Raw genomic sequence first — 109,103 nt, 5'->3', positions numbered from 1 at the left:
GTGGTCGGGCACGAACATGTCGCGCCGGGCCGGAAGATCGACCCGGGCGAGAAATTCGACTGGGACCGGCTCGCCCGGCTTGGCCTCGCCCACCCGGCGCCGCGCGGAAATGGTTGACGGCGCCGGCGCCGGCGCATAGGTGAGCGGCGCGGATGGCTGGATGGCCGCGCTCCGAAAGGGGTGAGGAACGTCCGGGCAGCATGGAGAGACGGCGCCGGGCAACACCCGGCCGGGGCGACCCGAGGGAAAGCGCCACAGAAAGCAAACCGCCTCTTTTCGGAGAGGCAAGGGTGAAAGGGTGGGGCAAGAGCCCACCGCGCCCCCGGCGACGGGGGCGGCATGGCAAGCCCCGCCGGCTGCAAGATCGAATAGGGCTGGCCGCGCCGCCGAAAGGCGGAGCAGGGGGTCTCCGCCCCGCCGGCCGGGTTGATCGCATGAGGCGCGCGGCGACGCGCGTCCCAGATGAATGGCCATCCATCGCGCGAAAGCGTGAGGACAGAACCCGGCGTAAAGGCCATCCGCGCCTATCTCCACTCCGGATCGCCGCTGGCGGCGAGTCGCCGCCCTCATTTTCGAATCCCCGCCCTTTTCGCCTTCGTCCCGCTCTGCGACCGGGCCGATCGGGGAACGCGCATCGGAATCTGCGGAATATCAGGGATTCACATGGGACACTGAATATGTTGGCTCTCGCATACTCAAAATAGAACAAAAATAGAATATCAAACGAATATCATGAGAACATTCAAAATCTTTCCGCATGGGTGCGTCGAATTTTACGCATATGATTACTCGAGACCGGTCTGCGCGGCATAAATTTCCTTTGCAGACCATGTAATCCCATGGTATCCCCTTTCCTCAGCAGCGGCCCCTGGCTCAAACGATAAAAGAGCAGGTTCATACAGGCGCCGGGGCGCGTTGCGGCGAGGCGATTACGACCGCGAAAAGCGGCGGACGCAGTCAGAAGGCGTCGAGGGACAGGCTGCGGGCCGCGCATCGCATTGGATGCGCGGCCCGTTTCGCGTCTCGGGGCGTGACGGACCGATTGATGTCGAATCCGGCGGGGAGGCCCGGGCGCTTGCTGAAATTCTTCTCATCCAGCGCGACCAACAAGGTCGACGGCAAGGGCCGGGTCTCGATCCCCGCGCCTTTCCGCAAGGTGCTGCAAGGAGAAGGCAGTCAGATTCTCTTCCTCATGCCCGAGCTGCGCGGCGCGCCCACCATCGTCGGATTCGGCGAGCGCCATTTTGAAAACCTCGCCAATTCTCTGATCCGGATGAACCCGTTCGGCGAGGAATATGACGCGCTCGCGGATGCGGTGGCGGGGCAGGCGCGCCAGTTGCCGCTCGACGAGACCGGGCGCATCGTTCTGCCGAAGGATCTTCGGGAACTCGCCGGTATCGGCGATGAGGCGTTCTTCGTCGGCAAGGTCAACATGTTCCAGATCTGGAACCCTGAAACATACGCCGCGGCCCGCCCGGCGCTGATGGAGAAGGCGCGGGCGAATTTCGACAAGCTGGACTGGGCGGGCGCCGGCGATCGGGGGCGCTCGTGAGCGCGCCGACAGCTCTCGCCGCGGCGCGCGCGCTGCACCGGCCGGTGATGCTGGACGAGGTGCTGGCCGCGCTCGCCCCGGTCATGGACGGCGTGATCGTCGATGGAACCTTCGGGGCGGGCGGTTACACGTCGGCCCTGCTCGACGCCGGCGCGGCGCGGGTCGTCGCGCTCGACCGCGACCCGGAGGCGGTGGCGCGCGGGCGCGAATGGGCGCCTGTCTACGGCGACCGGCTGGACATCGTCGAAGGCAGGTTCGGCGATCTGGCGACGCTGTTGGATGGGCCGGCGGCCGGAGTGGTGTTCGATATCGGCGTCTCGTCCATGCAGATCGACGAGGCGCGGCGCGGGTTCTCGTTTCAGAAGGACGGCCCGCTCGACATGCGCATGGGCGGCGACGGGCCGAGCGCGGCGGATCTGGTCAACGAAGCGGAGGAATCGACGCTCGCCGATATCTTCTTTTTTTATGGGGAGGAGAGGGGCGCGCGCAGGCTGGCGCGGGCCATCGTCCGCGCGCGGGCCGAGGCGCCGATCACCGGCACTCTCGCGCTGGCGACGCTGGTGGAGCGAAACGCGCCGAGGCCGAAACCCGGCCGGCCGCACGCGGCGACCCGCGTGTTTCAGGCGCTCCGGATCGCCGTGAACGATGAGCTTGGCGAACTGGCGCGCGGGCTCGGGGCCGCCGAGGCGAAGCTTGAGGAGGGAGGAGTTCTGGTCGTGGTCACGTTCCACAGCCTCGAGGACCGCATCGTGAAGCGGTTCTTGCGCATTCGGGGGGGCGCCGCGCCGGGCGGCTCGCGCCATGCGCCCGAAGCTCCGGCGCCGACGCCCGGTTTTGAAATCCTCACCCGCAAGGCGCTGGAGCCGTCGGCGGCGGAGATCGCGCGCAACCCGCGCGCCCGCTCCGCCCGGATGCGCGTCGCGCGGCGCACCGGCGCGCCGGCGGCGGCGGTGGCGGCGGCGGCGCTCGGCATGCCGGACGCCATGCGCAAAGCGGGGCGAAGCTGATGCGCTGGGTGCTCTATGTCGTCGGGGCGGCGCTGATTGTCGTGGCGTCGTTCTGGTCTTACAGCACGACCTACGCGACGCAGGGGCGTCTTGAGTCGATCGCGAAGCTCAATAGCGCCATCGCGGCCGAGCGAGAGGAGATTCAGGTGCTGCAGGCTGAGTGGGCGTGGTTGAATTCGCCGGATCGGCTGAATCGGTTGGTGGCGGCCAATCAGGACGCGCTCGGGCTCGAGCCGATGAAGCCCTCGCGGTTCGCCGAATTGTCCGAGGCGCCGATGAGGCAGCCTGACGACGGGCTCGCGCCGGTCGCGCTGATCGATCTCGACGCGCTGTCGCCGGAGGAGCCGGCGCGCCGGAGCGGCGGCGGCCAGGCGGCGCGGCCTTCCCCGCCGAAGGCGCCGAAGCCTGTGGTCATCGCCGAAGCGCGCGAGCCTGCGCCGCATCGCGCGGCCGCGCCTGAGCCCGCGATCCCGGTGCTGATTCCGGCGGCGCCTGCGAGGAGCGCGCCTGCGGCGCCGACGGCTACGCCTGCGCGGCCGTCGCATCGCGCCTGGGAAAGCGACCCGATGAGGATCAATAGATGAGCGCCGGCGCCGATCTGGCGCGGGTGCTTGGAGATGGCGCCGAAGCCGCGCTCGCCCGTCGCGCGGCGCGCCGTGAGCGCTCGCGCGAAGCGACGCGCCGCGCGCGCGCCGATCGCGCCGAGTGGAGGCTCCTCGTCGTATCCGTGTTTTTTCTGGCCGGGTTCGCGGCGCTGGCCGGGCGCATGACGTATCTGGCGGCGGCGGAGCCCGTGGAGCCGCGGCTCGACCCCGCATCGACGACGGCGGCCGCGGCCGACCGGGCCCCGATCGTGGACCGGAACGGGCGGCTTCTGGCGGTCAATCTGCCGACATGGGCGATCTATGCGCATCCGGCGGAGACCGCGCGCGCTGGCGTCGACGCGGATGAGGCGGCGCGGCTCATCTCATCCGCCCTGCCGGAATTGAGTGAAGAGATCGTGCGCGCAAGGTTCGCGCCGGGCCGGAAATTCGTCTGGATCAAGCGCCCGGCGAGCCCGGCGGAACGTCAGGCGGTGCATGACCTCGGCATTCCCGGCGTCTATTTCGGGCGCCGGGAGACCAGGCTCTATCCGGCGGGGCGAATCGCGGCGCATGTGCTCGGCGGCGTCACCACGGGCGAGGAGAGCGTCGATCACGCGGAGCTTGTCGGGCTGGCGGGCGTGGAGCGGAGCCTCGACGCAGAACTCCGCGACCCCGCCCGCGCCGGCGCGCCGTTGGCCTTGTCGCTCGATCTGGTCGCGCAGGCGGCGCTGACCGAGGTGATGGGCGAGGCGATGGCGGAGTTCGGCGCGATCGCCGCGTCGGCGGTGTTGATGGATGCGCGGAACGGTGAGATCCTCGCGATGGTCAGCCTGCCGGATTTCGATCCGAACGCGCGTCCGGACACGCACGACCCGAAGATCGCGAAAACGCGGCCGATGATGAACCGGGTCGCCGAAGGGGTGTATGAGCTTGGCTCCACCTTCAAGCTGTTCACCGCGGCGCAGGCGATCGACAGCGGCGTTTACGCGCCCGAGTCCATGATCGACACCACCGGGCCGATCCGGGTCGGCAAATACAGGATCAGCGATTTCCACCGGATGCCGCCGCAACTGAGCCTTCGCGACGTGATCGTCGAAAGCTCGAACGTGGGCACGTCGCGCGTCGCGCTGGCGATCGGCGCGACGGCGCAGAAGACGTTCCTCGAAAAACTCGGGTTCATGAAGCCGACAAGCGTCGAGATCGCGGAAGCGAGCCTCGGCCAGCCGCTCTTCCCGGACAGGTGGAGCGATCTTTCGACGATGACGATCTCCTTCGGGCACGGGCTCGCGGCGACGCAACTGCATCTCGCCGCCGCCTACGCGTCGCTTCTGAACGGCGGTCTGCGGGTTGAGCCCACGCTGCGCCTCGACGCGCCGCCGCCGACCGAGGCGGCGCGGGTGATCTCCGCGAAGACATCGCGTTCGCTCCGCGAGATGCTGCGCGCCGTGGTGGCCGAGGAGAAGGGCACCGCCAATTTCGCCGAGGTGCCGGGCTATGAGGTCGGCGGCAAGACCGGCACCGCCGACAAGGCGGCGCGGGGCGGGTATGACAGATCGAAGACGATCTCGACCTTCGCCGGCGCGTTTCCGATGTCGGCTCCGAAATACGTGCTGGTGGTGACGCTGGATGAGGCGTCGACCTTTCGCTACGGCCGCACCTGGCGCACCGCCGGCTGGACCGCCGCCCCCACCGCCGGGCTGGCGGTGAAGCGGATCGCGCCGCTGCTCGGCATGCGTCCCGCGCCTCAGCCGGTTGAACCGGCGGGCGCGGCCCTCGTCGACGGGGTGAGTTTCTGATGCCCGCGACGCTCGCCTCGCTGGGCCTCGCGGACCTCGACTGCCGGGGGCCGGCGCCCGACCCGGCCACGCCGATCCTCGGGCTTTGCGCCGACAGCCGGGAGACGCGGCCGGGGTATCTTTTCGCGGCGCTGAAAGGCGCGCTCGACGGCGCGGAATTTGCGCAATACGCCGTCCGCATGGGCGCGGCGGCGGTGTTGACCAGCGCCGAGGGCGCGGCGCGGGCGCGGGCCGATATCGGATCATGGCCGGCGCCGTTCCTGATCGACGAGAACCCGCGCCGCCGTCTCGCGCTCGTCGCCGCCGCGTTCTATCGGGCGCAGCCCGAGGTTCTGCTCGCGGTCACCGGGACCAACGGCAAGACCTCGGTCGCCAGCTTCGCGCGGCAGATCTTCTGCGCGCTCGGCCGATCGGCCGCCAGCTTCGGCACCGTCGGCGTCGAGGGCGCGGTGGCCCGGCCGCTCTCGATGACGACGCCGGATCCGATCACGCTGCACCGGCTGCTGGCGGAGCTGGCGGAGGCGGGCGTCACCCATGCGGCGATGGAGGCGTCGAGCCACGGGCTCGCGCAATATCGGGTCGACGGCGCGCGGCTGACCGGCGGCGCCTTCACCAATCTCAGCCGCGACCATCTCGACTATCACAAGGATTTCGACGCCTATCTCGGGGCGAAGCTGCGGCTTTTCTCCGAGTTGCTGCCGGCGGGGGCGCCGGCGGTTCTGAACTCGGACGATGCGGTCTATCCCGCCGCGGCGCGGGCGGCGAAATTGCTGGAGATCATCCCCTTCGGGCGCGACCGGGAGGCGGCGCGCGGGCTCCGCCTGATCGACGCGCGCTTCGACGCCGGCGGCCAGGCGCTCGATCTTGAATGGCGCGGGGCGGCGCATCGGGTCCGGCTGAACCTCATCGGCGGGTTTCAGGGCATGAACGCGATGGCCGCGGCGGCTCTGACGATCGGCGCGGGGGAGGAGCCGACCGCCGTTTTCTCCGCGATGGAGAAGCTGACCGGAGTGCGCGGCCGGATGGAGCATGTCGCGACCCGCGCCAACGGCGCGGCGATCTATGTCGACTACGCGCATACGCCGGGCGGGCTCGCGACGGCGCTCGCGGCGCTCCGTCTGCATACGCCGGGCCGGCTTCTGGTGGTGTTCGGCGCCGGCGGCGACCGCGACCGGGGGAAGCGCCCGGAGATGGGGCGCGCGGCCTGCGTCGGGGCGGATATGGCGTTCGTCACCGACGACAATCCGCGGAGCGAAGACCCGGCCGCGATCCGCGCCGCGATCTGCGCCGCCTGTCCGAACGCGACCGAGATCGGAGATCGGGCTGAGGCGATTCTCACCGCTGTCGACGCATTGTCGCCCGAAGATCGGCTTCTGATCGCCGGAAAGGGGCACGAGACAGGGCAGGTCGTCGGCGGCGTCACGCACCCGTTCGACGATGCGGAGCAGGCGCGGGCCGCCGTTGCGGCGCTTGACGGGGGAGAGACCGCATGAGGGACGCGCTCTGGACGGCCGAGACGGCGGCGGCGGCGACCTCGGGTCGGGCGACGACGGATTTCAGCGCTTCGGGCGTCTCGATCGACAGCCGCGCGCTCTCGGGGGGCGATCTATTCGTCGCGCTGGCGGATGCGCGCGACGGCCATGACTTCGTCGGCGCGGCGCTCGACGCCGGGGCCGGCGCGGCGATGGTTTCGCGCATCCCCGACGGGCTGCCGCCGGGCGCGCCGCTGCTGATCGTGGAGGACACGCTCGCCGGGCTTCGCGGGCTGGCGGCCGCGGCGCGCGCGCGAACCCGCGCGAAGGTCGTCGCGGTCACCGGCTCGGTCGGCAAGACCGGGGTGAAGGAGATGCTGCGCTGCGCTCTCGGCGCGAGCGGCCCGACCCACGCGGCGGAAAAGAGCTTCAACAACCACTGGGGCGCGCCGCTGACGCTGGCGCGGATGCCGGCCGGCGTCATGTTCGCGGCGGTCGAGTTGGGCATGAACCATCCGGGGGAGATCGCGCCGCTCTCCCGGCTGGCGCGGCCCGATGTCGCGATCATCACCACGGTCGAGGCGGTGCATCTTGAGGCGTTCGACGGCGTCGAAGCCATCGCCGACGCCAAGGCGGAGATCTTCGAGGGAATGGCGCCGGGCGGCGTCGCGGTGCTGAACGCGGACAACGCGCATTTCGCCAGGCTGGCCGCGGCGGCGCGGGAACGGGGGCTTCAGGTCGTCCCCTTCGGCGCCGGAGAAGAGGCCGAGGGCGGCGCCCGCCTCGAAAGCCTGCGCCTCGCCACGCGCGCGACGGTGGTGAAAGCCACGCTCCGCGGCCGCCCGCTGATGTTCAAGGTCGGCGCGCCGGGCCGGCATCTCGCGCTGAACGCGCTGGCCGCGCTGGCGGCGGCGGATGCGGCGGGCGCGGATATCGCCCGCGCCGCGCTGGCGCTCGGCCGATGGACGCCGCCGGAGGGGCGCGGCTCCCGCTGGCGGATCGAGATCGGCGACAGCGGCGTCGACGGCGCGGTCACGCTGATCGACGAAAGCTACAACGCCAACCCGGTCTCGATGCGCGCGGCGCTGGCGGTCTTGTCGGCGGCGAAGCCCGAAGACCATGTCGGCCGGATCGATCGGGGGCGGCGGGTCGCCTTTCTCGGCGACATGCTGGAGCTCGGGCCGAAGGGAGAGGCGATGCACGCGGCCCTAGCGGAGGCGCGGGAGATGGAGGAGGTGGACGTGGTCCACACATGCGGAGCGCTGATGCGGGCGCTCCATGAGGCGCTCCCGGTGGAGCGGCGCGGCAAATGGTTCGCCACCAGCGAAGAGCTGGCGGCGGTCGCGGGGCGCAAGCTGGACGCGGGGGACGTGGCGATGGTCAAGGGATCGCTCGGCGCGAACATGGCGCCGGTGGTCGCGGCGATACGCCGGATCGGCCATGCGCGGCCCGATCACGGGGAGGGCTGAGATGCTTTATGAACTCCTGACCCCGCTTTCGAAGGGGGGGGATCTTTTCAACCTCTTCCGCTACATCACGTTCCGGGCCGGCGGCGCGTTTTTCACCGCGCTGCTGTTCGGCTTCCTGTTCGGGCGGCCGATCATCAACCGGCTGCGCCGGATGCAGGGCGCGGGCCAGCCGATCCGCGAGGACGGGCCGGCGAGCCATATTCTGGAAAAGGCGGGAACGCCGACCATGGGCGGAATGATGATCCTCGCCGCGATCATCGTCTCCATGCTGCTTTGGGGGCGGATGGACAACGGTTTCGTGCTGTTGGTCATGTTCGTCACGCTCGGGTTCGGGGCGATCGGGTTCATCGACGATTATCAGAAGGTGACGAAACACAGCCATCGGGGGTTCTCCGGCAAGATCCGGCTGCTGATCGGGTTCGTCATCGCCGCAATCGCCGCGGTGTGGGCGACCTGGCTTCAACCGGAGGCGCTGCAGACCCAGCTCGCCATGCCGGTGCTGAAGGAGATGCTGATTCCGCTCGGGTTCGTCTTCTTCCCGTTTGCGATGCTGGTGATCGTCGGTTCGGCCAACGCCGTGAACCTGACCGACGGGCTCGACGGATTGGCGATCATGCCGGTGATGATCGCGGCGGGCTCGCTCGGCGTCATCGCCTATGTCGTGGGGCGGACCGACTTCACCGAGTATCTCCAGCTTCATTATGTGCCGGGAACGGGGGAGATCACCGTCTTCGCCGCGGCGCTGATCGGGGCCGGGCTCGGCTTTCTCTGGTATAACGCGCCGCCGGCGATGGTGTTCATGGGCGACACCGGCAGCCTCGCGCTCGGCGGCGCGCTCGGCGCGATCGCGGTCGCGGTGAAGCATGAAATCGTCTGGGCGGTGATCGGCGGGCTTTTCGTGCTGGAGGCCGTCAGCGTCATCGTGCAGGTGGCGAGCTTCAAGCTGACCGGCAAGCGGGTCTTCCGGATGGCGCCGATCCACCATCATTTCGAGCAGAAGGGCTGGCGCGAGCCGACGGTGGTGATCCGGTTCTGGATCATCGCGGTGATCCTCGCGCTGATCGGGCTCGCTTCGCTGAAACTGAGATAGGAGCGCGGGCGATGACGGCATCCGAAAGCGCCGCGGCGCCGCTCGACCGGCGAAGGAGCGGGGCTCTCGCCCCGGCGATGGAGAGGGCGCGCGCATGATCGCGGTACGCGGATATGAAGGGCGGCGCGTCGGCGTGCTCGGGCTCGGAAGGTCCGGCCTCGCGGCCGCGCGGGCGTTGAGCGCGGGCGGCGCGCAGCCGATCTGCTGGGATGACGGCGCCCCGGCCCGGGACGCGGCCGCCTCGGCCGGCTTCACCATCGAGGATCTGACCCGCGCCGACGCCTGGCGCGAGACGTCGCTGCTCGTCGTCTCGCCGGGCGCGCCGCATCTCTATCCGGCGCCGCATCCGGCGGTCGCGGCGGCTTCGGCGGCCGGCGCGCTGGTGGACAACGATATCTCGCTCTTCTTTCGCGCGGTCCGGATGTCGGGGGCGGAGGTGAAGGTGGTCGCGGTCACCGGCTCCAACGGCAAATCGACGACGACGGCGCTGATCGACCATATTCTCGGCGCCGCCGGCCGGCCAAGGCAGATGGGCGGCAATATCGGCCGCGCGGTTCTCGATCTCGATCCGCCGGCGGATGGCGAGGCGGTGGTGCTCGAACTCTCCTCCTATCAGCTCGATCTCGCGCGGGTTCTGGCGCCGGATGTCGCCGTTTTTCTCAATCTTTCGCCCGATCATCTGGATCGTCATGGCGGGCTCGGCGGGTATTTCGCGGCGAAGCGGCGGCTCTTCGAGCTCGGCGCGCCGGATGTCTCGGTGATCGGCGTCGACGATCCGCACGGCCGCTTTCTGGCGGCGGCGACGCGCGATCCGGCGGCGGACGGCGCGCGGGTGGTTCGCATCTCGGCGGCGGCGCGGCTTCGGGGGGAGGTGGGCTCCGTCTTCATGAACAAGAGCCACCTGACCGAATGGGGCAAGGAAAAACAGGCCGCCGCGTTCGACATGCGCGCAGCGCCGGCGCTTCAGGGGCGCCACAATCATCAGAACGCCTGCGCCGCATGGGCGGCCTGCCGGGCGCTCGGGCTCGGGCCGAAGACGATCGCGGCGGCGCTGCCGACCTTCGCCGGCCTGCCGCATCGGATGGAGGCCGTGGGCGCGGCGAACGGCGTGACCTTCGTGAACGATTCGAAGGCGACCAACGCCGATGCGGCGGAAAAGGCGCTTTCGACCTATGAGCGGATCCGCTGGATCGCCGGCGGCGTCGCCAAGGCTGGCGGGATCGAGCCGCTTGCGCCGCTGTTTCCGCGTATCGTGAAGACCTACCTGATCGGGGCGGCGGCGGCGGAGTTCGCGGCGACGCTCGGCGACGCGCCGCATGAGACGTGCGGCGACCTTCAGACGGCGCTCACCCGCGCCGCGGCGGAGGCGGAGTCGGGGGATGTCGTTCTGCTCTCTCCCGCGTGCGCCAGTTTCGATCAGTTCAGCAGTTTCGAAGCGCGCGGCGACGCCTTCCGCGAGGCGGCGCGGCGCATCATCGGAGGGCGGGGATGACCGATTTTGCGTTCCGCGCGGCGCCGGAGAGTTTCGTCGATCCTTCCATTCTCGGCCGCTGGTGGCGGACGATCGACAAGCTTTCGCTCCTCGCGCTGATCCTGCTGGTCCTTGTCGGGTTGCTGATCAGTTTCGCCGCGTCGGTGCCGTTGGCGGAGAAGAATGGTCTGCCGCAGTTTTACTTCGTCACCCGGCACGCGGTGTTCGCGGCGATGGCCGTGGGGCTGATGCTGGCGCTGTCGGTGCTGTCGCCGGATCAGGTCCGGCGGAACGGCGTGCGGCTTTTCCTGCTCGCCTTCGCGGCGGTGGCGCTTCTGCCGCTCTTCGGCACCGACTTCGGCAAGGGCGCGGTCCGCTGGTACTCGTTCGGCCTTTCCGTGCAGCCGTCCGAGTTTCTGAAGCCGGGTCTGGCGGTTCTGACCGGCTGGATGATGGCGGCGTCGCTTCGGCCGATGGGGCCGCCGGGGGTCTCGCTCTCCTTCCTCATCACCGTGGCGGTGATCGGCGCGCTGGCCATTCAGCCGGATTTCGGCCAGGCGCTGCTGGTGGTCGCCTCGTGGGGCGCGATGTTCTTCGTCTGGGGCGCGCCGATCTGGCTGATGGTGGGGCTGGTCGGCTGCGGCGTCGGCCTGATCTGGTTCGCCTATACGAATTTTGAATATGTCGCGAGCCGGATCAATGATTTCTGGGCCGCCGACATCGATCCGACCAGCCAGATCGGCTACGCGACCAACGCGATCCTGAAGGGCGGCCTGTTCGGGGTCGGCGCGGGCGAGGGGTCGGTGAAATGGTCGCTGCCGGACGCCCATACCGATTTCGTGATGGCCGTGGCGGCGGAGGAATACGGGCTCGCCTTCTGCCTCGTCATCATCGGGCTCTTTCTCTTCGTCACGCTCCGCGCGCTCCGGCGGATGATGCGGGAAAAGGATGCGTTCGCGCGGGTCGCGGCCTCCGGGCTGGCGGTGATGTTCGGTCTGCAGGCGTTCATAAACATCGGCGTCACCTTCACGCTGTTGCCGGCGAAGGGGATGACGCTGCCCTTCATCTCCTATGGCGGCTCCTCGATGTTGGCGTCGGGTCTGGCGATGGGCTTGATGCTGGCCCTGACGCGGGACCGGCCGCAAGATCATGTCACCGACAGGATCGGCGCCGGCCGATGACCGAGCCGGCGAGGGATGCGCCGCCGCTTCTCGTCATCGCGGCGGGCGGCACTGGCGGGCATATGTTTCCGGCGCAGGCGCTGGCGGAGGAGATGCTGTCGCGCGGCTGGCGCGTCGCGCTCTCGACCGATGCGCGCGGCCTCCGGTATGCGGGCGGCTTTCCGAAGGAGGTGACGCGGCGCGCGCTTGCGGCCGCGACCTTCTCGCGGGGCGGCGCTCTGGCCAGGGTCGCCGCGCCGTTCCGAATCGCGAAAGGCGTCCTGGAGGCCCTGCGCTGGTTCGCGGCGGACCCACCGGCCGTCATCGCCGGGTTTGGCGGTTATCCCGCCGTGCCGGCGCTCGTCGCCGGTCTCTGGCGGCGGACGCCCGTGCTGATCCATGAGCAAAACGGCGTTCTGGGCCGGGTGAACCGGCTTTTCGCACGTCGGGTCGATGCGGTCGCCTGCGGCGTCTCTCTCCCGTCGAACGCGCCGAAAGGCGCGCGGCTTCTCGAGATCGGGAACCCGGTGCGGGCCGCGGCGCGCGCGGCGATGGCCGTCCCTTACGCTCCGCCGGGGCCGGAAGGCGAAGTGAACCTGCTGATTTTCGGCGGCAGCCAGGGGGCGTCGGTTTTCGCGCGGCTGGCGCCGGAGGCGGCGGCGGCGTTGCCGGTCCTGCTTCGCGCGCGGCTGCGGGTCACGCAGCAGGCCCGCCCGGCGGAGGCGGCGGGCCTCGTCGCCGCCTACCGCGATCTCGGGATCGAAGCGGAGATCGCGGAGTTTTTCACCGACATGCCGGCCCGGATCGCGGCGGCGCATCTCGTGATCAGCCGCGCCGGCGCGTCGACCGTGGCCGAGCTCGCGGCGATCGGCCGGCCTTCTATCCTCGTTCCTTACCCCTCCGCGATGGACGATCATCAGAGCGCGAACGCGCGGCCGCTGGCGGCGGCCGGCGCGGCGATCTTCGCGCCCGAGGCGGGGTTGACGGGGGCGGCGCTGGCGGGGCACATCCGCGCGGTTCTCGGCGCGCCGGACCGGGCGGCGGAGATGGCCGCCGCGGCGCGCGGCGCCGGACGCGCCGACGGGGCCGCGCGGCTCGCCGATCTGGTCGAACGCCTTGGAAAAGGAAAATCTGTAAAATGATGACCACCGCTCTGCCGCTCGATATCGGGCTGATCCATTTCGTCGGCATCGGCGGCATCGGCATGTCCGGGATCGCCGAAGTGCTGCTCAACCTCGGCTACCATGTTCAGGGCTCCGATCTGAGGACGAGCCCGATCACCGACCGGCTGGCGGCGATGGGCGCGCGGATCTTCATCGGCCAGAGCGCGGAGAACATCGCGGGCGCGGAGGTCGTCGTCATCTCCTCGGCGATCAAGCCCGGCAATCCGGAGCTGGACGCGGCGCGCGCCGCATCCCTGCCGGTCGTCCGCCGGGCGGAGATGCTGGCCGAGTTGATGCGGCTTCGCTCCAATGTCGCGGTCGCCGGCACGCACGGAAAGACGACGACGACCTCCATGGTCGCCGCCCTGCTGGATGGCGGCGGGTTCGACCCGACCGTGATCAACGGCGGAATCATCCAGAGCTACGGCTCCAACGCCCGGCCCGGCGCCGGCGACTGGATGGTGGTCGAGGCGGATGAGAGCGACGGCACCTTCGTGAAGCTGCCGGCGACCATCGCCGTCGTCACCAATATCGACCCTGAGCATATGGACCACTACGGCGATTTCGACGCGCTGCGCGCCGCGTTTCTCGCCTTTGTCTCCAACGTGCCGTTCTACGGGCTGGCGGTCTGCTGCATCGACCATCCGGAAGTGCAGCGCCTCGTCGGCCTGACCGACGACCGGCGGGTGGTGACCTACGGCTTCTCCCGGCAGGCCGATATTCGCGGCGAGGCGATCCGCTACGAGGGAGGCCGAACGAAGTTCGACGTCGTCTTCCGAAGCGGCGAGCGTTACGACGGGCTGACCCTGCCGATGCCCGGCGAACATAACGTCTCCAACGCGCTGGCGGCGATCGCGGTCGCCCGGGAGCTTGGCGTCTCCGAAGCCGAGATCCGCGCGGCGCTGGAGGCGTTTGGCGGCGTCAGCCGGCGCTTCACCCGCGCCGGTGAATGGAACGGCGCGGCGATCATCGACGATTACGGCCATCATCCGGTGGAGATCGAGGCGGTGCTGAAGGCGGCGCGGGCGGCGACGACCGGGCGCCTGATCGCGATCCATCAGCCGCATCGGTATTCGAGGCTGGCGGATCTGTTCGAGGAGTTCTGCGGCGCGTTCAACGACGCGGATATCGTCGGAATCATGAATGTCTACGCGGCCGGCGAGGCGCCGATCGAAGGCGCCGACCGCGAGGCGCTGGTCGAGGGGCTCCGCGCGCACGGCCATCGGTCGGCGCATGCGGTCGACGATGAGCCGGGGATGGAGGCGTTCGTCCGCGCGCACGCCCAGCCGGGGGATATGGTGGTGTGCCTCGGCGCGGGCACGATCTCGGGCTGGACCAACGCGCTGCCCGGCCGACTGGCGCAGTGACGCGGCGATGACGGCTCTCGACCCGGCGCTGGCGGAGAGGTTTTCGGGCCGGATCCATGCGCGCCGGCCGCTCGCGCCCTTCACCTGGCTTCGGGTCGGCGGCCCGGCGGAGACGCTGTTCACACCGAAGGACACGGGCGAGCTGCGCGCATTTTTGGGCGCGCTCGACGCTGCGGTTCCGGTGACGATCCTTGGCGTCGGCTCCAATCTGATCGTCCGGGACGGCGGGGTCCGGGGGGCGGTGATCCGGATCGTCGGGCCGGGCTTCGGCGCCGTCGAGCAGCTTGAGGGCGCGCGCCTGCGTGTGGGCGCGGGCATGCTCGACGCGCAGGCGGCGAAGACCGCCGCCCGGCTTGGCGTCGGCGGGCTGGAGTTTCTGCGCACCATCCCCGGGACCATCGGCGGCGCGGCGGCGATGAACGCGGGGTGCTATGGCGCCTATATGGCCGATGTCTTCGAATCCGCGGAGGCGGTGACGCGCGACGGCCGGATCATCACGCTGACCCCGGCGGAGATGAATTTCGGGTATCGCGCCTCGGCGCCGCCTGCGGGCGCGGTGATCGTCTCCGTGATCCTGAAGGGGCGGCCCGAAGCGCCCGACGCGATCGAGGCGCGGATGGCGGACGCGCTGAAGCGCCGGGCGGAGAGCCAGCCCACGGCGGACCGCACGGCGGGCTCCACCTTCCGGAATCCGGCCGGATTCTCCTCCACCGGGCGGGGAGATCACGGACAGGAACGGATGGCCTGGCGGCTGATCGACGAGGCGGGGTGCCGCGGATTGCGCCTCGGCGGGGCGGTGATGAACGTGAAGCATCCGAACTTTCTGACCAACGCCGGCGGCGCGACGGCGGCCGATCTCGAAAATCTTGGGGAGATGGTGCGGGAAAGGGTTCTCAAATCGTCCGGGATCGCGCTAGAGTGGGAAATCAGGCGGATCGGGGAACATCCGGGCACCTGACGACGCCGGCGAAGGCCGGTTAGTGAGAAAACCCCGTGAAATACGGGGAAAGCCCGGGAAACGGGTGGAAAGAGGCGCGGATGTCGAGCAGGACACCCCGCGTAGCGGTGCTGAAAGGCGGCTGGTCGGCCGAACGCGAGGTTTCTCTCGCGTCGGGCCGGGAGTGCGCGGCGGCGTTGCGAAGCGCGGGCTACGACGTGGTCGAGATTGACGCAGGACGCGGGCTCGCGGCGGACATCGCCGCGGCTGAACCCGATGTGGTGTTCAACGCGCTCCATGGCCGGGGCGGCGAGGATGGCTGCGTTCAGGGCCTCCTGGAGGTGCTCGGCGTTCCCTATACGCATTCCGGCGTGCTCGCCTCCGCGCTGGCGATGGACAAGATCCGCGCGAAGGACGTCTTCGCCGCGGCCGGAGTTCCGGTCGCGGAGGGCCGGCTCGCCAGCCGTGAGGAGATCGCGGCCGGGCATCCGATCGCGCCGCCCTATGTGGTGAAACCCTATAACGAAGGCTCTTCGGTCGGCGTTTACATCGTCCGCGAGAGGGCCAACGGCCCGGCGCGGCTGGAGGCGGGGGCGCCGCCGGAGCTTCTGGTCGAGGCTTACGCGCCGGGGCGCGAGTTGACCGTCGTGGTGCTCGGCGACCGGCCGCTCACCGTGACGGACATCCTCTCCACGACCGGCTGGTACGATTACGCGGCGAAATACCAGGACGGCGGCTCGCGGCACGTGGTCCCGGCCGATATTCCGGCGGATGTGTTCGACGCCTGCATGAAACACGCTCTTCGCTGCCATCAGGCGCTCGGCTGCCGCGGCGTGACGCGAACCGATCTTCGCTGGGACGAGGCGAAAGGGGTCGAGGGGCTGATCGTGCTGGAGACGAACACTCAGCCCGGCATGACGCCGACATCGCTGGCGCCGGAGCAGGCGGCGCATTGCGGGATGAGCTTTCCGGACCTCTGCCGCTGGATCGTCGAGGATGCGTCATGCGCGCGCTGAGACGAAAATTCCTCCAGCGCGATCCGGCGCCGTCCCGCATCGCGTTCAGGCTGAAACGGCGCTGGAGAAGCCCGGCGTTTCGCCGCGTGATCATGGTGCAGGTCCCCGTCGCCGCCGCGCTCATCGCGCTCGGCGGCGCTCTGGCGCAGCCGGATATCAGACAGGCGGCGATGGACCGGTTCGAGACGGTGCGCGGCGAGATCGTCGCGCGGCCGGAATTCGCGATACGCCGGATCGAGGTGAGGGGCGCGAGCCCCGCCGTCGCGGCGACGGTGCGCGCGTCGCTGCAACCCTGGATCGGCGCGTCGTCGCTGGCGGCGGACGCGGCTTCGATCCGCGCGGCGGTTGGCGCGCTCGGCTGGGTCGAGAGCGCGGGCGCGCGTCTGGTCGCGCCGGAGACGTTGATCGTGACGGTGAAGGAGCGGACGCCGGCGCTCGTCTGGCGGATGGGCCCGGACCTCACGCTTCTTGACCGGAATGGCGGGCGCATCGCATCCCTCGCGGCGCGCGCGGAGCGGCCGGATCTGCCGCTGATCGCCGGCGCGGGCGCCGACCGCGCCGCCGCGGACGCGCAGGCGGTGCTCGACGCCGCAGGCGGATTGGCCGCGCGCATTCGCGGCCTCGTGCGCGTCGGCGAACGGCGCTGGGATGTGGTGATCGAGGACGGGCCGCGGATCATGCTGCCCGCCGCCGGCGCCGCCGACGCGATGAGCTATGTCGCGGCGCTGGAGGCGGGCGAGCGCGTGCTCTCCCGCGAAGTGAGCCATGTCGATCTTCGCCTCGAGCGCCGCCCGACTCTCCGTCTGACCGCGGGCGGCGTCGAGGCCCTCGAAGCCGCCCGCAACTCCCGTGAGCCGAGAAAAGCTGGAAAAGACGCATGAACCCCTATCTCGCCGACATGCGCGCCATGCGCGAACGCCTCCGCGCGGCCCTCCGCCGCGGCCTGATCGCGGTGATCGACGTGGGCTCGTCCAAGACCGTGTGCCTGATCCTCAAGGTCGATGCGGCGGCGCTGGAGCGGGCGCAGGCCTCGGGCTCGGCCCATGAAGCGCATAACGCGCTTCGCGTCATCGGCGCCGGGGTCACGCAGTCGCGCGGCGTGCGCCTCGGCGAGATCGTCGAGATGGAGGAGGCCGAGCGCGCCATCCGCACCGCGCTGGAGCGGGCGGAGAAGGCCGCCGGCGCCCGCGTCGATCAGGTGATCGCGACCGTCTCCGGCGCCCGGCCGCGCAGCGCCTCCAGCTTCGGCGAAGTGGAGATGGAGGCGGACGAGGCGACGGGCCGCGACATCTCGCGCGCGCTGGCCGCCGCCGACTGGCCCGACCGGCGCGAGGGCCGCGAGATGATTCACGCGATGCCGGTCAACTTCACGCTGGACGGGCGCACCGCGACCGCGGATCCGCGCGGCATGACCGCGCGGATGCTCGCGGTGGACATTCACGCCGTCTCCGTCGACCGGATGCCGCTCCGCAATCTCGCGGCGTCGGTGCGGCGGTGCGATCTGGAGCTCGCCGGCGTCGTCGTCGGCTCCTATGCGGCCGGGCTCGCGAGCCTGGTCGAGGATGAGCAGAAGCTGGGCGCGGCCTGCATCGATATCGGCGCGGGGTCGACGGATATCGCGGTCTTCCTGCGCGGCCACCTCATCCACGCCGACAGCGCCCGCATCGGCGGCGATCATCTCACGCAGGACATCTCCGTCGGCCTGTCGATCCCGGCTGAGGAAGCGGAGAAGATCAAGGTCCGGCACGGCGGCGCAATCGCCACCGGGCTGGACGACCGGGAGCTGATCGAGGCGCCGTATCTCGGAGAGCATCATCCCGCGGAGCGGCGGCGGATCCCGCGTTCGGCGCTGATCGGGGTGATCCGGCCGCGGCTGGAGGAGATTCTGGAGACCGCGCGCCGCCGATTGGACGAGGCCGGGTTCCAGCACCTTCCGGGGCGGAGAATCGTTCTGACCGGCGGCGGCGCGCAGCTCACCGGCGTGGAGGAGACCGCGCAGCGGATCCTCGGCCGGCAGGTCAGGATCGGCCGGCCGATGCGGATCGCGGGCCTGCCGCAAGCGGCCAGCGGGCCCGATTGCGCGGCCGTCGTCGGCCTTGCGCTGCATGCGGCGCTGCCGCGGGACGAGGTCTGGGATTTCGAGCCGGCGGCGACATTTCCCAATCGGCGCCGCCTCGCCGGCGCGGTCCGCTGGTTCCGCGACAATTGGTAGGGTTTTAAGGGATTTTACATCGACATGATTCTCTTCATGGGATAGGGTTTGAGGATAACGCCTCAAAACGAAACAAACGAAGGCGTGGCAGCAGTGACAAGATACAGGCGGAACCCATGGCACTTAACCTGAAGTCGCCGGAAGCGGACGAGCTCCGGCCTCGCATCACCGTGTTTGGCGTAGGCGGCGCCGGCGGCAACGCCGTCAACAACATGATCGAGAAGAATCTCGAGGGTGCGGAGTTCGTCGTCGCGAACACCGACGCGCAGGCGCTCCAGCAGACGAGATCGAGCCGCCGGCTGCAGCTCGGCGTCGGCGTGACGCAAGGCCTCGGGGCCGGCGCGCGCCCCGAGATCGGCGCCTCCGCGGCGGAGGAAAGCCTCGACGAGATCGCGCAGCATCTTCAGGGCAGCCACATGTGTTTCATCACCGCCGGCATGGGCGGCGGAACCGGCACCGGCGCGGCGCCGGTCATCGCCCGCGCGGCGCGCGAGATGGGCATCCTGACCGTCGGCGTGGTGACCAAGCCCTTCCAGTTCGAGGGCGCGAAGCGGATGAAGCAGGCTGAAGGCGGCATCGACGCCCTTCAGCAGGTGGTCGATACGCTGATCATCATCCCGAACCAGAATCTCTTCCGCATCGCGAACGAGCGCACGACCTTCGGCGAAGCCTTCATGATGGCGGACGACGTTCTCTATCAGGGCGTCAAGGGCGTGACCGACCTGATGGTGCGTCCGGGGCTCATCAACCTCGACTTCGCCGATGTGCGGTCGGTGATGGACGAGATGGGCAAGGCGATGATGGGCACCGGCGAGGCCGAAGGCGAGACCCGGGCCATCGACGCCGCCGAAAAGGCGATCGCCAACCCGCTTCTCGATGAAGTCAGCCTGAAGGGCGCCAAGGGCGTCCTGATCAACATCACCGGCGGGTACGATCTGACCCTGTTCGAACTCGATGAGGCGGCGAACCGGATCCGGACCGAAGTCGATCCGGAGGCGAACATCATCGTCGGCTCCACGCTCGATCCGGAGATGGAGGGGCGGATGCGCGTCTCCGTCGTCGCCACCGGCATCGACGTGGAAGCGATGGGCGAGACCCAGCCGCAGACGTCCGAGCGCCGGCCCGCGACCACCAGCCGGATCGTGCCGACGACGGCCGAGGCCCCGGCGCCCCGCCGCGCGTCGGCGGCGCCGGCGATGGCCGCGCGGCGTCCCGAACCGCAGCCGCAACCGCAGCCGGCCATGCGCGCGGCGGCGGCGCCCGACACGCGCTCGCGCGAGCCGGAGCCGAATCTCTTCGCCGAGGAAGAGCAGGGCGGAAGCGGCAACTTCATCGCGCCTGCGCCGGTCGAGCCGGGCGATCCGCGCGCCGACGTCGAGGACGAGCCCGCGCCGCGCCGGGAGCCGCAACGCCGCGCCGCGCACGCGGGCGACCCCACGCCCTTCACCGTCGCGGGGATGCGGGAGGCCGCGGAAGGAGCGGAAGCCGACAAGAGCCGCTTCGGCCTCAACAGCCTGATTCACCGGATGACCGGCGGCGGCGGCGCGAAAGGCCGCGGCGATGCCGGAACCGCGGGGCGGATCGCCCCGCTCCCGGCGCAAGCTCCCGCCGCCGCTGCGCGGCGCGAGCCGGCCCCGAGGGGCTATACGCGCCCGGTGATCGATGAGCGGCATGAAGAGCCGGCGGAGGATGACGAGGATCTTCGCATGGAGATCCCGGCCTTCCTGCGCCGCCAGGCGAACTGATCCGCGACCTCTCCCTGTCGCGACCAGCGGGCGCTTCCGGTCCATTCCGGAGCGCCCGTTTTTATCGGAATGGATGCGGCGGGTTGTCTCCGTCGGCGCGCGGCGGTATCGGCGGGGCGCGACAGCCGGCGCATGACGCGCGTCTGCGATCCATGCTATCAAGCCGTCTGTCGCCTGAACTGGCGGAGCGGACAAGCAGGCGAGGGATGCCGGAATGAATCGCGACACTGAGATCGGCGCAGAGCGCGCCGCACGCCCGTCTTTCGTGCTTGCGGCGGCGGTTGTCGCCGCGCTGGCGCTTGGCGGGTGCTCGAGCGAGAAGAGCCTGGTGGATGACGCGCGCCCGGCCGCGGACATCTTCGCGGAGGCGGACGCGAATGCGGTCGATGGGGATTTTGTCGCCGCCGCCGAGGGGTATGACGAGGTCGAGCGGCTTTACCCCTATTCGAATCTCGCCAAGACGGCGATGATTCGCTCGGCCGAGTCCTATTACCGGGGGCGGAAATACGACGAGGCGCGGCTGGCCGCGCAGCGCTATCTGGACTTCTTCCCGTCGGACGCCGACGCGGCCTATGCGCAATACATCGTCGCGCTCAGCTATTATGACCAGATTTCGGATGTCGAGCGCGACCAGGGCGACACGATCCGCGCCAATCAGGCGCTGCGCGAAGTGATCGAACGCTATCCCGACAGCAGATATGCGCGCGACGCCGCCCTGAAACGGGATCTGACGCTGGACAACCTCGCCGGCAAGGAGATGCAGATCGGCCGATATTATCTGGGCCGGGGGCACTACATCGCCGCGATAAACCGGTTTCGCCGGGTGGTCGAGCAATACAACACCACGTCGCAGACGCCGGAGGCGCTGCACCGGCTGGTCGAGAGCTATCTGGCGCTCGGCGTCGTGAACGAGGCGCAGAACGCCGCCGCGGTGCTGGGCTACAACTACCCCGGCTCGGAATGGTATGTGGACAGCTACGCGCTGCTGACGGGCCAGCGGCTCGGCCCGGAGATCGACGAGGAAAGCTGGCTCAGCCGAAATTTCCGCAAGGTCTTCTACGGCGATCAATTCTGATCGAAAGGATCCGACGAAAGGCTGGCGAAACGACGATGCTGGAGAGTTTGGAGATCCGGAACATCGTTCTGATCGAACGGCTCGATCTGGATTTTTCGTCTGGTCTGAACGTCTTGACCGGGGAGACGGGCGCCGGGAAATCCATCCTTCTCGACGCGCTCGGCTTCGCGCTCGGCCGGAGGGACGCCCGTGGGCTGGTCCGGGCCGGCGCGCGCGAGGGCTCGGTGACCGCGACCCTGGCGCCGGAGGCGGTCGGCGGCGTCCGGGCGCTGCTGGATGAAGCCGGTTTCGACATGGACGCCGAACATCTGATCCTTCGCCGCGTCGCCGCGGCGGACGGGCCGTCGCGCGCATATCTGAACGACCGGCGGATCAGCGCCGAGACGTTGCGCGGGATCGGGGAGGCGCTGGTCGAGGTGCATGGCCAGCATGACGATCGCGGCCTTCTGAACGCGCGTGGGCATCGCGGGCTTCTCGACGCGTTCGCCGGCGCGGACGCGGAGCTGGCCGCGTGCAGGGCGGCGTTCAGGCGCAAGAGAGAAGCGCGCGAAGCGCTGGCTTCCGCGATCGCCCGTGTCGAGGCGGCGGCGCGGGACCGCGAGTATCTGGAGCACAGCGTCGCCGAATTGATCCAGTTCGCGCCCGAGGCCGGGGAGGACGACGCGCTCGATACGCGGAGGCGCGCGATGCAGGCGGCGTCGCGCATCGGCGAGGAGGTGGCGCGCGCCGCCGCGCTTCTCGGCCCGGAGGGCGCGGAGGGCGCGGCCCTCGACGCCCTCCGTCGGCTCTCGGACGCCGCCGGAGCGGCGGAAGGGCGGCTCGACCCGTCGATCGAGGCGCTGGACAGGGCGCTGGAGGCGCTGGCGACGGCGGCGGCCGGCGTCGAGGCGGCGGTCGAGGAGATGGAGTTCGATCCGCATGAGCTGGAGCGGGTGGAGGAGCGGCTTTTCGCGCTCCGGGCGCTGGCGCGGAAACATGAGCGCCCGCCGGACGACCTCGCCGCCCTCGCGGAGGAGATGACGAAGAAACTGTCGGAGATCGCGGAAGGGGAGGGCGAGCTGACGGCGCTTCGCCGGGCGGCGCAGGCGGCGGAGGCCGCGCATCTCGAGGCGGCGGCGGCGCTCGGCGCGAAGCGGCGGGAGGCGGCGGCGGCCCTGGACCGGGCGGTGGCGGCGGAGCTGCCGGCGCTGAAGATGGAGCGCGCGGTCTTCACCACCACGATAACCGAGACGCCGCCCGGGCCCGATGGCGGCGATCAGGTCGCCTTCTCCATCGCCGCCAATCCCGGCGCGCCGCCCGGCCCGCTCGGCGAGGTGGCTTCGGGCGGCGAGCTTTCACGCCTGCTTCTGGCCCTCAAGGTCGCGCTTTCGGCGCGCGGCGCCTCGGGCGTGATGATTTTCGACGAGATCGACCGCGGGGTCGGCGGCGCCACGGCCGACGCGGTGGGGCGGCGGCTGGCGCGGCTGGCGAAGGGCGCGCAGGTTCTGGTCGTCACGCATTCGCCCCAGGTGGCGGCCTTTGGCGACGCGCAATTCCGGATTGAGAAGGCGGTCGCCGGCGGCGTCACCCGGACGACGCTCAGGAGACTCTCAGCTGAGGAGCGGCGCGACGAGATCGCCCGGATGCTCTCCGGCGACGAGGTGACCGACGCGGCGCGGGGCGCGGCGGCGGCGCTGCTGGAGGCCGCCGCCGGCTGAGGCGGGTTCAGCGATCATTTCCGCTTTCGCCGCCCCCGTCGTCTCCCGGCCCGTCGCCACCGCCACCGGCATCTCCGAGCGGAAAGGTCGCCGGGACTGGCGGCGTCCCACCCGCAACGCAGGAGACGGCTGAGCATGTAACATGGCTTGGCGCCGCGAATTCGAACCGCTCGCCCGATTGCGTGGCCGTGGCGGTGACGGCTCCCTCGGTCACCCAGAGTTGGGTTTCTTCGTCGCTGATCGCGTTGACCCAGAAAGTGGTTCCGCGGACACCGATGGTCGCGACCGACGTCTTGATGGAGACGCCGTCTTCCGGCATCCGACCGCTGATCATGCGGATCGCTCCGCGCGCCAGCGAGAGCGCAATCACGCCGGGCTTCGCGTCGCCCGCGAAAACATACTCGTCGATGACGAGTGAGGCGTTCGGCGCCACGGTCAGGTTCGTGCCATCCTCCAACCTGATTTCTATCGAGCCGTATTGTTTGGTGTAGACGCGGGCTTGCTGAAAAATATCGGCTCCCTTCTCGACCGTGAAGCCGACCTGGCCGGAAGCCTGGAACGCCTGTTGTTGCACGGTGGAGACCTGGCCGGCGCGCTCCAGCGCACCGACTGGCGCGGCGGTCATAACCGCGCCGAGCATGATGAGGGCCAGTGAGCGGGATGACATGATAAGATCCTTTAAAAACGAAGGACCAATCTAGCACATGAACGCCCGCCGCCGCGCGCCGAAAATCGGCCTTAACGCCGTATCATGCGCATCGCCCGTCAGTTGATGTCGACCACCTTGCCGGGGTTGAGGATGTTCTTCGGATCGAGCGTGCGCTTGATCTCCGCCATCAGGGCGTAGCCCGCCCCGTGCTCCTCCTCCATGTAGCGCTTCTTGCCGAAGCCGACGCCGTGCTCGCCGGTGACGGTGCCGCCGAGGCGAAGCGCGCGGCGGTTCATCGAATGCGTGAGGCGCTTCGCCTCCTCCAGCTCCTCCGGCTTTTCCGGGTCGACGAGGAAGCCGACGTGGAAATTCCCGTCGCCGACATGGCCGACGATCGGCGCGATGAGCCCGGCTTCCTCTATTTCCGCCGCCGTCTCGAGCAGGGCCTCCGCGAGGCGCGAGATCGGGACGCAGACATCGGTGGCGACCCCGCGGGACCCCGGCTTCAGCTTCAGCGACGCATAGTAGAAATTGTGCCGCGCATGCCAGAGGCGATTCCGCTCCTCCTGATTGGCGGACCACTCGAATCCGGCGCAGCCATGCTCGGCGGCGATCTCGCCGAAGGTCTCCGCCTGCTCCTTGGCGCCGGCTTCGGTTCCGTGGAACTCGACGAAGAGATGCGGCTTCTCCGGCAGCGAGATTTCGCCCGAGAGGTTCACCGCGCGGATCGCGACCGGGTCGACGAGCTCGATCCGCGCCATCGGCACGCCCATCTGGATCGTCTGGATGACGGTGTTCACCGCCGCGTCCATATCTGGAAAGGCGCAAACGGCGGCGGTGATGCTTTCCGGCTGTCCCTGGAGGCGGACGGTCAGCTCCGTGATGATTCCAAGCGTGCCTTCGGAGCCGATCATCAGTTTCGTGAGGTCGTAGCCGGATGAGGACTTCCGGGCGCGGGTGCCGGTCCGGATGATCCGCCCGTCGGCCAGCACCACTTCGAGCGCGAGAACATTCTCGCGCATCGTGCCGTAACGGACCGCCGTGGTGCCGGACGCGCGGGTCGCCGCCATGCCGCCGAGCGAGGCGTTGGCGCCGGGATCGACGGGAAAGAAAAGCCCGGTCGCGCGCAATTCCTCGTTGAGCCGTTCACGGGTGACGCCGGGTTGCACGACCGCGTCCATGTCCTCCGCATTGATCGCGATGATGCTGTTCATCTCCATCATGTCGAGGGTGATCCCGCCATTGAAGGGAAGCGCGTGCCCTTCCAGCGAGGTGCCTGTGCCCCACGCGATGATCGGACAGTCCTCCTGCGAGCAGATCTTGACGATCGCGGAGACCTCCTCGGTGTTCCGGGGAAAGGCCACGGCGTCCGGCGGCGTCACCGGATAGTAGCATTCGTTCTGACCATGCAGATCGCGCACCGATGACGAGGTTGAAAGCCGTTCGCCGATCAGATCGCGGATCTTCCGTATCGCGTTGTCTATGCTCATCGCCAGCGTCTCCTCGATTGATGCGACAGGCGTATCCCGAAATATCGGGCCGGGGAAGCCGCCGGCGCGCATTTTGAGGCGCGCGTGAAGGCGGCGTTTGCCGTTGCGGCCGGTTTCCGGTTATCTCGCCGCGTTCACGGCAGAGAAAGGAAGCCCGATGCGCGATTTGTCCCCCTCCTGTCCCGACCGGACCTTCCCCAAGGGGCCGCTGATCATGGAGACGCAAGTGGTCGAGCCGGGGTGGATCGATTACAACGGGCACATGAACGTCGCCTACTACACGCTCGCCTTCGATCGGGCGTTCGATGACTTTCTCGACAACTGGATCGGCGTGGGCGAGCGTTTCGTGAAGCGCAGCAGGCTGGGTCCGATGGCGCTTCAGACGCAGATCCTCTATCTCGGTGAGCTTCTCGAAGGCGAGCGGTTCCATGTCGAGACCCTGCTGCTCGACCATGACGAAAAGCGCATGCATTTCTTCGGAACCATGATCTCCGAGCGCACAGGCCAGCCCGCCGCCACCTACGAGAGTCTCGGCATCAATGTGGATCTCGATAGCCGCCGTCCTGCTCCTTATCCGGAGTGGACGCTGGCGCGGCTGGAGGCGTTGCGGGCGGCGCAGGCGCATCTGCCTCGGCCGAAGCAGGCGGGTCAGCCGCTTGGGATTCGTCGCCGCGGCTGACCTCTGACGGCGGCGCGCTGACAGGGTGGTGGTGATGGTGATGGTGGTGCGCGTCGGGGCGCCACCCGCGCCGCTGGCGCCACCAGCGCACCAGGCCAAGGGACAGGCGGACCTTCTCGGCCCCGACCTGCAAGTCCGGCTGAATCCGCATCCAAGAGGATTTCGAATAGGCCATGCGCTGCCCGAGATAGATGCTGCGGTGGCCGATGACCACATAGGCCGCGATCGCGGCGCCGGCCAGATAGACGATCCTGACGCCGCCCCCGATCAGCTCCATGCCCATCAGGATCGCCGCGATCGGCGTGTTGGAGGCCGCGGCGATGACGGAGACCAACCCCACCGCCGCCCCGAGGCCCGGATCGAGGCCGAGCAGCGGCGCGAACGCGTTGCCGGCCATCGCGCCGATCACGAATTGAGGCGTCGCGATGCCGCCATAGAACCCCGACCCGAGGGTGATCGCGACCACCAGCGTCTTCCAGAAGAAGCCGAGATAGGGCATCGGCTCCCCGCCGATGGCGCGCTCGACCAGCGGCAGGCTGAGGCCGAGATAATCGGTCGGGATGACCAGGGCCAGCAACGTGATGATCACCCCGCCGATGACCGGCATCAGCGGCGGCCACAGCTTGAAGCGAAGCCGGACCGCCGTGAAGAACCGGGTCATGCCGTGAACAAGCTCGACGAAGATCAGCGCGACGATCCCGGCGATCACGCCGATCCCGATGATCTTGATGAACAGCAGTTCGGAGAAATCCGGCAGGTGCGAGAGGTGATAGTAGAGATACGGGAGATCCCACCATTTGCTGACCAGGAAGGAGGTGATCCCGGCGACGACGGCCGGAAACAGGAAGTCGTGGCGGATGCGCCCGATCGACAGCACCTCGACGCCATAGATGGCCCCGGCGACCGGCGTGCCGAAGACGCTGGCGAAGCCGGCGCTCACCCCGCACGCCACGAGACGTTGGCGGAGCTCGGAGTTCAGATGCAGCAGCTCGCCGATCGCCGCGCCCAGCGACGCGCCGAGATGGGAGCATGGCCCCTCCTTCCCGGCCGAGCCGCCGCATGCGAGGGTGATGATGGCGGCCACCGGTTTGATCAGGATCGTCCGGAACGGCATATGCCCCTTCTGGACGTGAACGGCGTCGAACAGCGAGTCGTTCAGGCCGCCGACATTGATCCGGTAGCCGTAATGCAGCAGCAGGCCGTTCAACAATCCGCCCGTCGGAAGCATGATCGCCAGCAGCCAGAACGGCGCCGACGCGGTGAGGTCGATGGCGAAGAATAGCGCGTGCAGGAAAAAGCTGGTCCCGGTGCCGACGATCGCGCCGACGAGGGTGGCGAGCACAAGCCACTGGACCAGCGTCACCAGCATGATGGCGAGTTCGATATAATTGAAATGGGGCACGATGTGGTGCCCAGTCAGAAATCGGAGCAAGCGTCTCATAGGGGGCGGCAACCCGGACTGGTCACGGTGATGTGCAATCCATAAGCAAATTCATGTAGTTAGGCAAGGTGATATACAGGAGTCAATAAATCGTATATTATTCTGTCGAAGCATGGTTTGTTTACTATTTACTTTCCGTTTATCCATATAATCATGAATTGTGCTCAAACTGTTCGTCATGGTGGAGATTGCAGCGGCGCCGTCGCGGCCTCCAGCCATGCGCCGTCGCGCTCGTCGAGAAGGGGTTTCAACGTCGAGCGGACCCGCGCGTGATACGCGTCGAGCCAGGCGCGCTCCTCGGCGGAGAGCAGCGCCGGGTCGATCAGCCGCCGGTCGATCGGCGCGAGGGTCAGGGTCTCGAAGCCCATCATCGCCCGGTCGCCGCCGGCGGGGATCGATGGCGCTTCGACAAGGAGCAGATTCTCGATGCGGATTCCGAACGCGCCGGTGCGGTAATATCCAGGCTCGTTCGAGACCATCATCCCGGGGCGAAGCGGAACCGCGCCCCGCCGGGAGAGCGATTGCGGCCCCTCGTGAACGCAAAGATAGGCGCCGATTCCGTGCCCGGTGCCGTGATCGTAGTCGAACCCGGCCCGCCAGAGCGCGGCGCGCGCCATGGTGTCGATATCGCGGCCGTTCACGCCGGGCGGAAAGCGGGCGGTGGAGACGGCGATCATGCCTTTCAGCACCAGCGTGTTCGCGCGGATGGCGCCTTCGGGCGGCGTCCCGACCGCGATGGTGCGGGTGATGTCGGTGGTGCCGTCGATATACTGGCCGCCCGAATCGACCAGCATCAACTCGCCGGGCGAGAGCGTGCGGTCGCTCGCCTCCGTCACGCGGTAATGCACGATGGCGCCGTGCGGGCCGGCGCCGGCGATGGTGTCGAAAGAGATGTCCATCAGCGCGTTCGTCGCGCGCCGCTCAGCCTCCAGCCGCTTCGCGATGGCGATTTCCGTCAGTCGGCCGGAGGGCGCCTCCCGGTCCAGCCAGGCGAGAAAGCGCGCCACCGCGGCGGCGTCGCGAAGATGCGCGGCGCGCGCGCCGTCGATCTCGGCCGAGGTCTTGATCGCCTTCGGCAGGACGCAGGGATCGTCGCCCCAGACGATGGCCGCGCCCGCCGCCGTGAGCGCATGCGCGACGGCGAGGGGGCTTGAGCGCCGGTCGAGAAGAACGTTCTCGCCGCCGAGGCCCTGCAGCGCGGCGGGGAAGTCGGCCCGCGCCGCGATCCGAACGTCGGGCCCGAGATGGGCGGCGAGCGCCGGATCCGCGTCCTGGCCGGCCCGGATGAAAAGCGTCGTCTCGCCCGACGCGCGAAGAATGGCGAAGACGAGCGGCACCGGATTGCGGGGGATGTCGCCGCCGCGGATGTTCAGCAGCCAGGCGATGCTGTCCGGCAAGGTGAGCACCGCCGCGTCGGCGCCGGCCTCGCGGACGGCGGCGCCGATCCGGGCGCGTTTCGAAGTGGATTCCTCCCCCGCGAGCGCGGCGGCGTGCGGGCGGATCGGCGCGGCGGGGGGCGCGGGCTGATGGCGCCATATGGCGTCGACCGGGTTGGTCTCGACCGGAACGGCGACGGCGTCGATCGCGCTGAGCGCGGTCTCGATCGCGTCGATCTCGGTCTTGCCGTGAAGCCAGGGGTCGAAGCCGATTCTCGCGCCGTTCGGCGCCGTCTCCGCGATCCATTTTCCGACCGGGACCTCGTGCAGGGACAGGCGCCTCCACGCTGTTCCGTCCACCTGCGCCTCGGCCTGAAGCGTATAGCGCCCGTCAACGAAGATCGCGGCGTCCTCGGCGAGCGCGACGGCGACGCCGGCGGAGCCGGTGAACCCGGTCATGAACGCGAGGCGCGCGTCCGCGGGCGGCACATATTCGCCCTGATGCGCGTCGGCGCGCGGAATGATGAACCCGTCCAGCCCCCTCGCGTTCATCTCGGCCCGGAGATCCGGGAGCGGCCCGGCGCCGGCGGCTGACGGAGAATCGGTGAAATCCTGAAACATGAGGGCCTCTGGACGGTTGAACGTATCCGGATTTCGCCTGTCGAAGGGTGCGAGCGCAAGGCTTCGTTCATCAATCGGGGAAAACATCGCGCGCTTCGACGCCGATCAGAATGGTCATGGTCTCGTTCGCGGGGCCGGTGAGCGCCAGGCGCTCCGTCAGCCGTCCGCGCCGATACCCGAAAGGGCGCCGAACGCCGGAATAGCGGGCGCCGTCGCCGAGAACCATCTCGGCCGCGTCGTCCCTGAGCGCGAGCCGCGCGACTTCGCCCCTCGCGTCGCGGAGGGAGACCAGCTCCGCGCCGGCGATGGGCGGAAGCGTCTCCGCGACCAGCCTTCGCGCGCCGTCCGGGCCGATCATGAGCGCGGAGACGCCCGGCGCGAAGACGAAATCCTCCTGCGCCGCGAGAAGCGCGTCATCGAGGGCGACCACCCGGCATCCGCAGGTTTCCGGCGCATGGCGCCGTTCGAGCTGCGCGAGGCAAAGGTTGAGCGCCGCCGCCGCCGCGCCGGAGCGCGTGGTCGCGGGCGGCGCGGCCATGACCGACGCGGCGGCGGCCGGGCAGGATTCGGGCGGCGCGCCGCGCGCCGCCGCCCTGGGGAACGCGGAGCCGATGAACGCGGCGCCCTCCGGCGAGGCGCGCAGCCAGGGGATCGCGGAGATCTCGACCATCCGGGCGCCGGGCGCGGCGGCGATATGGATCGCGACGGCGTCGGCGACGTCTGCGGCGGCGGCGACTTCGGATTCGTCGGCGACCAAAACCGCCGGCGGCGCCGCCGCCGTCGCCAGGCGCGCATGGTCGCCGATTTCCTCGTTCGGCGCGGAGCCGGTCCCCGCCGCGCAAGAAAACAACGCCAGAGCGCAGAAAGCGGCCCACGCGACCGCGCCAAATTCCCGAATCAATTTCGTCACCGATGGGCCCCGTCGACTGAAGTCTTGACGCCACATTAAGGTGAGCGGATAAATTTGCCAGATCTTGGCCCGCGATGGTACTATCGCGCTCCGGTGTTTAAGCGTTCGACGACCAGTGGGGTGGCTGTCTTGGGTATCGCAGACGCAAACGATGTGGAGACTGTCGAAGGCCGGGTCAAATGGTATGACACCGGCAAGGGTTACGGGTTTGTCGCGGCGGATGACGGGGGCGGCGATGTTCTGCTCCATGCGAACTGCTTGCGCCGCTCCGGCCTGTCGCAGGCTCAGGAGGGCGCCCGGGTGACGCTGGAGGCCGTTCGCGGCGACCGGGGCCGGCAGGCGCTCACGGTTCTCATGATCGACCCTCCCGCGCCGGTCGCGCCGCTGGGGCCGGTGGCGAAGCCGACCGAGGTGATGGAGACGCTCATCGCGACCGGGGACTGGCTCGCGGCGAAGGTGAAGTGGTTCGATCGCGCGAAAGGCTTCGGCTTCGTCAACGTGTTCGGAGATACGGCGGATGTGTTCCTTCATATGGAGGTGCTGCGCGCCGCCGGTCTGCCCGATCTCGCGCCGGGGGAGGCGATTGCGGTCAGGGTGGCGGACGGGCCGCGCGGCCGGATGGCGGCGGCGGTTCGATCCTGGGATCTGGTGGATGCGGGGACCGGCGCGGCGCCGGCGCGGCCGTCGACGGAGCAGGTCTGATTTTCCGGCCGGTTATTCTGGCGCTCGCGGCGCTTCTGGCGGTTCCGGCGGCGGCCGATGTCTGCGAGCCGGGACGGATCGAGTTTCAGACCGCGTCCGGCGCGGCGTCGTTTTCCGTCGAGATCGCCGATACTGAAAGCGCCCGCGCCAGGGGATTGATGCATCGGGAGGAGATGGCCGCGGATGCGGGCATGCTTTTCGTCTATCCGGCGGCGGCTCAGGTGACGTTCTGGATGAAGGACACGCCGCTCTCTCTCGACATGATCTTCATCAACCGGCGCGGCGTCGTCTGCTCCATCGTCTCGGGAACGACCCCTTTCTCGACCGAGCACATCCCTTCCGGGTGCACCGCGCAAACCGTGCTGGAGGTCAATGCGGGCGAGGCGGCGGCGCGCGGAATCAAGCGCGGCGCGCCGGCGCGTCATCCGGCGATCGAGGCGCCTGTCTGGCCTTGCGACTGATCCGGGCGCGCCGTGGCGGCCGCATGCGCGCCGGCGCGCTTTTCGTGGATCGGCTGAAAGCGCTCTCATCTCCTCTTTCATCGCGGCGCGCCCGAGGCTATCTAGGGAGCGTCGGAGCGTAGCGCAGCCTGGTAGCGCATCTGGTTTGGGACGAGGCGCGCTAACGTAACTATCCGTTTGATATTGCTGGATTACTTACCCCTGCCCACTATGCCGTTCGGGACTATTTCGGGACTCGGCGTCAGTTTTGCGCCGGGCGCGAGGCCATTCGGGCGGGCGGAATCCGGCGAGCATCCAGCGCATCGCCCGGCAGGCGACCGGGTTCGGCCCGCGCGCGGTGCTCCGGCCCGTCGGCGCCTCCCATTTCCTGATTGTCGGCGGCGCAGTGTCGAGGATCTCGGCGAGCTGCGCCTGAGTGAGGCCAAGCTCATTCCGCGCCGCCTTGAATTCGGCGGAGGTCATGCGGCGGTCCAGTATTCGACCTGAGCGACATATCCGCCGTAGACTGCGATCGGCGTCACATAGCCTGCGGCGATCTCATCGGCCCACCAGTCCGAGAGCTGCTCCCGCGAGCCCTTCGGCCCCACTTCGGTGCTGGTGATGTAGGGCTCCGGAGCCTCGGTCGGTTCTTCGTTCGCAACGGTGAGCATCGCAGACATGATCGCGCGGGCCTCCTCGGCGGTCTCGGCCATGCCATCGTGCGTCAGGCCGTCGCGCATGTCGTATTGGGCGTTGATCGGGTATCTGGTCATCTTCTCTCTCCTTGTGTGTGGGGCCGAAGCCCTGGGTCCAGCGATGCTTGGCGCTCGGGATCGGGCGGCGCGCACCGCCCTCACCGGAACGTCAGACGTCAACTTCTCGCTTGTCGATCCCCTCCGGGCTGACTGTGCAGACGTGCGGGTTGCCGCTCTTGGTGTTGATGCCTGCGATCTCAAAAGACGCATCCCCGCCTCCATCGAGGCTTTCTTCTAGGTCGTAGGCGTAGGCGCGGGCGAAGGCGTCCACGAGGGCGGGAGGGTACTTTCCAAAGCGTTCGAGGTCGGCGCGGATCTCCTGGAGCCCGATTCTGTTGACGCCGTGGATCGTGATGATGGCCATTGTCTATCTCCTCGTGTGGGGCCGAAGCCCCGATTTCAGCGATGCTTGGCGGCGTTGCGGCGAGCGGTGGCCCAGTTTTTGCGGATCACCCGGAGAAGATCGTCTCCGTCTGACGCCTCCAGCGTGTGGCCGAGGCGCTCAAGGCCGACGCAAACCTGCGCGCCATTCGCGTCGCGGACGTATCCTCCCGAAGCCGGGATCGAGAACACGCGGCAAATGTCCTCGCCGGTGTACGGGTCGTCGGCTTTGAGGGTGACTTCGGCGTCTCCGGTTTTGCTAATCGTGGTGGTGGTCATCTCGATTTCTCCTTGTGTGGGGACGGGGCCGAAGCCCCGTTGGTCATGCGGTGCGGTCTTGCAGTTCGGCGGCGACTTCGGCGCGGAGGCGGGCGAGGGCGTCGCGGTGCGCGGCATGGGCGGCGTCGTGGGCGGCGACCAACTCAGCGGGCGCGGGGGCGGGTTCGGGCGTCTCTCCGAAAAGCATGTCATCGACGGAGCGCGTCGCGTTGCAAGCGTCGATCGGCGCGTTCCGGATGGCGGTGATCGCCTGGGAGAGCGCGGTCATTTCGGCGTACGCGGCGTTAACCTGGGCGGCGAGCGTGTGCAGCGTCTCACTGGCGTTGACGTGCAGGCGGGTCTCCCGCTGCGGGTCGCCGATTTCCTGCTCGACTTTGCGGATGGTCTCGGCCTCGGTCATCTCGGTGTCTCCCGGTTTGGCGTGGGCCTATCCCCTCCGCCTATGGATCATAGATAGCGCCAATGGCGCTACTGCGCAAGGGCAGGCCGAAAATAAATCGGGGGGGCGGCGCGGGTTATTTCGCGCGCCGGATCTTCGGCACCCCCTCCATCGCCGCCATCCCGGCGCGGAGATCCTCGTCGAGGACGTGGGCGTAGCGGGTGCTGGTGGAGATGTCGGAGTGGTCGAGCGCCTTTTGCACGAGGCCGAGATTGCCGCTGGCGCGGAGCAGGCGGGTGGCGAAGGTGTGGCGGAGATCATGGAAGCGGAGGCTCTCGATCTCCGCTTCGGCCAGCGCGGCCGCCCACGCCCGGCGCCATCCGGTTTTGGTGAGCGGGTAGCGCTCGCCCTTGCGCCGCCCGGCGCGGCTTTTCTGACAGACATAGGTGAAGACGGTCGCTCCGGTGCGGGGCTGGGCGCTGAGCAGGGCGGCGATGCGCCGGGTGATTGGCTTGATCAGGGTCTTGCCGCCTTTGCCGCGCGTCGAGAGCGTCAGCGCGGCCATGTCGATATCGGACCAGCGGAGCGAGAGGCAGCCGTCGAGCCGGAGCCCGGTCGCGAGCGCGAAGGCGATCAGCGGGCGGAGGTCCGGGCGGAGCGCCTTCATCAGCCGCGTCTCCTCCGCGTCGGACAGCTCGCGCTTCGTCGGCTCCGGCTCGCGGAAGAAGAGCTTGCCCCAGTTCGGCGCGCGGCCGGTGTCGCGGTCGAGCACGTCGCGCGCGAAATACCAGATCGCGCGGAGCACCTCGATCTCGCGGTTGACGGATGTGTCGGCGACGGCGCGCCGGCGGCGCATGGTGTAGCGAGCCACCGCCTCCTGCCCGATCTCGCTGAGGAGCGCGCCGCCGCCGAGGCCGTGGATGAGGTTCGCGATCTGGTAATCTGTGGTCGGGGCGATGGAGCGCCCCTCGATCTGGCGCGAGAAATACGCGCCGGCGGCGTCGTCGAGCGTGATCGGCTGGCGGGCCGCGGGCTCGGCCGCGCGCTGGCGCTCGAGCGTCTCTACTCGCCGCGCCGCTGTTTTAGACGCCTGGCCCGTTGTTCCATGAATCCGACGACCTCGGATCTGGAAGTCGTAGTGCCAGTACGGCGAGTTTTTCGGTTTGTAGACTGACATGCCGCCACCTTCACCCGCGCTTCGATGAACTCCTCGAGATCGGATTCGCGGTATTTGTAGCACCTGCTGCTGATCTCGACGTAGCGGATTTTCCCCGCGCGGCGGAGGTCGCCGAGCGTCTTGCCGCAGACTCCGAGGATCTCCGCCGCCTCCGCCGCGCTCAGCAGAGGGATGATGCGTGGGCTAAGCACCGGTCGCTCAGTTCGGGCCGGTGGGGCTCGGCGCTTGAGGCGGGACGTATCCGGCGAGGGAGCCCTGCCGCCAGCGGGCGTAATCGGAATCGACCGCGCCCGGGAGCTTTCGCGCCGGAGCGCGGTGACCGCAGATGACATCGAGCGCGGCTTCGGTGTCGCCGCAGCGGACGAAGGCCTCGACGGTGTCGAGGACCACCTGCATCCGCTCGTTCCGCCGCTCCGCGTCGGCGGCGGCGTCGCAGTCTCCATCGCAGGGCTCGTCGGGGATCCAGACTTGCACATACGGCATCACGCGGCTCCCTTGATTCGCCCGCTGAGGCATTGCTGCAGCTCATCAGGGGACGTGCAGATTTCGTTTGCGAGCAGCGCCATCAGCTCGGGCTCCTCGCCGTCCTGCGTGAGGATCAGGCAGCGCTTCCCGCGCCCGGCGAACCATCCCGCTTCGAGATGGGCGGAGCGACCGCAGGGGAGCAGCAGGACGCAGGTATCCGCCCATTCCATGGCGCGGAGATCCGAGACATAGCCACGCGCCGCGATGGGGCTGGTGGTCAAATGGCGGCGGTATTCCTCCGCTGTCCAGCTCTCCCAGTCCGGATCGATCTCGGACCACGCGAAGCCGGGGACGCCGTTCGGCGGGTTGCGAAAGTCGTAGACGTAATGCCCCCAGTTCCGGAGATACCTGACCATCTCCGGCTGATGCGGGTTTCTCCAGCTCGAGGCGAGGTAGATGCGGGCCATCACGCGGCTCCTTTCGTGATCCGGTAGAGATCGCCGGCGGCGTCGAGCGCGGCGTGGAGGTCGCGCTTTTCGTGGCTGAGCTGCGCGATGATCTTGCGCGCGGCGTGGAGCTCGGCGCGGAGCCGGTCGACATGGCGCGCGGCGGCGCCGGCGCCGTTCCAGCGGTCGCAGACCTGCTGCGCCAGCGCGCGGGTGTTGGGGGTTCCGGCGGCCACGGTCAGCACGGTGGCGCCGGTCTCGTCCTCGATCTCGCCGTAGCGGGGCGAGGGGCGGAGGGTGGTGGCGGTCATGTCGGCATCCTTTCGGGTTGCGGCAGGCGGCGGCGCGCGGGAGAGTGGCCCGGCGCAGGGGGCGCGGTTTCAGGGGAAGGCGAATGACTATGCTCATCTGTTTCGCGGCGGGCGCGCTCGCCGCGCTGCTGGCGGCGCTCACCGTGATGTGGACCAGCAAGGCGCGGCGCGGGCGCGACGGGATCGCCATCGCGCTGGTGATTTTCGTGATCGGGCTCGGCCTCACGCTGTTCCTCGCGCCGATCGCGGGGGCGGTGGCGCTCTCTGGCGCGGCGGTCGATCCGAATATTCGGCTCGTCCAGGACGCGGCCGGCGAGGGGGTCATCGCCCTGGTCACGGCGACGATCCTGTTCGTCCCGCTCTACGCCGGGCTGGCGCTTTTTGGCCTGCTGTTCGTTTTCGCGAGCGAGGACCGCAGGCCGGGCGCGGCCGGGCGCCGGGGCTGAGCGCGCCCGCCCGATCCGGTTGACGGCGGCGGTCACAGCGCGCCGCCGTCGATGGCGGCGTTGAACCAGTCGGGGGCGCCGTCATCGGGCCGGCCGAGAGCCCGCTCCGCCGCGCGGATCGCGATGCGGTAGCGGTAGGCGAGCGCCAGCTCCTCGCGCTCGCAGGATTGCGGGACGCGGCGGAGCGCGCCGTCCCGCCGCTCGAAGCGGCTGTTGCTCTCGAGGATGATCTGGAACTCGCCGCGGAGCAGCGGCAGGGCGATGGCGAGCGCGGCCTCGGCCCCGCTCGGCGGCGCGGGCGGCGGCGGCCCGCCGGTCCCGGTCACCATCCGGTTCACGATCGACTGCGGGCGCGTCCCGCGCGCCTCGCTCTCCGCCGGCTCGTCGCTCTTCGCGATGGTCGAATTGCGCAGCGGGACGGTGTCGTCCTGCAACGGGTCGCGGCGCATCACATCCCTCATCGCGAGTCGCTCGACGACGCCTTCCGCTTCGCCGTTCGGCGCGGCCGCGGCGTTGGCGGCGCGGAGATCGTCGGCGCAGGCGTCGTAGGCGTCGGCCTCGGCCCGCCAGGGCGCGCCTTCGGTCCAGCCGAGCGCGTTGGCGGCGGCGCGGCGGCGGTCTGCGGCGGCGCGCCACTTGTCGATCAGCGCGGCGCGCGGCAGGGCCGGCGCGGCGGCGCGCGGGGCGGCGGCGACTCTCGATCCGCCGCGAGGCGGCCTCGGGTTCTTCAGGCCCGGCGGGCCGTCTTCGGGGCCGAATGCGGTGAAATGGCGGCGCTGCGTGGTCGGCTCGGTCGGCATCGGATCTCTCCCTTCCGGTTCCCCCGCGCCGGCCGGCCATCCCGGGATGGGAGGTTGTCGAGCCGGTCCGGCGCGGAGTGTCGGCGGCAGGATTGCGGCCGACAGGGAGAGATATGCACACCACGAATATTCACGTCAAGCATTAAAATGCGTCTCGTGAATTAGACGGCTACGCCATGCCGAATCAGTCTAAAGGAGTCAGAGATAACGCGGGGCTTCGAGTGGAGCGCGGCCCGCCCGGACTGGCTCGCTGATGGCAAGCTTGACCGTTCGGGAACGCTTGAGTCACCATGAACGGATGGGGAACGATACTGGGGGGGATTCGGATATGGATGAGGACTTGGAGCGTGAGTTCGTCAAGGAACTCAGCCGTCTGACGGGCGGTCAGCTCAGGGCGCTGATCAACCGGATTGCTGATCTTCCTCCGCCGCGAGGCGAGCCATATCTATCCAACCGCGTTTCCGGGCCGACGGAAGCTGACGAAACAAGCTGATCAGCAGCCGCTCAGATTCTGTTCGGTCGTCGTCAACCAAATCCGCGACGCTACACTCAAGCGCCTCCGCCGCCGCCTGGAGCGTTCGAAGCGTCGTGCCGCCCGTTCCGCGCTCCATGCGAGAAATGGTCGGCTGATCCACGCCTATAATGTCCGCAAGCTGCGCCTGCGTGAGGTTCTTGGCGTTTCGGATCTCTGCTGCCTTCATGGCGCGGACGATATCCGCCCCTTCAAGGTTTCCAAATTCACCACATGAATTTTTATACTTGATATACATATTCACCTAGTGCATATCTTCGCGCATGAGCACCCTTCGCGAATATCTCCTGACCACAGGCACGACGCAGGCCGCGTTCGCGGATGTCGTCGGGCTCAAGCAGTCGACGGTTTCACGTTTGGCGCGGGGTGCGACCCTGCCCAGCCTTACGGTGGCCATCGCCATTGATCGAGCTACGAAAGGCGCTGTCGCGGCTTCGTCATGGCCAGTGCCGACCGCGCTGGAGCGGTCGGCGAAATGACCGCTCTAGACCTCACCCGCCTCGAGCGCGGCGAGGAAGTCGAATTCCTCTGGCCGCAGGACGCCATCGGCGTTGGCGACGGCATGGGCGGCGTGCATGAAGCGCGCACGCGCGGCGGGCCCGAGCGCATCCAGCCCGACGAACAGTTTTTCGACGGCGAGGCGGATCGCGTCTCGCGTCGGGCGCATCCGGCGAACGCGCGCGGCGAGAGCGGCGATCTCCGCATCCGGAGTGATGACGCCGTCGCGCTCCATTTCGTCGATGGCGTAGGTCACGATGACGTCCACCTCCTCGGGCCGCATCTTGCCGTCGCAGCGCGACAGCGCCGCGAGCAGGTTGAGATGGGTCTTGAGCGTCGGGCGCCGCGGCGCGCGCGGGACGCGTTCGCCGGACGCCTCGACCGCTGCGCGCGGAGTGGGGCGGAGATCTGTGACGAGCTGCTCAAGATCGACCCCGAGCTCCCGCCAGAACTGCGGTGGATCGGTGATCTCGCCATCGGCATCGAAGAAGCAATCGATCCGGTCGCACCGGAACAGCCGCGCGCTCTTGCGCTCGTGACAGTAGGCGCGGAGCGAGAGGTCGCCCGCGGCGGAGCACTCGAAGCGGATCATGCGAATTCTCCGCTGGCTGAGATCGCCGGAGGCGGAGTGATAGCGGATGCCGATGAAGATCGGTTCGACATATCCGGCGTCGGGGTCGTCGCTCGCCCTTCTCATCGGTTCCGTATCGTCGGCGGGCTCGGCGTCGGTGTCATCAGTCCCGATATACGGCTCGACGCCGGGGATGTTGGGCGTCTCGGCGTCCTCTTCCGGCCTTCCTCTGAACCAGCGCGAGACCGCGTCGAACATGGTCATCTGACTATCCCCCATTCCGTTTCGCCTGGAAAGCTACGCGCCGCTGGCGATTCGCCTCAAGCAATTCGTTGGCGCTCCGCGCCTGGTGGGTCATCGCCCCGCATATCCCGGTCCTCCCTCTCATCGACAAGACCCCTACCGCCCCTCCCACGCGCCGCGCGAGGGAACAAGGTTTCGGGGGGCCGATCGTGACCGCGCCGATCGGCCCCTCCGCCCGCCGGATTTTCGCCGGGCTGGTCGAGACCGCCGGCGGGGTCGAGGCCTCGGCGGCGATCCTGTCGGCGCGCAAGGGCGCGGCGGTTCACAAGTCCACCGTGAGCCGGATGGTTCATGACCAGATCCCGGTCACGGTCGAGGCCGCGTCGGCGATGGAGGACGCGCTCGGCGTCTGGCCGCTGAGCCAGCTGCTCTTCGCGCGGATCGGGCGGCGCGCCGGCGGCGGCGACCTTCGGGCGCTGGCGGCGGAGGCGAGCGTCGAGTGCGGCGAGGCGGTGGCGGCGATCATCAGCGCGTTTGGCGCGCAGTCGCTCGACCCCTCCCGGATGACCGACGATGAGCGGGCGCGCGCCCGGGCCGAGGTTGCGGAGGCGCTGGAGGTTCTCACACGGATCTCGGCGTTGCTCGATGACGAGGGGGGCGCGCGATGACCCCCCCGGCGCTGTTGACCGGCGATCACATATTCCCACCCCGCGCGGCGTCCCCCAGCCGCGCGGACCGGGGCGCGGCGTTGCGTCAGCGCGCCCCCTTCGGCCTGGCGGCGCCCCTCGTGAGTTCGGGCGCCGCGGCCGAGCCATTCCGGGCGGCGACGCCCGGTTCCGAGGCCCGTGAGGGCGCACTCCTCCCTGTCAGACTCCCCGCCGGCCCCCGCGCTTTCGGTGGAAGCGCCAGGCTGGCGGGGTTTTTTCACCGGCGGAGGGCGGCGCGGTGAGCATGCCGGAAAAGTGGCGCGCGATGATCGACGCGCATATCGCGGAGAAGGGCGTGACCCGGGTTCCGCTGGGCGTGGTGGCGATTGATTTGTCGATGTCGCTCCCGTCCCCGAAGTCGGATGAGAAGCGCGACAGCCATAACCGGATGTATTACCGCCAGCGCCGGTTCGAAAAGCTGGCGCTGCGCGAGGAGCGCGAGCGCGACGAGGAGGAGGCCGCGCGGCTGGCGCGGCTCGGCGCCGAGGCGGCGGCGGGGTTTCGGGCGCCGAAGGCGGCGCCGCGCAAGACCGTGAGCATTCCGGCCCTATCGGCCGGGAAGGCGCGCGAGGATCTTGAGCGTTCGGGCGTTGCGGTGGACGAGATATCGGGCGCGTCCATTTCGGCCGAGCATGCCGAGATGCGCGCGCGCATCACCTGCTCGCCGGAGCCGGCGGACGCGGTTCGGCCCGCCATGCAGGCGCCGGTTGAGCGCGCGCCGGCATCCGTGCGCGCCGGCATCGCCAGCCGGCGGGGCGACGCGGGGCTGGCGGAGGTTCTGAAGATATGCGCGGCGGCGAAGCTGACCCCAGCCCGCGCCGATGTGCTGCGCGCGGTCGAGGTGCTGCTGTTCGAGCCGGAGTTCGAGCGCGTGTTTCGCCGCGGCGCGATCGCTCATGCGCTGCGCGATCTGCCGGCGGCGCGGCGCGCGGCGCACGGTTTGCGGCGGGCGAGCGGCGAGCCGCTCTACCGCGCGCTCGCGGTCTCGCTTTATCGGAGGGCGGCGTCATGACCGACGCGCGGCTCTCACTCGCGATGCAGGCCGAGGCGATGGCGCTGCGCGCTTCGGATGGGCAGGTCGGCGCCGGGCAGCTGCTCGAGCTGGTGAAGCGGTGGCTGATCGTGGACGGCGCGACCCGCGCGCGGTTGGAGCCGCATCTCGCCACCGTGCTCCGGCTCCAGTTCATTGCGCCGCGTGATGCGGCGGCGGAGCTGCGCCGGATGGTGGACATTCTGGTTCCGCCGCGCGGGGCGGCGTTCGCGCCCGGCGACTGGCGCTTGAGGGCCGATCTCAATGGGTGAGGCGCGGGGCAACCTCTCGAGCGCGGTGCGCCAGCAGCGGCGCGAGCCGCATGGTTCGCTCAATGATTTCCCGACACCGCCCTGGGCGACGCGGGCGCTGCTCACGCATCCGGCCGTCACGGATGATTTCAGCGCGATGACGGTGCGTGAGCCGGCGGCGAACCGGGGCCACATGGTTCGCCCGCTGGCGGAGCGGTTCGGCCGGGTTCTCGCCAGCGACATCTTCGATTACGGCGCGGGGTATCGGGAGGTCGACTATCTGTTCGACGCTCCGGCGCCGGTCGACTGGACGATCACCAACCCGCCGTTCAGCCTCGCGGAGCGGTTCATCCACAAGGCGCTGGACGAAAGCCGGATTGGCGTGGCGATGTTCGCCCGCTCCGCCTTTCTCGAGGGGGTCGGGCGCCATGGCCGGCTGTTCGATCTGACGCCGCCGGCGCTCATACTCCAGTTCACGGAGAGGGTGGTGATCCACAAGGGCCGGCTCGCGCCGGAGGGCTCCAGCGCCACGGCCTATTGCTGGATCGTCTGGCGGCTGGACTGGCTCTGCCAGACGGAGGATCTCGACCCGCGCTTCGGCTGGATAGCGCCCTGCCGGAAGCGTCTCGAACGGCCCGGGGATTATCCCGAGGACGCGGCATGATCCGCGCGGCGCTCCTCCTCGCGCTCCTCGCCTCATCGGCCGGCGCGGCGACGGCTCCGGAGCGGAGCGGCGTCTGGTCGCGGCCAGGGGCCTCGCCCTGCGCGCAGGCGGATGGGCGCAACCCGTGCTGGACCGCGCAAAACACGCCGGCGGCGGTTCTGGAGGCGCGGGCGGCGGGGCTGTTCACGCCGGATGAGATCTGCGACGGCGATGTGATCGCCAATACCTACGGCCACGCCGGGCGGGCGCATCACATCCCGCGCCAGCTGGTCGATTTCGACCGGGCATGGCTGGCGGAGGCCGGGCTGGACTGGCGGCGCGACGCGGCCGGGCGCTCCTGCATCCCGAGCGAGAGTTATCAGGGCTTCCACTATGTTTTCGCCTGCGGCAACCGCGTCCAGCTTCTGGAGCGCGGCGGGCCGGGCGCAGCCACGCCGCCGGTTGGCGGATCGGACGTCACGCGCGTGGGCCGTCATGGGCCCTTCCTTGCCGCGACAGGGGAGGGGCGCGGTCGCGCGGTGACGCCCCTCCCAGCCTTCATCCGGACGGCGGCGCCGACGCCGCCCGCCCCGGTCCCCGCCGTCCCCTCGCCTTCACCGCTCTGGCTGCTGCTGTCGGCGCTCGGCGCGCTGCTGATCGTGAGGATGCGCGGATGAGCGGCTCGGCTTCGATCACCAGCATTTCGCCCGTGATCGCGTGGGCGTGGGACCTGCGGGATCTCGGGCCTCAGGGCTACGACACCGGCGCGCGCTGCATCTACTGCGCGCGGGATGTGGCGGCCCCGGCGCGGCGCCGGGCGGTCTGCCTTTACTGCGCGCTGGATCGAGGTCTGACCCCGGCGGAGGACGCGCCGATAGGCGAGAGGTGGCCGGCATGAGGGTCCCGCTCGCGCACGTTTCCGGGCCTCGCCGCGGCGGCGGCCGATCAATGGGGCGCCGCCGCGATGGCCGCCGAAAACAGGGAGAGAGCATCATGACCGAGACCCCCGATTGGACTGTCGTGGTTGACGCGCTGCGCGAGGGGCGCGCGCGCGACCTCATGGGGTTTCACGACGTGGCGGAGGCCGGGGTCGCGTTTCCCTATCTGGCGACGCCGTTCAGCCAGCATTATCGCGACGGCATGGGCCGGTGGGCGGGGCGCAGCGCGGCGGGGGTCGCGGCTCATTTCGCCGCGCGCGGCGTCTCGGTCTTCGCGCCGATCGTGCTCTCCTCGGCGATCATCGAATACGACGGCTGCCGGCTCGACCCGCTCGACGACGCGTTCTGGACCGGCTGGTGCGCGCCCGCGCTCAAGGCTTGCGACGCGGTGGTGGTGGCGGACATGTACGGCTGGGAGCTGAGCCAGGGCTGCGCGCATGAGGCGCGCGAGGCGCTCCGCACGGGCAAGCCGCTGTTCCTGATGGGCGACGGTGCGCTGATCGGGCTGGAGCGGGCATGACCGCCGCCGAGATCGAGCGCGGCGCGGAGCTGCTGGCGGCGCATGGGCCGGCGTTCAAGGCCCCGCCGGACGCCGAGGGGGTTGCGCGGATCGGCTGCGCCGCGCCGGGCTGCGGCTGTGAATTCAGCGTCCGCTTCGCGGTTTACGCGGCGCTGCCGGCGGCCGAGATCGGCTGCCCGAAATGTTCCGTTCGCGCGCTGGCGGCGCGGCGGGCGCGGGGCGGGAGGCGCTAATGCAGGCCGACCCCCGCATCGATGAGGCGCGCGCGCGGCCGATCCTCTCGGTCTGGGAGGCGCTCGGCGCGCCGACGGCGCTGCGCCCGGCGGGGATCGAGCGGGCGGGGCCCTGCCCGGTCTGCGGCGGGCGCGACCGGTTCGCGATCAATCCGGCGCGCAATCTCTGGACCTGCCGGCGATGCGGGCGGGGCGGCGATCAGATCGAGCTGGTGCGTCATGTCCTCGCCGCCGAGTTCATGCCGGCGCTCGACTGGCTCTGCGGGGCGCGCGAGGCCCGGATCCCGGCGGCGGAGCTCCGGCGGCGCGCGGCGGCGGCGGCCGAGGCCAAGCGCCGGCAGGAGGAGGATTCGGCGCGGTTCCGGCGCGAGGCGATCCGCGCGGCGCGGGCGATCTGGGCGCGGGCGGTTCCGGCGGCTGGCACCCCGGTCGAGGGCTATTTCGAAGCGCGCGGCGCGCCGCTGCCGATGATGCCGGAGTGCCTGCGGTTCATCCCCGATCACGTCTACGCGAAGGGGCGCGGCGCCGGGCGGCTGGTCTATCACACCGGCCCGGCGATGATCGCGGCCGTCACCTCGCCTGGCGAGGGGATCACCGCGGTGCATCAGACCTGGTTCGATCTCTCCCGCCCGCGCGGTAAGGCGGAGATCCTGCACCCGGAGACCGGCGAGAAACAGGGCGTGAAGCTCGTCCGGGGCTCGAAGCGCTCCGGCGCGATCCGGCTCCACTCCTCAGCGCGGATGCTGGCCGGGGACGGCGGGGCGCTGGTGGTCGGCGAGGGGATCGAGACCACCGCGACGGGCTGGGCGCGGGGCGCGCTCAAGGGCGCCAGCTGGTGGGCCGGGATCGACCTCGGCCACATGGCCGGGCGCATGCGCCGGGTCGCGGGCGAGAAATGGTCGGGCCTGCCGGATATGGAGGACGCGGACTGCTTTCGCGCCCCGCGCGGCCTCACCCGGCTGTATTTCATCATGGACGGCGACAGCCATCCGCTGATGACCCGCCGCAAGCTCGAATCCGGCCTCCGCCGCGCGCGCGCGCGCCAGCCCGGGCTCGAGACGCTGATCGTCTCGCCCGGCGCGGGCGTCGATCTGAATGATTTAACCCAAGCGCTTTCGAGGAAAGCGCCAGGCGCGAGCGGTTCCGCAGGAACCGCAGGCGCGGCTGACCCAGGCGCGAGCAGGCCGAAAGAGCCGGCGGGCGCGGACAGGAGGAGCGATCCATGACCGACAAGGGCATCATCTTCGGCGCGCCGATGATCCAGGCTTTGCTCGCCGGGCGGAAGACACAGACGCGGCGGGTGTTGAAGATCCGTGGGCATCGCATATTCACCGAATTCGGGCGATCGGGCACGGATGGCTACGACTGGCATTTTCGAGATAAGGCGCTGCGTTGGCACGATTACCGGGATGCCGATATTCGCAAGCGCCTGACTCACGCCCCCGGCGACCGGCTCTGGGTGCGGGAAGGCCACGCCATCGTGGGGGCCTCTGACCCCGGGTGGGTGCTCTACCGGGAAGCGGGCTATGAAGCTGAGTGCGCCCGGCATGGCTTCGACGCTCCATATCCTGCCGAGAAGTCCATTCGCTGGCGCTCCCCGATCCACATGCCCCGCTGGGCGAGCCGCCTGACGCTCACCGTCACGGATGTGAGGGTGCAGCGGGTCCAGGATATCAGCGAAGAAGATGCGCTTGCCGAGGGCGTCGAGCGCCTCAGATACCCGGAGCGAGGAGATTGGGGTTGGCCGCAGGAGAGGTTTCGCGACCTATGGGACGGCCTCAACGCCAAGCGCGGGTTCGGCTGGGACGTGAATCCTTGGGTCGCCGCCCTCACCTTCACCGTCGAGCGCCGGAACATCGACGGGGCGGCCCCATGACCGACACCCCCGACGACGACCCGATCCGCGCGGCCTTCGCCGCCGCCGAGCCGGTGGATGCGGGCCCGGACCCGTTCCCCGATGGCGGCCCCGATTATGCGCCGGATTATGCATCGCCGCCCGATGACGGGCGCGGCGCCCCGCCGCCTCCCGCCGACCCGGCGCTCGAGGAGGCGCTGAAGGAGTGCGCGGGGTACGCGCTCAACGATCATGGCAACGGCCAGCGCTTCGCGCGCCATTTCGGCGATGATGTGATCTTCGTGCCGCGCCTCGGCTGGTTCACCTGGGACGGGCGCCGCTGGGAGAAAGATGAAGATCGGCTCCGGGTCAGGGCGTTCGCGCAGCGGCTGGGGCCGCTGATCGAGGATGAGAGCAGGTATGTCGAGACCACCGCCCGCGAAGCGGCGCTGCTGAGGGAGACGCGCGAGATCCGGGCCACGTTGCGGCGCGAGGCCGATGAGGATGAGCGCACGCGGCTGTCCACCCGGCTTGTTGCGATTGACAAGCTGCTCGAGCCCCGCGCGAAGCGGATCGGTGGGATCCTCAAACACGCGAAGAGCGCCGGCAACAGCGGATCGATCGACCACATGATGCAGGAATCCACCACGTCGCTGTCGCGCCCGCATGACGCGCTCGATGTCGAGCAGCTCGCGGTCTGCACGCCGGAGGGGGTCTGGCGGTTCGCGCGCGAGGATATGAGCGAGGAGGGCGGCGGCGCGGTCGCCCGCGTCGAGCGGTCGGACCCGGACAGGGGCGACCTGATCACCAAGCTGACCGGCGCGAACTATCTGGACCCGGACTCGGTCGAGGCCGCGGCGCCGCGCTTTCACGCCTTCCTCGAAGAGATCCAGCCGGATATCGAGATGCGGCGCTTCCTCCAGCGCTGGTTCGGGCTCTGCATGTCGGCGTTGCCGCATCAGGGGCTCGCGTTCTTCTACGGCGACGGGGCCAACGGCAAATCGGTCCTGGTCGATCTCGTCCGCCGGGTGCTCGGCGATTACGCCACTTCGATCCGGATCGAGTCCCTCACCGGCTCCAACCGCCGCCAGGGCGCGGAGGCGACCCCGGACCTGATCCCGCTGGTCGGCGCGCGGGCGGTGATGACGTCGGAGCCCGATGAGGGGCAGCGCCTGCAAGAGGGCATGATCAAGGTCCTGACCGGCGGTGAGCCGGTCCCCGTGCGGCCGAATTACGGCGAGTTCATCAACGTGCTGCCGTTCTTCAAGCTGACGATGAGCGGCAATCACAAGCCGGAGATCCGCGGCACGGATGACGGGATCTGGCGGCGGGTGCTGCTGGTGCCGTTCGACGTGCGGATACCAGATGAGCGCAAGGACCTGAAGCTCGGGGAGAAGCTCTGGGCGGAGCGGGACGGGGTTCTGGCGTGGATGTTCGAGGGGCTGCTCGCATATCTCGAGGACGGGCTGAGGCCGCCGGAGACGGTGCTGGAGGCGACCCGCGAATACCGTGAGGACAGCGACCCGATCGGCCAGTTCCTCGCCGCCTGCTTCGCTGTGACCGGCGACCCGGCCGACAGGGTGACGTCGAAAGACATGGTCGAGGCGTTCCGGCTCTACATGCTTGAGCGGGGGATGACGGCATGGAAGGACACGACCTTCTCCCGCCAGCTCTCCACCCGCGCCCGAAGTTACCGCGACCCCGCAACCGGGCGCAGCTTCGACAAGGGAAAATCTTCCGTCGCTCAGTACCACGGTCTGAGGATGGCGCAGCCCTTCGCCTCGCGCTTCCGCGACGCGCCGCGCGACCGCGACGGGCGGGTCACGGTTCCGGCCGCCGCCGCCTCCGCCGGCTCCCCGGACCCCTCCTTCGAGGACTGACGGGAGGATAGGGAGGGTAGCGGCCAGCGCGCGGGAGGGTGGGAGCTCAAGGGGTTCGGGGGGAAAGAGGCGCGGCGTCAAAGGCTTGCGAGGCGCAGCGGGAGGGTAGGGAGGCTGGGGAGGCTATCCGCGCGCTACGCGTGGAAAGAGACTGGCGAAGGGCGAGGGGAAAGTTCCCTAGGTACTGTTCAGATTATCCTCCCTATCCTCCCTACCCTCCCGTGAGGGTGAGAAAAGATAGGTAAAACAAGAAGATAAGATGGCCGAAATCATGGGAGGCAAGCGCGGCGTCGAGACCGCTACCCTCCCTAGCCTCCCGCGCGGCGGAGGAGAAACACAACATATGGCAAGGCGGATGCTTCGGGACACAAGATGAAGGATCTGGCGATGAGAGACGGCGAGATGACGGGCTTCGGGCGGATGGTGAGGGTGGTGGACGTCTCGCGCGGGGCGCGGCCGACGCCGGGCGCTGAGCGGCGGGCGCCGGCGGCGCCATGCCGGCTCGATGAGCTGGCGGCGCGGCTGGACGGCTCGCGCTGGTTCATCGCTCGGGTGATGGGCGGGCAGGAGTTCCGGGTGGTCGACCGGCTCGATCAGCGCGGGATCTTCGCCTTCACGCCGACGCGGGCGGTCTGGCGGCGCTGGAGCCGCTACCAGGCCCGGAAGTCGCTCCGGGTGTTCCCCGCCGCGCCGGGTTATGTGGTCTTCGGCCAGCCGGCGGCGTTCAGGTTGCAGCGGTGGGTGGCGGTGCTCGATTGCGACGGGGTTTTCGATGTGCTCGGCGTCGAGGAGGCCGGAGCGCCGGTCAGCGTCTCGGCGCGGGACGTGGAGCGGATCGCTCGGCTCTCGACCGAGGCGCGGGAGGTGGAGCGGTTCATGCGGGCGCGGGCGGAGTTCGGCGTGGGCGACACGGTCCGCGTCTCGGCGGGCGCGTTCGAGGGACTGACCAGCGCGGTGCTGGAGATCGAGGGCGCGCGGGCGCGGATCATGGCGGAGATCTTCGGCGCGGCGCGCGAGGTGATGGTCGGGCTCGGCGACCTGGAGCGGGCGGGGTGAGGGCGGCAGGCGAAAAAATGTCTTGCAAAGCGCGAATCATTCCTCCAAGTGTTTCTGTCATCCGGTGCCGGCGGATCAAACCGGCGAGGGCGCGTTCAAACTCTCAGAGAAATGCGCGCCCGCCACCGCCCCACGCGGAGCGCCCCACGACTAGGGGCATGGGGCGGAATGTCCAAAATTCAGTGAGCCCCACCTGCGGGGCGGCGCCCCGCCCGGGTTCGGAGCGGGGCGTTTCCAGGTTCAGGAACGGAAGGTCTTCTGATGATGATGCGCCCCTGCGCCCATCCGGGCTGCAGGATCCTTGTCCGCGCAGGTCTGCGCCATTGCCCGGATCACGCGCGACTCGCGGCGACGGCCCTGGCCGCGCGCCGGGCGCGGAACGATGTCAGGCGGGCCGACCGGCCGTCGCGGAAGTGGTACAAATCGGAAGCATGGGTGCGGAGAAGCCGAGCGCAGCGCATGCGCGAGCCGCTCTGCCGTCGGTGCGCCGCGCTCGGCAAGGTGAGGGCGGCGGCGGTGGCCGACCACGTCACGCCTCATCGCGAGGATCCGGGGCTGTTCTGGCATGGGGCGCTCCAGTCGCTGTGCTGGTCGTGCCATTCGGGCGCCAAGCAGAGACAAGAGCGCCGCGACGACAAGGCCGGGGGCGTCAAAAAGTCTGGAGCGTTTTCTTCCGGAACCGGCGTGGGTAGACAAATTTATGCGGGTGGTCGGGGAAATGGGAGGGGGGGGGATGTCTGAACGTGGGCGCACGCCGACCCTTTCGGGCGGCAAGGCGATGGAGGGTGGGCGGTCGATCGTGGTCGACCCGATGCGCCCGGAGGAGATCGCCCAGCTTCGCCCGCCGAGATACCTTAAGCGGCACGGGCGAGAGGTCTGGTATCAGGCGCTGAGATCGCTTGGCCCGGCGCGGCACATCAGCCACGGCGACCTGGCGACGCTGGGGCAGGGATGCCTCGACTGGCAGCGCTGGCGCGATTTCGAGGATCGGATCGCGCAGATGAACCGGGCGGGAGACACCGATTTCGAGGGCGAGCTCGATACGACCCCGAAGGGATTTCGGCAGATGTCGCAGCTGCGGATACTCGCTGACCGGGCGAAGCGGGACTGGCGCGAAGTCGCGCGGCAGTTCGGGTTGACGCCGGTCGCGCGGGTGCGGACGGCCGGCGCCGCGCAGGGAGACTTCTTCACCATGCTCGACGCAGGACCGAAGAAGCGGGACGCCGCTCCGGCGGCGCTCGACCCGACCGACCCCTACGCCGACCCGCCGGCCCCGCGGCAGATGCACTGATGAACGAGGCCAGACTGGGCCATGTCGCGGCCGCGCATGAGTACGCGTCCGCCGTCGCCTCTGGAGAAATCCCCGCCGGGCGCTGGGTGGTGCTGGCGGCGAAGCGGCACCTCGCGGATATGGCGCGCGCCGAGGCCGGGTGGCGGTTCGCGTTCGATCCGGTCCGGGCGCAGCGGGTCTGCAACGTGATCGAGACGCTCCCGCATGTGAAGGGCGAGTGGGCGGCGCGCGGCGAGCTGCTCCGGCTGACGCCATGGATGTCGTTCATCGTCTGCTCGATCTACGGCTGGGTCGAGCGCGAGACGCGGCTCCGCCGGTTTCGCAGCGCCTATATCGAGATGGCGCGAAAGAACGCGAAGTCGACGCTGCTCGGCGGGCTCTGCCTGAACGCGCTCGGATTCGATGGAGAGATCGGCGCCGAGGTCTACAGCGCGGCGGCGTCGAAGGACCAGGCGCGCGTCGTCTTCGACATCGCGCGGCTGATGGCGGCGAAGACGCCGGCGCTCGAGCAGCGCCGGGGCATCGTCGTCAAGAAGCATTCAATCGCGCAGGACAGCACCAACAGCGTCTTCGAGCCGTTGGCGTCTCAGACGAAGACGCTGGACGGAAAGAGCCCGCACTTCGCGTGCCTGGATGAGCTGCACGCACACAAGGATCGGTCGGTACACGACGTGCTGGATTCGGGGATGGGCGCGCGGGCGCAGCCGCTTCTCATCTCGATCACGACAGCCGGGTACAACACCGCCGGGGTCTGCTTCGAGATCCACCGGGATGTGAAGCGGATGCTGGACGCGGTGGGGGGCGAGGACGAGAGCGATAAGACCGATCGTCTTTTCGGGATCATCTACGCCGCGGATGAAGGAGACGACCCGGCCGACCCGGCGACGTGGTCCAAGGCCAATCCGAACCTCGGGGTCTCGATCCAGATGGAGTATCTGCAGACGGCCTGGGACAAGGCGGAGCGGAACCCGGCGCAGATGGGCGAGTTCCTGCGGAAACACCTTTGCGTCTGGACCAGCGTCGGCGCGGCCGCGTTCGACCTCGACTCCTGGGCGGCGGGCCGAGACGAGGATCTGGACCTGGCGGCGTTCACCGGTCTCGACCAGGTGATCGTCGGGCTCGACGGGTCGAAATCGGAAGACTTCACGTCGCTGGTGGTCGTGGGGTTCCGGGGCGACGAGGTGCTGCTCTGGGATGAGCATTGGGCCACCGGAGACGTGATCCACCGCGAGGGCAACGAGCATCTGAGCGGCTGGGTCGCGTCCGGGTGGCTGCACGAATGCCCTGGCGCTCTGATCGAGTTGGAGGATTTCGAGGCGCGGGTCGAGGAGATCGGAAAGCTGCTCGGCGCGGCGGAGATCGCATACGACCCGCAATATCTGTTGCAGATGGCGCAACGCCTGTCGCGTCGGGGGATGACGATGGTCGAGCAGCGGCAGAATACGCTGAGCCTCGACCCCGGATTCCGCTGGGCGCAGGGGCTGATCCGGGACCGGAAGGTCCGGCATCGCGGCAATCCGGTGATGTCTTGGATGGTAGGCAACACCATCGCGCAGGCGAGCCGGTCGGGGGAGTTCATCCACCCGGCGAAGATCGGACCGCAGGACAAGATCGACGGGGTGCAGGCGTGGCTCACGGCGATGGCGCGACTGGAGCAACCGGAGGAGGAGGCGGGGCCGTCAATCTACGAGACGCGGGGCCTGCTGGTCGCATGAGGATCGGCGTATGAGCTATCTCGGGGATCTCGGCCGGGCCGTGATCGGCCGCGCGGCGAAGCGCCCGGCGGCGAGCGCGGGCGCGAGCTACGATCTCGCCAACATGTCGGACGAGCAGGTCCGGGAGTTCATACGCATCGGCGGCGGGATGCAGACCGCGTCCGGCGCGGTGGTCACCGAATCGAGCGCGATGCGGGTCGCGGCCGCGTGGCGCTGCGTCAACATCATATCGGGCGCGATCGCGGGCCTGCCGTCCGACCTGATCCGGCGGGTGTCCGAGACGGAGCGGGAGCCCGCGGTCGGCCACCCGCTCCGCCGGGTGTTGACGGTGAAGCCGAACCACTGGCAGACGCCGGGAGAGTTCAAGAGGATGATGACGGCGCAGCTCCAGCTGCGCGGCAACGCCTACGCGCTGAAGGTTTTGCTCGGCGGGCAAGTGCAGGCGTTGATCCCGCTGCATCCGGACCGGGTGGTGGCCGAGCAGGCCGACGACAACTCGATGCTCTACCGGGTGGCCGAGCGCGGCGGGCGTCAGCGGGTGCTGGGACAGCCAGACATCTTCCACATGCGCGGGATGAGCCTGGACGGGGTCACCGGTCTTTCGGTGATGTCACATATGCGCGAGTCGCTCGGGCTGTCGCTGAGCGCCGAGCGCGCCGGCGCGAAGCTGATGGAGCGCGGCCAGTTCGTCGGCGGGACGCTGAAGCACCCGGGGCAATTGTCTGCGGAGGCGTATGAGCGGCTGAAGGCGTCGACGCAGGAGGCATATGGCGGCGCCGACAACGCCGGCAAGATGATGATCCTCGAAGAGGGTATGGACTTCGGCTCTCCGAGCATGAGCGCGGTCGACCTCCAGTTCCTCGAGCAGCGGAATTTTCAGCGCTACGACATCGCCATGTTCTTCGGCGTTCCGCCGCACATGCTCGGCGCGACCGAGAAGACGACGAGCTGGGGGTCCGGGATCGAGCAGCAGGGAATCGGCTTCGTCACCTATACCCTGAACGACTGGATCCGGATCTGGGAGGAGTCGATCAAGCGCGACCTGATCCCGGAACGGGAATGGGACCGGATCGACGCGCGCTTTTTCACGCAGGGCCTGATGCGCGGCGACGCCAAGGCGCGCTGGGAGACCTACGGCAAAGCGCTGCAATGGGGGGTCTACAGCCCGAACGAGGTGCGCGCGTTGGAGGATATGAACCCGCGAGAGGGCGGCGGGATCTACTATCCGCCGCCGAACACGGCCGGCGACCCGGACACCGAGGACAAGTCAACGCATGGAGAGCCGGATGAGCCTGAAGAAGATTAACGCCCCGCGCGCGTTCGATCGCCCCGCCGGATACAGCTGGGATGCGCCGGCGGACGCTCTGGCGCGGTGGAGCGAAGCGCCCGCCGTTTCCGCCGAGGCCGGCCACATCCAGATATTCGGGATGATCGGCGAGGACATGTTCGACGAAGGGGTGACCGCGACATCCGTGCGCGAAAGCCTTGCCCGGCTCGGCGCGACCCCGGTGACTGTAGATATCAACAGCCCCGGCGGCGACATGTTCGAGGGCCTCGCGATCTTCAACTTGCTCGACGAACATCCGGCCGAGGTGACGGTCCGGGTGTTCGGTGTCGCGGCCTCGGCGGCGTCGCTGGTGGCGATGGCCGGCGACAAGGTGCTGATGGGCGCCGGGTCGGTGATGATGGTTCACAAGGCCTGGGGGATCGTCGTCGGCAACGAGCATGACTTCAAGGACGCGGCGACGGTTTTCAACACCTTCGACCGGTCGATGGCGTCGATCTACGCGGCGCGAACCGGCATGAGCGAAGAGGACGCGCTGGCGCTTCTGGACGGCCCCAACCGGGGATCCGACGGCACATATATGAGCGCGGCCGAAGCGATCGAGAAAGGTTTCGCCGACGACGCCTTCGACGGCAAGCAGGCGTCGGGCGCGTCGGCGGCCGCGATCCCCGGGGCGATCCTCGCGCGCCGCAAGGTCGAGGCGGCGCTCGCCCGCGACGGCGTCGGCCGGAAGGACCGCGCCGCGATGATCAACAATCTGTCGGGCCAGCGTGATGCAACCCGACCCGCCGCGCGTGATGCAGGCGACTTCGCCGCAGGGCTCCAGGCCCTGCTCACCACGATCCGGTCATAAGGAGACTCCAATGACCTATCACAATCCGGCGCCCTTTCGAGGAGTCGCCAGGGTGCGCGCCGACGCCAGCGATCCCACGAAGGTCGTCGCGCAGATTCAGGCCGCCTTCGAAGAGCTGAAGGCGAAGAACGACGAACGGCTCGAGGCGCTCGCCAAGGGCAAGGCCGATGTCGTGCTCAACGAGCAGGTCGACAAGATCAACGGGTCGATCACCGAGCTTCAGGGCCAGCTCGCCGAGATGTCGGCGAAGGCGGCTTCGCGCAGTCTCGGCCCCGACGCCGGCGACCCGGCGGCGAAAGCCGCGGCGACCTTTGCGCGTGAGCGCGGGATCGAGATCGACGTGGACGGCTATCGGTCCTACGCCGCCGCGCTCAACACCTATCTTCGACGCGGCGACGCCACGCCGGCGGCGGTGCGCGCGGAGATGTCGGTCGGCTCCGACCCGGCGGGCGGCTACACCGTGACGCCGGACATGTCTGGGCGGATCGTCAGCCGCGTCCGCGAGACCTCGCCCATGCGCAGTGTCGCCAATGTGATGGTGATCGGCACCGATGCGCTCGAAGGGTTCAACGATCTCGACGAGGCGAGCTGCGGCTGGGTCGGAGAGAAGCAGGCGCGACCGGAGACCGACACGCCGGGGATCGGCAAGTGGTCGATTCCGGTGCATGAGCTCTACGCCGAGCCGAAGGCGACGCAGAAGCTGCTCGACGATTCGCTGTTCAACATCGAGCAATGGCTCGCTGACAAGGCGGCGGACAAGATCGTCCGGACCGAGAACGCCGCATTCATGGTCGGCGATGGCGAGCTGAAGCCGCGCGGCCTGTTCACCTATCCGACAGCGGCCACGGCGGACGGGACGCGCGCCTGGGGCACGTTCCAGCATATCAACTCCGGAGCGAGTGGCGCGTTCGACTCGGCCCCAGCCGGCGCCGACGCGCTGATCGACATGGTGTTCAGCCTGAAGTCCGCCTACCGGACCAACGCGTCCTGGATGATGTCGCGGGCGATGGTCGCCGAGATCCGCAAGCTGAAGGATGGCGATAACCGTTATCTGTGGCAGCCGGATTTCACCGCGCAGCAGGGCGGCGACCTGATCGGCTATGGCATCGTGGAGGCGGAGGACACGCCGGAGATGGCGGGGAATTCGCTGTCGATGGCGTTCGGCGATTTCGGCGAGGGTTACACGATCGTCGACCGGATCGGAATCCGAGCTCTTCGCGATCCGCTCACGCAGAAGGGGTTTGTGAAGTTCTATATCACGAAACGCGTCGGCGGCGGCGCCAACAACTTTGAAGCGGTGAAGTTCCTCCGCTTCGGGTCCTGACCCTCACTCATCTGGATGCGCCTCGCCCTGCGGCGGGGCGCGCATCTTTCGGGGCGGCTGACCCGCCTCAATCAATCAGGAGGACGACGATATGGCAGCTCTGCGAGACCTCGCGAGCAATCTCTCTGTTGTGGAGAGCATCCGCCCGGCGGTGCACACCGCCACCATCGAAGGCGAGACCGTGGACATGCGGGGCTATTCCTCGGCCATGTTCGCGATCAGCGTCGGCGCGGTCGCCGGGTCCGGAGATTTCACGCTGAAACTGGAGGAGTCGGATAACGGTTCCGGCTGGACCGATGTCGCCGCCGGCGACATCGCCGGGACGCTCCCCGCGGCGCTGGCGGCGAACACGGCGCTGAAGGTCGGCTATCACGGATCGGCGCGGTATGTCCGGGCGACCAGCACGAAAAACTCGGGAACCTCGGTCGCCCATGCGGCGCTCGCGGTGCTCGGCCACGCGGCGCAGGCGCCGGCGGCCTGATCTGGTCCGAGAGAGACGGGCGGGCGTCGGCCCGCCCTTTTAGGCGGAGGGTGAGATGAAGATCAAGATCAAGATGCGGGCGCGCGCGTTGGGATCGGAGGACGGATACACGTCCCAAGAGTTCGCAGCCGGCAAGACCTATGACGTGGGCGCGGATCTGGCTGCGACGTTCATCAACAGCAAGCTGGCGCATCCGGTGAAGCCCCGCGCCGCGGCTGACGGCGAGGCGGGCGCCTGATGCTCTCCCGCGTCGCCGCGCCCGCGTCGCCGGTGGTCAGGCTCGACGAGCTGAAGGCGCATCTTCGGGTGGTGGGGCGCGAGGAGGATGAGCTGATCTCCGATCTCGAGCGCGCGGCGGTCTCGCTTCTCGACGGCTGGGGGGGGCTGCTCGGGCGCGGCATCCTGCGCCAGGCCTGGCGCCAGGAGTTCTCGCATTGGGGCCGCCTGCGCCTGGCGTTGCCGGACGCGCTTTCGGCCACGGTCACGTGGCTCGACGGCGACGGGGCGGAGCAAAGCGCCGACCAGGCGGAGCTCCGGGCGGATCATCTCGGCTCTTATGTTCTGGCGTCGGGGCCTGCGTCGTCGCGGATCTTCGTCGTCTTTGAGGTAGAGCTGCCGGCGCATCACCTGATGGCGGTGCGCCAGGCGGTCAAGCTATTGGTCGGCCAGTGGTACGAGAACCGCGAGGCCGGGGTCACCGGGACGATCACGGCGACGGTCCCGCTGGCGTTCGAGAGCCTGATCAACAACGTGCGGGTGCGGCGGATATGAGGGCGGGACGGCTGGACCGGATGGTGCAGGTCCTGCGCGCGGCGGTTGTCGATGACGAGATGCAGGCGCGCTTCGGCGCCCTCGCCCCGCTTGGCGCGCCGATCCCGGCGGAGAAGGCCGACATCTCCGATGGCGAGCGGTTCCGGTCCGGCGGGGTGGACGCGGCGCTCTCCACCCGGTTCACCGTTCGGTTCAACGCGCTCTCCGCGTCGATCCTGACATCAGACCGGCTGGAGTGCGAGGGCCGGATCTACGAGATCGTCGGGATCAAGGACGTCGGCGGGCGCCGGCGCGCGCTGGAGATCAGCGCAAGGAGGGCGCACTGATGGCGAGCACGCGATTCACGGTCGAGGGTTTGCGCGAGCTGGAGAAGGCGCTGGAGGATCTGCGCCCGGCGACGGCGAAGAACGTGGCGCGGCGGGCCCTTGTCAAGGCGACGCAGCCGGTGGCGGATCACATGAGCGAGCTGGCGCCGCCGGGCAAGTACAACAATCTGAAAAGATCGATCGGGATATCAACGCGGCTGAGCGACCGGCAGAAGGCGCTGCACCGGAAGATGTTCCGATCCGACCGCACGTCGGTCGAGCTGTTCCTCGGCCCGGATTATCGGAGATCCGGCAATCATGCGCACCTTGTCGAGTTCGGAACCGCGGAGCGGAGGCACAAGAGCGGAAAGTCGGTTGGGCGAATGCCTCCTCACCCCTTCGCGCGCCCGGCCTGGGACGCGGGGAAGCAAGGGATCCTGACCCGGCTCGCGGATCTCATGTGGGTCGAGATCGAGAAGGCGGCGGCGCGGGCGGCGCGCAAGGCCGCCCGCCTGGCGAAGAAGAGCTGAGATGGAGGAGGCGCTCCGCGCGCTCCTGCTGGCCGACGGCGCGGTCGCGGCGCTCGCCGGGGGGCGGGTGGATTGGGGCGAGACCCGGCAGAGCGCGGGGCGGCCGTATGCGGTTCTCACGCTGATCGGCGGCGCGCCGGGGCGGACCCAGTCCGGGCCGGACGGGCTCTTTCAGGGACGGGTCCAGATCGACTGCGCGGCCGAGACCTACGCCGAGGCGAAGGCGCTGTCGCGCGCGGTGCGCGGCGCGCTCGACGGGCGGAGCGCGGGGGGGTTCCAGGGCATCTTTCTTTCGGCGGAGCGGGACGGCCGCGACGCGGAAGTCGCCGACGCGCTGTTCGGCGTGTCACTCGATTTTCTGATAGCTTGGAGTAAGCAGGATGGCTGACGGTCAGATAGGATATGGATTCAAGGTGCGTGTGGGGGTCGGCGAGGCCCCAGCTTGGACCGCGCTGCAGCTGGTCGGCGATATCGACATGCCGGATGAGCAGGTCGACGAGATCGATGTCACGCACCAGGATAGCCCCGGGCGGCGGCGCCAGTTCATCGCAGGGCTGATCGACGGCGGCGAAGTCTCGATCCCGATGAACTATATACCGGGGAACGCCACCGACACTGTGCTGCTGGCGATCAAGGCGAGCGGCGAGGAAGTTCAGCTCGAGCTGACGCTGCCTCCGACCACGGCCGGCGGCACGGGCCAGACGGAGACATACGCCGCGTTCCTGAAGAGCTATGCGCGCTCCGCCCCGATCGCCGACAAGATGACGGCGACCGCGACGTTCCGGCTGTCGGCGCAGATCGTCGAAGAGGAAGGCGGAGGCGCCTGATGGCGGGGTTCACGGGCGAGAGCCAGTTGACGGTCGACGGCAGGACGTGGCGGCTTCATTTGGATTTCAACGCGCTTTGCGAGTTCGAAGGCGCGGTCGGCGGGCGCGGGCAGGCGAGGCTGTTGCAGCTCGAGATGGGGCGAGGGGATTTCTCCGACATCCGGGCGCTGCTCTGGGCGCTGCTGCGGCGGCATCACCCGGACATGACCCTGGCGGGGGCCGGCGATCTGGTGGGCGCTGACGTCGCGGCGGCGAACGCCGCGCTCGTCGCCGCGATCACGGCGGCGGCGCCGGAGGAGAGCGACGGCGGCGGGGAGGGCTCCCGCCCCGAAAAAAAAACGCAAAGCGCGGCGACGGAGGATTCGACTTCTCCGGGCTGCTGACGGGCTACGTCGCGGCGGGGTTCGAGCCGGGCGGGTTCTGGGCGTTGACGCCGCGCAGCTTCATCGCGGCGATGGCGGGGGCGCGGGCGCGGCTGGAGCGGGAGCGCCGCGCGCGGATCGAGGACGCGTGGCTGGCGGCGGCGCTGTCGCGGGCGAAGAAGCTGCCGAAGCTGGAGGCGTTGCTGGCCCCGCCGAAGGGGCCGGCGACACCGGCGGAGATCTCGGCGCGCCTGAAGGCGTTCTCCGCCCGGTTGCCGCGGATCACCATGGATGAATGGCGAGCACGAAGGAGTGACGGCTGATGGCGTCGGTGATCGGATCTCTGCGCGCGAATCTGGGGCTGGACAGCGCCCAGTTCGAAAAGGGGCTCGACCGTTCGACGCGGCGGATGAAAGGATTCAGCCGGGACGCGGATCGGCTGGGCCGCTCGATCGGCGTGGCGCTTCGCGGGCTGCTGCCGGCGCTCGGCGCCGCGGCGTTCGTGCGGGCGGCGGACCGGGCTCTCACGTCGCTCGACAATATCGGCAAGACGGCGGCGAAGCTGGGCCTCACGACAGACGCGCTGCAGGAGCTGCGCTCGGCGGGGGAGCAGTCCGGCGTCGCGATGGGAACGGTGGACATGGCGCTGCAGCGCTTTGTGCGCCGGGTCGAGGAGGCGCGGAACGGAACGGGCGAAGCGAAGGGCGCGCTGGAGGAAATGGGGATCGCGTTGAACGACGCGAGCGGCGCGGCGCGCCCGACGGAGGATATCCTGAACGACGTCGCCGACGCGATGGCGGGAATGGACACTGAGGGGGCCAAACTTCGGGTGGCGTTCAAACTCTTTGACTCCGAAGGCGCGGCGCTGGTCAACACGCTCGGCGAGGGGTCTGGCGCGCTGGATGGCATGCGTCGGCGCGCGCGCGATCTCGGCTCTGTGATCGGCGGAGACGTCATCGCAAACGCGGAGGATCTGCGGACAGAGATCGACCTGCTGGTCAGCGCCGTCGGGGCGCGCCTTACGGGGGCGTTTGGCCGTGCGGCTGTGGCTCTCAACGGTCTGTTCAGCGTTGGAGCGGAGCGACGGCTCGCGGAGGTTCGACGCCAAATTGCATCTGTCCAGGAGCAAGCTCAGCGTGAGATGGACAGGGTGATGTCTGGCGCGGCGGTAAACCCCCTCGCGGACGACCCGTTCGACCGGATCGAGAGGGCGCAGCGCGCGCTGGCGCGTCTGAGAGAAGAGGCGCAGTCTTTAGAATCGCAAATAAAACCCCCTGAACCTCCGGTGATTCCCGGCGGCGGTTCTGACGGCGACGGCGACGGCGACGGGGCCAAAAAAAATAAGGCGGAATATGACGACCTGATCCTGTCGATCCATGAGAAGAACCTCGCCACGCGGGACGAGCTGAAGCTGGTCGGCCTGACCGGCGCGGCGCATGACCGACGGGCGCTGAGCCTCGAGGCGGACAGGCTCCAGCTCGATCTGGTCGCGGCCGCGCAGAAAGACGGGCTGCCGCTGGACCGCGCGCGGGTCGCCGCGATCAACGAGGCGGTCGGCGCCTACGAGGCGCTGCGCGCGGAGCTGATTTCGGCGGTCGAGGCGGAAGATCTCCACCAAGAATCGTTGAGAGAGACCGCGGCGGCGGCGGCCAGATCGAAAGCGGCGATCGAGCAGATCGGCGACGCGCTCACCTCGGCGGTGACGTCCGCTAATAGTTTCGAGGACGCGCTGAAAAATGTGGCTCTGCAGCTGATCAACATCGCGGGGCAGGGCCTGGCCGGCGCGGGGCCGCTGGGGGGCGCGCTTGGCGGGGTCATCCCCAGCCTGTTTTCGTCGGCGCCGGCCACGTCGCCGACGCCAATCCCTCGGCCGTTCGCGCGGGGTGGGATCGTAGACGGCCCGACCGTGTTCCCGATGGCGCGGGGCCTCGGCTTGATGGGCGAGGCGGGGGCGGAGGCGATCATGCCGCTGAAGCGCGGGCCGGGCGGGCGGCTCGGCGTCGAGGCGTCCGGCGGCGGGGGCGGGGTCAGCGTGACGCTCAACGTCGACGCGCGCGGCTCGAACGATCCGGCGGCGATCGAGGCGGCGGTCACGCAGTCCTCGGCGATGATCCTCTCCGCCGTGCCGGAAGCGGTGCGGCAGGCGTTGCGGCATGGAGGGCTCTGATATGGCCACGAAATATCTCACGCTCCCCGCGTCGCTCCGGGTGAAGTCGTTCATCCCCGGCATGATCGACGGGCTCTCCCAGAACCGGGGGCCGTATTCGCCGGCGGAGCGGCGGCTGGAGACGGGCGGGGAGTTCTGGGTGGCGGCGCTCGACCTGGTGCCGATGGAGCCGGAGATGGGGCAGCAGATCCAGGCGCTGAGCTACCGGTTGATGCGTGCGGACGCGGCGTTGCAGCTCGGCCCGCCATCGCGCGCGGTGAAGCGGGGGACGACCTCGGATGCGGCGCTGACGCTGGACGGGCCGGCGGCGGCGGGCGCGACCGATATCGACGTGGCCGGGCTCGGCGCGGGCAGGACTCTGCTCGCCGGAAGTTACATCACGCTCGATGCGAAGCGGCTGCACCAGGTTGTCGAGGACGTGACGGCGGATGGCGCGGGCAAGGCCACGCTGGTGGTGCTGCCGCGCCTTCGGTCGGGCTATTCCGGCGGGACCTTTATCCGCGTCAAGGTGGCTGACCTCCGGTCGGTCTGGCGGCTGAGCGCATCGCCGCGGCTCGCCTATGACGCGCCGGTGTTCAGCCCGGTTCGGCTCGAGCTTTACGAGGCGGTTGAAGTCTGATGGCGCTCTCATCCGACCAGATCGCGCTCCTGCAGATGAAAAAGCGGGGCTGCTTCACGCATCTCGTGCGCGTCGCGCACCCGGACGCGCCGATCCGGCATTCGACCCTGCCGTTCGACTGGCGGGATGCAGGCGGGACGCTCTGGACCGGGCACGGGCTGATGATCGATCTCAGCCCGGCGGCGTCGCAGACCGGAATGGTCTCCACGACCATGGATATCACATGGGCGGGCGCGGATCTCGCGCTGCGCGGGCTGGCGCTGGACCGGAAAATCCGGGGCGCCGCGGTCTATCGCTATCTCGCGTTTATCGATGAGCGGGGGGCTCAGATCGATGATCTGGTGTCGGTGTGGGCGGGCGTCTGCGGCGAGCCGTCGATCAGCGGCGATCCGGATGCGCCGGAAATCACGATCAGCGCCGATCAAAAGCTCGTGACGCTGAACCGGGCGAATCCATCTCTCGCCACGCCGGAGGACCACGCGCGGTATTTCCCGGCCGATACGGGCTTCGATTATGTCGCGGGCCTGATCGACAAAACGATCACGTTCGGGGGCTGAGATGAGCTTTTTCGGCGGATTCAAAAAGCTCATCAAGCCGGTCCTCGTCGCTGCGGCGGTGGCGGCGGTGGTGGCGACGGCGGGCGCGGCGGCTCCGGTCATCTTCGGGACGGCGCTCGCGGGGACGACGGTCGGCGGCGCAATCATGGCGGCCGGCGCCAATATCATCGCCGCTGCGGCAATCGCCGGGGCCACGACGGCGGCGGGAATCCTGCTCGGGCCAAAGCCGAAATCGACCGGCTTCGCGGCGACGGCGGCGGTGCGGCAGGCGGCGTTCAATCTGCCGATCGTCTACGGGCGCACGCGCGTCGGCGGCGGGATGCTGCTCTATCATCTCGGGGAGACTGACGACAGCGATCTCATCGTCGCGGTCGCGGTGGCTTGCCACGAAATCGATGAATACAAGAAGATCTACGCGGGCGACGTGCTGCTCTATGACGCGGCGAATGGCGGGAGCCAGTTTCCGGCGGAGAAGCTGGATATCAATCTGCGCCTCGGGACCGTCGACCAGGGAACGCCGCCGATCATCGGGACGCAGCTCGATCTGCCGGTCAAGTGGGAGCTGCACGGCGTCGCCTATTACGTTCTGCGGTTTCGCAACTATGCCGAGAATTGGGCTTCGGGTGTCGGTGCGTTTTGGTCCGAAGTGCAGGGCTGCGCGGACGTCTACGACCCGGCGACGGAGACGCGCGGCTACACCAACAACTGGGCGCTCTGCGTCGCGGATTACCTGACGCGCAAGCGCGGCGGCGGCAAATACGAATACGGCGTCGACATCGACATTCCGGCGCTGACGCAAGCGGCGGCGATCAGCGCCGAGGGCGTCTCGGAGGATGGCGGGACCAACAAGCGGTATACGCTCAACGGCGTGATAGATACCGGCATCGCGCCGGGGACGGTGCTCAGGGATCTCGGGGTCTATGGCCTCGGGCAGCCGATCCAGTCCGGCGGCAAGATCAGCCTCGTCGCAGGCCGGGCGATCACGCCATCGGGGACGATCACGCAGGCCGATCTCGCCTCGCCGCTGACCATAGATTCGTCGGTCGATTTCGAGGACTATCCTGACGGCGCGCGCGGGGTCTACAGCCGGTTCGACGGGCGGTTCCAGTCCGACAGTTATCCGGCCGTGGTGCTGGATGACGCGCCGGCGCAGCCGAACATGATCAACGTCGATCTGCCGATGTGCACGAAGCCGGAGCGCGCGCAGCGGCTGGTCTCGGGGATCGTGCGCCAGGGGCGGCGGACCCGGACCGTCATCACTGGGCTCTTCTCCGAATTCCTCGGCGCGGTGGCGGGCACGATCTACAACGTGGATCTCGATGATTTCGGCATCGAGGGGCCGTTTGAGATCGTCTCGTCCAGCATCGAGATCACCAGCGTCGGCGCGCAAGTCCGCGTCACGATGCTGGAATATTCGCTGACGCTGTTCGACACTGGCTCGGTGACGCAACCGCCGGTGTTCGCGGACTCAACGCTGCCCTCGCCGTTGATCGTCGCGGCTCCGACCGGGGTCTCGGCGGTGGCGGAGACCGTGCTTCTCGGCGACGGGACGACGCAATCAAACGTTCTGGTGACGTGGGATGCGGTCAGCGGCATCTATGATCTGCGCTATGACGTGCGCTGGAAGCCGGCGGGTGGGGACTATCGCTCCCGGCGCAGCAGCTCCACGTCGTACCTGATCCAGGGCGAGCCGCGCGGCGTGGCGCTGACGGTCGAGGTTCGGGCGGTCAATCTCTACGGCGGGAAATCGGAGTGGGTCAGCGCCGGGACCGCGACGCCGTCGGAGGACGTGACCGCGCCGCCGGTTCCGAGCGTGACGATCGGCACGGTCGCCGGCGGGTTCGTGTTCAACGTCGCCGGCTCCTATGTCTACCCCGCCGACTTCTCCCATTTCCGGCTTTACGAGGGCGCGAGCGGCGCGGCGTTCGGCGCGACGAGCGAGGTTCTGAGCGCGGGCGGGCGGCAATCGCAGTTTCGCCGCGACGGGTTGGCGGCGGACACCGCGCGCTCCTATTACGTCACGGCGGTCGACCACACTGGCAACGAGAGCGCGCCGAGCGCCCGGAAAGACGGCACGACGCCGACATCGCTGACGCAGGAGGAAATCGACTCCGCGATCTCGGAGGCCGTGACCACCGCGAACGAGGCGCAGGAGGCCGTCGATCAGGTCATCATCGACGTCGCCGAGAACCGGGGGAATATCGACGCGCTGGAATCCCGTGTCAGCGCCGGGCCGTCCATCAACGTTGTGCTGAACAGCGAGTTCTCTATCGGCGCGGCGGTGAACGAATGGCCGGATTATTGGCGGACGCTGGGGGAGTCATCTGGCGAATATCTCGGCGGGTTGCTCAGCCCGAACAGCCTCCGCTCCGGCGCGGCCGAAGGGATGCAGCCGATCTATCTGCGCCGCCTCGCCAACGCCGTGGACCAGGATGCGCGCATTCTGAATTTCAGCAGCCGCGACGGCGCGCTCCCCGCCGACCGGGGCGTCCCGGTCCGGGAGGGCCGGTATATCGAGATCAGCGCCAATGTCGGCGCGATCAACTGCGCGGCGCGGCTGGCGCTGTTTTTCCTCGACGCCGCCGGCGCGCCCGTGGGGCCGGCGTTCTCCAGCGACTCGACGGCCACGGCGCCGATCCATCACCCCGAGCAGTTTGACCGGCTATGGGTCGGAGCGGAATGCCCGGCTGGCGCGACGCGGGCGATGCTCGAAGCGATCATGCCGGACTCGACCAACCCGGCGGTCGACGCGTGGATGTTTGTCTTCCGCCCGCAGATCACGCAGGGCGAGGCGGGGGCGACGGAGCCGAGGCCATACGCGCCGAGCTCGACCGTCGATCTGAATGCGGAGGTTGTCAGCCGCCAGATCGCAATCACCAACGAGCAGCAGGCCCGCGCGCTGGCGATCACGCAGACCGAAGCGGCGCTGAAGGACGACCTGCGCGGCTCCACGGAAGTCTCTCAACTCTCCCTCGCGGATATCGAGGGGATGCTGAAATCCAGCGTCCTCATCCGCTCGGTCGCGGGGAAATACGAGGCGCGGATCGGAGTACTGGCCGGGAACGACGGCACGTCGAAAATCCTGCTCGACGCCAACGATGTGATCGTCAAGAAGTCGATCACAGCGGCGTCCGGGCTCATCGGCGATCTGGCTGTCACCACGCTCACCCTCGCGGGCGAGGCGGTCACCAACGAGAAGATCGGGCAGGAGGCGGTCAGCCGCCCGTATAACGGATCTCGCGGGAATGGCGGCGTCCTCTTTACGGTCAATCTGCAGCGCGCGGGCTATATCAGCGCGCGGGTCTATGCGGTGGTCGACGTTCCGGCGGGGACGACTCGCCAGCTCAAGCTCAATATCGACGGCGTGACACGGCGCACGGTCGGCGCGTCGGCCCCGGCCGGCGGGCCGCTCTCCGGCGTCATGCTGATCGCCTCGGTCGCCGTCCCCGCATCGGCCGGGAACCACTCCATCGCCGGGCAGTTTTCTAACCCGCAACCCGCGCCCGTCAACCTCTTTGGCGACGCGCTCGGGATCTACGCATGAGCAGCTTTGCGATATGGGCCGGGCCGCTCCCGGCGGCGATAGACCGCGTCGTCTCGCTCCCGCCGAGCCAGACGGCCGAGAGCCAGCTCCAGGGGGGCGAGGCGGCGATCGCGGTGGACGACGACGTCCAGCACGACACGCATTTCATCGCGGAGATTTCCGGCGAGCCGGTCGCCGCGCTTCGCCCCACGATCCCCGCGCCGCCTGCCTTCGCCGCTGGCGTGGCGGCGACCTGGGCCGATCTCCCCGAAGGGGCGGTGCTCCGCTTCGTGGACGCGGACGGCGCGCCGGAGATCACGGTGGACGAGACCAATGAGGTCGCGATCACTTTCGCCGCCGGAAGCTGGACGGTGGAAGCGGTCGCGGAGTTCCCGTGGGTCTCCGAAACTTTCGCAATCGAGGTCGAATAATGGCGATTGAGATCATGAAAAAGCAGCCGCCCGCGAGCGTGGATCGCATCGCGTTCTGGGACTACGTCGCGGATCGTTTCGATTTCGGCCGGAACGAGGTTCGGGCGGCGGTTGAGCAGGCGGTCGGCGGCAACATGCTGACCGTGACGGAGGCGCGAAAGATCATCAACAGGATCGATCTGGCGGTCGAGTACGACGTCGATGATCCGTTGATCCCGATGGTTTTCGGGATTGTCCAGCCTACGGAGCCGCCAATGACAGGCGACGAAATCCGAGATCATTTCCGCGCGATGGCGGAGGCGGGCTGATGTTCCAGGTGGCGGACGGGGCGCCGGCGGAGATCAAGGTGATCGAGACCGCGGGCGACCCGATTGACGTTCTCATCCCGCTCACCAGCGCGGACGGCGCCGATATCGACCTCTCCGGTTGGGCCGCGTTGGCGGCGGCGATCGGGCGCCGCGGCGGGAGCGCGGTGGCGCTCGACGCCAGCCTCGTCGGCTCCGCGGTGCGGCTCCAGGCCTCGCGGGCGATCACGGGCGCGCTCGACCAGTTCAGCGATTACAGCATCCGGCTGACACGATCGGGCGAGGATGCTGGCCTGACAATCATCAACGGCGTGATCCAGATCCTGCCGAAAGTGTCGCCGCCCGGCCAGGGCGGCGCGGACTGACCCCGGGCGCACGCCCTCTCACCCCTTGACAACGATGACCGAAAGGACTCGGCGATGACCGATCTGACGAATTATGGCGAAAACCTGACCGCCGAGGCGGCGCTCGGCGGCGGCGCGTTTTACGTCGCGCTGCACAGCGAGGATCCGACCGAGACGGGCGCGGTTGGCGAGATCAGCGGCGACGGCGCGGCGCGCGAAGCGACCAGCTTCACGGTCACCGGCGATACGGCGGCGAGCGACGCGGAGCTGGTGTTCGGGCCGGCCACCGCGGACAAGGGGACGGTGACGCATGTCTCGGTCTGGGATGCGGCGACGGGAGGGAATTGCATTTGCAAGCGCGCGCTGGCGGCCGGGGCCGCGTGGCCGTCGGGGACGCTGACGTTCGAGGCCGGCGCCGTCACGCTGACGATGAGCTGACCCGATGGCGCCCACCGTCCCCGGACAGATCGTCATGGCCCCGGTCGTGGTCCATGGCTTTCCCAAGTTGCGGCCGTTCTCCTCCGCCATGATCGGCGGCGGCGCGATGGCGGTCTCCGCGCCGACATTGGCCCGCGCGCTTTCCTCCCCCCTGGCGGGCGTTGGGACGATGGGCGCCGGCGATCCCGCGCTCGACCAGCGTCTCTCCATCTCGATGGCCGGGGGCGCGGCGATGGAGGCTCCTGCTGCGGCTCTCGATCAGGCGCTCGCGGCGGCGATGGCCGGTGGCGCGGCGATGGGGGTGGCGGCTCCGGAAGCGGAGACGGGGTTCGCCGTCTCGGATCTGTTCGCGAATGGCGAAGACGGTGCGTGGTTCGACCCGTTCGACGCGGCGAGCATGTTCCTGACCTCCGATGGCGCGACGCTGATTTCTGGCGCTGCCGATCCCGTGGGGAAGATTCTCGACTTGAGCGGGGGCGGATCGGGCCTCGGCGCCGAGGCGGTCGGCAACGCCGATTTCTCGGACGGTCTGAGCGGGTGGACCGGCGCGCGGAGCAACGAGACCGTGACGCTGGAGAGCGGGCGGGCGCGGGCGACGGCGACGGCGTCGGGGGCGTATGGCGTCGCGGGGGTGGCGACCGGGCTGACCATCGGCCGGACCTATCAGCTCCGCGCGAACACGAGCGGGGCCGAGCCGAAGTTTTTCCGCGTCACGACCGACGCCGCCCTCTCCGGCGTGGAGCCGGTCAACAGCACCGGCGCGACGTTCTCGACCACGTTCGTCGCGACGGCGGCCACGCATTATATCGGTGTGATCGGGGTCGCGGACGCGCCCGGAGATTTCGTGGAGATCTGGTCCGCATCGATCCGCGAGGAGCTCGGCTCTCCGGCGCGGCAGGCGACGGATGGCCTGCGCCCGACGCTTGGCGTCACCGCGGACGCCGAGAAAGGGTCGCTCCCGCATCTTGTCAATGACGGCGTGGACGACAGCCTGACCGCGACTCTCCCCGATCTCGGAGCGGCCGTCACCATCGGGACCGCGACCGAAGCCGGAGTCTCGATACTGACCGCGCAGACAGTCGGCGCGGGCGCTTACGACGTGCTCGCGGGCGCGCGCACCTACGCGCATGTCGTCGTGGACCGGGCGCTGACGGTGGACGAGACGGCGGGGCTGCAAGCATATCTGGAGCTGAGGGCGCCGACCGAGACGGCGGCGGAGGCTCCGGCCAACACCGTGCTCCCGGCGATCACCGGGACCGTAGCTCAGGGCGAGACGCTGACGGCCAGCACGGGCACATGGACCGGCGATGCGCCGATCACGTTCGCATACAAATGGCGGCGTGACGGAGACGTGATTTCCGGCGCGACGGCGGCGACTTACACGATCCCCATCGACGCGCAGCCGGGTGAATACTCCGTCGATGTGACGGCGACCAACAGCTCGGGATCGACCACCGCCAGCAGCGCGGCGGCCCTGCTGCTTGAGACCACGGCCCTGCGCGGCGAGACGATGAACTTCACCGCGCCCGGCCTCGGCGGCGAGAGCGGCGATTACACCACGGCGGACCTCCTGCCGATGGGGCTGGCGCTCAACGCCTCCACCGGCGCGATCACTGGCGACATGCTTTCGTTCAGCCCGCCAGTCAGCGTTGATGTGACGCGCGGCGCGGTGACGAGGACGATCTCCATCGCCTGCACGGCTCTGCGCGACAGTCCGGCTCCGACGAAATACGTCGCTAACGTTGAGGTGGACGGCCTCACCTACGACACCACCGCGAACACGACGACGGGCGCCAATTTCCTCTCCACTCTGAAGGACAAATGGGCGGATAACGGCACCGTCGCGAGCCCGAAATTTCACAAGATCACGTTCTCGGGCGCGTCGATTGGCACGATCTACGACAGCTACGCCCCGGCGGGCGCACATCCGGTTCGCCCGCATACCGTCATCGTTGTCGAGGGCGGCGGGAAAACCTTCGGCTTCGTCAACTTCAAGGCTCCGCGCGGGGTGCTGATCGTGTTTGACGATTGGGTCATGCCGAATGATGGGTTCGCGGCGCTCGGGGTTGCGGATGCGTGGATGGCCACGCGGCGCTGCAAGATCGGCGCATGGTGGGCGGATGGCGCCAAGAGCAGTTCTTCTGGTATCTCTGGAAACGCGACTAGGGTGAGCAATGGTGGAAGCTGCTCCTTTGAAGCGACGGAGATGGCGGGCGCCAGCGGCATGATCGCCGTGCGAGACGGCTCGGTGTATCTCGTCGGGTGTTTCGGCCACCATTTCGTCGATGATTTCATCGCAGGCGGCGCGAACATGCCCGGCGGCGGCTCCGGAGAAAGCTATCTCTGGGAAGTCGGCACGACGACGATTGCGGCGCTGGCCAATCGCGGCAGGATCCACGCGGACGGCGACCAGAGCCAGCATACGGGCGCGACCAGCAGCGTCTACACGCGCGAAAAATACCAATCTTTCAACATCCTGGATAATATTCACTACGGCTCGACCGGCATCAGAGATAATGTTCTCGCTGCGTTCGAGAGCGTCAACCGGGTCAAGGGCTATTTCGCGGCCATCACCGGGTACGAAGGCGGGGTTTTCACCTCCAAGGACACCATCGTTGACGGGCTGGTGATCGCTCCGGCCCCCGGGCAAGGCAGCAGAGAAGCGTGGATCAGCCTCCGCGACCTAAAGCCGGGCGAGACGTTCCTCGGCTCAACGGCGCTCAGCAACCTGCTCGGATCGTCCTCTCCGATTCGATCCTCGGACTGGTCCGGCGTCAGCGTCACGGGCGAGAAAACCTACGGGATCGCGAACAAAACTGAGATTGAAGCGGCGTTCCCCAATATCATCGGGGCGGTAGGAGGCATCCCCTCGGAGCCGTCCAGATCGGGTTATGTCCCGACCGAACAGGCGTTCGTCATACACCCGAAATCGGTTCGGTCGGTCTACGGATCGTTCTTTGAGCCGGCGGACGGCTGGGCGGAATACAACATCGACCCGGCCGCTCTGCCGTTCTCCGCCGACTGGGGAGTGGCTCCGGCGTACTCCGCGCCGACCGCGCCGACCGTCTCCCTCGACATGGACGCGAAAGAGGTCACGCTCGGCGGCGCGGCGGGCGATATCGTCGCATGGACGCTCTCCACCTCCAGCGCCGCCCCATCGCCGCAACAGGTGATGCAACACGCGGACGCGACGGGGGTGTCCTCGGCAGGCGGCGGGAGCCCGGCCGATGAGATCATCGACGCGGGATATTATCGTTTTGCGACCGGCGAGACCAGCAAAGTCATCTCGCTGACAGTGACGCCAGCGGACGGGACCACATACTATCTCCGCGCCGTGGCCGAGACCGACACCGGGCGCTCGGCGGTCACGACGGATAGCGAGGCGGTCTCCCCGGCCCCGTCGTCACGCGTGGAGCCGGTCTGGCTGGACGACAACACATACACCGCCAGCGTTTCAGCCGGGGTCGAGGCCTCGCTTGGTAGTTACGTTTCAGATGGGTCGCCCATCTTGATCGGCGTCGGGTATCGGAGCGCCAAGCAGGATGCCGACGGATACATGACGGAAGCCACCCTCGGCGGCGTCGATGTGTTCTCACACATCATCGCTCAGGGATTTAATTTCGCGGCCCATCAGGAGGTGTTTTTGATCCCGTCACCAGCGGTCGGGACGCTGGAATTAAAAGCCAAGTTCGGCGGGGATAGAAACACCACGCTTGTTCAGGCGTTCAAGATCAATAATTCAAACGCTGGCGCGCTGACCGGGGATATCCAGACCGCCGTAAATTCGAGCACTGCCAGCCCGGTCACTGGCGTAAAGACAGCTTATGACGACAGCGTGATGATGACCTTCTTCACGCGCGTCAAGGGGCTTTCATACACTGTAGACAGTTGGACCGGCGGGACGCAGTTCCCCGATGCGGCGGGCGGCGATATTTCAGACGGGACAGCATCTTATAACGAGACGCGAATGCTCTGCGGGTCCGCTCTGGTGGACAAGGACGACGTTGGCCCGTCGATCACGTTGAGCGACGCCGGGCTGACCGTCGTCTCCGATATCGAGCTTCGGAGCGCGCCATGAGCGAGCAAGACAAGCGCGCCGGTATCCCGGCGAGCACTGTAATCTCTCTCATCGGGCTGGTCGTGCTTGGCTTTGGCCCGATGCTTCTTTTTGGCGAGCGGATCACGCGCGTCGAGGAGCAAGTGTCCGCCGCCAACGAGACGCTGGCCGAGATCAAGCTCGCGGTCAGGGGGCTGCGCACGCAGGACATGGCGGATCGCGATTGGGCGATCCAGCGCGAGCTCAACACTCAGATCCAGAGCCAGATTGACGGCGTTCAGGAGCGGGTTCGAAGGTTGGAGATCGGGAGCGGCAAATGACACGACAGGCATTTTACGACGCGGTGACGCCGGGGCTGTTTCGCGGCTCTCTCCCGCCATCGCAGAAAGACCCGCTCGACCGGCTGATCGACGAGGGTCTGGCGCGCGAGCGCACGCTCTATGAGGCGGCCTATGTGCTGGCGACCGCCTATCACGAGACGGATCGGTTCCGGGCGATGGAGGAATACGGGCGCGGCGAGGGCCGGCCCTATGGGCAGGACGTGCTGCTCTACAGCGGGCGGAGCGTTCGCTTCCATGGGCGCGGGTTCGTGCATCTGACATGGCTGGGGAATTATGTGTGGGCCAGCGCGGCGACGGGCGTCGATCTGGTCTCCAGCCCCGATCGCGCGAAGGAGCCGGCGATCTCGGCGAAGATCATCTGGGAGGGCATGATCCAGGGCGCCTTCACCGGAAAGGGCCTCGCGGACTATCGCACCGGCGACGGCAAGCTCGACTATGTGCAGGCCCGCCGGGTCGTGAACGGGACCGACAAGGCGGATCTGGTCGCGGGCTACGCGGAGCAATTCGAAGCGGGGTTGATGCTGATCGAGGACGCCCCCATCGTCTCGGGCTGCCCGCTCGGCCGCGCCGACTGTCCGAGGGCTGCGTGATGGCGCTCCCCCTCGTCGCCGCCGCCGGCTCCATCCTGCCGAGCCTGTTCGGCCTGATCGACGACCTGTTCACTTCGGACGCGGAGCGCGCCGAGGCCAAGCGCAAGCTCGTGGAGCTGGAGCAACAGGGCCGGCTGGCGCAGATCGCTGTCAACGCGGCCGAGGCCAAGCATGACAGCGTGTTCGTCGCCGGGTGGCGCCCGGCGATCGGCTGGCTCTGCGGCCTCATCCTCGCCTGGGTGTTCATCGTGCGGGACTTCATCGTCCTGGCGCTGACCATCGCGGCCCCGGACTTCGATGTGTCACGGCTGCCCAATCCGGATCTCGGCATGGTGATCACCATCCTCGGCGGAATGCTCGGTCTCGGCGCGCTGCGGACCACCGAGAAGCTCAGGGGCGTGAGCCGGGGCGGGGGGCGCCAGCGCCCCATGGCGCCGGTGGCCGAGCCGGGCGACAGGCGGGGCGGGTTCAAGCGGTGAGGGCCGAAATCTGTTCGGGACTATTTCGGGACTCTGCGCTCACTCTACACGACATTGGCCCCCTTGCGTTCTCAACGACGCATCTGTAGAAGCTGTGGAAACCCCACTATATCGTCAGGTTTTTCTAGTTCGGAGCGTAGCGCAGCCTGGTAGCGCATCTGGTTTGGGACCAGAGGGCCGGAGGTTCGAATCCTCTCGCTCCGACCATTTTCCCGGCCCATTTCCCCGGCGTCTCCCTCCCATCTCCCGTGTGCGATCGCCTGCGGCTGAAACGCCGGCTGGCGCAGGGGGATGAGGCTGGAACAGGGGCGCCGCCGGGTGATGGCGCTCGCCGCCGCGATCAGTCCGGGCCGCCGCGCGCCGCGACCTCTCTCAGCAGGGTGAGGTCGCTCCGGAGCGCATCCGGGTCGCGAAGGGCGGTTTCGATTTCCGCATGGGTCGCCTCCCAGACCGGAATCGCCTGTTCAAGCAGCGCGCGGCCGTCCTCGGTCAGCGCGAGGCGGCGGGCGCGGCGGTCCTTCCTGTCGGGAGTGACGGTCAGCAGCCCGCGCCGGGCCAGCGGCTTCAGGTTGGCGTTGAGCGTCGTGCGGTCCATCGCCAGCAGGCGCGCGACCGAGCCGAGCGTCGGCGGCTCGGGGCGATTCAGCGAGATCATCAGCGAAAACTGCCCGTTTCTGAGGCCGAGCGGCCGCAGCGCGTCATCGAAGCGCCGGGCGATCGCGCGGGCGGCGCGGAGCGTGTGCAGACAAAGGCAATGATCCCGCACATGCAGGGTCATCTCGAATGTCGCGTTCTGGGGGGGCGGAATTGACATCTGGCTTATTATGTTGATATAAACGTAAATATCAACAGCCGGCGACGGAGCCGGAATGCGCCCGGGAGCCGAGGAAGAGCGAGACGATGGCCGATCGCGACGGAGCCCCGATCTGGTACGAATTGATGACCGACGCCCCTGACGCCGCAGAGAGTTTTTATGGCGCCGTCATGGGCTGGACGTTCGAAAAGACGCAGGGCGCCATGGGGCGCGATTATCGCATCTTCACCGCGGCGGACGGCGAACCTGTCGGCGGGCTCGTGAAAGCGCTGGATGGCGCGTGTTTCGCCCCGCTCTGGGCTGTGTATTTCAGCGCGGCCGATGTCGACGTCGCGGCCGAAAAGGTCGCGGCGCTCGGCGGCGCCATCGATATGGAGCCGCAGGATATCCCCGGCGTGGGCCGATTGGCCTTCGTCGCCGACCCGCAGGGGGCGCGCTTCTATCTGATGCGGGTCGACGCGGACGCGGGCGGGGCCGCCTTCGCGCCGAAGAAGCCTGGCCACTGCGTGTGGAACGAGCTGGCGGCGCGCGATCAGAAGGCGGCGCTGGCGTTCTATGGCGCGCTCTTCGGCTGGGAGAAGGCGGGCGCGATGCCGATGGGCGGCGGGATGGGCGACTATACGTTCATCAAGAGCGGCGAGACGGAGATCGGCGCGATGATGGATGCGCCCGAAGGCGCCGCCGCGCCGCTCTGGAATTTCGCGTTCCAGGTCCCCGACATCGACGCGGCCAAGGCCGCCATCGAGGCGGGGGGAGGGACGATCCGGCATGGCCCGATGGAGCTGCCGGTGGGCGGCGACTGGCTGACCCAGGCGACCGACCCGCAGGGCGCCAGGGTGATGTTCACCGGCGCGCGCAAGCGGGGCGCCGCGTAAAAGGCGCGTCTCGTCCCCCCGTCCGATTCGGCGCGGAGGGGCGCCGCCGCAGATCGCCCGCGCGCCATCCTCTCCCGGGGCGGGCCGGCCCGCCGCGCGGTTCCGGTCAAGGGCGCCTGACCGCGACGGTTCATCGGCGGGTTATTTACATAAAGTTCATATCGGCTCTTGCGAAATAATCTTGCGCGGATATTTTCCGCGTTGCAACAAGACCCGTGACCCGCGAGGCTGATGATGACCGACCGCCCCTGGCTTTTCCGCACCTACGCCGGGCATTCGACGGCCGAAGCGTCGAACGCGCTGTACCGGGGGAATCTCGCGCGGGGGCAGACCGGGCTTTCGGTGGCGTTCGATCTGCCGACCCAGACCGGCTATGACAGCGATCATGTTCTGGCGCGGGGCGAGGTCGGCAAGGTCGGGGTGCCGATCTCCCATCTCGGGGACATGCGCGCGCTCTTCGACCGGATCCCGATCGAGAATATGAACACCTCGATGACGATCAACGCCACCGCCGCCTGGCTGCTGGCGCTCTATGTCGCGGCGGCGGAGGAGCAGGGGGCGGATGTCTCCGCGCTGACCGGAACCGTGCAGAACGACATCATCAAGGAGTATCTCAGCCGCGGGACCCATGTGTTCCCGCCGGAGCCGAGCCTCAGGTTGATTTCCGACATCGCGGCCTGGACCTACGCCAATGCGCCGAAATGGAACCCGATGAATGTCTGCTCCTATCACCTGCAGGAGGCGGGGGCGACGCCGGAGCAGGAGCTGGCCTTCGCGCTGGCGACCGCGATCGCGGTGCTGGACACGGTCCGCGAGCGGAAGGCGGTGCCGGAGGCGGATTTTCCGAAAGTCGTCGGGCGGGTTTCGTTCTTCGTGAACGCGGGCATCCGCTTCGTCACCGAAATGTGCAAGATGCGGGCGTTCGTCGAGCTTTGGGACGAGATCTGCCGTGAGCGTTACGGCGTGGAGGAAGAGCGCTACCGGCGGTTCCGCTATGGCGTCCAGGTCAATTCGCTCGGCCTGACGGAACAGCAGCCGGAGAACAACGTCCATCGGATCCTGTTGGAGGCGCTGGCGGTCACGCTGTCGAAGCGGGCGCGGGCGCGGGCGGTTCAGTTGCCGGCGTGGAACGAGGCGCTGGGCCTGCCGCGGCCATGGGATCAGCAATGGTCGCTCCGCATGCAGCAGATCCTGGCCTATGAGACCGATCTTCTGGAGTTCGACGATCTTTTCGACGGCAATCCGGCGGTTGAAGCCAAGGTCGAGGCGCTGAAGGCGGGCGCGCGGGACGAACTGGCCACGATCGAGGGCATGGGCGGCGCGGTCGCCTGCATCGGCTACATGAAGGGCGCGCTGGTGGAGGCGAACACCGCCCGCCTCGCCCGGATCGAGCGCGGAGAGACGGTGGTCGTCGGCGTCAACCGCTATCAGGGCGGCGAAGAGAGCCCGTTGACGGCGGGCGAGGGCGGGTTCCTGACCGTCGATCCCGCGGTCGAGGCGGAGCAGATCGCCCGGCTCAAGGCGTGGCGCGCCGCGCGCGATGAGGCGGCGGCCCAGGCCGCGCTCACCGAGCTTCGCGCCGCCGCGCGGGAGGGGCGGAACATCATGCCGCCCTCCATCGCCTGTGCGAAAGCGGGGGTGACGACCGGGGAATGGGGCGCCGCGATCCGCGCGGAATTCGGCGAGTACCGGGCGCCCACGGGCGTCGGCGCGGCGGTCTCCAACACGGCCGAAGGGCTGGACGAGATCCGCGATGCGGTGGCCGCCGCTTCGGCGCGGCTGGGCCGGACGCTGAAATTCGTCGTCGGCAAGCCGGGGCTCGACGGGCATTCCAACGGCGCCGAGCAGATCGCGGTCCGCGCCCGCGACAGCGGCATGGACGTGACCTATGAGGGCATCCGGATGACGCCGGAGGAGATCGTCGCGACGGCGGCGGAGGAGGGCGCGCATGTCATCGGCCTCTCGGTGCTTTCCGGCTCCCATCTGCCGCTGATCAAGGAGGTGATGGGGCGGCTCCGCGAAGCCGGGCTCTCGGCGCCGGTCGTCGTCGGCGGCATCATCCCCGAGGCCGACGCCGCGGCGTTGCGGCGAATGGGCGTGGCGAAGGTCTACACGCCGAAGGATTTCGACCTGAATCGGATCATGTTCGACATTGTCGGCCTTGTCGGCGGGGAAGAGGCGGCGGCCTAGGCGCGCTCCGGCTCGCGCGCCGGCGCCGGGCCGCTCGTCATCAGCAGCGTGTAGCCGAGGAGGCCCGATGCGAACGACCCCATCAGCACGCCGAGCCGGACCTCGTTCATCGTCTCCGCGCTGGAGAACGCGAGCGAGCCGATGAAGAGGCTCATGGTGAAGCCGACCCCGGTGAGGCAGGCGAGCCCGTAGACGTGCCGCCAGGAAAGCCCCTTCGGCAGCGCCGCGACGCCGAGCTTCACCGCCGCGAAGGAGGCGCTCATCACGCCGACCTGCTTGCCGACGAACAGCCCGAGCGCGACGCCGAGCGGCACCGGCGCCACCACCTGGTCGAGAGAGAGCCCGGCCAGAGACACGCCGGCGTTGGCGAACGCGAAAAGCGGCAGGACGAAAAACGCGACCCAGAGATGCAGCCCATGCTCCGCCCGGCGGAGCGGCGAGCGCCCGCTCTTCACGTTCAGCGGCACGCAGAGCGCGATCATCACCCCGGCCAGCGTGGCGTGGACGCCGGATTTCAGGACGCAGACCCACATGATGGCGCCGAGGATGATATAGGGCGCAAGGCTTTTCACCCGCATCCAGCCCAGCAGCGCGCCGATCAGAAGCGCGCCCCCCGCAAGGAGCAGCGCGTTGGTCGAAAGATCCGCGGTGTAGAAAAACGCGATGATGACGATCGCGCCGAGATCGTCGATGATCGCGATGGCGAGAAGAAGCACCTTGAGCGCGATGGGCGCCCGCCGCCCCACCAGCGCGAGGACGCCGAGCGCGAAGGCGATGTCCGTCGCCGCCGGGATCGCCCAGCCGTTGAGCGCCGTCGGATCCCCGCCGCTGTTGATCAGGACGTAGATGAGCGCCGGTCCGGCCATGCCGCCGAGCGCGGCCAGCGCCGGCAGCGCCGCCTTGTCGAAGCTGGAGAGGTCGCCCTCCAGCACCTCGCGCTTGATCTCCAGCCCGACGTGAAAGAAGAAGATCGCCATCAGCCCGTCATTGATCCAGAGGACGGCCGGCTTGGCGATTTCGAGCGCGCCGATCCGGAGGACGACCGGCGCGTCGAGGAACGCGGAATAGAGCGGAGAGATCGCGGTGTTCCCGGCGACGATCGCGGCGATGGCGGCGATCATCAGGACGATTCCGCCGCTCGTGTCTTTCTTCATGAAGGCGAGAAGCATGGTTGCGGTTCGGTCCATCGGGCGTCCTTGTCAACGTGCGGTGGCCGGCCGCAGCCGGAGGTTGGCCGCTATAATTAAGGAAGGAAGTCAGGATTAAAACCCCCGCGGCCGAAATTTGCGGGCTCTTTTCCGGGCGCGCTCTTGACGAAACCGCCTGCGGGGCATTGATCTGGCGTGAGGAGGATCAGCCATGACCGCTTATCTCGACTGCGCCGACGATCTGGCGGCGCTCGTTCCCGACGGGGCCATGATCGCGGTGGCGAAGGCCCCGCTCGCGCCCTTCGCGCTCGCCCGCGCGTTGATCCGGCGGGGCGCGCGCGACCTGCATCTCGTGACCGTGCCGACGGCGGGGATGGTGGCCGATCTGCTGATCGGGGCCGGCGTGGTCGGGACCGTCGAGACGTCCGGCGTCTCGCTCGGCGAGTTCGGCCCGGCGCCGCGCTTCGCGAAGGCGGTCAAATCCGGCGCGATCCGGATCAAGGATGCGACCTGTCCCGCGGTCTACGCGGCCTTGCAGGCGGCGGAGAAGGGCCAGCCCTTCGCGCCGATCCGCGGCGTGCTCGGCTCGGATGTTCTGGCCAACCGGCCGGACTGGAAGGTGATCGACAACCCGTTCGCGGAGGGCGAGGATCCGGTCGTGCTGCTGGCGCCGATCCGGCCCGATTTCGCGCTGATCCACGCCGACCGGGCCGACCGGTTCGGCAATGTCTTCGTCGGCGGGCGCCACGAGTACAAGACCATGGCCCACGCGGCGGGGCGGACGCTGGTGACGGTGGAGGAGATCGTCGATCACGACCTCCGCGAAGAGCCGGCGACCGCGGCGAACCTGATCGGCGGCATCTATGTGGCGGCGCTGGCCGAAGCGAAGGGCGGGGCGCGACCGGAGGCGGCGCCGGGCCGCTATGCGGCGGATGAGGCCGCGATCGTCGCCTATGCGCGGCTGGCGCGCGATGACGCCGCCTTCGCCGATTATCTCGCCGCCGAAGCGCTGGGCCCGGTGCGGGCGGCCGCGGAATGAGCGCGGTGAAGCTGGAGGAGAGGCTGATCCACGCCATCGCCGGGCTGCTGGACGGCTGCCCCCATATCGCCTGCGGCGTGCTTTCGCCGATTCCCGGCGCGGCGGCGATGCTGGCGGCGCGGCGCGGCGGCGGGCGGGTGTCGATCATCGGCTCGGATCTCCCCGCTTATCGCTGCGACGGGGGCGTGGAACTCTTCGATCAGGCCGGGCAGGGCCGGGTCGACGCGTTTTTCCTCTCCGGCGGGCAGATCGACGGGCGGGCGAACATCAACCTTCACGGCGTCGGCGCCTATCCGACGATGGATGTGCGCTGGTCCGGGGCGTTCGGCTCGGCCTATCTCTACATGCTGGTGCCCCGGGTGATCCTGTTCCGGCTGGAGCATTCGCGCCGGGTGTTCCCGGAGAAGGTCGATTTCATCTCCGCGCCGGGCGTCTCCGCGCCGGGGGTTCATCGCCCCGGCGGGCCGCATGCGCTGGTCACCAATCTCTGCGTCATGCGCTTCGACCGCGCCCGCGCGCGGTTCCGTCTCGCCAGCGTTCACCCCGGGGTGACGGTGGAGGAGGTGCGCGACCTGACCGGATTCGATTTCGACGAGGGCGAGACGACGCCGGAGACCGCGACGCCGTCCGCCGACGATCTGAAATTGATCCGGGGCGAGATCGCGGCCGCCATCGCCAATCCCTACCCGAAATTCGCCGCCGAGGTTTTTGGCGTCGGCGCGGCCGCGTGACGGGCGCCGGGGCGATCTGACGGCCGGTCGCGGTAGTTGCGACACTGGCGCGTGTGGCGCCGGCGCCGCCGCCTTGTATGATCGCCTTCCCAGCTGTTGAACTCTCATCCGCCGGCCGCGCCGGCGCGAAAACCTGGCAAGCGAGGTCGCCGATGAATTTCGATGCGCTTTTCGAGGCTCAGATCGATGAATTGAAGCGCGAGGGAAACCACCGCGTATTCGCCGATCTCGAACGTCGGTGCGGCGCGCCGTCGCGGGCGCGGAATTATCACGAGGGCGAGGAGCGCGAGGTCGTTATCTGGTGCTCCAACGACTATCTCGGCATGGGCCAGCATCCGGCGGTGATCGAGGCGATGACGCGCACGGCGGAAAGCTGCGGCGCGGGCGCGGGCGGCACGCGCAACATTTCCGGCACCAGCCATCAGCATCTTCTGCTGGAGCGCGAACTCGCCGATCTCCACGGCAAGGACGCGGCGCTTCTCTTCACCTCGGGTTATGTCTCGAACTGGGCCGCGCTTTCGACGCTGGGCGCGCGTCTGCCGGGGGCGGTGATCTTTTCCGACGCGCTCAATCACGCCTCGATGATCGAAGGCATCCGCCACAGCCGCGCGGAGAAGGTGATCTGGCGGCATAACGACCCCGCGGATCTGGACCGGAAGCTCGCGGAGGTCGCGCCGGGGCGCGCGAAGATCGTGGCGTTCGAAAGCGTCTATTCGATGGATGGCGACATCGCCCCGATCCGCGAGATCGTGGAGGTTGCGGAAAAGCACGGCGCGATGACCTATCTCGACGAGGTCCACGCCGTCGGCCTTTACGGCCCGCGCGGCGGCGGCGTGGCGGAGCGGGAGGGGCTGATGGACCGCATCACCCTGATCGAAGGCACGCTCGGCAAGGCGTTCGGCGTCGTCGGCGGGTATATCGCCGGGTCCTTCGCGCTTTGCGATTTCATCCGCTCCTTCGCCTCGGGCTTCATCTTCACCACCTCGCTGCCGCCGGCGATCGCCGCCGCGGCGACGGTCTCGATCCAGCATCTGAAGGAAAGCGACGTCGAGCGGCGGCTGCAGAGGGAGCGCGTCGCGCAAGTTCGCGCGGCGCTGGACCGGGAGGGAATCCCGCATCTGGAGAACCCGAGCCACATCATTCCGGTGATGATCGGGGATCCGGTGAAGTGCCGGCGGGTCTCCGACATCCTGATGGACGATTACGGGATCTACGCGCAGCCGATCAACTATCCGACCGTGCCGAAGGGGAGCGAGCGGCTTCGCCTCACCCCGTCGCCGATGCATTCCGAGGCGGATATCGCGCATCTGGTCCACGCGCTTTCGGCGCTCTGGAGCCAGTGCGCGCTGGCGCGCCGCGCCGCCTGAGCGGGGCGGGATGACCCGGCGAAGGGCGCTGATCGCGGGCGGCGGGGTCGGCGGGCTCGCGGCCGCGCTGGCGCTCACCCGCGCCGGGTGGGACGCGCGGGTGTTCGAGCGGGCGGCGGCGATCGGGGAGGTCGGCGCCGGAATCCAGATCAGCGCGAACGGCTATCGGGCGCTCAAGGCGCTCGGCGTCGCGGAGGAGATCCGCGCGGGCGCCTTCGCGCCGGAGGCGGTGATCATGCGCGCCGGCCGCTCGGGGCGGCGGCTGGTGGAGGTTCCGCTCGGGGAGGCGGGCGCGGCGCGCTGGGGCGCGCCCTATCTTCAGGTTCATCGCGCCGACCTGATCGAGACGCTTCGGCGCGCGCTGGAGCGGGCCGCGCCCGGCGCCGTCAGAACCGGCGCGGAGGTCGCGGGCTACGAGACGGGGCCGGACGGCGCCGCGCTTCGGCTCGCCTCGGGCGAGACCGTCGAGGGCGCGCTTCTGATCGGCGCCGACGGGATCCGCTCGACGATCCGCGAGGCGATGCTCGGGCCGGAGGCGCCGCGTTTCACTGGCGCCGTCGCATGGCGCGCCGCCATTCCGCGCGCGGCGCTGGAGGGCGCGGGAATCGAGCCGGCGGCGGTGATCTGGGCGGGGCGGGGCCGGCACGCGGTGACCTATCCGCTCCGGGGCGGGACGCTGCTGAATTTCGTCGGCGTGGTCGGGGAGGACGACTGGCGCGGCGAAAGCTGGACCGAGCCGGGCGACCCGGCGCGCCTCCGGGCGGCGTTCGCCGGCTGGGCCGCGCCGCTCACCCGGTTGATCGACCGGATCGAGGCCCCGTTTCGCTGGGCGCTGTTCGACCGGGCGCCTCTGCCGCGCTGGTCGGACGGGCGCGCCGTTCTGCTTGGCGACGCCTGCCATCCGATGCCGCCTTCGCTCGCGCAGGGCGCCTGTCAGGCGTTGGAGGACGCATGTGCGCTGGCCGCCCGGCTCGGCCCCGGCGCAGGGGACATCCCGGCCGCGCTTCGCGCCCATTACGCGGCGCGGATCAGCCGGGTCAGCCGTGTGCAGAGGGAGGCGCGGGCCAATCTTCGCCGCTTTCACGCCGGCGGGCTGGAGCGCGCCGCGGCGGGCGCCGCCGGCGCGGCCGCGCCCTGGTGGTTCGCCCGGCGGCTGGACTGGCTCTATCGGGGCGATGAGCGCGCGATGTGAGAGCGATGAGGCGGAATGCGTCTTCCACCCGTGACGGCGCGGCGATGGCCCGGAGCCGCGTGCGCCCATGAGACGCCGCCCCGGGCGGTCAAAGCGCGGCGAGCACCGCGTCGCGCCGGGGGATCGGCTCGGTCGCGCCATAGCCCGAGACCGTGCCGGCGGCGACGATGGCGGCGCGCCGCGCGGCCTCGAACGGGTCTCCCGTCTCGATCCGCCATGCGTGGAAGGCGCCGGCGAAACTGTCTCCGGCGCCGGTGCTGTCGACCGGGGTCGAAGGCGCGGGCGGAATGAACGCTCGGCGCCCGTCTGCGAAGAGCCGGCAGCCGCGCTCGCCCATGGTCACGATCACGATCCGCGGCCCGGCGGCGCGCCAGCGATCGATGAGCGCGTCCGGCTCGGCGAGATCGAAGAGCGCCTCGCCATCGTCGATCGAGGTGACCAGCACGTCCGTGAGCAAGGCGGCGGAGAGAAGGGCCGCGCGCGCGTCTTCCCGCGACCAGAGCGCGAGACGGAGGTTGGTGTCGAGGGAGACCTCGGCGTCGGCGGCGCGGGCGGCCCCCATCGCCTTCAGACCCGCCGCGCGGAGCGAAGGCGAGACTGCGAGCGTGATGCCCGAGAGATGGAGGATGCGCGCGCGAGCCAACGCCGCGAGATCGAGATCGTCCGGTCCGTAGCGGGAGGCGGCGGAGCCCTTGCGGACATAGGTGAAGCGGCGGGCGGCCGGGTCCGGTTCGACGAAATTCAGCCCGGTCGGCGCGTCCGGGTCGCGGCGCACGGCGGCGGCGTCGACGCCTTCGGCGGCCCAATGCCGGATGACCCCGTCGCCGAACATGTCGGCGCCGAGCGCCCCGAGATAGCCGACCCGCGCGCCTTGCCTCGCCGCGGCGATGGCGGCGTTCGAGGTGTCGCCGCCGAACCCCATCCGCCAGCGGCCGTCCGGCTCGCGGACGAACTCCACCAGCGGCTCGCCGAGGCAGAGGATCTCCGCAGCCATCAGAGGGACGCCGTCACGCCGCCGTCGACGAAGAGCGTCACGCCGTTCACGAAGCTCGAAGACGGCGACGCGAGGAAGACGCAGGCGCCGATCAGCTCCTCCACCCGGCCCCAGCGCCCTTGCGGCGTGCGTTTGGCGAGCCAGGCGGAAAAGGCCGGATCGGCGACGAGCGCGGCGTTCAGCGGCGTCTCGAAATAGCCGGGGGCGATGGCGTTGATGTTGAGCCCTTTCGCGGCCCAGTCCGTCGCCATGCCCTTGGTGAGATTGGCGACCGCGCCTTTCGAGGCGGTGTAGGGCGCGATGCCGGGGCGGGCGAGCGCGGTCTGGACCGAGGCGATGTTGATGATCTTGCCGGCTCCGCGCCCGATCATGTGCCGCGCGCAGGCCTGCCCGACATTGAAGACGGAGGAGACGTTCGTCCGCATCAGCCGCTCGAAATCCTCCGGCTCGAAATCCTCCAGCGGGCCGCGGTGCTGCATTCCGGCGTTGTTCACCAGAATGTCGATCGGGCCGGTCCCGGCTTCGTATCCGTCGACGGCGGCGCGCGCGGCGGCGTGATCGGTGACATCGAAGGCGAGCGTCTCCGCGCCGCCGAGGCGTTCCGCGGCCGCGGCCAGTTTCGCGGCGTCGCGGCCGTTCAGGATCACGCGCGCGCCCGCCGCCTTCAGCCCTTCGGCGAGCGCAAAGCCGATTCCCTGCGAGCCGCCGGTGACGAGCGCGGTGCGCCCGGAAAGGGAGAAGAGATCATCGATGCCGGGCAAGGCGCGTTCCTTTTTCTTGCGTTGTTCGGCGCATATTCCGCAAGATGAGCGCCGGCGGCAAGGGAGGCTGGCGCGGCGCGGCGCTTTCCGCCATCTTCAACGCGAAAGAGGAGCCTGATCCATGCGCGCCATCGTCATCCACGCCCCGAAGGATCTCCGGCTGGAGGAGCGTCCGATCTCCCCGCCGGGACCGGGAGAGGTGGCGGTGCGGCTGGCGGTCGGCGGGATCTGCGGCTCGGACCTCCATTATTTCAACGATGGCGGGTTCGGCGCGGTGCGGCTTCGCGAGCCGATGATCCTCGGCCATGAGGTCTCCGGCCATGTCGAGGCGCTGGGCGACGGGGTGGAGGGGCTCGCCGTCGGCGATCTGGTCGCGATCTCGCCGTCGCGGCCTTGCGGGCGGTGCCGCTATTGCGCGGAAGGCCTGCGCAACCATTGCCTCGACATGCGCTTTTACGGCTCCGCGATGCCGTTCCCGCATGTTCAGGGCGCGTTTCGCGAGCGCCTGAATGCGGATGCGGCGCAATGCGTCCGGGCGGACGGGCTTTCGGCCGGGGAGGCGGCGATGGCGGAGCCGCTTTCGGTCTGTCTCCATGCGGTCAGGCGGGCGGGGGAGATGCTGGGCAAGCGCGTGCTGGTGACCGGGTGCGGCCCGATCGGGGCGCTCTCGATTCTCGCGGCGCGGCGCGCGGGCGCGGCGGAGATCGTGGTCAGCGACCTGGCCGCGCCGGCGCTCGCGCACGGGCTGGCGGCGGGCGCCGACCGCGCGGTCGATGTCGCGGCGGCGCCCGGCGCGCTCGACGAATATGGCGCGGAGAAGGGCTATTTCGACGTGCTTCTGGAATGCTCCGGCGCGCCGCAGGCGCTGGCCGCCGGGATCGGCGCGCTCCGCCCGCGCGGGGTGATCGTGCAGGTGGGGCTCGGCGGGGACATGCCGGTTCCCGTGCAGGCGATCACCGGCAAGGAGCTGGATTTGCGAGGCTCCTTCCGGTTTCATGAGGAGTTTCCCGTCGCGGTCGGGCTGATGCGCGACGGGTTGATCGACGTGAAGCCGCTGATCACCCACACGCTGACTCTGGATGAGGCGGAGGCGGCGTTCCGCCTCGCGGGGGACCGGGCGCAGGCGATGAAGACGCAGATCGCGTTCGGCTGAGGTCCGCGCCGCCGAGCGGGCCCGGCGCATCTTTTCAATGGGCGGATAAGGGGGATGGGCGATGGAGGTGATTGAGGGCGCTGCGGCCTTCGCGGTGGTGATGATGGCTCTCTCCACGATCGTCACCGGCATCGCCGAGGCGTTCCTGCGCCTTCTGGCGGTGCGCCAGAAGGTGCTCGTCGACGCGGTGGAGCGGCTGATCGTCGATGAGATCGTCCCCGCCGCCGGGGCCGGGCTGCACGGCGTTCTGGATCTCGACCGCGACGGCCGGCTGAACGCGGCCGATGTCGAGAAGCTGAAGGCGAAGCTGACGCTCAGCCCGCTCGCCGCGAAGGCCGCCGGAATTCCATTCGCGGAGATGCGGTTCGGCCATGAGAAGATCACCACATATTCGCTGTTGCAGCGGCTGGCCAAGAGCGAGCTCGGCGATGCGCTGGCGCAGGCGGGCAGGGCGGAGCTCAGGGCGAAGCTGACGGATATCGCCCGCACTTACGAGCGCTACGCCGCCGCCGCCGCCGAGCGGTTCCGCTACAAGGCGCATCGCTACACCGCGATCATCGCCGTGCTCTTCGCGTTCGCGGCCAATGTGGACGCCGGCCGGGTCTTCATCCACCTGATGGACGATCCGGGCGCGCGCGAAAGCCTGATGGCGCAGGCCGAGGCGGTGAAAGCGGAAAACGACGCCGCGATCCGGCGGCTCGACGCCGCGGTGGCGGGAGAGGGCGAGACCGTGCTCGACGACGTGGCGGCGTCGGTCGGTGGGCTGGCGGAGTCTCTCGCCACATACCGGCGGGAGGCGCGCCTCCCGATCGGGCCGAGCTACTATCCCTATTGCGGCTCGTCGCTGGCCGAGCGGCGCATCGGCCCGCTCGATCTTGGCGTGGTTTTCTCCGCCGAGGGCTGCGCCGGAACGCCGGACCGGACGCTGTTCGGCTGGTTCGCCTATACATTGCTGGCGGGGGCGCTGATCGGGCTTGGGGGGCCGTTCTGGTATCGGATCTACGCGTCGCTGGGGCGGCTCATCGGGCTCGCGCGCTCGCTCGGCGGCGGCGGCGAGGTGATCGACGAGAAGGCCGGCGATCAGCCCGCCAGCAAGAAGGCGCTGGCGGATGAGGATATCGTGACCACGTTCGAGATCGCGCGCGCGGGGCGGCCGCCGGCGCCATAAGGGCGGGGCGCGCCGAAGCGCCCGCCCCCCCTTAGCCGGTTGCGCGCAGTCGCCTGCGGGCGCGCCCTGCTTGGCCGCTCAGCGGGTGATCGACATCACCCCACGATCTCCGCCGTCTCCACCACGGCGTGCATCAGCACGTTTGCGCCGGCTTCCGCCCACTCCTTCGTGATCTCCTCCGCTTCATTATGCGAAAGCCCGTCGACGCAGGGGCACATCACCATCGCGGTCGGATAGACGCGGTTGATCCAGCAGGCGTCATGGCCGGCGCCGGAGACGATGTCCCGATGCGAATAGCCGAGCCGGTCGGCCGCCCTGCGGACCGCGTCGACGCAGCCTTCGTCGAAGGTCACCGGATCGAAATGGCCGACCGCCTCGATCTCGATCCCGAGGCCGAGCGCCTTGGCGATTTTCGGCGCCTCCGCCTCGAGCCGCGCCTTCATCCCATCCAGTTTCTCGCGATCGGGCGAGCGGAAGTCGATGGTGAAGACCGATTTCCCCGGGATCACGTTTCGCGAATTCGGATAGACGTCGCAGTGGCCGACGGCGCCGACCGCGTCGGGCTGGCTGTCCATCGCGATGCTGTGCACCAGTTCGGTGATCCGCGCCATGCCGAGCCCGGCGTTGGCCCGCATCGCCATCGGCGTCGAGCCGGTGTGCGCGGCGCGCCCGGTCAGCGTGACCTGGAGCCACCACTGGCCCTGTCCATGCGTGACCACGCCGATATCGTCGCCCTCGGCTTCGAGGATCGGGCCCTGCTCGATGTGAAGCTCGAAAAAGGCGCGCATCTTTCGCGCGCCCGCCTTTTCGGGGCCTTTCCAGCCGATCCGCTCCAGCTCCTCGCCGAAGGTCTTTCCATCGGCGTCGGCCCGCGCATAGGCCCAGTCCCTGTCGAGCGCGCCGACGAAAACGCCGGAGGCGACCATTGCGGGGGCGAAGCGCGTGCCCTCCTCGTTGGTCCAGTTCGTCACCACGATCGGATGGCGGGTTTTCACGTTGAGGTCGTTCAGCGTGCGGATCAGCTCCAGCCCGCCGAGCACGCCGAGCACGCCGTCATATTTGCCGCCGGTCGGCTGGGTGTCGAGATGCGAGCCGACATAGACCGGCGGCAGATCCGGCTCCGCGCCCTCGCGGCGGGCGAACATGACGCCCATCTCATCGACGCCCATGGTCAATCCCGCGGCTTCGCACCATGACCGGAACAGGGTCCGGGCCTCGCCGTCCTCGTCGGTCAGGGTCTGCCGATTGTTGCCGCCGGCGACGCCCGGGCCGATCTTCGCCATCTCCATCAGACTGTTCCAGAGTCGTTCAGCGTCGATCTTCATGTTTGCGGCCGGCGTGGACATCGGCTCCCCTCTCTCTTCGATCATAAGGTGAGAACGACGCTAGTAAGGTGAAGGCCGGAGTCAAGTTCCGGCGCCGGGCCGCGAGATGCGGGAAGGGCGCCTTCGCCGCGCGGGGCGCCGCCCTGTCTCGCGCGGGCGGAGGGGCGCTTTCTCCTCGCTCGTCCGCAATCGTTTTATAGTTATGCTTCCCAAGTCGGGGCCGATGTGCCAGAGTTTCTGCGGGAGAAGTGTTTATCCGTGAGGGGAATATCATGGCGATTGGCGTCTGGATCAGTCTGTTTCTCTATTTCGGCCTGATGATCGGCATCGGTTTCTACGCTTGGAGAAAGTCGACCGCCTCCTCTGAAGAATATTTGCTGGGCGGGCGGCGACTCAGCCCGGCTGTGGCGGCGCTCTCCGCCGGCGCGTCGGACATGAGCGGGTGGCTGCTTCTCGGCCTGCCCGGGGCGCTCTACGCCACCGGCCTGGTCGAGGCGTGGATCGGGATCGGCCTCTTTGTCGGCGCGTTCGTCAACTGGATCGTCGTGGCGCCGCGCCTCCGCGAGCAGACCGAACGCTATGACAACAGCCTGACGATCCCGGCTTTTCTGGCCAACCGCTTCCCCAGCCGGGCGTTCGCGCTCAGGGTCGTCTCGGCGGTGATCGTGGTCGTGTTCTTCGCGGTCTACACCGCGTCCGGCCTCGTCGCGGGCGGCAAGCTCTTCTCCAGCGCCTTCGGGGATCTCAACCCCACGTCGATCAGCGATTACTCCGTCGGCATCTGGCTGACGCTCGGCATCGTGCTGATCTACACGGTGATCGGCGGGTTCCTGGCCGTCAGCCTGACCGACTTCGTGCAGGGCTGCATCATGATGGTGGCGCTGATCCTGATGCCCGCCGTGGTGCTCTTCGGCCCGGGCGGCGGCGGGTTCTCGCAGGCGTCGGAGACGCTGGCGACGATCGACCCGAACTTTCTTTCCTGGACCGAAGGGCTGACCATAATCGGCTTTCTTTCCGCGGTGACCTGGGGGCTCGGCTATTTCGGCCAGCCGCATATCATCGTGCGCTTCATGGCGGTCCGCCGCGTGAGCGAGGTTCCGGTCGCGCGCAATATCGGCATGAGCTGGATGGCGATCTCGCTGATCGGCGCGGTCTGTCTCGGGGTTTTCGGCCGCGCCTATGCGGTGCGCAACGGGCTGGAGGTCGCCGATCCGGAGACCATCTTCATCATCCTCGCGGATCTGCTGTTCCATCCGCTGATCACCGGCTTCCTTTTCGCCGCGCTGCTGGCGGCGGTGATGAGCACGATCTCCAGCCAGCTGCTGGTCTCGTCCTCCTCGCTGACCGAGGATTTCTACAGGTTGTTCCTGAACCGGCGCGCCAGCGAGAGCGAGAGCGTGCTGGTCGGGCGGATCAGCGTTCTTCTGGTCGGCGTCGTGGCGGCGTTTGTCGCGGGCGATCCCAATTCGCAGGTTCTGGGGCTGGTCAGCCACGCCTGGGCCGGCTTCGGCGCGGCGTTCGGGCCGTTGATCATCCTGTCTCTGGTCTGGCCGCGGATGACCGGCAACGGCGCGGTCTCGGGGCTGGTGGTCGGCGCGGCCACGGTGATCGTCTGGATCATGCTCGGCTGGAACGGCTCCTTCCTCGGGGGCGAGGGCGTCTACGAGATCATCCCGGGCTTCATCGCCGCCTGGGCCGCGATCTACTTCGTGAGCCTCGCGACGGAGGCGAAGGGAGAATTCCGGTCTCTGGCGTAACCGGGAGATCGCAGTGGGGGGCTCCGGCGTTCGCGCCGGGGCCTTCGTCTCTGAGCGCTGATAAGGGCGAAGGCGAAGGATGAGCCTCCGTCATCTGTCCCAGTCAAAAGCCGCGATCCGCGGGTCGCGCGCGAAAGCGTCTCGTCCGAAAGAAAGCGACTTGCGCGGCTGATCGCAGGTGGCGAAAGGCCCGGCCGCCGAGAGAGACAGCCGCCACCCGCGTCGTCTCGTGGGCGCGCGGGCGCTGAAGGCGCGGCAGGTGAGCAGAGAGATGGTCGCGCGCTCCTCCGGGTCGCGCGCGGAGATCGCCCGGATCGCCTCCGCGCCGAGTTGGCGCGCGCGGTCGGCGCGCGGGTGAACGGCAATCGGATCATGGCCGGCGTCTCAGGGTGCGGGCGGGGGAGATGGAGCGGGTGAAGGGAATCGAACCCTCGTCACTTGCTTGGGAAGCAAAAGCTCTACCATTGAGCTACACCCGCATGCTCGGGACACTTACGTTCAGCGAGGTTTTTCGTCAAGCCGACAGTCCAGTCGCAGTTGAATTTTGCGTCACATTTCGCACCATGAACCTCGACGCGTCCAGCGGACGCTGAACGCCGTTCATGTCTTGGCGCCTCAGAAGGAAAGCGTTCCCTTGCTCTATGCTCATACAACGTCCGGGCCGAAGGCCGAATGGGAGCCGCTATGCGTTCATCTGGAAGCGGTCGCCAGCAAGGCGGCATCTTATGCCGAAGTGTTCGACGCCGGGGAAATCGCCCGATATGCGGGAGCGTTGCACGATCTCGGCAAAGCGAAGCCGCGGTTTCAACGCCGCCTGGCGGGCGACCCGATCACGGAGCCGCATAGCGGTGAAGGCGCGCGCTACGCCTGCGAGGCGATGCGAAGTGTTATCGGTCGCATGCTCGCTCATTGCATCGCCGGCCACCATGCGGGCCTTTCGAATGGCGCGCTGCGCAGCGAGGCGCGCCCGACGACCCCCCTCGACGAACGCCTGAAACTGGCCGAGTCGCTGATGCTCCCCGAGGGTCTCGTCCTTCCGGCGCTTGCACGGAAGGCGCCGTCGCCGCTTCGCAAATCGAATGACCCATTTTCGCTCGCCTTCTTCACACGTATGCTGTTCTCCGCTCTGGTCGACGCCGACCGAGGAGAGACCGCGCGGTTCTACGGCGAATGCGCCGCTACGCACCCTGTCTCCTTCGACCAGCTGGGAGCATCGCTCGACCGGTTCCTCACCGGGCTGCAGATCAGCGACTCTGACGTTAACCGCGTCCGGCGCGACCTGCTCACAACCGTGCGGGGGAGAGCGACGGAGCCTCCGGGGCTCTTTTCCCTTTCGATCCCAACGGGCGGAGGCAAGACGCTGACGTCCCTCGCGTTTGCACTGGATCACGCCCGCGCGCATGGCCTGCGGCGGGTGATCTACGTCGCCCCGTTCACTGCCATAATCGAGCAGACGGCGGCGGTGTTTCGTGCGGCGCTGGATGCAGACGAAGCCGTGCTTGAGCATCATTCCGCCTTCGACTGGGACGAGGTCGGCGATCGTGACGAGGAAGATCGCCTGCGTCTTGCCGCCGAGACCTGGGACGCGCCTGTCGTCGTCACGACGGCTGTCCAGCTCTTCGAGAGCCTTTTCGCCAACCGGCCCGGCCCCTGCCGCAAGCTTCATCGCATCGCGCGTTCCGTCATCATCCTCGACGAAGCGCAGGCGCTGCCGCTTGGGCTTCTTCGTCCCTGCCTCCGCGCGATTAGGGAACTCGCGGAGGGTTACGGGGCCACGCTGATCCTCTGTACGGCGACGCAACCCGCGGTACGCCCCGAGGACGGCTTCGCAGCGCCAGAGGTTCTGACCGGGGTGCGGGAGCTTGCGCCAGACCCGGACGCGCTCGCAGGCAGACTTGCGCGCGTCAGCGTCGAGTGCGCCGGCCCTCTGAACGATGATGAACTGGCCGCGCGCATCGGCGTGGAGCGTCAGGCGCTGGCGATCATAGACAATCGTCGCCACGCTCAGGCGCTCTTCGGCCGCGTCGAAGGCGCGACTCATCTTTCGACCTTTATGACCGCCGCGCACCGCCGGCATGTGCTGGCGACAGTGAGGGTGAAACTGAAATCGGGCGATCCGGTGCGTCTGATCTCCACATCGGTCGTCGAGGCCGGCGTGGATCTTGATTTCCCCGTCGTCTTCCGGGCCTACGCCGGCGCCGACCGGATGGCGCAGGCCGCTGGACGGTGCAATCGGGAGGGAGAACTCGGGTCGCGTGGCGGGCGGCTGGTGCTGTTCGCCCCGTCTGGCGACTTCCCGACGCCCCACGATCTCAAGCTCGAAGCGGAGACTGGACGACGGATCGTCGAAGCTGCGGCGGACCCGCTGTCGCCGGCGACGGTGGCGGCCTATTTCCGAGAACTCTATTACAAACATGGGGAAGCGGGCCTCGACGACCGCGACGTCGGCGGATATGGGCGCGGCGTTCTCGCAGCGCACAGAAGCGTGGCTGACCTCCCTTTCGCCAGCGTCGCTGCGGCGTTCAGGATGATCGAGGACGAATCGCTCCCGATCATCGTCGACGGCGGGCGGTGGGGCGCGCCTGAAGACGCGATGCGCATTCTGCGTTACGCGGAGGGCGCCGGCGGGATTGCGCGCGCGCTGCAACCCTATGCGGTCAACATCTCGCGATGGGCGCGCCGCGGGCTGATCGCTTCGGGCGCGGCGGAAGTGGTCCGGGCGGAGGCGTTCGGCGATCAGTTCGTGGTCCTGGCCAATCGGGACGCCTATGATGACGCGCAGGGATTGAAGCTGGACCGGATCGACGATCTGGGAATTTCGATCATATAGAAAAGCTCTATCGAAATATTGGTTGACGGAGCCTGTTCGCGGGACGTTTTATATTGTGAAGTGTTTTGTTTCTGGTCTTCGGAGTTTCACATTCGGCGGGGGCAATGTCCTTTCAGCTTCACATCTGGGGCGATCACGCCTGTTTCACCCGTCCGGAAATGAAGGTCGAGCGCGTCTCCTATGACGTGATCACGCCCTCCGCAGCGCGGGGAATATTCGAAGCGATCCACTGGAAGCCGGCGATCCGCTGGGTGATCGACCGCATCCATGTGTTGAAGCCGATCCGGTTCGAGACCATCCGGCGCAATGAAGTCGGCTCCAAGATTTCCGCGCGCACGGCGCAGAGCGCGATGAACGCCGGCGATCTCGCCGGCCTGCATCTTGTCGTTGACGAGAATCGTCAGCAGCGGGCGACGCTAGCGCTTCGCGACGTCTCCTACCTCATCGAGGCGCATTTCGAGATGACGGCGGAGGCCGCCGGGGACACGCCTGCCAAACATGCCGAGATGTTCCGTCGCCGCGCCACTACAGGCCAATGCTTCCATCGCCCCTGCCTCGGCGTCCGCGAATTTCCCGCCTGGTTCGAATTGGTCGAGACGCCGCCGCCGTCGACGCTTCTGGAAACCGACCGGGATCTTGGCTGGATGCTCTACGATATCGATTACGCCAACGGCCGGGCGCCGCTGTTCTTCCGCGCGCGAATGGAGGGCGGCGTGATCGACCTTGTGCGCGTCCGCGAAGAGGGGCTGAGCGCGTGACGATCCTGACCGAACTCGCCACGCTCTATGACCGGCTCGCCGAAGCCGGCGAGGCGCCGCGCCGGGGGTTTTCGCGTGAGAGGATCGGTTATGAGCTGTTGATCCGCTCCGACGGAACACCGGTCGCGCTCAGTCCTCTCGCCCGGCAGGATCCGAAGCGGCCGGGGCGGATGATGAATGTGCCTGCGGCGGTGATCCGAACTGCAGGCATCAAGCCTAACATTTTCTGGGACAAGACGGCATATGCGCTCGGAGTGACAGCGGTTGAGATCGACGGTCAATTCTCGCCTGGGCAAGGAAAGCGGACGCTTGAAGAGCACGCCGCCTTCCGCGCCGCCCATCTCGCGCTTCTCGAAGGCGCGGCTGATCCGGGTCTCGCCGCACTACGCGCCTTCCTTGAACGATGGACGCCGGACCGGTTCGCCGAACTGGATTGGGACGCGGAGGCGCTCGATGCTAATATCGTCTTCCGCTGGGTGGACGATCCGGTTGGCCCTGCGCCACTGCATGAGCGCTCAGCGGCGCGCGCTCTCCTTGAGGAAAGCAGTGGTGAGGAGGCTCCATGCCTTGTTACTGGCGTCCGTGGTCCGCTCGCGCGCCTCCATCCGGTGATAAAGGGGGTCGCTGCGAAAAACCCTCCGCCTGGGGGAGGTCACAGGCTGGTCTCGTTCAATATTGGTTCCGATAAACCGATCGGCGCGTCCAGTAGTTTCGGAAAGATTAAGGGCGAGAACGCGCCGGTTTCCGAAGCCGCCGCTTTCGCCTATGGGACCGCGCTCAACACGCTCCTGGATCGACGCGCGGCGCATAGGCGTCGATTTCAGCTCGGTGACGCGACCGCTGTTTTCTGGGCCGAGGGCCCGCGGGCGGCGGCGCAATCGGCCGAGGACATGCTCTTCGGCGCGGTCGATCCGCAGCCCGAGACGGGTGAAGACGCGTTGGCGAAGCTTCGGGCCGATCTCGACAACTTCGCGGCCGGGCGCAGAGTTGCGGGCGCGAGTTACGGGCCGGAGACGCGGGTCTTCGTCCTCGGCCTCGCGCCGAACGCGGCGCGGCTTTCGGTACGCTTCTGGCGCCCCGGCACGCTCGGCGACTTCGCGCGCCATGTGCTCGGGTTCTGGGAGGCGCTGCGGATAGAGCCGGCGCCCTGGAAGGGGCCGCCGGCTGCTTGGTCGCTGCTCTATGAGACAGCGCGTGTGTACAAAGACCCAGACACCGGGAAGAAGAAAATAGATGAAAAATCCATTCCGCCGCTACTCGGCGGGGCGTTGATGCGTGCTGTGCTGACCGGCGCACCGCTGCCACGGACACTTCTGTCGGCGGTAGTTACCCGTGTGCGTGCAGACGGTGAGATCAACGGACGTCGGGCAGCGATCTGCAAAGCGGTCGTAAACGGCATACAGGGAGAGGAAGTAGTCCCGATGAGCCTCAAGAGAGATAATGCCGACCAAGCGTATAGGCTCGGACGCCTCTTCGCATTGCTGGAAAAAGTGCAACGTGACGCACTGGAACGCGATTCAGATGGACAAAGGAAGCAACGCCTCGCGACTAGCATAAAGGATCGCTACTTCGCTGCTGCATCGTCAACGCCCGCGCGAGTATTTCCAATTATTATCAGAACTTCTATCCATCATCTTTCGAAAATAAGAAAAGATATTTCCGAAAGGATTGCTGGCTGGAATGAGCGCGAGATCGAGGAGATCTGGTCCGGGCTCGAACCAGACCTGCCGCGCTCGCTGACGCTGGAGGCGCAGGGGCGCTTCATCGCGGGCTATTACCATCAATCCGCCTGGCGCGCGCCGAAGGCGGATGCCGTCTTCGAAGGAGTGGAAGAATGAATGCCGTCGCTAATCGTTACGATTTTGTGCTCTTCTTCGATGTCGCCGACGGCAACCCGAATGGCGATCCGGATGCCGGCAACCTGCCGCGGATGGACCCCGAGACGAGCCAGGGACTTGTCAGCGACGTCGCGCTGAAACGGAAGATCCGAAACTACGTGGCGATGGTGAAAGAGGGTGAGCCAGGCCACGGCATCTATATGACCGAACGAACGGTGCTGAACCAGACTCATGCGAAAGCCTACGAAGCGGTCGGCCTGACCCCGGTCGCGAAGAAGCTTCCCAAGGAGCAAGATGGCCGGCGTATCACCGAGTGGATGTGCGCAAATTACTTCGACATCCGCGCATTCGGCGCCGTGATGACGACCGAAGTGAACGCCGGCCAGGTGCGGGGTCCGATCCAGCTCGCCTTCGCCCGCTCGGCGGAGGCGATCATGCCGCTTGAGATCTCGATCACCCGCTCATCCGTGACCAACGAGAAGGATCTCGAGAAGGAGCGGACGATGGGTCGCAAGCACATCGTGCCCTACGGCCTCTACCGCGTCCATGGCTTCGTCAACGCCAAGCTCGCAGAGAAGACCGGCTTCTCCGAGGACGATCTCGAACTCCTATGGAGGGCCCTTGAGAACATGTTCGAGTTCGACCGCTCCGCAGCGCGCGGCGAGATGGCTGCGCGCAAACTCTTTCTCTTTCGTCACGAGAGCGCGCTCGGTTCGGCGCAGGCGCATCGGCTTTTCGAGCGGATCAGCGTTGCGCGCCGAATCGAGGACGAGACCATCGCGATCGGAGACAAACGGCTCCACAACCTGCAGCCCGCTCGTGCATTCCGGGACTATGTGATCGAGGCGGATCGGGAGGGGCTGCCAGCCGGCGTCGAGTTGGTTGAGCGGTTCTGAGCGGCTCTCGCTGCCGATTTCGGCGCTGCAGCATTGGCTGTTCTGTCCGCGCCAATGCGCGCTGATCCATGTCGAACGGCTCTGGGCCGAGAACCGCCTGACGGCAGAGGGTCGGATTCTCCACGAACGCGCCGATGGCGGCGCATCTGACCGACACGGCGGCGCACTCATTCTTCGGGCCGTCGAGCTCTTGTCGGAAACGTACGGACTCCACGGCGTCGCGGATATCGTGGAACTGCACCACGTTGGGCCATTCCCGGTCGAGTACAAGCGTGGCCGCCCGAAGGCGCATCGCGCGGATGAGGTTCAGCTCTGCGCTCAGGCGCTCTGCCTCGAAGAGGCGTTTGGACGTCCGGTTCTCGAGGGCGCGCTTTTCTATGGGGAGCGTCGCCGCCGCACGCCGGTCGCGATTGATGAAAGCCTTCGCCAGTTAACCGTTTCCGTGATCGAGGAGGCCCGCGCCGTGTTGAGCGCGGGCCGCGTTCCAGCGCCCGTATTCGAGGCGGCCCGGTGTCGCACCTGCTCGCTGAAACCACTTTGCAGGCCCGAGCGACTCTCCGCTCCGCCAGCGGTCGACGGCTGGCTGCGGCGCGCCGTCGCCCGAGCTGGCGCGCCCGAATGAAAAAATTGCTTAACACCCTCTATGTGACAACCGACGGCGCCTGGCTGCGCAAGGAGGGCGCGAATGTTGTGGTCGAGATGGACGGCGCGGAGCGGGGGCGGGCGCCGGTCCATCTGCTCGGCTCGATCGTGACATTCGGCGCGATCGGCCTTTCTCCGGCGCTGATCGGCTTTTGTGCGGAGGAGGGAGTCGCGATCAGCTTGATGAGCCGATCCGGCCGATTTCTCGCCCGGGTGGAGGGCCCGCAAGGCGGCAACGTGCTCCTCCGCCGCGCGCAGCATGAAGCGACCCGCGATGCGCCGCTCGCCGTGGCGCGCGCCGTCGTTGCGGCGAAATCGGCCAATCAACGTGGCGTCCTTCGGCGCCACCTGCGGGACCATGCGGGCGACGACACCGTCGCCGATACGGCGGTCGACGACGCCGAGCGCCGGCTGTCGGACACCGCCCGCAAGGCTCTGGACGCGCCGGATCTCGACAAGCTCCGTGGCTTGGAAGGGGAGGGCGCCAACGCCTATTTCGGCGTTTTCGACCATCTGATCCGAGCGCCGGAGATGGCTTTCGTCGGCCGTTCGCGTCGACCCCCGAAGAGCAGGCCGAACGCCGTGCTCTCTTTTCTGTATTCGCTCCTCGTTCAGGACTGCCGGGCGGCGGCGGAGGGAGTCGGCCTCGATCCGCAGATGGGGTTCCTGCATCGCGACCGGCCGGGCCGCCCTTCTCTTGCGCTCGATCTGATGGAAGAGTTCCGCGCGCCATTGGCCGATCGCCTTTGCCTTACCTTACTCAATCGGCGGCAACTGGCGGTGGCGGACTTTCGCGAAGACGGCGCCGGCGGGGTGTTTCTGACGGACGATGGTCGGCGGACGGTTCTAACCACTTGGCAAGAACGAAAGCGCGTGCGAGTGAAACATCCATTCCTCCACGAGGACGTTGAAATCGGCCTCTTGCCTCATCTTCAGGCGCAGCTTCTTGCCCGTCACCTGCGTGGCGACCTCGATGGCTATCCCGCCTATGTGTGGAGGTGAAATGCTTGTTCTTGTGACCTATGATGTAAAGACTGACACTCCGGGCGGCGCCCGCCGCCTCCGACGGGTCGCTCGCGCCTGTGTCGACTATGGTCAGCGCGTGCAGTACTCGGTCTTCGAATGTGATCTGAACCCGGCGCAGTGGGCGCTTCTGAAGCATCGATTGATGACGGAAATAGACCCGAAAGTGGACTCCCTTCGTTTCTACATGCTTGGAACGAACTGGAAGCGGCGTGTGGAGCATCTCGGCGCAAAACCCGCGATTGACTATGACGGTCCATTGATCTTCTGATGCGAACCGGAAGCGGTTGACGTTTCCTTGGCGGGTTCGCAGAATCGTTAGCTCTTTGACATCGTTGGTAGAAATCTCTGCCTGAACGCCATCGCTTATGGCTCTGCGCCGCCATTCTTTCAGTTTCGCAGTCGATCATGGCTTTCGCCAGCGTTCTCAATGGCCTATTTCGACACAGTCGCCCCCTCACGGGGGCGCGGATTGAAACACGTCGTCGCCCGATCTCGCGGCGGGATCGATGCGCGTCGCCCCCTCACGGGGGCGCGGATTGAAACGGCTGGTAGGCCCCGGAGGAGCGCCGGACCCGGACCCGTCGCCCCCTCACGGGGGCGCGGATTGAAACGGCCGCTCAGGTGTGACCCGCGCAGCGCCGCGCCGTCGCCCCCTCACGGGGGCGCGGATTGAAACGAACCAGATCGCGCCGATCGGGCCAGACAGGCGCGTCGCCCCCTCACGGGGGCGCGGATTGAAACTTCTTCGCCATCACGCGGCGCCGTGCAAATGCTTGTCGCCCCCTCACGGGGGCGCGGATTGAAACTGCTTTCAGCGCCGCCGCGTCCATGGAGTCAGCCCGTCGCCCCCTCACGGGGGCGCGGATTGAAACTCCGCACATCCTGGCGCATCGGAAAGCGATCGAGTCGCCCCCTCACGGGGGCGCGGATTGAAACAGCGCGTCGGAGCCGCTCCATGCGACCCCGCCTCGTCGCCCCCTCACGGGGGCGCGGATTGAAACCAGCTCCGCGCCGCGCGGGGTGTGCGGAAGCGCGGTCGCCCCCTCACGGGGGCGCGGATTGAAACCTCTATGCGGGCGAGTAGTGCGTCTTGCTCGCTCGTCGCCCCCTCACGGGGGCGCGGATTGAAACTCATGTCCCATGACCTGCAATGACCTCATCTCAGAGTCGCCCCCTCACGGGGGCGCGGATTGAAACGGCAAAAGCGCAGATGAGCACTGGCCCGCGAGCCGTCGCCCCCTCACGGGGGCGCGGATTGAAACGGTTATCAGGTCGAACCGATCATGTTCGAAGAGCTGTCGCCCCCTCACGGGGGCGCGGATTGAAACCCCGGAGCCGGGCGCATGATGCGGCCGATCTCCTGTCGCCCCCTCACGGGGGCGCGGATTGAAACCCCCTAGAGTACGTGGTGATGCGCATCGCGCGGGCGTCGCCCCCTCACGGGGGCGCGGATTGAAACGACCCCCCTATGCGGCGGCCCGGTCGCTTGAGGCGGCGATCAACGGCGCGGACGCGAGCCTCGTGGCCGGGGTGAAGGGCCTGCAGGAGGCTGGCGTCGAGACGCAGGCGGCCAAGGTCATCTATACGGCGCTTGTGGCGTCGATCTGATGGGGTCGGGTCATGGCTGACAGCAATCCGGCCCCCCTTCCCCATGTGTTGATGTTCGAGACCAATGCGGCTGGGGCTAACGATGGTACGCCGTTCGACAGCGTGGCGAGGGCTCTCTTAGAGCCTAGTCCATCTTCTCTCCCCCGTATGTCCAGGGGTGAGGCCCTCGATAGGGAGATGAGTTACGACGGGTCTCACCCGATCCAGCAGCGCGACTCTGCGATGCGCGCCGCCGCCCCGATGTATCGAGATGTCCTTCTGGATGGCCTCATCCCTGGGTATGGAGCGGCCATAAGCGCTAAAGACGCAGTGGATGATTTTTCGGAGGGGAGATGCCTGTCAGGAGCGGCTAACGCTGGACTCGCCGCGCCAGATTTCGTCCCGGCCATCGGGGCGATACCGGGCGCGGTCAGGGCTGGAAAGCTTGCTAAGTCCATGAGGGCGAGGCATAATCCATCTGCAATTAAGGGGAGGCCATTCCATGACGACTACCAAAGAATCCCTCACAGCGATGGAGATGGCCGACTGGCGGAGAGCATCGAGGGCGTCAAGCTCGATGCACCGTTCGTGGCTGGACGCAGACGCGTCGGAGAGCCGGACGCAGGCCTGGCTAGAGAGGACGTTGAGTCTGTCGGACGCGCCCTTGCGGACGTTCGAGCCGTTGCCGCATCCTCCCCGGAATTACGACGCGGAGTAGGGACATATCGTCGGCAATCAGGCGTCGATGGCGAGACCCGCGCCATTTTCACAAGCCGAGATTTGAGCGATAAGGAATATCCTCGCGTCCTATCGCATGAAGTCGGACACGCTATAGACGATCTGGCGGGAGAAATACCGCGCAACGGGCTGTCTCGCGAACTTTCTCAGGTCTATTCCGATCTCAATAACCCTTTCGCCGGACAGGGGAGCAGGCCGCGCGGCTTCGGCCCGGAGGCATTGGGTTACTCAAAAAATGACGCGCCGCATGAAATGATGGCCGAGGCGATTCGCGCCTATATGGTTGATCCTAATCACATTAAATCTGTCGCCCCGAAAACGGCGGCTCGGATCAGAAAATACGTCAACGAGAACCTGCGCATCGCGAAGGCTATCCAGTTCAACAGCATTGCTGCGGCTCTGGCCGCCGGGGGGAGCGCCTATGCTCCATCCGGAACGTCACATGGCCGTGCCCCAGGTGAAGATGGGGGCGGCCTATGAGCGCGCTGCATGAATACGAATGGGTCGATCTCGGCGGCGGGCGCTCGCGCTATCTCCAGTCCGGCGTGATCGAACAGATTTACGGCTCGAATTTGAGCCCGGAGCAACGGCTTTCAGAAGCTTACCGGATGACTGGCGGGCGACCGCCTTCACAATCCGCGAGTGAAGCCGACCCCGAGCCTGTCGCGCCGCCCATGCCACGTCCTGTTGACCCTGACGGCGGCAAATCAATCAGCGGCGCTCCAACCTCCGGCAAGACGGTAGGCGGCAAGCGTCAATTCACAACCGCTCGGGACGCGATCAAAGCGGCATTCGCAGATTCGCCCTGATAAGCAAGGAAACAGGCAATGGCTGTAACGGCTGATCGCCAGTATCGCCAGAGGCTCACCGCTTCGCTGGCGAACTACCAGAGCCAGATTCAGGATCTGGTCTTTGGCTCCAACCCGGTTTCGAAGATCCTGCGCGAGCGCGGGATGTTCAAGACCTTCACCGGCCCGGAAATCCGCCAGCCGCTGACCATCGACAAATTCGAAGGCCAGTGGTTCACGGCGTATGACACGCTCGCCAACTCCCCGAAGGAGATCCTGAATACGGCGTTCTTCACTCCGAAGAACCTTGCCGTGGGGTTCTCCCTCTCGGGCGCCGAAATGCGCGAGAACGATGGTCGCCCCCTCACGGGGGCGCGGATAGAAGAGTTGCCACCAACTGATGCCGTTCCGATTGCACGGAGGCGCATCAAGCAGGTGGTGCAGGCGCGCGCTGCCGCCTGAAGTTCGGACGCGATGGCCGGCGGCGCTGCCATAGATCCGATCTCACCAGCCCTATTCTCTAGGACTTGATCATTCCGGCGACGGTGTCACTTTGGCCGAAACGTCCCCGCCCGGCGCAACTGCGCGCCTCGTGGGGAACGCGACATCCGAGAGCTTGGGCCGATTCTCGAGATATCGTTCGATGCGTTTTCGAGCCCGGAGGGTCTCCGCGTCACCGGGCGCAAGCCGCGCGGCTTCGACGACCAGTTCCAGCGCCAGCGCCTCCGTCCGGGGCGGTTCTGTGGTATCGGCGCGAGCCTCGATCGCGGCGATCAGATCGTCGTCGGCGCGGTCGCACATCCAGTCTAGTAATTTCGCATTCTGACCCTTCGCCAACTCATGCAATTCCTCGTAACGCCGCTCGAGACCTTCGATCCGGCGTTCGAGCGTGGCGGTCACGGCGCGATGGAGGGTCTCAGCCAGCGCGAGCAGCTCGCGATGCCAATTCCGCATGAGGGCCCTGGTGACGCGCTCGCGCACGGCGCCCGCGCCCATAAGCGCAGCGCAGGCGGCGATTGGCCCCAGGATAAGCGCGCCCGCGGGTCCGATGGCGACGAGCCCGATCCACGCGCCGCCATGGCCGCCGATAAGCCCGAGCATGCCTCTGGCGGCGCCGTCGATCACCAGCCAGGCGGGTAGGTCGTCGAGCGCGATCTCGCCGCGCCAGACCCCGACGCCGCCGCGTATGGCGCCCGCCGAGAATGCGAAAAACAGAATGTCCGGACCGGCGAGGCCCGCCGCATGCGCGAGGGCGCCGGCGACATCCTCTTCGATCGCGGCGATGTCGAAGCCGGGAACCGTGCCGACAAGTTTGGCCCAATCGGCGCCGCACTGGGCCGCCTCGTCGACCAGCTCCTCATTGGCGATCACGGGAATCCCGGGGTATTTCGCGAAATGCTCTTTCAGGAGACTTAGGTTCACGCCGCATTTGACCTGCACCGGCGCGCCGTCGACCAGAAGGTCGAGCCCGGGGGTGTTGCTCGCCTGCGCCAGCGCCACGTCGTGGCCGTCCGCGATCAACCGGTCCATGACAAACCGCTCGGCCGTGTATCCTCGAAGCGAGTAGCCGGCGCCTTCCACCGCGAAGTTTCCGGCGGCGGCGGCGAACGCAATGGGGTCGCCAAGATCAGCGCTGCGCGAGAAATCGGCCGCCATGAGCACGTTCCGGTCGATGGCCGCGGCGTGCCAGAGCATCTCGCCCGCCGTCAGCGCCGTGATCGCGAGCCCGTCGGCGATGTTCAGCCGATCCGTCGCGCTCGGTTTGGCCGTCTTTGCGAACGCCCATTCGCGCTGAACGTTCCAGGGGGCGGGGGGCGCGCCCGCAGGAACCTGCATCGCCCGCGAGCGCCGCGTTCGGATGAACGCCGCCTTGCGCCAGTGGAAATGGAGATCCTCGCTGTCCATATGGGCGAGGTGGGTCTCCGGAGCGTCGGCGAGCTGACGCATGTCGCCAACGAAGATGTCGAGGCCCTGCGCCGCGCCTTTCGCGCCGCGCATAGCCAGAAGCACGCAGAGGCGCGCGGCCATCTGGCTTCTCACGGCGTTCGCGGAGTGGGCCGCACCCCACCAGGCGAGAGCGCCGAGGCCGACGAAGAGCGTGACGGGATTGACGACGACAGCGAGGAGCGACACCAGCCCGGGTCCGCTTACGAGCGGAATCCAGGCGCTCGCCTGCGCGGCGAGGAGGTAGGGCGCGAAACCTGCGGAGCCGGCGATCGCGGCGAAGGCGGCCCAACCGCCGCCCGTCGCCAGCGCCACTTGCGCCGCGGCGTGCGCCCGTCTGAGCGCTTCCGCCGCCTCTGGCTCGGCGGACTGCGCGATAGTCTCAAGGGTCTGGCCATCGGCGAGGAAGTCGAGGAATTCTTCCTCGACCAATTGCGGAAACGGCATCGGCTTCACTCCCGCGAAGCTGTCTCGCGTCCGGGCCCAGAGCCTGGCGGCGCGGCGCTCCAACTCCGACCGGCCATCGCCCTCGATGGTTTTCTGGCCGCCGGACGCGCGTCTTTTGACGTGCGCCGGCGAAAGCCGCTCCGATGTCCTGACCGCCATCGACGCCGCTGATGCCCGGCCCGAGCGGGTCGAGAATGGCGTCGACGTCGAGGTCGCGAGTCCCTTTGACAGCCCGTACCACAAGCGGTGACGCAAGGCCGCGTCCGGCAGGTCCGACATCACCAGTTCGTCGACCCGGGTGCGCAAACTGGCGCCGCGATCGGATCCGATCAGCCGCAGGCGCCGCCCGATATCCTCGACGGCGCCTTTCGCGATGGTGAGAGCGTCGGCCACGTCCAGAATGGCGACCAGCGCGCAGAGCTCTGAACGATCGAAGAATCCTACGCCGGAGAGAATTGCCTCAGGCGTTATTTTGGGCGTGTTTCCAATGGGCTCGCACATCCGTGGGTGATCGGTCGGGACCGCAGAATTTACAAGCCCGCCGTGTTGGCTGGAACCCGTTCGCGGAGCGGCGGCTGGAACTGATCGCGGTCGAAGCTGGGGACGGGATACGCCGCCGGTTAACTGGCCCGGACCGGAGCCTTGCCTGGCGTCAGCACGCGGATCCTGCGCTGGCATAGGTCAGCTATCGGTCTCGATTCCGGTTTCAGCATTCATCACCGAGAGGACAGCGCCGATCAGGTGAGCCCCTGTCTATACGAGTTGGGCCTTTCAGCTGGAGATCCGTAGCGCGACCAAATGCGCCCAGCTGGGAAGCGCGACGCGGATGAGATCACCCCGAGCCTTTCGTTTTCCTCACGGGCCGGACCGCATCCAGCGCTTCGCCATACCGCTCCACTTCGGTGCGCATTGCGGCGCGATTGTAGGCCTTGTCGGCGACCTTTGCGGTGGAGTGGGTGAGGAGTGGTTGGATGATGCGCGCTTGCTCGGGGGCGATCTCGGCGATGGTGGTCGCGGCGCAGGCGCGGAAGCGGTGGGCGGAGATGGCGACGCCGAGGCGCTGGCGGGTGATCGCAGCGATCCTCTCGCTGAACTTGTAGGGGGCGTAGGGCGCGCCGGTTCTGGCGAGCCAGACGAAGGCGCCGCTCCGCTCCGCTTTCGCGAGCACGGGGCGATGATCGCGGAGCCAGCGACTGAGCGCCTCAACGGCGGGGGCGGGAACGGACATGGCGATCGACCGGCCGGCCTTGGCATCTTCCGGCTCGATCATGATGGCGTAGCCGTCGCCGGTCCCGAACAGAGAGCGGCCGCTTTCCAGCCGCGCGAAGTTGCCGATCCGGATCGGGCAATAGGCGAGGAGCAGGATCGCCGCGCCGTCGCGGGCGCGGATGGCGCGGGCGACCGGGTCCAGACCGGGGTCGTCCCGCGCCTCGCGGGCCAGCGCCGCGCCAAGCTGGACGAGCGTCGCGGCCGAGACCTCCGCGGCCGGGAGCCTCCGGGCGCCGGCGCGGGATTCGAGACGTTGGAGACGCAGCGCCGCGGTCTTGAGCCGGGTCCAGTCGCGCCTTGGCGCTGCGGCGCGGAGGGTCAGATAAAGACGATGGACGCGCTGCGCCCTGCTGGCGAGCGAGAGCCCGTCGAGGGCGGTGAGATAAGGCGAGAAGTCGGGCGTCGGTCATCCGCTCGACCGGCGCCTCGGCGGCGAGATCGACGCCCGCGTCGCGGAGGAAGCCGAGCCAGAAGGCGTAGGCGGTCTCGTGAATGCCGCGGGTCGCCGGACGGAGATGTGCGAGCGGCCCGGCGCCGTCGAGGATGTCGCCCGTCCGGAAGAGCTCGGCCCACATCGCGCGATCGGCATCGGGCCAATCGGCGACCCGCAGCCGGCGACGCTGGCGCGTCATCGTCTCGCCCTCCGGCGCACAACCTCATAGGCGCCGGGATTGGCGCAGAGATAGATCTTTGCGCTGATGTGGCGGAAGAGATGCGGATTGACCTCGAGTCCGGTTTCGCGGCGGATGGCGCGCGAGATGCGTTGGCCCAGGGTGCCGCCGCCGACCGGCGCGGCGGCGGCGCGCCTGGCGAAGAGGAGGTCGCCGCAATCCGGGTTCAGGACCTTGCGGTGGTCGCGCAAAAAGAGATCGAGGAGCTTCACGACGCGGGCGGGCAGCGGGAAGTCGAGCTCCTTGTCGTTCTTGACCTCCGCGGCGGGAACGACGATGCGGCGCGGCCCGCCGGCCCGCCCCGAGAGGTGACGTTCGAGCGAAAGGGTGCGGAGATTCTCGATCCGCATCGGACAATGGATCAGGATCGAGATCGCCAGCGCGATCTCGGCATCCAGCGCGGCGGCGCGCGCCGACCGCGCCCTGCCGGCCCGGGTGACGAGGCGGTCGGGCAGGGCGAGGAGCTCGCCGATCGCCGCCTTGTCGTCGAACTGATGCAGGCGGCTGCGGTTCTTCGGCGTCATGCCGGCGTTCCGCGGCGCGACCCGGCGGGCGAGATCTCCGAGCGCGTCCAGCGCCGCCGGGTCGGCGCGCACACCCCACTTTGCGATGCTCTTCAGAAGCGCCGCGAGATTGTGGATCGCGCCGGAAGGCTTGCCGCCGTTGCGATCGAGGAAGTAGCGCAGGCCCTCGCGGCGGGCTCGACGAGATCGGCGAGGCCGGCGATCGTCTCCGGGTCGCGGCTGCGATGGACCAGCGCCGAAGCGAAGCGCGCGATCTGCCTGCGGCGGAACTCGATGGTTTCAGGCTCGAGCGCGCGCGGCGGCGCAGCCGGGTCGGTCAGGTCGGCGACGGCGAGACGTTTCAGATACGCGTCGACATCGGCGCGGAAGGAGGGTGGAAATGTCTCCATCGGCAGGGCGACGCGGTTGCGGCGATCCGGGACGGCTAAACGCCCGGACGGCCAGCCTGGAATGGTCTCGCCGGCCTGGTTCCAGAATGTCGCGGTGTCGCGGACCAGCGTCGCCGGATCCTTGCGGAGCTCGGACCGCTCGAGCGCGGTGTGGAACCCGGCGAGAGCTTCGTCGTTCACAGCCTCCGGCGCGGCGCCGAGATTGGCGCAGAACCGCATGAACCGGCTGAGCCCGATGCGATGGCGCTTCAGCGTCAGGGCGTTGCGGAGCCGCATCCATTCAGGCGGAAGGGCCGCCGGTCGCCCGCGCCCCTCAGCGGTCGCCCCGGCGGAGGCCAGCGCCGCGCGAAAATCGCTGAGGATATTGGTCCAGGTCTTTTGCGAGAGGCCGAGCGCGGCCGGGGCGATCTTGCCGAGGCGCGGACGCAGCCAGTGCGGGTCGGCGGGGATGTCCGCCGGAGCGCGGTCGAGCGCCGCGACGACGCGGCGCACCGCGCTGGCGAGATCGCGCCGGCAGAGCGGCGAGAGCGCCGCGTTGGCGCCGATGGCGGCGAGCACGACGCTCAGGCGCGGCGCGCCGGGCGCGGCGAAGGCGAGATCGAGAGATCGGTCGTCGTAAGGCATCGGGAGTCTCCTCAGGTTGACTTGCGCGGTCTCGGGAGGACCGACGCGGACAGGTGCGGACATTCGGGAGTTATCACTATGCAGAATCTTTTTTGTTCTGGTGGCCGAGTGCTCCCGAGACCTTCACAGGCCATTGAAACAAGAAGACTTTCACGGACGGGAGAGGACATCGTCAGCCCTCCCTCAGAAAGGCGCGCCAGACGTTCTCTTCGATCCGGACGAGGCGTTCCGATCCTCCGAGGCGGCGAATTGGAAGGGGGCCCGCCTTGATCCAGCGGCGCACCGTGCGCGCGCAGACGCCGGCCTCCTCCGCCGCGTCGTGAATGGTCAGGAGACGCGGGCTCGCGATCTTTCGGGTCATCGATCATGCTCCGTCCCGGGTCGCACGAGTTGGGCCTCGAGCCAGGCTGCGACGTCCGTCGGGCGGTAGCGCACGCTGCGGCCGATGCGGACGAAGGCGGGACCTTCGCCGCGCGACGGAGTCAGCTCGAGATGGCGCTTCGAGATCCCGTAGATCTCGGCGACCTCGTCGCGGGTCATTAGGCGGGTGGCGGTCTCCAGTTTCATGGCGTGGCCTCGGTTTGCGTTCTCTTGCGGAGAACCCTCGGCTGCTTCGCCACGCCGGTCACATGCGGAAAAGTGTGTCAGTTCTGGATACGGTTTCCCGCATGAAACTCAGCGCCGGCCGCGGATCGCCGTCCTGATCCGCGTCGGCGCCGCCGTCGGGTCGATCCCGGGCGCGAGTCGCTCGATCAGCGCGAGCGAGAAAACGAAAAGCAAACCGCTCTCGACACCTGTCTCTCGATCGACGATCCGGCCGGCGGTTCCGGTCAGCTGCTTCAGGATCACGCGGACGTCCTTGACGAGCAGCTCATAGTGGCCGCGCGCCCGAGGCCGAACTTCGACATGTTCGAGGCTCGCCTTCAGCGAACCGAGCGCCTTGTCGACATCCTCGCCGGAGGGAAGCAGCGAGATGCCGAGTTCGTCAGACAATGTGCGGCGGAACGCGAGATAGCCGTCGAGTGCCTTCCGGGTCTTTGCGAGATGGCGGCGCGCGGCGCGGCGCTGGTCCTCGGAGATCTGATGGACGCCGTCAGGCTTCGGCGCGCTCAACGTTGCGAAAGTATCGGCGAAGAAGACAAGCCCCGCCAGCCGCTCCGTGAGGCGTTCCGGCGTCACCGGCGTCTTTACCGTCGGCCCCCGCTCGGTCTCGAGGCGGGATGACCATTCGCGCAGGAAGGCTGGACCAAACACCGCTTCCGGAGTCAGCCGACCCTCGGTGTCGAACGCCTGGCCGTTGATGAGGTGCTCGTCATAGGGAACAGGATCGGCCGCCGAAGGCGCGTCAAGGTTCCAGGTCGAGTCGGGGCGGCGGTCAGACATCGAGTTCGGACTCCGCCATCAGATTGATAATGCGAGTATGCCGATTCGTCAGAGAAAGGGGAACGTCGAGGAAATATGAAAATGCGTCGCCACCTTCGGGATCGCGTCCAACTCGCTTGTTGCGGCTTGCGCCAATCTTGGCGACCCGTCGTCTGTCAACGTGTTCTCCCCGTGCTTGCGATCGGCATTCCGCGCATTCGAAACATCTGCCGGCTGCGCACATAGAGGTGGTTCGGTTTGTCTGAACAGGTTCCGGGCGTTTTGTAAGTGGTTTTCCGCCTCGGTTAGGCCGCTGCCGCTTCGGGTATCGGCTGGTTGAAGTAGGCCTGATCGGGCGTTTGCCCGTCATCCCTACTGCAAAGGCCGCAAGGTGATCCCAGACCGCTTCGCTCGCGCGCTCTATCGAGGCCGCGCCCGGATCCAGCAGATGATGGGGAAACTGAAACGCTTCAAGCGCGTCGCTCTGCGATGCGAGAAAACCGCCCGAAACTTCCGCTCCATCGTCGCCCTCGCCGCGACATTCATCTTGGTCAAATCCGTCCACACAGCCTAGAGAAGCGGCCCGAGCCAATACTCTCGGCAATTTCGGCCTTGTATTTAACTCAATGTTGGAAGCATGTTAATCGAGCGCATGGAAGGCAACGAAGAAATCTTTGCCAAGCTGATGAACGACGATCGGTTCCGGCAGGCCGCGTCCGATGGAATCGTAAAACGTGTGTATGACGGTATCCTGAAAAATAAAGAATAAACTATGCAAGACATCAAAGGCTACGACCGTTCAGTCCAGGAGCTGCTTTCCAGTGGCAGCTACGGCATCGACTACTACCAGCGCGAGTACAAATGGGCTCGCAAGCAGCTGCAGGAATTGGTCGATGATCTGACCGGGCGGTTTCTGGAGAGCTACAAGCCGGGAGATACGCCAAAAGACGTGGCCGGATATGGTCATTATTTTCTTGGCTCAATCGTGGTCAGCCAAGCCGATGAAATGCGCTTTTTGGTCGACGGCCAGCAACGAATGACATCGCTCACGCTGATGCTGATCTATTTAAACAATCTCCAGAAAGGGCGGGAGAGAACGGTTGAGATCCAGAACCTTATCTTCGCCGATGATTTCGGTGAAAAAAAGTTCAAGCTCAATGTGACTGAACGCAACGACTGCATGGAGGCGCTGTTTGCTGGTAAGTTGTACAACGCGGACGCTGCGCCAGAGTCGGTAAGCAATCTCCTCGACCGCTACCAGGATTTGGGTGAGCTGTTCCCCGAGGAACTGCAAGGCGAAGCGCTGCCGATGTTCATCTATTGGCTGACCCGCAAGGTGAAGCTGATTGAAATAATCACCTATGCCGACGAGGACGCCTACACGATCTTTGAAACTATGAATGATCGTGGATTGTCTCTGACTCCGACTGACATGCTCAAGGGATATTTGTTGGCTAATATCGACGAGCCGACCAAGCGACTTGAAGCGGACAAGTTGATTAAGAAATACCTTTCGATTTTCGCAGAGTATGGTGAGGGCACGGAGTCTGACTTCTTCAAGGCTTGGCTGCGGTCACAATACGCCAAGAAGATCCGAGAACGAAAAAAAGACGCCAAACCCGAAGATTTCGACTTGATTGGGACTGAGTACCATCGGTGGGTGAGAAACCACGCCTCCGAAATCGGCTTAAACAGCGGCAGCGATTTTCATAAATTCGTAATGCGAGATTTGCGCTTTTTGGGATCTTTCTATGTCCGGTTACTGGACGCATCACGTCGCCGAACCGGGGGATTGGAGAGCGTAAAATATAACGCTGATGCGGGTTTTACATTACAGCACCACATCATCCTGGCTGCGATTTCACCTGAAGACGAGCCAAGTGTTGCCGCCGCTAAGGCTGCCGCCGTGTCAGAGTTCCTCGATTGCTGGCTTAATCTTCGGCTTTGGAATTATAAATCCAATAGTTACTCTTCGATGCAGTACTCGGTTTTTACAGTTATTCGCGATGTGAGGGGTAAGGATCTGGAGGAGGTTCGATCAGCCTTGCACCAACGTCTGCTGGCTGAACGAAAGGAACTAAGCTTCGCTAAGCCCGTCGGGCTGAACCAGTTCACAGGCAAGGCTATCCACAGACAACTGGCGCGCTTCACTGACTGGTTGGAGCAACAGGCTGGCGAACCCGGTCGATATGACGACTACATCGTCCGCTCAGGAAAGAATGCTTACGAAATTGAGCACTTGTGGGCCAATCACTACGATCGTTTTGTCGAAGAGTTTGCGCAGCAAAATGACTTTGATGCGCACCGCAATTTAATCGGTGGTTTGGTGCTCTTGCCGAAGAAGGTCAACGCCAGTTTGAACGACGCTTCTTATGCTGAGAAAATTAAGCACTATCTGAAAGCCAACCCGTTGGCGCAAACGTTGCATGGTGATTTTTATGAGAAAAACCCCGGTTTCAAACAGACCGTAGCTCGAACCGGGCTAAAATTTAAGCCGCACCCAGAATTTAACAAAGAGGACTTGGATCAGCGCTCTGAGCTATACTGCGCGCTGGCTGAGTATGTGTGGTCACCAGACCGATTGGCTCCAAAACCAGAGGAAAGTTAATCAGAGGACGGAACCCCGTCCACAGCATCACTCCAATCAGGGGTCACGATTGGATGCTGATTGACAGCCCGCCCGCCAGCCGCGCTTAGACTCAATCCGGCATCGATCTCTGCGAGCGCCCCGAGTTCACGAGCGTCATGGTTCAGCACCCCGAAGAATGACGCCTGCCCAACGCGCCCATGGCCGACGGTTCATATTCCCCCTCTGATGCGTCTGATCAATTCAGACGAGGCGGCCCCCATAGCTGGCCGGAGCGCATCAAGCGACGGCTTGACGTAGCGAGCGCCGGTGATGGTCTGCGGCGTGTGGTTGATGAGTCGCCCAACGATCTCCTCAAGCACTCCGGCCTCGACCGCGACCGTCGCAAACGTCCGCCGATGCGCGTGCGGTGACCAGTCGATCCGCGCGGGGTTGGCGAGATGGCCGGATGCCGCCTTCGGCGACGGGAACACCCATTCGCGCCGAAGCTCGCGCAACGGGGCGAGGATCTCGTGGTGGATCTCGCCGATCGGCAGATCGAAGGCGCGTCCGTTCTTCGTCATCGGCAGATAGATGTG

At 67.9% G+C, this 109,103-nt stretch carries 111 protein-coding genes, 2 tRNA genes, 1 other RNA gene, 2 pseudogenes and 1 CRISPR repeat array (2 of these 117 cut by a window edge); of the genes and pseudogenes, 83 read left to right on the top strand and 33 right to left on the bottom strand.

From position 1 onward, the window contains the following. The 20 genes and pseudogenes from WG921_RS12240 to recN form a co-directional block, all read left to right on the top strand. A pseudogene (locus WG921_RS12240) lies at window positions 1-90 on the top strand (N-acetylmuramoyl-L-alanine amidase) (its annotated part extends 369 nt beyond the left edge of the window); the annotation flags it as partial. A gap of 58 nt (window positions 91-148) precedes the next feature. Next, window positions 149-526: RNase P RNA component class A (rnpB, locus tag WG921_RS12235), an RNA gene on the top strand. 519 nt (window positions 527-1,045) lie between these two features. Further along, complete coding sequence (locus WG921_RS12230; protein ID WP_340109520.1) at window positions 1,046-1,552, top strand: division/cell wall cluster transcriptional repressor MraZ; 507 nt, start codon at window positions 1,046-1,048, stop codon at window positions 1,550-1,552. Beyond that, the gene (gene rsmH / locus WG921_RS12225; protein WP_340109519.1) at window positions 1,549-2,559 is read left to right on the top strand and encodes a 16S rRNA (cytosine(1402)-N(4))-methyltransferase RsmH; all 1,011 of its coding nucleotides are present in this window, start codon (window positions 1,549-1,551) and stop codon (window positions 2,557-2,559) included. Before WG921_RS12230 ends, rsmH begins: the two co-directional genes overlap by 4 nt. Then, complete coding sequence (ftsL, locus tag WG921_RS12220; RefSeq protein ID WP_340109518.1) at window positions 2,559-3,143, top strand: cell division protein FtsL; 585 nt, start codon at window positions 2,559-2,561, stop codon at window positions 3,141-3,143. The genes rsmH and ftsL overlap by 1 nt, the downstream gene beginning before the upstream one ends. Further along, complete coding sequence (locus WG921_RS12215) at window positions 3,140-4,939, top strand: peptidoglycan D,D-transpeptidase FtsI family protein (protein ID WP_340109517.1); 1,800 nt, start codon at window positions 3,140-3,142, stop codon at window positions 4,937-4,939. Before ftsL ends, WG921_RS12215 begins: the two co-directional genes overlap by 4 nt. Further along, window positions 4,939-6,432, top strand: coding sequence for a UDP-N-acetylmuramoyl-L-alanyl-D-glutamate--2,6-diaminopimelate ligase (locus WG921_RS12210; protein WP_340109516.1), 1,494 nt, complete (start codon window positions 4,939-4,941; stop codon window positions 6,430-6,432). Before WG921_RS12215 ends, WG921_RS12210 begins: the two co-directional genes overlap by 1 nt. Beyond that, window positions 6,429-7,880, top strand: coding sequence for a UDP-N-acetylmuramoylalanyl-D-glutamyl-2,6-diaminopimelate--D-alanyl-D-alanine ligase (locus tag WG921_RS12205; RefSeq protein ID WP_340109515.1), 1,452 nt, complete (start codon window positions 6,429-6,431; stop codon window positions 7,878-7,880). The genes WG921_RS12210 and WG921_RS12205 overlap by 4 nt, the downstream gene beginning before the upstream one ends. Window position 7,881: 1 nt before the next feature. Beyond that, the gene (gene mraY / locus WG921_RS12200) at window positions 7,882-8,970 is read left to right on the top strand and encodes a phospho-N-acetylmuramoyl-pentapeptide-transferase (protein WP_340109514.1); all 1,089 of its coding nucleotides are present in this window, start codon (window positions 7,882-7,884) and stop codon (window positions 8,968-8,970) included. 94 nt (window positions 8,971-9,064) lie between these two features. After that, window positions 9,065-10,462 (top strand): UDP-N-acetylmuramoyl-L-alanine--D-glutamate ligase, encoded by a 1,398-nt coding sequence (murD, locus tag WG921_RS12195; RefSeq protein ID WP_340109513.1) that lies wholly within the window; start codon window positions 9,065-9,067, stop codon window positions 10,460-10,462. Continuing rightward, entirely contained in the window at window positions 10,459-11,622 is a 1,164-nt protein-coding gene (locus tag WG921_RS12190; RefSeq protein ID WP_340109512.1) for a peptidoglycan glycosyltransferase FtsW, read from the top strand. The genes murD and WG921_RS12190 overlap by 4 nt, the downstream gene beginning before the upstream one ends. After that, entirely contained in the window at window positions 11,619-12,743 is a 1,125-nt protein-coding gene (locus WG921_RS12185; RefSeq protein WP_340109511.1) for a UDP-N-acetylglucosamine--N-acetylmuramyl-(pentapeptide) pyrophosphoryl-undecaprenol N-acetylglucosamine transferase, read from the top strand. The genes WG921_RS12190 and WG921_RS12185 overlap by 4 nt, the downstream gene beginning before the upstream one ends. Beyond that, window positions 12,740-14,131 (top strand): UDP-N-acetylmuramate--L-alanine ligase, encoded by a 1,392-nt coding sequence (gene murC / locus WG921_RS12180; RefSeq protein WP_413788588.1) that lies wholly within the window; start codon window positions 12,740-12,742, stop codon window positions 14,129-14,131. Before WG921_RS12185 ends, murC begins: the two co-directional genes overlap by 4 nt. A 7-nt stretch (window positions 14,132-14,138) precedes the next feature. Continuing rightward, a complete protein-coding gene (gene murB / locus WG921_RS12175; RefSeq protein WP_340109510.1) occupies window positions 14,139-15,089 on the top strand; it encodes a UDP-N-acetylmuramate dehydrogenase in 951 nt (316 codons plus the stop codon). Between the two features lie 80 nt (window positions 15,090-15,169). After that, a complete protein-coding gene (locus tag WG921_RS12170) occupies window positions 15,170-16,084 on the top strand; it encodes a D-alanine--D-alanine ligase (protein WP_340109509.1) in 915 nt (304 codons plus the stop codon). Then, window positions 16,072-16,965, top strand: coding sequence for a cell division protein FtsQ/DivIB (locus tag WG921_RS12165; protein ID WP_340109508.1), 894 nt, complete (start codon window positions 16,072-16,074; stop codon window positions 16,963-16,965). Before WG921_RS12170 ends, WG921_RS12165 begins: the two co-directional genes overlap by 13 nt. Beyond that, complete coding sequence (gene ftsA, locus WG921_RS12160; protein WP_340109507.1) at window positions 16,962-18,296, top strand: cell division protein FtsA; 1,335 nt, start codon at window positions 16,962-16,964, stop codon at window positions 18,294-18,296. Before WG921_RS12165 ends, ftsA begins: the two co-directional genes overlap by 4 nt. 116 nt (window positions 18,297-18,412) lie before the next feature. Continuing rightward, entirely contained in the window at window positions 18,413-20,041 is a 1,629-nt protein-coding gene (gene ftsZ / locus WG921_RS12155) for a cell division protein FtsZ (RefSeq protein WP_340109505.1), read from the top strand. Between the two features lie 214 nt (window positions 20,042-20,255). Next, window positions 20,256-21,116, top strand: a complete 861-nt coding sequence (locus tag WG921_RS12150) for an outer membrane protein assembly factor BamD (RefSeq protein ID WP_340109504.1) — start codon at window positions 20,256-20,258, stop codon at window positions 21,114-21,116. Between the two features lie 35 nt (window positions 21,117-21,151). Next, window positions 21,152-22,813 (top strand): DNA repair protein RecN, encoded by a 1,662-nt coding sequence (recN, locus tag WG921_RS12145; RefSeq protein WP_340109503.1) that lies wholly within the window; start codon window positions 21,152-21,154, stop codon window positions 22,811-22,813. Between the two features lie 7 nt (window positions 22,814-22,820). On the opposite strand, the gene WG921_RS12140 is transcribed toward recN, so the two are convergent. Next, window positions 22,821-23,480, bottom strand: coding sequence for a FecR family protein (locus tag WG921_RS12140; RefSeq protein ID WP_340109502.1), 660 nt, complete (start codon window positions 23,478-23,480; stop codon window positions 22,821-22,823). A gap of 98 nt (window positions 23,481-23,578) precedes the next feature. Next, window positions 23,579-24,952: an FAD-binding oxidoreductase gene (locus tag WG921_RS12135; protein ID WP_340109501.1), complete on the bottom strand. Its 1,374-nt coding sequence runs from the start codon at window positions 24,950-24,952 to the stop codon at window positions 23,579-23,581. Window positions 24,953-25,109: 157 nt separating this feature from the next. Between WG921_RS12135 and WG921_RS12130 the strand changes: the two genes are divergently transcribed. After that, window positions 25,110-25,631 (top strand): thioesterase family protein, encoded by a 522-nt coding sequence (locus WG921_RS12130; RefSeq protein WP_340109500.1) that lies wholly within the window; start codon window positions 25,110-25,112, stop codon window positions 25,629-25,631. 220 nt (window positions 25,632-25,851) lie between these two features. On the opposite strand, the pseudogene WG921_RS12125 reads toward WG921_RS12130, so the two are convergent. From WG921_RS12125 to WG921_RS12115, 3 genes and pseudogenes are all read right to left on the bottom strand, one after another. Continuing rightward, window positions 25,852-26,859, bottom strand: a pseudogene (locus tag WG921_RS12125) (chloride channel protein); the annotation flags it as partial. Between the two features lie 389 nt (window positions 26,860-27,248). Next, window positions 27,249-29,069 carry an aminopeptidase P family protein gene (locus WG921_RS12120; protein WP_340109499.1) on the bottom strand — a complete coding sequence of 607 codons (1,821 nt, stop codon included), beginning with the start codon at window positions 29,067-29,069 and terminating at the stop codon, window positions 27,249-27,251. 70 nt (window positions 29,070-29,139) lie between these two features. Continuing rightward, window positions 29,140-29,979, bottom strand: a complete 840-nt coding sequence (locus WG921_RS12115; protein WP_340109498.1) for a hypothetical protein — start codon at window positions 29,977-29,979, stop codon at window positions 29,140-29,142. 120 nt (window positions 29,980-30,099) lie between these two features. Here WG921_RS12115 and WG921_RS12110 point away from each other — a divergent pair, with 120 nt between their 5' ends. Both WG921_RS12110 and WG921_RS12105 read left to right on the top strand, forming a co-directional pair. Further along, the gene (locus WG921_RS12110) at window positions 30,100-30,681 is read left to right on the top strand and encodes a cold-shock protein (RefSeq protein WP_340109497.1); all 582 of its coding nucleotides are present in this window, start codon (window positions 30,100-30,102) and stop codon (window positions 30,679-30,681) included. Next, entirely contained in the window at window positions 30,615-31,142 is a 528-nt protein-coding gene (locus WG921_RS12105) for a DUF192 domain-containing protein (RefSeq protein ID WP_340109637.1), read from the top strand. Before WG921_RS12110 ends, WG921_RS12105 begins: the two co-directional genes overlap by 67 nt. 195 nt (window positions 31,143-31,337) lie before the next feature. On the opposite strand, the gene WG921_RS12100 is transcribed toward WG921_RS12105, so the two are convergent. The 10 genes from WG921_RS12100 to WG921_RS12060 all read right to left on the bottom strand — a co-directional run bounded on the left by WG921_RS12100 (window position 31,338) and on the right by WG921_RS12060 (window position 35,314). Continuing rightward, window positions 31,338-31,604, bottom strand: a complete 267-nt coding sequence (locus tag WG921_RS12100; RefSeq protein WP_340109496.1) for a helix-turn-helix domain-containing protein — start codon at window positions 31,602-31,604, stop codon at window positions 31,338-31,340. Beyond that, window positions 31,601-31,894: a hypothetical protein gene (locus WG921_RS12095; RefSeq protein WP_340109495.1), complete on the bottom strand. Its 294-nt coding sequence runs from the start codon at window positions 31,892-31,894 to the stop codon at window positions 31,601-31,603. The genes WG921_RS12100 and WG921_RS12095 overlap by 4 nt, the downstream gene beginning before the upstream one ends. A gap of 91 nt (window positions 31,895-31,985) precedes the next feature. Then, window positions 31,986-32,240 carry a hypothetical protein gene (locus WG921_RS12090; RefSeq protein WP_340109494.1) on the bottom strand — a complete coding sequence of 85 codons (255 nt, stop codon included), beginning with the start codon at window positions 32,238-32,240 and terminating at the stop codon, window positions 31,986-31,988. A gap of 35 nt (window positions 32,241-32,275) precedes the next feature. Beyond that, window positions 32,276-32,536 carry a hypothetical protein gene (locus tag WG921_RS12085; protein ID WP_340109493.1) on the bottom strand — a complete coding sequence of 87 codons (261 nt, stop codon included), beginning with the start codon at window positions 32,534-32,536 and terminating at the stop codon, window positions 32,276-32,278. 43 nt (window positions 32,537-32,579) lie between these two features. Then, entirely contained in the window at window positions 32,580-32,936 is a 357-nt protein-coding gene (locus WG921_RS12080) for a hypothetical protein (RefSeq protein WP_340109492.1), read from the bottom strand. A gap of 115 nt (window positions 32,937-33,051) precedes the next feature. Beyond that, window positions 33,052-34,092, bottom strand: coding sequence for a tyrosine-type recombinase/integrase (locus WG921_RS12075; protein ID WP_340109491.1), 1,041 nt, complete (start codon window positions 34,090-34,092; stop codon window positions 33,052-33,054). Beyond that, complete coding sequence (locus WG921_RS17900; protein WP_413788587.1) at window positions 33,978-34,283, bottom strand: helix-turn-helix domain-containing protein; 306 nt, start codon at window positions 34,281-34,283, stop codon at window positions 33,978-33,980. Before WG921_RS17900 ends, WG921_RS12075 begins: the two co-directional genes overlap by 115 nt. A 7-nt stretch (window positions 34,284-34,290) precedes the next feature. Continuing rightward, window positions 34,291-34,575, bottom strand: a complete 285-nt coding sequence (locus WG921_RS12070; protein WP_340109490.1) for a hypothetical protein — start codon at window positions 34,573-34,575, stop codon at window positions 34,291-34,293. Next, window positions 34,575-35,024: a hypothetical protein gene (locus tag WG921_RS12065; RefSeq protein ID WP_340109489.1), complete on the bottom strand. Its 450-nt coding sequence runs from the start codon at window positions 35,022-35,024 to the stop codon at window positions 34,575-34,577. The genes WG921_RS12070 and WG921_RS12065 overlap by 1 nt, the downstream gene beginning before the upstream one ends. Further along, window positions 35,024-35,314: a hypothetical protein gene (locus WG921_RS12060; protein ID WP_340109488.1), complete on the bottom strand. Its 291-nt coding sequence runs from the start codon at window positions 35,312-35,314 to the stop codon at window positions 35,024-35,026. Before WG921_RS12060 ends, WG921_RS12065 begins: the two co-directional genes overlap by 1 nt. Window positions 35,315-35,397: 83 nt before the next feature. On the opposite strand from WG921_RS12060, the gene WG921_RS12055 reads away from it, so the two are divergent. Continuing rightward, the gene (locus WG921_RS12055) at window positions 35,398-35,760 is read left to right on the top strand and encodes a hypothetical protein (RefSeq protein WP_340109487.1); all 363 of its coding nucleotides are present in this window, start codon (window positions 35,398-35,400) and stop codon (window positions 35,758-35,760) included. 32 nt (window positions 35,761-35,792) lie between these two features. Here the strand turns inward: WG921_RS12055 and WG921_RS12050 are convergent, their stop codons facing one another. Further along, entirely contained in the window at window positions 35,793-36,560 is a 768-nt protein-coding gene (locus WG921_RS12050) for a hypothetical protein (RefSeq protein WP_340109486.1), read from the bottom strand. A gap of 401 nt (window positions 36,561-36,961) precedes the next feature. Then, window positions 36,962-37,330 (bottom strand): helix-turn-helix domain-containing protein, encoded by a 369-nt coding sequence (locus WG921_RS12045; protein ID WP_340109636.1) that lies wholly within the window; start codon window positions 37,328-37,330, stop codon window positions 36,962-36,964. Between the two features lie 25 nt (window positions 37,331-37,355). Here WG921_RS12045 and WG921_RS12040 point away from each other — a divergent pair, with 25 nt between their 5' ends. Further along, complete coding sequence (locus WG921_RS12040; protein WP_340109485.1) at window positions 37,356-37,571, top strand: helix-turn-helix domain-containing protein; 216 nt, start codon at window positions 37,356-37,358, stop codon at window positions 37,569-37,571. A gap of 5 nt (window positions 37,572-37,576) precedes the next feature. Here the strand turns inward: WG921_RS12040 and WG921_RS12035 are convergent, their stop codons facing one another. Next, window positions 37,577-38,425 carry a WYL domain-containing protein gene (locus WG921_RS12035; RefSeq protein WP_340109484.1) on the bottom strand — a complete coding sequence of 283 codons (849 nt, stop codon included), beginning with the start codon at window positions 38,423-38,425 and terminating at the stop codon, window positions 37,577-37,579. A gap of 188 nt (window positions 38,426-38,613) precedes the next feature. Between WG921_RS12035 and WG921_RS12030 the strand changes: the two genes are divergently transcribed. The 25 genes from WG921_RS12030 (at window position 38,614) to WG921_RS11910 (ending at window position 57,261) form a co-directional block, all read left to right on the top strand. Further along, window positions 38,614-39,072 carry a hypothetical protein gene (locus tag WG921_RS12030; protein ID WP_340109483.1) on the top strand — a complete coding sequence of 153 codons (459 nt, stop codon included), beginning with the start codon at window positions 38,614-38,616 and terminating at the stop codon, window positions 39,070-39,072. Between the two features lie 277 nt (window positions 39,073-39,349). Then, window positions 39,350-40,123: a hypothetical protein gene (locus WG921_RS12025; protein ID WP_340109482.1), complete on the top strand. Its 774-nt coding sequence runs from the start codon at window positions 39,350-39,352 to the stop codon at window positions 40,121-40,123. Next, window positions 40,120-40,413, top strand: coding sequence for a hypothetical protein (locus WG921_RS12020; protein ID WP_340109481.1), 294 nt, complete (start codon window positions 40,120-40,122; stop codon window positions 40,411-40,413). Before WG921_RS12025 ends, WG921_RS12020 begins: the two co-directional genes overlap by 4 nt. Further along, window positions 40,406-41,056, top strand: a complete 651-nt coding sequence (locus WG921_RS12015; protein ID WP_340109480.1) for a hypothetical protein — start codon at window positions 40,406-40,408, stop codon at window positions 41,054-41,056. The genes WG921_RS12020 and WG921_RS12015 overlap by 8 nt, the downstream gene beginning before the upstream one ends. After that, window positions 41,053-41,712: a hypothetical protein gene (locus WG921_RS12010; protein WP_340109479.1), complete on the top strand. Its 660-nt coding sequence runs from the start codon at window positions 41,053-41,055 to the stop codon at window positions 41,710-41,712. Before WG921_RS12015 ends, WG921_RS12010 begins: the two co-directional genes overlap by 4 nt. Beyond that, a complete protein-coding gene (locus tag WG921_RS12005; protein ID WP_340109478.1) occupies window positions 41,709-41,933 on the top strand; it encodes a hypothetical protein in 225 nt (74 codons plus the stop codon). Before WG921_RS12010 ends, WG921_RS12005 begins: the two co-directional genes overlap by 4 nt. A gap of 95 nt (window positions 41,934-42,028) precedes the next feature. After that, window positions 42,029-42,493, top strand: a complete 465-nt coding sequence (locus tag WG921_RS12000) for a DUF1937 family protein (RefSeq protein WP_340109477.1) — start codon at window positions 42,029-42,031, stop codon at window positions 42,491-42,493. Beyond that, a complete protein-coding gene (locus WG921_RS11995; protein WP_340109476.1) occupies window positions 42,490-42,726 on the top strand; it encodes a hypothetical protein in 237 nt (78 codons plus the stop codon). Before WG921_RS12000 ends, WG921_RS11995 begins: the two co-directional genes overlap by 4 nt. Further along, window positions 42,726-43,952 (top strand): DUF7146 domain-containing protein, encoded by a 1,227-nt coding sequence (locus tag WG921_RS11990; protein ID WP_340109475.1) that lies wholly within the window; start codon window positions 42,726-42,728, stop codon window positions 43,950-43,952. Before WG921_RS11995 ends, WG921_RS11990 begins: the two co-directional genes overlap by 1 nt. Then, window positions 43,949-44,602, top strand: coding sequence for a hypothetical protein (locus tag WG921_RS11985; protein WP_340109474.1), 654 nt, complete (start codon window positions 43,949-43,951; stop codon window positions 44,600-44,602). The genes WG921_RS11990 and WG921_RS11985 overlap by 4 nt, the downstream gene beginning before the upstream one ends. Next, window positions 44,599-46,440 (top strand): DNA primase family protein, encoded by a 1,842-nt coding sequence (locus WG921_RS11980; protein WP_340109473.1) that lies wholly within the window; start codon window positions 44,599-44,601, stop codon window positions 46,438-46,440. The genes WG921_RS11985 and WG921_RS11980 overlap by 4 nt, the downstream gene beginning before the upstream one ends. Window positions 46,441-46,827: 387 nt before the next feature. Beyond that, window positions 46,828-47,496 (top strand): transcription termination/antitermination protein NusG, encoded by a 669-nt coding sequence (gene nusG / locus WG921_RS11975; protein ID WP_340109472.1) that lies wholly within the window; start codon window positions 46,828-46,830, stop codon window positions 47,494-47,496. A 733-nt stretch (window positions 47,497-48,229) separates the two neighbouring features. After that, window positions 48,230-48,787, top strand: a complete 558-nt coding sequence (locus tag WG921_RS11970; protein ID WP_340109471.1) for a P27 family phage terminase small subunit — start codon at window positions 48,230-48,232, stop codon at window positions 48,785-48,787. Beyond that, window positions 48,787-50,502, top strand: a complete 1,716-nt coding sequence (locus WG921_RS11965; RefSeq protein ID WP_340109470.1) for a terminase large subunit — start codon at window positions 48,787-48,789, stop codon at window positions 50,500-50,502. The genes WG921_RS11970 and WG921_RS11965 overlap by 1 nt, the downstream gene beginning before the upstream one ends. A gap of 10 nt (window positions 50,503-50,512) precedes the next feature. Further along, window positions 50,513-51,808, top strand: a complete 1,296-nt coding sequence (locus WG921_RS11960; RefSeq protein ID WP_340109469.1) for a phage portal protein — start codon at window positions 50,513-50,515, stop codon at window positions 51,806-51,808. Further along, window positions 51,789-52,640, top strand: coding sequence for a head maturation protease, ClpP-related (locus WG921_RS11955; protein WP_340109468.1), 852 nt, complete (start codon window positions 51,789-51,791; stop codon window positions 52,638-52,640). Before WG921_RS11960 ends, WG921_RS11955 begins: the two co-directional genes overlap by 20 nt. A gap of 10 nt (window positions 52,641-52,650) precedes the next feature. Further along, window positions 52,651-53,964, top strand: coding sequence for a phage major capsid protein (locus tag WG921_RS11950; RefSeq protein WP_340109467.1), 1,314 nt, complete (start codon window positions 52,651-52,653; stop codon window positions 53,962-53,964). A gap of 91 nt (window positions 53,965-54,055) precedes the next feature. Beyond that, window positions 54,056-54,445: a hypothetical protein gene (locus WG921_RS11945; protein WP_340109466.1), complete on the top strand. Its 390-nt coding sequence runs from the start codon at window positions 54,056-54,058 to the stop codon at window positions 54,443-54,445. Window positions 54,446-54,500: 55 nt separating this feature from the next. Beyond that, window positions 54,501-54,683 carry a hypothetical protein gene (locus WG921_RS11940; protein WP_340109465.1) on the top strand — a complete coding sequence of 61 codons (183 nt, stop codon included), beginning with the start codon at window positions 54,501-54,503 and terminating at the stop codon, window positions 54,681-54,683. Next, complete coding sequence (locus WG921_RS11935) at window positions 54,683-55,216, top strand: head-tail connector protein (RefSeq protein ID WP_340109464.1); 534 nt, start codon at window positions 54,683-54,685, stop codon at window positions 55,214-55,216. The genes WG921_RS11940 and WG921_RS11935 overlap by 1 nt, the downstream gene beginning before the upstream one ends. After that, complete coding sequence (locus tag WG921_RS11930; protein WP_340109463.1) at window positions 55,213-55,542, top strand: head-tail adaptor protein; 330 nt, start codon at window positions 55,213-55,215, stop codon at window positions 55,540-55,542. Before WG921_RS11935 ends, WG921_RS11930 begins: the two co-directional genes overlap by 4 nt. Beyond that, window positions 55,542-56,051: an HK97-gp10 family putative phage morphogenesis protein gene (locus WG921_RS11925; protein WP_340109462.1), complete on the top strand. Its 510-nt coding sequence runs from the start codon at window positions 55,542-55,544 to the stop codon at window positions 56,049-56,051. Before WG921_RS11930 ends, WG921_RS11925 begins: the two co-directional genes overlap by 1 nt. A 1-nt stretch (window position 56,052) precedes the next feature. Further along, window positions 56,053-56,439: a DUF3168 domain-containing protein gene (locus WG921_RS11920; RefSeq protein ID WP_340109461.1), complete on the top strand. Its 387-nt coding sequence runs from the start codon at window positions 56,053-56,055 to the stop codon at window positions 56,437-56,439. Beyond that, window positions 56,432-56,878, top strand: a complete 447-nt coding sequence (locus WG921_RS11915) for a phage tail tube protein (RefSeq protein WP_340109460.1) — start codon at window positions 56,432-56,434, stop codon at window positions 56,876-56,878. The genes WG921_RS11920 and WG921_RS11915 overlap by 8 nt, the downstream gene beginning before the upstream one ends. Next, complete coding sequence (locus tag WG921_RS11910; protein WP_340109459.1) at window positions 56,878-57,261, top strand: GTA-gp10 family protein; 384 nt, start codon at window positions 56,878-56,880, stop codon at window positions 57,259-57,261. Before WG921_RS11915 ends, WG921_RS11910 begins: the two co-directional genes overlap by 1 nt. 4 nt (window positions 57,262-57,265) lie before the next feature. On the opposite strand, the gene WG921_RS11905 is transcribed toward WG921_RS11910, so the two are convergent. Further along, the gene (locus WG921_RS11905) at window positions 57,266-57,529 is read right to left on the bottom strand and encodes a hypothetical protein (protein ID WP_340109458.1); all 264 of its coding nucleotides are present in this window, start codon (window positions 57,527-57,529) and stop codon (window positions 57,266-57,268) included. A gap of 33 nt (window positions 57,530-57,562) precedes the next feature. On the opposite strand from WG921_RS11905, the gene WG921_RS11900 reads away from it, so the two are divergent. The 13 genes from WG921_RS11900 to WG921_RS11840 all read left to right on the top strand — a co-directional run bounded on the left by WG921_RS11900 (window position 57,563) and on the right by WG921_RS11840 (window position 71,298). Then, window positions 57,563-59,407 (top strand): phage tail tape measure protein, encoded by a 1,845-nt coding sequence (locus WG921_RS11900; protein WP_340109457.1) that lies wholly within the window; start codon window positions 57,563-57,565, stop codon window positions 59,405-59,407. 1 nt (window position 59,408) lies between these two features. Further along, window positions 59,409-60,026, top strand: a complete 618-nt coding sequence (locus WG921_RS11895) for a hypothetical protein (RefSeq protein ID WP_340109456.1) — start codon at window positions 59,409-59,411, stop codon at window positions 60,024-60,026. Further along, window positions 60,026-60,583: a hypothetical protein gene (locus tag WG921_RS11890; RefSeq protein ID WP_340109455.1), complete on the top strand. Its 558-nt coding sequence runs from the start codon at window positions 60,026-60,028 to the stop codon at window positions 60,581-60,583. The genes WG921_RS11895 and WG921_RS11890 overlap by 1 nt, the downstream gene beginning before the upstream one ends. 1 nt (window position 60,584) lies before the next feature. Continuing rightward, the gene (locus tag WG921_RS11885; protein WP_340109454.1) at window positions 60,585-64,127 is read left to right on the top strand and encodes a phage tail protein; all 3,543 of its coding nucleotides are present in this window, start codon (window positions 60,585-60,587) and stop codon (window positions 64,125-64,127) included. Then, on the top strand, window positions 64,124-64,537 hold the full coding sequence (locus WG921_RS11880; protein ID WP_340109453.1) for a hypothetical protein: 414 nt from the start codon (window positions 64,124-64,126) through the stop codon (window positions 64,535-64,537). Before WG921_RS11885 ends, WG921_RS11880 begins: the two co-directional genes overlap by 4 nt. Continuing rightward, window positions 64,537-64,845, top strand: coding sequence for a hypothetical protein (locus WG921_RS11875; RefSeq protein ID WP_340109452.1), 309 nt, complete (start codon window positions 64,537-64,539; stop codon window positions 64,843-64,845). Before WG921_RS11880 ends, WG921_RS11875 begins: the two co-directional genes overlap by 1 nt. After that, window positions 64,845-65,207, top strand: a complete 363-nt coding sequence (locus WG921_RS11870) for a hypothetical protein (RefSeq protein WP_340109451.1) — start codon at window positions 64,845-64,847, stop codon at window positions 65,205-65,207. Before WG921_RS11875 ends, WG921_RS11870 begins: the two co-directional genes overlap by 1 nt. Window positions 65,208-65,261: 54 nt before the next feature. After that, window positions 65,262-65,624 carry a phage tail fiber protein gene (locus WG921_RS11865; protein WP_340109450.1) on the top strand — a complete coding sequence of 121 codons (363 nt, stop codon included), beginning with the start codon at window positions 65,262-65,264 and terminating at the stop codon, window positions 65,622-65,624. A 4-nt stretch (window positions 65,625-65,628) separates the two neighbouring features. Then, the gene (locus WG921_RS11860; RefSeq protein WP_340109449.1) at window positions 65,629-69,702 is read left to right on the top strand and encodes a hypothetical protein; all 4,074 of its coding nucleotides are present in this window, start codon (window positions 65,629-65,631) and stop codon (window positions 69,700-69,702) included. Beyond that, window positions 69,699-70,001: a hypothetical protein gene (locus WG921_RS11855; RefSeq protein ID WP_340109448.1), complete on the top strand. Its 303-nt coding sequence runs from the start codon at window positions 69,699-69,701 to the stop codon at window positions 69,999-70,001. The genes WG921_RS11860 and WG921_RS11855 overlap by 4 nt, the downstream gene beginning before the upstream one ends. Next, entirely contained in the window at window positions 69,998-70,612 is a 615-nt protein-coding gene (locus tag WG921_RS11850; RefSeq protein ID WP_340109447.1) for a hypothetical protein, read from the top strand. The genes WG921_RS11855 and WG921_RS11850 overlap by 4 nt, the downstream gene beginning before the upstream one ends. Beyond that, the gene (locus WG921_RS11845) at window positions 70,612-71,091 is read left to right on the top strand and encodes a 3TM-type holin (protein ID WP_340109446.1); all 480 of its coding nucleotides are present in this window, start codon (window positions 70,612-70,614) and stop codon (window positions 71,089-71,091) included. The genes WG921_RS11850 and WG921_RS11845 overlap by 1 nt, the downstream gene beginning before the upstream one ends. Window positions 71,092-71,221: 130 nt before the next feature. Next, window positions 71,222-71,298: transfer RNA gene (locus tag WG921_RS11840), tRNA-Pro, on the top strand. Between the two features lie 133 nt (window positions 71,299-71,431). Here the strand turns inward: WG921_RS11840 and WG921_RS11835 are convergent. Further along, the gene (locus WG921_RS11835; RefSeq protein ID WP_340109445.1) at window positions 71,432-71,905 is read right to left on the bottom strand and encodes a MarR family winged helix-turn-helix transcriptional regulator; all 474 of its coding nucleotides are present in this window, start codon (window positions 71,903-71,905) and stop codon (window positions 71,432-71,434) included. A gap of 86 nt (window positions 71,906-71,991) precedes the next feature. Between WG921_RS11835 and WG921_RS11830 the strand changes: the two genes are divergently transcribed. Together WG921_RS11830 and WG921_RS11825 are read left to right on the top strand one after the other, a co-directional pair. Next, window positions 71,992-72,780 carry a VOC family protein gene (locus tag WG921_RS11830; RefSeq protein ID WP_340109444.1) on the top strand — a complete coding sequence of 263 codons (789 nt, stop codon included), beginning with the start codon at window positions 71,992-71,994 and terminating at the stop codon, window positions 72,778-72,780. A gap of 231 nt (window positions 72,781-73,011) precedes the next feature. Next, window positions 73,012-74,970 carry a protein meaA gene (locus tag WG921_RS11825; RefSeq protein ID WP_413788586.1) on the top strand — a complete coding sequence of 653 codons (1,959 nt, stop codon included), beginning with the start codon at window positions 73,012-73,014 and terminating at the stop codon, window positions 74,968-74,970. Here WG921_RS11825 and nhaA read toward each other — a convergent pair. Continuing rightward, window positions 74,967-76,157, bottom strand: coding sequence for a Na+/H+ antiporter NhaA (nhaA, locus tag WG921_RS11820; RefSeq protein ID WP_340109442.1), 1,191 nt, complete (start codon window positions 76,155-76,157; stop codon window positions 74,967-74,969). The genes WG921_RS11825 and nhaA overlap by 4 nt on opposite strands. 172 nt (window positions 76,158-76,329) lie before the next feature. Between nhaA and WG921_RS11815 the strand changes: the two genes are divergently transcribed. The 4 genes from WG921_RS11815 (at window position 76,330) to WG921_RS11800 (ending at window position 80,447) form a co-directional block, all read left to right on the top strand. Beyond that, window positions 76,330-77,157 (top strand): CoA transferase subunit A, encoded by an 828-nt coding sequence (locus WG921_RS11815; protein WP_340109441.1) that lies wholly within the window; start codon window positions 76,330-76,332, stop codon window positions 77,155-77,157. Then, a complete protein-coding gene (locus tag WG921_RS11810; RefSeq protein WP_340109439.1) occupies window positions 77,154-77,888 on the top strand; it encodes a CoA-transferase in 735 nt (244 codons plus the stop codon). The genes WG921_RS11815 and WG921_RS11810 overlap by 4 nt, the downstream gene beginning before the upstream one ends. Before the next feature lie 152 nt (window positions 77,889-78,040). Further along, on the top strand, window positions 78,041-79,255 hold the full coding sequence (gene hemA, locus WG921_RS11805; RefSeq protein ID WP_340109438.1) for a 5-aminolevulinate synthase: 1,215 nt from the start codon (window positions 78,041-78,043) through the stop codon (window positions 79,253-79,255). A gap of 10 nt (window positions 79,256-79,265) precedes the next feature. Beyond that, entirely contained in the window at window positions 79,266-80,447 is a 1,182-nt protein-coding gene (locus WG921_RS11800; protein WP_340109437.1) for an FAD-dependent monooxygenase, read from the top strand. 88 nt (window positions 80,448-80,535) lie between these two features. On the opposite strand, the gene WG921_RS11795 is transcribed toward WG921_RS11800, so the two are convergent. Next, entirely contained in the window at window positions 80,536-81,441 is a 906-nt protein-coding gene (locus tag WG921_RS11795) for a sugar kinase (protein WP_340109436.1), read from the bottom strand. After that, on the bottom strand, window positions 81,441-82,193 hold the full coding sequence (locus tag WG921_RS11790) for an SDR family oxidoreductase (RefSeq protein WP_413788589.1): 753 nt from the start codon (window positions 82,191-82,193) through the stop codon (window positions 81,441-81,443). Before WG921_RS11790 ends, WG921_RS11795 begins: the two co-directional genes overlap by 1 nt. Window positions 82,194-82,323: 130 nt before the next feature. Between WG921_RS11790 and WG921_RS11785 the strand changes: the two genes are divergently transcribed. Both WG921_RS11785 and WG921_RS11780 read left to right on the top strand, forming a co-directional pair. After that, window positions 82,324-83,355, top strand: a complete 1,032-nt coding sequence (locus WG921_RS11785; RefSeq protein ID WP_340109434.1) for an L-idonate 5-dehydrogenase — start codon at window positions 82,324-82,326, stop codon at window positions 83,353-83,355. Window positions 83,356-83,416: 61 nt separating this feature from the next. After that, complete coding sequence (locus WG921_RS11780) at window positions 83,417-84,523, top strand: hypothetical protein (RefSeq protein WP_340109433.1); 1,107 nt, start codon at window positions 83,417-83,419, stop codon at window positions 84,521-84,523. Window positions 84,524-84,618: 95 nt separating this feature from the next. Here the strand turns inward: WG921_RS11780 and WG921_RS11775 are convergent, their stop codons facing one another. Further along, window positions 84,619-85,869 carry a Zn-dependent hydrolase gene (locus WG921_RS11775; protein WP_340109432.1) on the bottom strand — a complete coding sequence of 417 codons (1,251 nt, stop codon included), beginning with the start codon at window positions 85,867-85,869 and terminating at the stop codon, window positions 84,619-84,621. A gap of 251 nt (window positions 85,870-86,120) precedes the next feature. On the opposite strand from WG921_RS11775, the gene putP reads away from it, so the two are divergent. After that, window positions 86,121-87,605, top strand: a complete 1,485-nt coding sequence (gene putP, locus WG921_RS11770; protein WP_340109431.1) for a sodium/proline symporter PutP — start codon at window positions 86,121-86,123, stop codon at window positions 87,603-87,605. 405 nt (window positions 87,606-88,010) lie between these two features. Here putP and WG921_RS11765 read toward each other — a convergent pair. Then, window positions 88,011-88,084: transfer RNA gene (locus WG921_RS11765), tRNA-Gly, on the bottom strand. Window positions 88,085-88,239: 155 nt separating this feature from the next. Here WG921_RS11765 and WG921_RS11760 point away from each other — a divergent pair. The 10 genes from WG921_RS11760 (at window position 88,240) to WG921_RS11715 (ending at window position 99,170) form a co-directional block, all read left to right on the top strand. Beyond that, complete coding sequence (locus WG921_RS11760; protein ID WP_340109430.1) at window positions 88,240-90,435, top strand: CRISPR-associated endonuclease Cas3''; 2,196 nt, start codon at window positions 88,240-88,242, stop codon at window positions 90,433-90,435. 104 nt (window positions 90,436-90,539) lie between these two features. Then, a complete protein-coding gene (gene cas5c / locus WG921_RS11755) occupies window positions 90,540-91,193 on the top strand; it encodes a type I-C CRISPR-associated protein Cas5c (RefSeq protein ID WP_340109429.1) in 654 nt (217 codons plus the stop codon). Next, on the top strand, window positions 91,190-93,031 hold the full coding sequence (gene cas8c / locus WG921_RS11750) for a type I-C CRISPR-associated protein Cas8c/Csd1 (RefSeq protein ID WP_340109428.1): 1,842 nt from the start codon (window positions 91,190-91,192) through the stop codon (window positions 93,029-93,031). The genes cas5c and cas8c overlap by 4 nt, the downstream gene beginning before the upstream one ends. Next, window positions 93,028-93,927 carry a type I-C CRISPR-associated protein Cas7/Csd2 gene (cas7c, locus tag WG921_RS11745; protein WP_340109427.1) on the top strand — a complete coding sequence of 300 codons (900 nt, stop codon included), beginning with the start codon at window positions 93,028-93,030 and terminating at the stop codon, window positions 93,925-93,927. Before cas8c ends, cas7c begins: the two co-directional genes overlap by 4 nt. Next, window positions 93,914-94,549, top strand: a complete 636-nt coding sequence (cas4, locus tag WG921_RS11740) for a CRISPR-associated protein Cas4 (RefSeq protein ID WP_340109426.1) — start codon at window positions 93,914-93,916, stop codon at window positions 94,547-94,549. Before cas7c ends, cas4 begins: the two co-directional genes overlap by 14 nt. Then, on the top strand, window positions 94,438-95,571 hold the full coding sequence (gene cas1c / locus WG921_RS11735; RefSeq protein ID WP_340109425.1) for a type I-C CRISPR-associated endonuclease Cas1c: 1,134 nt from the start codon (window positions 94,438-94,440) through the stop codon (window positions 95,569-95,571). The genes cas4 and cas1c overlap by 112 nt, the downstream gene beginning before the upstream one ends. Window position 95,572: 1 nt before the next feature. Then, the gene (gene cas2, locus WG921_RS11730) at window positions 95,573-95,863 is read left to right on the top strand and encodes a CRISPR-associated endonuclease Cas2 (RefSeq protein ID WP_165100206.1); all 291 of its coding nucleotides are present in this window, start codon (window positions 95,573-95,575) and stop codon (window positions 95,861-95,863) included. Between the two features lie 177 nt (window positions 95,864-96,040). Then, window positions 96,041-97,054: direct repeats of the CRISPR family, unit length 31 nt; unit sequence GTCGCCCCCTCACGGGGGCGCGGATTGAAAC. A gap of 908 nt (window positions 97,055-97,962) precedes the next feature. Further along, window positions 97,963-98,400, top strand: coding sequence for a hypothetical protein (locus tag WG921_RS11725; protein WP_340109424.1), 438 nt, complete (start codon window positions 97,963-97,965; stop codon window positions 98,398-98,400). Beyond that, entirely contained in the window at window positions 98,397-98,729 is a 333-nt protein-coding gene (locus WG921_RS11720) for a hypothetical protein (protein ID WP_340109423.1), read from the top strand. The genes WG921_RS11725 and WG921_RS11720 overlap by 4 nt, the downstream gene beginning before the upstream one ends. 18 nt (window positions 98,730-98,747) lie before the next feature. Beyond that, window positions 98,748-99,170, top strand: a complete 423-nt coding sequence (locus tag WG921_RS11715; RefSeq protein ID WP_340109422.1) for a hypothetical protein — start codon at window positions 98,748-98,750, stop codon at window positions 99,168-99,170. A 69-nt stretch (window positions 99,171-99,239) separates the two neighbouring features. Here the strand turns inward: WG921_RS11715 and WG921_RS11710 are convergent, their stop codons facing one another. From WG921_RS11710 to WG921_RS11680, 7 genes are all read right to left on the bottom strand, one after another. Further along, window positions 99,240-101,492, bottom strand: a complete 2,253-nt coding sequence (locus WG921_RS11710; RefSeq protein ID WP_340109421.1) for a hypothetical protein — start codon at window positions 101,490-101,492, stop codon at window positions 99,240-99,242. 439 nt (window positions 101,493-101,931) lie between these two features. Further along, window positions 101,932-102,489: a tyrosine-type recombinase/integrase gene (locus WG921_RS11705; RefSeq protein ID WP_340109635.1), complete on the bottom strand. Its 558-nt coding sequence runs from the start codon at window positions 102,487-102,489 to the stop codon at window positions 101,932-101,934. A 507-nt stretch (window positions 102,490-102,996) separates the two neighbouring features. Next, window positions 102,997-103,635, bottom strand: a complete 639-nt coding sequence (locus WG921_RS11700; RefSeq protein WP_340109420.1) for a tyrosine-type recombinase/integrase — start codon at window positions 103,633-103,635, stop codon at window positions 102,997-102,999. A 20-nt stretch (window positions 103,636-103,655) separates the two neighbouring features. Further along, entirely contained in the window at window positions 103,656-104,576 is a 921-nt protein-coding gene (locus WG921_RS11695; protein ID WP_340109419.1) for a hypothetical protein, read from the bottom strand. A 172-nt stretch (window positions 104,577-104,748) separates the two neighbouring features. Then, complete coding sequence (locus WG921_RS11690; RefSeq protein ID WP_340109418.1) at window positions 104,749-104,937, bottom strand: helix-turn-helix domain-containing protein; 189 nt, start codon at window positions 104,935-104,937, stop codon at window positions 104,749-104,751. Beyond that, entirely contained in the window at window positions 104,934-105,143 is a 210-nt protein-coding gene (locus WG921_RS11685) for a helix-turn-helix transcriptional regulator (protein WP_340109417.1), read from the bottom strand. The genes WG921_RS11690 and WG921_RS11685 overlap by 4 nt, the downstream gene beginning before the upstream one ends. 108 nt (window positions 105,144-105,251) lie before the next feature. Continuing rightward, window positions 105,252-105,959, bottom strand: a complete 708-nt coding sequence (locus WG921_RS11680) for a hypothetical protein (protein ID WP_340109416.1) — start codon at window positions 105,957-105,959, stop codon at window positions 105,252-105,254. Window positions 105,960-106,710: 751 nt separating this feature from the next. Between WG921_RS11680 and WG921_RS11675 the strand changes: the two genes are divergently transcribed. After that, the gene (locus WG921_RS11675) at window positions 106,711-108,546 is read left to right on the top strand and encodes a DUF262 domain-containing protein (RefSeq protein ID WP_340109415.1); all 1,836 of its coding nucleotides are present in this window, start codon (window positions 106,711-106,713) and stop codon (window positions 108,544-108,546) included. A gap of 191 nt (window positions 108,547-108,737) precedes the next feature. On the opposite strand, the gene WG921_RS11670 is transcribed toward WG921_RS11675, so the two are convergent. Then, window positions 108,738-109,103, bottom strand: the end of a protein-coding gene (locus tag WG921_RS11670; protein ID WP_340109414.1) for a tyrosine-type recombinase/integrase. 717 nt of this gene lie beyond the right edge of the window; 366 of the gene's 1,083 nt are visible here — the last part of the coding sequence; its start codon lies off the right edge, out of view; the stop codon is at window positions 108,738-108,740.

Source organism: Paludibacillus litoralis, assembly GCF_037646705.1.
GTDB lineage: Bacteria > Pseudomonadota > Alphaproteobacteria > Rhodobacterales > Rhodobacteraceae > Pikeienuella > Pikeienuella litoralis.
The sequence above is the reverse complement of the archived record's forward strand: the minus strand, read 5'-3'. Positions and strand labels throughout refer to the sequence as shown.

Excerpts from the sequence above, each read along its gene's own strand:
- WG921_RS12230 (WP_340109520.1), top strand. The coding sequence starts at position 1,046 with ATGTCGAATCCGGCGGGGAGGCCCGGGCGCTTGCTGAAATTCTTCTCA.
- ftsL (WP_340109518.1), top strand. The coding sequence starts at position 2,559 with ATGCGCTGGGTGCTCTATGTCGTCGGGGCGGCGCTGATTGTCGTGGCG.
- WG921_RS12215 (WP_340109517.1), top strand. The coding sequence starts at position 3,140 with ATGAGCGCCGGCGCCGATCTGGCGCGGGTGCTTGGAGATGGCGCCGAA.
- WG921_RS12210 (WP_340109516.1), top strand. The coding sequence starts at position 4,939 with ATGCCCGCGACGCTCGCCTCGCTGGGCCTCGCGGACCTCGACTGCCGG.
- WG921_RS12205 (WP_340109515.1), top strand. The coding sequence starts at position 6,429 with ATGAGGGACGCGCTCTGGACGGCCGAGACGGCGGCGGCGGCGACCTCG.
- mraY (WP_340109514.1), top strand. The coding sequence starts at position 7,882 with ATGCTTTATGAACTCCTGACCCCGCTTTCGAAGGGGGGGGATCTTTTC.
- murD (WP_340109513.1), top strand. The coding sequence starts at position 9,065 with ATGATCGCGGTACGCGGATATGAAGGGCGGCGCGTCGGCGTGCTCGGG.
- WG921_RS12190 (WP_340109512.1), top strand. The coding sequence starts at position 10,459 with ATGACCGATTTTGCGTTCCGCGCGGCGCCGGAGAGTTTCGTCGATCCT.
- WG921_RS12185 (WP_340109511.1), top strand. The coding sequence starts at position 11,619 with ATGACCGAGCCGGCGAGGGATGCGCCGCCGCTTCTCGTCATCGCGGCG.
- murC (WP_413788588.1), top strand. The coding sequence starts at position 12,740 with ATGATGACCACCGCTCTGCCGCTCGATATCGGGCTGATCCATTTCGTC.
- murB (WP_340109510.1), top strand. The coding sequence starts at position 14,139 with ATGACGGCTCTCGACCCGGCGCTGGCGGAGAGGTTTTCGGGCCGGATC.
- WG921_RS12170 (WP_340109509.1), top strand. The coding sequence starts at position 15,170 with ATGTCGAGCAGGACACCCCGCGTAGCGGTGCTGAAAGGCGGCTGGTCG.
- WG921_RS12165 (WP_340109508.1), top strand. The coding sequence starts at position 16,072 with ATGCGCGCGCTGAGACGAAAATTCCTCCAGCGCGATCCGGCGCCGTCC.
- ftsA (WP_340109507.1), top strand. The coding sequence starts at position 16,962 with ATGAACCCCTATCTCGCCGACATGCGCGCCATGCGCGAACGCCTCCGC.
- ftsZ (WP_340109505.1), top strand. The coding sequence starts at position 18,413 with ATGGCACTTAACCTGAAGTCGCCGGAAGCGGACGAGCTCCGGCCTCGC.
- WG921_RS12150 (WP_340109504.1), top strand. The coding sequence starts at position 20,256 with ATGAATCGCGACACTGAGATCGGCGCAGAGCGCGCCGCACGCCCGTCT.
- recN (WP_340109503.1), top strand. The coding sequence starts at position 21,152 with ATGCTGGAGAGTTTGGAGATCCGGAACATCGTTCTGATCGAACGGCTC.
- WG921_RS12140 (WP_340109502.1), bottom strand. The coding sequence starts at position 23,480 with ATGTCATCCCGCTCACTGGCCCTCATCATGCTCGGCGCGGTTATGACC.
- WG921_RS12135 (WP_340109501.1), bottom strand. The coding sequence starts at position 24,952 with ATGAGCATAGACAACGCGATACGGAAGATCCGCGATCTGATCGGCGAA.
- WG921_RS12130 (WP_340109500.1), top strand. The coding sequence starts at position 25,110 with ATGCGCGATTTGTCCCCCTCCTGTCCCGACCGGACCTTCCCCAAGGGG.
- WG921_RS12120 (WP_340109499.1), bottom strand. The coding sequence starts at position 29,069 with ATGTTTCAGGATTTCACCGATTCTCCGTCAGCCGCCGGCGCCGGGCCG.
- WG921_RS12100 (WP_340109496.1), bottom strand. The coding sequence starts at position 31,604 with ATGACCTCCGCCGAATTCAAGGCGGCGCGGAATGAGCTTGGCCTCACT.
- WG921_RS12095 (WP_340109495.1), bottom strand. The coding sequence starts at position 31,894 with ATGACCAGATACCCGATCAACGCCCAATACGACATGCGCGACGGCCTG.
- WG921_RS12090 (WP_340109494.1), bottom strand. The coding sequence starts at position 32,240 with ATGGCCATCATCACGATCCACGGCGTCAACAGAATCGGGCTCCAGGAG.
- WG921_RS12085 (WP_340109493.1), bottom strand. The coding sequence starts at position 32,536 with ATGACCACCACCACGATTAGCAAAACCGGAGACGCCGAAGTCACCCTC.
- WG921_RS12080 (WP_340109492.1), bottom strand. The coding sequence starts at position 32,936 with ATGACCGAGGCCGAGACCATCCGCAAAGTCGAGCAGGAAATCGGCGAC.
- WG921_RS12075 (WP_340109491.1), bottom strand. The coding sequence starts at position 34,092 with ATGTCAGTCTACAAACCGAAAAACTCGCCGTACTGGCACTACGACTTC.
- WG921_RS12070 (WP_340109490.1), bottom strand. The coding sequence starts at position 34,575 with ATGCCGTATGTGCAAGTCTGGATCCCCGACGAGCCCTGCGATGGAGAC.
- WG921_RS12065 (WP_340109489.1), bottom strand. The coding sequence starts at position 35,024 with ATGGCCCGCATCTACCTCGCCTCGAGCTGGAGAAACCCGCATCAGCCG.
- WG921_RS12060 (WP_340109488.1), bottom strand. The coding sequence starts at position 35,314 with ATGACCGCCACCACCCTCCGCCCCTCGCCCCGCTACGGCGAGATCGAG.
- WG921_RS12055 (WP_340109487.1), top strand. The coding sequence starts at position 35,398 with ATGACTATGCTCATCTGTTTCGCGGCGGGCGCGCTCGCCGCGCTGCTG.
- WG921_RS12050 (WP_340109486.1), bottom strand. The coding sequence starts at position 36,560 with ATGCCGACCGAGCCGACCACGCAGCGCCGCCATTTCACCGCATTCGGC.
- WG921_RS12045 (WP_340109636.1), bottom strand. The coding sequence starts at position 37,330 with ATGTATATCAAGTATAAAAATTCATGTGGTGAATTTGGAAACCTTGAA.
- WG921_RS12040 (WP_340109485.1), top strand. The coding sequence starts at position 37,356 with ATGAGCACCCTTCGCGAATATCTCCTGACCACAGGCACGACGCAGGCC.
- WG921_RS12035 (WP_340109484.1), bottom strand. The coding sequence starts at position 38,425 with ATGACCATGTTCGACGCGGTCTCGCGCTGGTTCAGAGGAAGGCCGGAA.
- WG921_RS12020 (WP_340109481.1), top strand. The coding sequence starts at position 40,120 with ATGACCGACGCGCGGCTCTCACTCGCGATGCAGGCCGAGGCGATGGCG.
- WG921_RS12015 (WP_340109480.1), top strand. The coding sequence starts at position 40,406 with ATGGGTGAGGCGCGGGGCAACCTCTCGAGCGCGGTGCGCCAGCAGCGG.
- WG921_RS12010 (WP_340109479.1), top strand. The coding sequence starts at position 41,053 with ATGATCCGCGCGGCGCTCCTCCTCGCGCTCCTCGCCTCATCGGCCGGC.
- WG921_RS12005 (WP_340109478.1), top strand. The coding sequence starts at position 41,709 with ATGAGCGGCTCGGCTTCGATCACCAGCATTTCGCCCGTGATCGCGTGG.
- WG921_RS12000 (WP_340109477.1), top strand. The coding sequence starts at position 42,029 with ATGACCGAGACCCCCGATTGGACTGTCGTGGTTGACGCGCTGCGCGAG.
- WG921_RS11995 (WP_340109476.1), top strand. The coding sequence starts at position 42,490 with ATGACCGCCGCCGAGATCGAGCGCGGCGCGGAGCTGCTGGCGGCGCAT.
- WG921_RS11990 (WP_340109475.1), top strand. The coding sequence starts at position 42,726 with ATGCAGGCCGACCCCCGCATCGATGAGGCGCGCGCGCGGCCGATCCTC.
- WG921_RS11985 (WP_340109474.1), top strand. The coding sequence starts at position 43,949 with ATGACCGACAAGGGCATCATCTTCGGCGCGCCGATGATCCAGGCTTTG.
- WG921_RS11980 (WP_340109473.1), top strand. The coding sequence starts at position 44,599 with ATGACCGACACCCCCGACGACGACCCGATCCGCGCGGCCTTCGCCGCC.
- nusG (WP_340109472.1), top strand. The coding sequence starts at position 46,828 with ATGAGAGACGGCGAGATGACGGGCTTCGGGCGGATGGTGAGGGTGGTG.
- WG921_RS11970 (WP_340109471.1), top strand. The coding sequence starts at position 48,230 with ATGTCTGAACGTGGGCGCACGCCGACCCTTTCGGGCGGCAAGGCGATG.
- WG921_RS11965 (WP_340109470.1), top strand. The coding sequence starts at position 48,787 with ATGAACGAGGCCAGACTGGGCCATGTCGCGGCCGCGCATGAGTACGCG.
- WG921_RS11960 (WP_340109469.1), top strand. The coding sequence starts at position 50,513 with ATGAGCTATCTCGGGGATCTCGGCCGGGCCGTGATCGGCCGCGCGGCG.
- WG921_RS11955 (WP_340109468.1), top strand. The coding sequence starts at position 51,789 with ATGAGCCTGAAGAAGATTAACGCCCCGCGCGCGTTCGATCGCCCCGCC.
- WG921_RS11950 (WP_340109467.1), top strand. The coding sequence starts at position 52,651 with ATGACCTATCACAATCCGGCGCCCTTTCGAGGAGTCGCCAGGGTGCGC.
- WG921_RS11945 (WP_340109466.1), top strand. The coding sequence starts at position 54,056 with ATGGCAGCTCTGCGAGACCTCGCGAGCAATCTCTCTGTTGTGGAGAGC.
- WG921_RS11940 (WP_340109465.1), top strand. The coding sequence starts at position 54,501 with ATGAAGATCAAGATCAAGATGCGGGCGCGCGCGTTGGGATCGGAGGAC.
- WG921_RS11935 (WP_340109464.1), top strand. The coding sequence starts at position 54,683 with ATGCTCTCCCGCGTCGCCGCGCCCGCGTCGCCGGTGGTCAGGCTCGAC.
- WG921_RS11930 (WP_340109463.1), top strand. The coding sequence starts at position 55,213 with ATGAGGGCGGGACGGCTGGACCGGATGGTGCAGGTCCTGCGCGCGGCG.
- WG921_RS11925 (WP_340109462.1), top strand. The coding sequence starts at position 55,542 with ATGGCGAGCACGCGATTCACGGTCGAGGGTTTGCGCGAGCTGGAGAAG.
- WG921_RS11920 (WP_340109461.1), top strand. The coding sequence starts at position 56,053 with ATGGAGGAGGCGCTCCGCGCGCTCCTGCTGGCCGACGGCGCGGTCGCG.
- WG921_RS11915 (WP_340109460.1), top strand. The coding sequence starts at position 56,432 with ATGGCTGACGGTCAGATAGGATATGGATTCAAGGTGCGTGTGGGGGTC.
- WG921_RS11910 (WP_340109459.1), top strand. The coding sequence starts at position 56,878 with ATGGCGGGGTTCACGGGCGAGAGCCAGTTGACGGTCGACGGCAGGACG.
- WG921_RS11905 (WP_340109458.1), bottom strand. The coding sequence starts at position 57,529 with ATGGTGATCCGCGGCAACCGGGCGGAGAACGCCTTCAGGCGCGCCGAG.
- WG921_RS11900 (WP_340109457.1), top strand. The coding sequence starts at position 57,563 with ATGGCGTCGGTGATCGGATCTCTGCGCGCGAATCTGGGGCTGGACAGC.
- WG921_RS11895 (WP_340109456.1), top strand. The coding sequence starts at position 59,409 with ATGGCCACGAAATATCTCACGCTCCCCGCGTCGCTCCGGGTGAAGTCG.
- WG921_RS11890 (WP_340109455.1), top strand. The coding sequence starts at position 60,026 with ATGGCGCTCTCATCCGACCAGATCGCGCTCCTGCAGATGAAAAAGCGG.
- WG921_RS11885 (WP_340109454.1), top strand. The coding sequence starts at position 60,585 with ATGAGCTTTTTCGGCGGATTCAAAAAGCTCATCAAGCCGGTCCTCGTC.
- WG921_RS11880 (WP_340109453.1), top strand. The coding sequence starts at position 64,124 with ATGAGCAGCTTTGCGATATGGGCCGGGCCGCTCCCGGCGGCGATAGAC.
- WG921_RS11875 (WP_340109452.1), top strand. The coding sequence starts at position 64,537 with ATGGCGATTGAGATCATGAAAAAGCAGCCGCCCGCGAGCGTGGATCGC.
- WG921_RS11870 (WP_340109451.1), top strand. The coding sequence starts at position 64,845 with ATGTTCCAGGTGGCGGACGGGGCGCCGGCGGAGATCAAGGTGATCGAG.
- WG921_RS11865 (WP_340109450.1), top strand. The coding sequence starts at position 65,262 with ATGACCGATCTGACGAATTATGGCGAAAACCTGACCGCCGAGGCGGCG.
- WG921_RS11860 (WP_340109449.1), top strand. The coding sequence starts at position 65,629 with ATGGCGCCCACCGTCCCCGGACAGATCGTCATGGCCCCGGTCGTGGTC.
- WG921_RS11855 (WP_340109448.1), top strand. The coding sequence starts at position 69,699 with ATGAGCGAGCAAGACAAGCGCGCCGGTATCCCGGCGAGCACTGTAATC.
- WG921_RS11850 (WP_340109447.1), top strand. The coding sequence starts at position 69,998 with ATGACACGACAGGCATTTTACGACGCGGTGACGCCGGGGCTGTTTCGC.
- WG921_RS11845 (WP_340109446.1), top strand. The coding sequence starts at position 70,612 with ATGGCGCTCCCCCTCGTCGCCGCCGCCGGCTCCATCCTGCCGAGCCTG.
- WG921_RS11835 (WP_340109445.1), bottom strand. The coding sequence starts at position 71,905 with ATGTCAATTCCGCCCCCCCAGAACGCGACATTCGAGATGACCCTGCAT.
- WG921_RS11830 (WP_340109444.1), top strand. The coding sequence starts at position 71,992 with ATGGCCGATCGCGACGGAGCCCCGATCTGGTACGAATTGATGACCGAC.
- WG921_RS11825 (WP_413788586.1), top strand. The coding sequence starts at position 73,012 with ATGATGACCGACCGCCCCTGGCTTTTCCGCACCTACGCCGGGCATTCG.
- nhaA (WP_340109442.1), bottom strand. The coding sequence starts at position 76,157 with ATGGACCGAACCGCAACCATGCTTCTCGCCTTCATGAAGAAAGACACG.
- WG921_RS11815 (WP_340109441.1), top strand. The coding sequence starts at position 76,330 with ATGACCGCTTATCTCGACTGCGCCGACGATCTGGCGGCGCTCGTTCCC.
- WG921_RS11810 (WP_340109439.1), top strand. The coding sequence starts at position 77,154 with ATGAGCGCGGTGAAGCTGGAGGAGAGGCTGATCCACGCCATCGCCGGG.
- hemA (WP_340109438.1), top strand. The coding sequence starts at position 78,041 with ATGAATTTCGATGCGCTTTTCGAGGCTCAGATCGATGAATTGAAGCGC.
- WG921_RS11800 (WP_340109437.1), top strand. The coding sequence starts at position 79,266 with ATGACCCGGCGAAGGGCGCTGATCGCGGGCGGCGGGGTCGGCGGGCTC.
- WG921_RS11795 (WP_340109436.1), bottom strand. The coding sequence starts at position 81,441 with ATGGCTGCGGAGATCCTCTGCCTCGGCGAGCCGCTGGTGGAGTTCGTC.
- WG921_RS11785 (WP_340109434.1), top strand. The coding sequence starts at position 82,324 with ATGCGCGCCATCGTCATCCACGCCCCGAAGGATCTCCGGCTGGAGGAG.
- WG921_RS11780 (WP_340109433.1), top strand. The coding sequence starts at position 83,417 with ATGGAGGTGATTGAGGGCGCTGCGGCCTTCGCGGTGGTGATGATGGCT.
- WG921_RS11775 (WP_340109432.1), bottom strand. The coding sequence starts at position 85,869 with ATGTCCACGCCGGCCGCAAACATGAAGATCGACGCTGAACGACTCTGG.
- putP (WP_340109431.1), top strand. The coding sequence starts at position 86,121 with ATGGCGATTGGCGTCTGGATCAGTCTGTTTCTCTATTTCGGCCTGATG.
- cas5c (WP_340109429.1), top strand. The coding sequence starts at position 90,540 with ATGTCCTTTCAGCTTCACATCTGGGGCGATCACGCCTGTTTCACCCGT.
- cas7c (WP_340109427.1), top strand. The coding sequence starts at position 93,028 with ATGAATGCCGTCGCTAATCGTTACGATTTTGTGCTCTTCTTCGATGTC.
- cas2 (WP_165100206.1), top strand. The coding sequence starts at position 95,573 with ATGCTTGTTCTTGTGACCTATGATGTAAAGACTGACACTCCGGGCGGC.
- WG921_RS11720 (WP_340109423.1), top strand. The coding sequence starts at position 98,397 with ATGAGCGCGCTGCATGAATACGAATGGGTCGATCTCGGCGGCGGGCGC.
- WG921_RS11715 (WP_340109422.1), top strand. The coding sequence starts at position 98,748 with ATGGCTGTAACGGCTGATCGCCAGTATCGCCAGAGGCTCACCGCTTCG.
- WG921_RS11695 (WP_340109419.1), bottom strand. The coding sequence starts at position 104,576 with ATGCCTTACGACGACCGATCTCTCGATCTCGCCTTCGCCGCGCCCGGC.
- WG921_RS11690 (WP_340109418.1), bottom strand. The coding sequence starts at position 104,937 with ATGACCCGAAAGATCGCGAGCCCGCGTCTCCTGACCATTCACGACGCG.
- WG921_RS11685 (WP_340109417.1), bottom strand. The coding sequence starts at position 105,143 with ATGAAACTGGAGACCGCCACCCGCCTAATGACCCGCGACGAGGTCGCC.
- WG921_RS11680 (WP_340109416.1), bottom strand. The coding sequence starts at position 105,959 with ATGTCTGACCGCCGCCCCGACTCGACCTGGAACCTTGACGCGCCTTCG.
- WG921_RS11675 (WP_340109415.1), top strand. The coding sequence starts at position 106,711 with ATGCAAGACATCAAAGGCTACGACCGTTCAGTCCAGGAGCTGCTTTCC.